At 47.2% G+C, this 115,343-nt stretch carries 101 protein-coding genes, 4 pseudogenes and 1 riboswitch (1 of these 106 cut by a window edge); of the genes and pseudogenes, 76 read left to right on the top strand and 29 right to left on the bottom strand.

Going from position 1 to position 115,343, the window contains the following annotated elements; all coding sequences use genetic code 11:
• The 9 genes from H5336_RS07875 to H5336_RS07835 all read left to right on the top strand — a co-directional run.
• A protein-coding gene (locus H5336_RS07875) for an alpha-L-glutamate ligase-like protein (RefSeq protein WP_185233064.1) crosses the window boundary here: on the top strand, positions 1 to 37 show its end. It extends 920 nt beyond the left edge of the window; 37 of the gene's 957 nt are visible here — the last part of the coding sequence; the start codon falls outside the window, past its left edge; it ends in the stop codon at positions 35 to 37.
• 256 nt (positions 38 to 293) lie between these two features.
• Complete coding sequence (locus H5336_RS07870; protein ID WP_185233062.1) at positions 294 to 1,550, top strand: glutamate-5-semialdehyde dehydrogenase; 1,257 nt, start codon at positions 294 to 296, stop codon at positions 1,548 to 1,550.
• Complete coding sequence (gene nadD, locus H5336_RS07865; RefSeq protein WP_185233060.1) at positions 1,531 to 2,178, top strand: nicotinate-nucleotide adenylyltransferase; 648 nt, start codon at positions 1,531 to 1,533, stop codon at positions 2,176 to 2,178. The genes H5336_RS07870 and nadD overlap by 20 nt, the downstream gene beginning before the upstream one ends.
• 72 nt (positions 2,179 to 2,250) lie before the next feature.
• Complete coding sequence (gene rsfS, locus H5336_RS07860; RefSeq protein WP_185233058.1) at positions 2,251 to 2,595, top strand: ribosome silencing factor; 345 nt, start codon at positions 2,251 to 2,253, stop codon at positions 2,593 to 2,595.
• Positions 2,596 to 2,610: 15 nt separating this feature from the next.
• Positions 2,611 to 3,087: a 23S rRNA (pseudouridine(1915)-N(3))-methyltransferase RlmH gene (gene rlmH, locus H5336_RS07855; RefSeq protein ID WP_185233056.1), complete on the top strand. Its 477-nt coding sequence runs from the start codon at positions 2,611 to 2,613 to the stop codon at positions 3,085 to 3,087.
• A gap of 9 nt (positions 3,088 to 3,096) precedes the next feature.
• Positions 3,097 to 4,980 carry a penicillin-binding protein 2 gene (mrdA, locus tag H5336_RS07850; RefSeq protein WP_185233054.1) on the top strand — a complete coding sequence of 628 codons (1,884 nt, stop codon included), beginning with the start codon at positions 3,097 to 3,099 and terminating at the stop codon, positions 4,978 to 4,980.
• Positions 4,977 to 6,125, top strand: coding sequence for a rod shape-determining protein RodA (gene rodA, locus H5336_RS07845; RefSeq protein WP_185233052.1), 1,149 nt, complete (start codon positions 4,977 to 4,979; stop codon positions 6,123 to 6,125). The genes mrdA and rodA overlap by 4 nt, the downstream gene beginning before the upstream one ends.
• On the top strand, positions 6,125 to 7,117 hold the full coding sequence (gene mltB, locus H5336_RS07840) for a lytic murein transglycosylase B (RefSeq protein ID WP_185233050.1): 993 nt from the start codon (positions 6,125 to 6,127) through the stop codon (positions 7,115 to 7,117). The genes rodA and mltB overlap by 1 nt, the downstream gene beginning before the upstream one ends.
• A gap of 18 nt (positions 7,118 to 7,135) precedes the next feature.
• Entirely contained in the window at positions 7,136 to 8,032 is an 897-nt protein-coding gene (locus tag H5336_RS07835; RefSeq protein WP_246439053.1) for a septal ring lytic transglycosylase RlpA family protein, read from the top strand.
• A gap of 14 nt (positions 8,033 to 8,046) precedes the next feature.
• On the opposite strand, the gene H5336_RS07830 is transcribed toward H5336_RS07835, so the two are convergent.
• Positions 8,047 to 9,135, bottom strand: a complete 1,089-nt coding sequence (locus H5336_RS07830; RefSeq protein WP_185233048.1) for a GGDEF domain-containing protein — start codon at positions 9,133 to 9,135, stop codon at positions 8,047 to 8,049.
• Positions 9,136 to 9,565: 430 nt separating this feature from the next.
• Here H5336_RS07830 and H5336_RS07825 point away from each other — a divergent pair, with 430 nt between their 5' ends.
• The 10 genes and pseudogenes from H5336_RS07825 (at position 9,566) to H5336_RS07785 (ending at position 18,837) form a co-directional block, all read left to right on the top strand.
• Complete coding sequence (locus tag H5336_RS07825; RefSeq protein ID WP_185233038.1) at positions 9,566 to 10,753, top strand: D-alanyl-D-alanine carboxypeptidase family protein; 1,188 nt, start codon at positions 9,566 to 9,568, stop codon at positions 10,751 to 10,753.
• A 4-nt stretch (positions 10,754 to 10,757) separates the two neighbouring features.
• A complete protein-coding gene (locus H5336_RS07820) occupies positions 10,758 to 11,051 on the top strand; it encodes a YbeD family protein (RefSeq protein ID WP_185233036.1) in 294 nt (97 codons plus the stop codon).
• A 20-nt stretch (positions 11,052 to 11,071) separates the two neighbouring features.
• On the top strand, positions 11,072 to 11,707 hold the full coding sequence (lipB, locus tag H5336_RS07815; protein ID WP_185233034.1) for a lipoyl(octanoyl) transferase LipB: 636 nt from the start codon (positions 11,072 to 11,074) through the stop codon (positions 11,705 to 11,707).
• A 42-nt stretch (positions 11,708 to 11,749) separates the two neighbouring features.
• On the top strand, positions 11,750 to 12,751 hold the full coding sequence (gene lipA / locus H5336_RS07810) for a lipoyl synthase (protein ID WP_185233032.1): 1,002 nt from the start codon (positions 11,750 to 11,752) through the stop codon (positions 12,749 to 12,751).
• Positions 12,752 to 12,774: 23 nt separating this feature from the next.
• A complete protein-coding gene (locus tag H5336_RS07805) occupies positions 12,775 to 13,311 on the top strand; it encodes a GNAT family N-acetyltransferase (protein WP_185233030.1) in 537 nt (178 codons plus the stop codon).
• A gap of 99 nt (positions 13,312 to 13,410) precedes the next feature.
• Complete coding sequence (gene rimO, locus H5336_RS07800) at positions 13,411 to 14,736, top strand: 30S ribosomal protein S12 methylthiotransferase RimO (RefSeq protein ID WP_185233028.1); 1,326 nt, start codon at positions 13,411 to 13,413, stop codon at positions 14,734 to 14,736.
• Between the two features lie 570 nt (positions 14,737 to 15,306).
• A pseudogene (locus H5336_RS23765) lies at positions 15,307 to 15,924 on the top strand (lytic polysaccharide monooxygenase); the annotation flags it as partial.
• A gap of 72 nt (positions 15,925 to 15,996) precedes the next feature.
• Positions 15,997 to 16,311: pseudogene (locus tag H5336_RS23760) on the top strand (cellulose-binding domain-containing protein); the annotation flags it as partial.
• Positions 16,312 to 16,578: 267 nt separating this feature from the next.
• Positions 16,579 to 17,172 (top strand): cellulose binding domain-containing protein, encoded by a 594-nt coding sequence (locus tag H5336_RS07790; RefSeq protein ID WP_313556581.1) that lies wholly within the window; start codon positions 16,579 to 16,581, stop codon positions 17,170 to 17,172.
• Positions 17,173 to 17,271: 99 nt separating this feature from the next.
• Complete coding sequence (locus H5336_RS07785; RefSeq protein WP_185233023.1) at positions 17,272 to 18,837, top strand: fused MFS/spermidine synthase; 1,566 nt, start codon at positions 17,272 to 17,274, stop codon at positions 18,835 to 18,837.
• 186 nt (positions 18,838 to 19,023) lie between these two features.
• Here the strand turns inward: H5336_RS07785 and H5336_RS07780 are convergent.
• Positions 19,024 to 20,151 (bottom strand): annotated as a pseudogene (locus H5336_RS07780) (IS3 family transposase); the annotation flags it as partial.
• 282 nt (positions 20,152 to 20,433) lie between these two features.
• The gene (locus H5336_RS07775; RefSeq protein ID WP_185233021.1) at positions 20,434 to 22,053 is read right to left on the bottom strand and encodes a tetratricopeptide repeat-containing sulfotransferase family protein; all 1,620 of its coding nucleotides are present in this window, start codon (positions 22,051 to 22,053) and stop codon (positions 20,434 to 20,436) included.
• 519 nt (positions 22,054 to 22,572) lie between these two features.
• Between H5336_RS07775 and H5336_RS07770 the strand changes: the two genes are divergently transcribed.
• The 29 genes from H5336_RS07770 (at position 22,573) to H5336_RS07630 (ending at position 43,868) form a co-directional block, all read left to right on the top strand.
• On the top strand, positions 22,573 to 22,836 hold the full coding sequence (locus H5336_RS07770) for a flagellar biosynthetic protein FliQ (RefSeq protein ID WP_185233019.1): 264 nt from the start codon (positions 22,573 to 22,575) through the stop codon (positions 22,834 to 22,836).
• Entirely contained in the window at positions 22,833 to 23,555 is a 723-nt protein-coding gene (locus H5336_RS07765) for a flagellar biosynthetic protein FliR (RefSeq protein ID WP_185233017.1), read from the top strand. The genes H5336_RS07770 and H5336_RS07765 overlap by 4 nt, the downstream gene beginning before the upstream one ends.
• Positions 23,556 to 23,560: 5 nt before the next feature.
• A complete protein-coding gene (locus tag H5336_RS07760; RefSeq protein WP_185233015.1) occupies positions 23,561 to 24,634 on the top strand; it encodes an EscU/YscU/HrcU family type III secretion system export apparatus switch protein in 1,074 nt (357 codons plus the stop codon).
• A complete protein-coding gene (locus tag H5336_RS07755; RefSeq protein WP_185233013.1) occupies positions 24,631 to 26,700 on the top strand; it encodes a flagellar biosynthesis protein FlhA in 2,070 nt (689 codons plus the stop codon). Before H5336_RS07760 ends, H5336_RS07755 begins: the two co-directional genes overlap by 4 nt.
• 1 nt (position 26,701) lies before the next feature.
• Positions 26,702 to 27,403: a flagellar hook-basal body complex protein gene (locus H5336_RS07750; RefSeq protein WP_185233011.1), complete on the top strand. Its 702-nt coding sequence runs from the start codon at positions 26,702 to 26,704 to the stop codon at positions 27,401 to 27,403.
• Positions 27,404 to 27,432: 29 nt separating this feature from the next.
• Complete coding sequence (locus tag H5336_RS07745; RefSeq protein WP_185233009.1) at positions 27,433 to 28,194, top strand: flagellar hook-basal body protein; 762 nt, start codon at positions 27,433 to 27,435, stop codon at positions 28,192 to 28,194.
• A 107-nt stretch (positions 28,195 to 28,301) separates the two neighbouring features.
• Positions 28,302 to 28,943: a flagellar basal body P-ring formation chaperone FlgA gene (gene flgA, locus H5336_RS07740; RefSeq protein ID WP_185233006.1), complete on the top strand. Its 642-nt coding sequence runs from the start codon at positions 28,302 to 28,304 to the stop codon at positions 28,941 to 28,943.
• A 49-nt stretch (positions 28,944 to 28,992) separates the two neighbouring features.
• Positions 28,993 to 29,499, top strand: coding sequence for a flagellar basal body L-ring protein FlgH (locus H5336_RS07735; protein ID WP_185233004.1), 507 nt, complete (start codon positions 28,993 to 28,995; stop codon positions 29,497 to 29,499).
• Entirely contained in the window at positions 29,481 to 30,602 is a 1,122-nt protein-coding gene (locus H5336_RS07730) for a flagellar basal body P-ring protein FlgI (RefSeq protein WP_221628007.1), read from the top strand. The genes H5336_RS07735 and H5336_RS07730 overlap by 19 nt, the downstream gene beginning before the upstream one ends.
• Positions 30,603 to 30,614: 12 nt before the next feature.
• On the top strand, positions 30,615 to 30,977 hold the full coding sequence (locus H5336_RS07725) for a hypothetical protein (RefSeq protein ID WP_185233002.1): 363 nt from the start codon (positions 30,615 to 30,617) through the stop codon (positions 30,975 to 30,977).
• Position 30,978: 1 nt separating this feature from the next.
• Entirely contained in the window at positions 30,979 to 31,371 is a 393-nt protein-coding gene (locus tag H5336_RS07720) for a flagellar basal body rod protein FlgC (protein WP_185233000.1), read from the top strand.
• On the top strand, positions 31,368 to 31,670 hold the full coding sequence (gene fliE, locus H5336_RS07715; RefSeq protein ID WP_185232998.1) for a flagellar hook-basal body complex protein FliE: 303 nt from the start codon (positions 31,368 to 31,370) through the stop codon (positions 31,668 to 31,670). Before H5336_RS07720 ends, fliE begins: the two co-directional genes overlap by 4 nt.
• A gap of 16 nt (positions 31,671 to 31,686) precedes the next feature.
• Positions 31,687 to 33,054: a flagellar basal-body MS-ring/collar protein FliF gene (gene fliF / locus H5336_RS07710; protein ID WP_185232996.1), complete on the top strand. Its 1,368-nt coding sequence runs from the start codon at positions 31,687 to 31,689 to the stop codon at positions 33,052 to 33,054.
• Positions 33,038 to 33,412: a hypothetical protein gene (locus H5336_RS07705; RefSeq protein ID WP_185232994.1), complete on the top strand. Its 375-nt coding sequence runs from the start codon at positions 33,038 to 33,040 to the stop codon at positions 33,410 to 33,412. Before fliF ends, H5336_RS07705 begins: the two co-directional genes overlap by 17 nt.
• The gene (locus H5336_RS07700; protein ID WP_185232992.1) at positions 33,405 to 34,127 is read left to right on the top strand and encodes a FliH/SctL family protein; all 723 of its coding nucleotides are present in this window, start codon (positions 33,405 to 33,407) and stop codon (positions 34,125 to 34,127) included. The genes H5336_RS07705 and H5336_RS07700 overlap by 8 nt, the downstream gene beginning before the upstream one ends.
• Positions 34,120 to 35,436 (top strand): FliI/YscN family ATPase, encoded by a 1,317-nt coding sequence (locus tag H5336_RS07695; RefSeq protein WP_185232990.1) that lies wholly within the window; start codon positions 34,120 to 34,122, stop codon positions 35,434 to 35,436. The genes H5336_RS07700 and H5336_RS07695 overlap by 8 nt, the downstream gene beginning before the upstream one ends.
• A complete protein-coding gene (locus H5336_RS07690; RefSeq protein ID WP_185232988.1) occupies positions 35,433 to 35,837 on the top strand; it encodes a hypothetical protein in 405 nt (134 codons plus the stop codon). The genes H5336_RS07695 and H5336_RS07690 overlap by 4 nt, the downstream gene beginning before the upstream one ends.
• 43 nt (positions 35,838 to 35,880) lie before the next feature.
• The gene (locus H5336_RS07685) at positions 35,881 to 36,681 is read left to right on the top strand and encodes a hypothetical protein (RefSeq protein WP_185232986.1); all 801 of its coding nucleotides are present in this window, start codon (positions 35,881 to 35,883) and stop codon (positions 36,679 to 36,681) included.
• 15 nt (positions 36,682 to 36,696) lie between these two features.
• Positions 36,697 to 37,116 carry a flagellar hook assembly protein FlgD gene (locus H5336_RS23385; protein WP_185232984.1) on the top strand — a complete coding sequence of 140 codons (420 nt, stop codon included), beginning with the start codon at positions 36,697 to 36,699 and terminating at the stop codon, positions 37,114 to 37,116.
• Between the two features lie 2 nt (positions 37,117 to 37,118).
• Entirely contained in the window at positions 37,119 to 38,273 is a 1,155-nt protein-coding gene (locus tag H5336_RS07675; RefSeq protein WP_185232982.1) for a flagellar hook-basal body complex protein, read from the top strand.
• Positions 38,273 to 39,034, top strand: coding sequence for a FliM/FliN family flagellar motor switch protein (locus H5336_RS23615; RefSeq protein ID WP_185232981.1), 762 nt, complete (start codon positions 38,273 to 38,275; stop codon positions 39,032 to 39,034). Before H5336_RS07675 ends, H5336_RS23615 begins: the two co-directional genes overlap by 1 nt.
• Positions 39,035 to 39,038: 4 nt before the next feature.
• Positions 39,039 to 39,332: a FliM/FliN family flagellar motor switch protein gene (locus H5336_RS07665; RefSeq protein WP_185232979.1), complete on the top strand. Its 294-nt coding sequence runs from the start codon at positions 39,039 to 39,041 to the stop codon at positions 39,330 to 39,332.
• Between the two features lie 7 nt (positions 39,333 to 39,339).
• The gene (locus H5336_RS07660; RefSeq protein ID WP_185232977.1) at positions 39,340 to 39,732 is read left to right on the top strand and encodes a hypothetical protein; all 393 of its coding nucleotides are present in this window, start codon (positions 39,340 to 39,342) and stop codon (positions 39,730 to 39,732) included.
• Positions 39,729 to 40,433 carry a flagellar type III secretion system pore protein FliP gene (gene fliP, locus H5336_RS07655; protein ID WP_185232975.1) on the top strand — a complete coding sequence of 235 codons (705 nt, stop codon included), beginning with the start codon at positions 39,729 to 39,731 and terminating at the stop codon, positions 40,431 to 40,433. Before H5336_RS07660 ends, fliP begins: the two co-directional genes overlap by 4 nt.
• Before the next feature lie 4 nt (positions 40,434 to 40,437).
• A complete protein-coding gene (locus tag H5336_RS07650) occupies positions 40,438 to 41,142 on the top strand; it encodes a sigma-70 family RNA polymerase sigma factor (RefSeq protein WP_185232973.1) in 705 nt (234 codons plus the stop codon).
• A 27-nt stretch (positions 41,143 to 41,169) separates the two neighbouring features.
• On the top strand, positions 41,170 to 41,652 hold the full coding sequence (locus H5336_RS07645; RefSeq protein ID WP_185232971.1) for a hypothetical protein: 483 nt from the start codon (positions 41,170 to 41,172) through the stop codon (positions 41,650 to 41,652).
• Between the two features lie 50 nt (positions 41,653 to 41,702).
• The gene (locus tag H5336_RS07640) at positions 41,703 to 42,905 is read left to right on the top strand and encodes a tetratricopeptide repeat protein (protein ID WP_185232969.1); all 1,203 of its coding nucleotides are present in this window, start codon (positions 41,703 to 41,705) and stop codon (positions 42,903 to 42,905) included.
• A complete protein-coding gene (locus tag H5336_RS07635) occupies positions 42,892 to 43,494 on the top strand; it encodes a hypothetical protein (protein ID WP_185232967.1) in 603 nt (200 codons plus the stop codon). Before H5336_RS07640 ends, H5336_RS07635 begins: the two co-directional genes overlap by 14 nt.
• The gene (locus H5336_RS07630; RefSeq protein WP_185232965.1) at positions 43,491 to 43,868 is read left to right on the top strand and encodes a hypothetical protein; all 378 of its coding nucleotides are present in this window, start codon (positions 43,491 to 43,493) and stop codon (positions 43,866 to 43,868) included. The genes H5336_RS07635 and H5336_RS07630 overlap by 4 nt, the downstream gene beginning before the upstream one ends.
• 419 nt (positions 43,869 to 44,287) lie before the next feature.
• Here the strand turns inward: H5336_RS07630 and H5336_RS07625 are convergent.
• Both H5336_RS07625 and H5336_RS07620 read right to left on the bottom strand, forming a co-directional pair.
• Positions 44,288 to 44,428: pseudogene (locus H5336_RS07625) on the bottom strand (transposase domain-containing protein); the annotation flags it as partial.
• 71 nt (positions 44,429 to 44,499) lie between these two features.
• Positions 44,500 to 46,161, bottom strand: coding sequence for a glycoside hydrolase family 28 protein (locus H5336_RS07620; protein WP_185232961.1), 1,662 nt, complete (start codon positions 46,159 to 46,161; stop codon positions 44,500 to 44,502).
• Between the two features lie 709 nt (positions 46,162 to 46,870).
• Between H5336_RS07620 and H5336_RS07615 the strand changes: the two genes are divergently transcribed.
• Together H5336_RS07615 and H5336_RS07610 are read left to right on the top strand one after the other, a co-directional pair.
• Positions 46,871 to 47,515: a PEP-CTERM sorting domain-containing protein gene (locus H5336_RS07615; RefSeq protein ID WP_185232959.1), complete on the top strand. Its 645-nt coding sequence runs from the start codon at positions 46,871 to 46,873 to the stop codon at positions 47,513 to 47,515.
• A gap of 568 nt (positions 47,516 to 48,083) precedes the next feature.
• A complete protein-coding gene (locus H5336_RS07610) occupies positions 48,084 to 48,998 on the top strand; it encodes a transporter substrate-binding domain-containing protein (RefSeq protein WP_185232957.1) in 915 nt (304 codons plus the stop codon).
• A gap of 302 nt (positions 48,999 to 49,300) precedes the next feature.
• Here H5336_RS07610 and hypE read toward each other — a convergent pair whose 3' ends face one another.
• The 5 genes from hypE to H5336_RS07585 are packed head-to-tail and all read right to left on the bottom strand — an operon-like array spanning position 49,301 to position 52,983.
• A complete protein-coding gene (hypE, locus tag H5336_RS07605) occupies positions 49,301 to 50,311 on the bottom strand; it encodes a hydrogenase expression/formation protein HypE (RefSeq protein WP_185232955.1) in 1,011 nt (336 codons plus the stop codon).
• A complete protein-coding gene (hypD, locus tag H5336_RS07600) occupies positions 50,304 to 51,434 on the bottom strand; it encodes a hydrogenase formation protein HypD (protein WP_185232953.1) in 1,131 nt (376 codons plus the stop codon). The genes hypE and hypD overlap by 8 nt, the downstream gene beginning before the upstream one ends.
• Positions 51,431 to 52,189 (bottom strand): hydrogenase nickel incorporation protein HypB, encoded by a 759-nt coding sequence (gene hypB, locus H5336_RS07595; RefSeq protein WP_281385417.1) that lies wholly within the window; start codon positions 52,187 to 52,189, stop codon positions 51,431 to 51,433. The genes hypD and hypB overlap by 4 nt, the downstream gene beginning before the upstream one ends.
• 13 nt (positions 52,190 to 52,202) lie before the next feature.
• Positions 52,203 to 52,718: a hydrogenase maturation nickel metallochaperone HypA/HybF gene (locus tag H5336_RS07590; RefSeq protein WP_185232949.1), complete on the bottom strand. Its 516-nt coding sequence runs from the start codon at positions 52,716 to 52,718 to the stop codon at positions 52,203 to 52,205.
• The gene (locus H5336_RS07585; RefSeq protein ID WP_185232947.1) at positions 52,711 to 52,983 is read right to left on the bottom strand and encodes a HypC/HybG/HupF family hydrogenase formation chaperone; all 273 of its coding nucleotides are present in this window, start codon (positions 52,981 to 52,983) and stop codon (positions 52,711 to 52,713) included. The genes H5336_RS07590 and H5336_RS07585 overlap by 8 nt, the downstream gene beginning before the upstream one ends.
• A 535-nt stretch (positions 52,984 to 53,518) precedes the next feature.
• Here H5336_RS07585 and H5336_RS07580 point away from each other — a divergent pair.
• From H5336_RS07580 to pfkA, 8 genes are all read left to right on the top strand, one after another.
• Positions 53,519 to 54,640: a 4Fe-4S dicluster domain-containing protein gene (locus H5336_RS07580; RefSeq protein ID WP_185232945.1), complete on the top strand. Its 1,122-nt coding sequence runs from the start codon at positions 53,519 to 53,521 to the stop codon at positions 54,638 to 54,640.
• Positions 54,628 to 55,512, top strand: a complete 885-nt coding sequence (locus tag H5336_RS07575; RefSeq protein WP_221628005.1) for an FAD/NAD(P)-binding protein — start codon at positions 54,628 to 54,630, stop codon at positions 55,510 to 55,512. The genes H5336_RS07580 and H5336_RS07575 overlap by 13 nt, the downstream gene beginning before the upstream one ends.
• Before the next feature lie 2 nt (positions 55,513 to 55,514).
• The gene (locus H5336_RS07570; protein WP_185232943.1) at positions 55,515 to 56,315 is read left to right on the top strand and encodes an NADH-quinone oxidoreductase subunit B family protein; all 801 of its coding nucleotides are present in this window, start codon (positions 55,515 to 55,517) and stop codon (positions 56,313 to 56,315) included.
• Positions 56,312 to 57,655 carry a Ni/Fe hydrogenase subunit alpha gene (locus tag H5336_RS07565; RefSeq protein ID WP_185232941.1) on the top strand — a complete coding sequence of 448 codons (1,344 nt, stop codon included), beginning with the start codon at positions 56,312 to 56,314 and terminating at the stop codon, positions 57,653 to 57,655. The genes H5336_RS07570 and H5336_RS07565 overlap by 4 nt, the downstream gene beginning before the upstream one ends.
• A 2-nt stretch (positions 57,656 to 57,657) precedes the next feature.
• Positions 57,658 to 58,176 (top strand): hypothetical protein, encoded by a 519-nt coding sequence (locus H5336_RS07560; protein WP_185232939.1) that lies wholly within the window; start codon positions 57,658 to 57,660, stop codon positions 58,174 to 58,176.
• A gap of 129 nt (positions 58,177 to 58,305) precedes the next feature.
• On the top strand, positions 58,306 to 59,367 hold the full coding sequence (gene dctP / locus H5336_RS07555; protein ID WP_185232937.1) for a TRAP transporter substrate-binding protein DctP: 1,062 nt from the start codon (positions 58,306 to 58,308) through the stop codon (positions 59,365 to 59,367).
• A gap of 11 nt (positions 59,368 to 59,378) precedes the next feature.
• Positions 59,379 to 61,730 carry a putative bifunctional diguanylate cyclase/phosphodiesterase gene (locus H5336_RS07550; RefSeq protein WP_185232935.1) on the top strand — a complete coding sequence of 784 codons (2,352 nt, stop codon included), beginning with the start codon at positions 59,379 to 59,381 and terminating at the stop codon, positions 61,728 to 61,730.
• 159 nt (positions 61,731 to 61,889) lie between these two features.
• On the top strand, positions 61,890 to 62,852 hold the full coding sequence (pfkA, locus tag H5336_RS07545; RefSeq protein WP_185232933.1) for a 6-phosphofructokinase: 963 nt from the start codon (positions 61,890 to 61,892) through the stop codon (positions 62,850 to 62,852).
• 181 nt (positions 62,853 to 63,033) lie between these two features.
• Here pfkA and H5336_RS07540 read toward each other — a convergent pair whose 3' ends face one another.
• Positions 63,034 to 66,840, bottom strand: a complete 3,807-nt coding sequence (locus H5336_RS07540; RefSeq protein ID WP_185232931.1) for a hybrid sensor histidine kinase/response regulator — start codon at positions 66,838 to 66,840, stop codon at positions 63,034 to 63,036.
• 129 nt (positions 66,841 to 66,969) lie between these two features.
• Here H5336_RS07540 and H5336_RS07535 point away from each other — a divergent pair, with 129 nt between their 5' ends.
• From H5336_RS07535 to H5336_RS07520, 4 genes are all read left to right on the top strand, one after another.
• The gene (locus H5336_RS07535) at positions 66,970 to 67,326 is read left to right on the top strand and encodes a nucleotide pyrophosphohydrolase (protein ID WP_185232929.1); all 357 of its coding nucleotides are present in this window, start codon (positions 66,970 to 66,972) and stop codon (positions 67,324 to 67,326) included.
• A gap of 102 nt (positions 67,327 to 67,428) precedes the next feature.
• The gene (locus H5336_RS07530; protein ID WP_185232927.1) at positions 67,429 to 69,627 is read left to right on the top strand and encodes an FdhF/YdeP family oxidoreductase; all 2,199 of its coding nucleotides are present in this window, start codon (positions 67,429 to 67,431) and stop codon (positions 69,625 to 69,627) included.
• A 118-nt stretch (positions 69,628 to 69,745) separates the two neighbouring features.
• Entirely contained in the window at positions 69,746 to 70,732 is a 987-nt protein-coding gene (locus H5336_RS07525) for a lysophospholipid acyltransferase family protein (RefSeq protein ID WP_185232925.1), read from the top strand.
• A gap of 83 nt (positions 70,733 to 70,815) precedes the next feature.
• Positions 70,816 to 71,640, top strand: a complete 825-nt coding sequence (locus H5336_RS07520) for a substrate-binding periplasmic protein (protein ID WP_185232923.1) — start codon at positions 70,816 to 70,818, stop codon at positions 71,638 to 71,640.
• Positions 71,641 to 71,700: 60 nt separating this feature from the next.
• Here the strand turns inward: H5336_RS07520 and H5336_RS23610 are convergent, their stop codons facing one another.
• The 9 genes from H5336_RS23610 to H5336_RS07475 all read right to left on the bottom strand — a co-directional run bounded on the left by H5336_RS23610 (position 71,701) and on the right by H5336_RS07475 (position 84,096).
• Complete coding sequence (locus H5336_RS23610) at positions 71,701 to 72,945, bottom strand: GGDEF domain-containing protein (protein WP_185232921.1); 1,245 nt, start codon at positions 72,943 to 72,945, stop codon at positions 71,701 to 71,703.
• A gap of 147 nt (positions 72,946 to 73,092) precedes the next feature.
• A complete protein-coding gene (locus H5336_RS07510; RefSeq protein WP_185232919.1) occupies positions 73,093 to 74,040 on the bottom strand; it encodes a GGDEF domain-containing response regulator in 948 nt (315 codons plus the stop codon).
• Positions 74,041 to 74,358: 318 nt separating this feature from the next.
• Positions 74,359 to 76,188 (bottom strand): allophanate hydrolase, encoded by a 1,830-nt coding sequence (atzF, locus tag H5336_RS07505; RefSeq protein ID WP_185232909.1) that lies wholly within the window; start codon positions 76,186 to 76,188, stop codon positions 74,359 to 74,361.
• Positions 76,181 to 79,777: an urea carboxylase gene (gene uca / locus H5336_RS07500; protein WP_185232907.1), complete on the bottom strand. Its 3,597-nt coding sequence runs from the start codon at positions 79,775 to 79,777 to the stop codon at positions 76,181 to 76,183. Before uca ends, atzF begins: the two co-directional genes overlap by 8 nt.
• Before the next feature lie 160 nt (positions 79,778 to 79,937).
• Positions 79,938 to 80,579 carry an urea amidolyase associated protein UAAP2 gene (locus tag H5336_RS07495; RefSeq protein ID WP_185232905.1) on the bottom strand — a complete coding sequence of 214 codons (642 nt, stop codon included), beginning with the start codon at positions 80,577 to 80,579 and terminating at the stop codon, positions 79,938 to 79,940.
• 2 nt (positions 80,580 to 80,581) lie between these two features.
• A complete protein-coding gene (locus tag H5336_RS07490) occupies positions 80,582 to 81,304 on the bottom strand; it encodes an urea amidolyase associated protein UAAP1 (protein WP_185232903.1) in 723 nt (240 codons plus the stop codon).
• 25 nt (positions 81,305 to 81,329) lie between these two features.
• Positions 81,330 to 82,118: an ATP-binding cassette domain-containing protein gene (locus tag H5336_RS07485; RefSeq protein WP_185232901.1), complete on the bottom strand. Its 789-nt coding sequence runs from the start codon at positions 82,116 to 82,118 to the stop codon at positions 81,330 to 81,332.
• Positions 82,118 to 82,951 carry an ABC transporter permease gene (locus tag H5336_RS07480; RefSeq protein WP_185232899.1) on the bottom strand — a complete coding sequence of 278 codons (834 nt, stop codon included), beginning with the start codon at positions 82,949 to 82,951 and terminating at the stop codon, positions 82,118 to 82,120. Before H5336_RS07480 ends, H5336_RS07485 begins: the two co-directional genes overlap by 1 nt.
• Positions 82,952 to 82,989: 38 nt before the next feature.
• On the bottom strand, positions 82,990 to 84,096 hold the full coding sequence (locus tag H5336_RS07475; protein WP_185232897.1) for a putative urea ABC transporter substrate-binding protein: 1,107 nt from the start codon (positions 84,094 to 84,096) through the stop codon (positions 82,990 to 82,992).
• Between the two features lie 59 nt (positions 84,097 to 84,155).
• A riboswitch (guanidine-I (ykkC/yxkD leader) is annotated at positions 84,156 to 84,303 on the bottom strand.
• Positions 84,304 to 84,568: 265 nt separating this feature from the next.
• Here H5336_RS07475 and H5336_RS07470 point away from each other — a divergent pair.
• Positions 84,569 to 89,203, top strand: coding sequence for a response regulator (locus tag H5336_RS07470; RefSeq protein ID WP_185232895.1), 4,635 nt, complete (start codon positions 84,569 to 84,571; stop codon positions 89,201 to 89,203).
• Between the two features lie 99 nt (positions 89,204 to 89,302).
• On the opposite strand, the gene H5336_RS07465 is transcribed toward H5336_RS07470, so the two are convergent.
• The 3 genes from H5336_RS07465 to H5336_RS07455 are packed head-to-tail and all read right to left on the bottom strand — an operon-like array spanning position 89,303 to position 91,532.
• The gene (locus tag H5336_RS07465; RefSeq protein WP_185232893.1) at positions 89,303 to 90,247 is read right to left on the bottom strand and encodes a YbgA family protein; all 945 of its coding nucleotides are present in this window, start codon (positions 90,245 to 90,247) and stop codon (positions 89,303 to 89,305) included.
• 5 nt (positions 90,248 to 90,252) lie between these two features.
• Positions 90,253 to 90,948 (bottom strand): ChrR family anti-sigma-E factor, encoded by a 696-nt coding sequence (locus H5336_RS07460; protein ID WP_185232891.1) that lies wholly within the window; start codon positions 90,946 to 90,948, stop codon positions 90,253 to 90,255.
• 5 nt (positions 90,949 to 90,953) lie between these two features.
• Positions 90,954 to 91,532, bottom strand: coding sequence for a sigma-70 family RNA polymerase sigma factor (locus tag H5336_RS07455; RefSeq protein ID WP_185232889.1), 579 nt, complete (start codon positions 91,530 to 91,532; stop codon positions 90,954 to 90,956).
• A 120-nt stretch (positions 91,533 to 91,652) separates the two neighbouring features.
• Between H5336_RS07455 and H5336_RS07450 the strand changes: the two genes are divergently transcribed.
• The 5 genes from H5336_RS07450 to H5336_RS07430 all read left to right on the top strand — a co-directional run bounded on the left by H5336_RS07450 (position 91,653) and on the right by H5336_RS07430 (position 95,779).
• Entirely contained in the window at positions 91,653 to 92,126 is a 474-nt protein-coding gene (locus H5336_RS07450; protein ID WP_185232887.1) for a nuclear transport factor 2 family protein, read from the top strand.
• Between the two features lie 5 nt (positions 92,127 to 92,131).
• Complete coding sequence (locus H5336_RS07445) at positions 92,132 to 93,436, top strand: NAD(P)/FAD-dependent oxidoreductase (RefSeq protein WP_185235675.1); 1,305 nt, start codon at positions 92,132 to 92,134, stop codon at positions 93,434 to 93,436.
• Complete coding sequence (locus H5336_RS07440; protein WP_185232885.1) at positions 93,436 to 94,215, top strand: DUF1365 domain-containing protein; 780 nt, start codon at positions 93,436 to 93,438, stop codon at positions 94,213 to 94,215. The genes H5336_RS07445 and H5336_RS07440 overlap by 1 nt, the downstream gene beginning before the upstream one ends.
• 19 nt (positions 94,216 to 94,234) lie before the next feature.
• Positions 94,235 to 95,482: an SAM-dependent methyltransferase gene (locus H5336_RS07435; protein ID WP_221628004.1), complete on the top strand. Its 1,248-nt coding sequence runs from the start codon at positions 94,235 to 94,237 to the stop codon at positions 95,480 to 95,482.
• Between the two features lie 126 nt (positions 95,483 to 95,608).
• Positions 95,609 to 95,779 carry a DUF2061 domain-containing protein gene (locus H5336_RS07430; protein WP_185232883.1) on the top strand — a complete coding sequence of 57 codons (171 nt, stop codon included), beginning with the start codon at positions 95,609 to 95,611 and terminating at the stop codon, positions 95,777 to 95,779.
• A gap of 52 nt (positions 95,780 to 95,831) precedes the next feature.
• Here H5336_RS07430 and H5336_RS07425 read toward each other — a convergent pair whose 3' ends face one another.
• Positions 95,832 to 97,352: an alpha-N-arabinofuranosidase gene (locus tag H5336_RS07425; protein ID WP_221628140.1), complete on the bottom strand. Its 1,521-nt coding sequence runs from the start codon at positions 97,350 to 97,352 to the stop codon at positions 95,832 to 95,834.
• 440 nt (positions 97,353 to 97,792) lie between these two features.
• Between H5336_RS07425 and H5336_RS07420 the strand changes: the two genes are divergently transcribed.
• Entirely contained in the window at positions 97,793 to 98,605 is an 813-nt protein-coding gene (locus H5336_RS07420; RefSeq protein ID WP_313556532.1) for a TatD family hydrolase, read from the top strand.
• Between the two features lie 121 nt (positions 98,606 to 98,726).
• Here H5336_RS07420 and H5336_RS07415 read toward each other — a convergent pair whose 3' ends face one another.
• From H5336_RS07415 to H5336_RS07400, 4 genes are all read right to left on the bottom strand, one after another.
• Positions 98,727 to 99,263, bottom strand: a complete 537-nt coding sequence (locus H5336_RS07415; RefSeq protein ID WP_185232879.1) for a GNAT family N-acetyltransferase — start codon at positions 99,261 to 99,263, stop codon at positions 98,727 to 98,729.
• 180 nt (positions 99,264 to 99,443) lie between these two features.
• Positions 99,444 to 100,256: a tRNA cyclic N6-threonylcarbamoyladenosine(37) synthase TcdA gene (gene tcdA, locus H5336_RS07410; RefSeq protein ID WP_185232876.1), complete on the bottom strand. Its 813-nt coding sequence runs from the start codon at positions 100,254 to 100,256 to the stop codon at positions 99,444 to 99,446.
• 45 nt (positions 100,257 to 100,301) lie between these two features.
• Positions 100,302 to 102,638: a penicillin-binding protein 1C gene (pbpC, locus tag H5336_RS07405; protein WP_185232874.1), complete on the bottom strand. Its 2,337-nt coding sequence runs from the start codon at positions 102,636 to 102,638 to the stop codon at positions 100,302 to 100,304.
• A 141-nt stretch (positions 102,639 to 102,779) separates the two neighbouring features.
• Complete coding sequence (locus H5336_RS07400; RefSeq protein WP_185232872.1) at positions 102,780 to 107,825, bottom strand: alpha-2-macroglobulin family protein; 5,046 nt, start codon at positions 107,823 to 107,825, stop codon at positions 102,780 to 102,782.
• Positions 107,826 to 107,982: 157 nt separating this feature from the next.
• Here H5336_RS07400 and H5336_RS07395 point away from each other — a divergent pair, with 157 nt between their 5' ends.
• The 6 genes from H5336_RS07395 (at position 107,983) to H5336_RS07370 (ending at position 111,098) form a co-directional block, all read left to right on the top strand.
• Positions 107,983 to 108,300: a YciI family protein gene (locus tag H5336_RS07395; protein WP_185232870.1), complete on the top strand. Its 318-nt coding sequence runs from the start codon at positions 107,983 to 107,985 to the stop codon at positions 108,298 to 108,300.
• Between the two features lie 3 nt (positions 108,301 to 108,303).
• Positions 108,304 to 108,744, top strand: a complete 441-nt coding sequence (locus H5336_RS07390) for a GNAT family N-acetyltransferase (protein WP_246439052.1) — start codon at positions 108,304 to 108,306, stop codon at positions 108,742 to 108,744.
• A gap of 31 nt (positions 108,745 to 108,775) precedes the next feature.
• A complete protein-coding gene (locus H5336_RS07385; protein ID WP_185232868.1) occupies positions 108,776 to 109,360 on the top strand; it encodes a cysteine hydrolase family protein in 585 nt (194 codons plus the stop codon).
• 346 nt (positions 109,361 to 109,706) lie between these two features.
• Entirely contained in the window at positions 109,707 to 109,958 is a 252-nt protein-coding gene (locus H5336_RS07380; RefSeq protein ID WP_185232866.1) for a hypothetical protein, read from the top strand.
• A gap of 5 nt (positions 109,959 to 109,963) precedes the next feature.
• Positions 109,964 to 110,455 carry a GNAT family N-acetyltransferase gene (locus tag H5336_RS07375; RefSeq protein WP_185232864.1) on the top strand — a complete coding sequence of 164 codons (492 nt, stop codon included), beginning with the start codon at positions 109,964 to 109,966 and terminating at the stop codon, positions 110,453 to 110,455.
• Positions 110,456 to 110,489: 34 nt separating this feature from the next.
• Positions 110,490 to 111,098 (top strand): LysE family translocator, encoded by a 609-nt coding sequence (locus tag H5336_RS07370; RefSeq protein WP_185232862.1) that lies wholly within the window; start codon positions 110,490 to 110,492, stop codon positions 111,096 to 111,098.
• 11 nt (positions 111,099 to 111,109) lie between these two features.
• On the opposite strand, the gene H5336_RS07365 is transcribed toward H5336_RS07370, so the two are convergent.
• Complete coding sequence (locus H5336_RS07365) at positions 111,110 to 111,688, bottom strand: rhomboid family intramembrane serine protease (protein WP_221628003.1); 579 nt, start codon at positions 111,686 to 111,688, stop codon at positions 111,110 to 111,112.
• 732 nt (positions 111,689 to 112,420) lie between these two features.
• Here H5336_RS07365 and H5336_RS07360 point away from each other — a divergent pair.
• The gene (locus H5336_RS07360; RefSeq protein WP_185232860.1) at positions 112,421 to 115,132 is read left to right on the top strand and encodes a TonB-dependent receptor; all 2,712 of its coding nucleotides are present in this window, start codon (positions 112,421 to 112,423) and stop codon (positions 115,130 to 115,132) included.
• The last annotated feature ends 211 nt before the right edge of the window (positions 115,133 to 115,343 follow it).

The raw sequence follows: 115,343 nt of genomic DNA, 5'->3' as shown, positions 1-115,343 counted from the left end.
TCGAGTGGCCTATGCCTACAACCATTTTGCCGCCTAACTTTACCGCCTTATTGTGCTATTTAGCCCTGTAGTTTTCGCGCCCTCGATAGACATACAAAAGGGATTGCGAATGGGCCAAATATCGACGCCATCACTACCCAAAAGGCGACATTCGCGCGCCTTTTTCTAGCGATTGAATAGCAAATTGCTGCCGATACCACCGTTATTAAAATCAGAATCATCGCTGATGACATAATTTCATTCCTAATTCCCGTATAATGCGCGCTTTAGCCATAATTTTTGATGATTGAAACATGAGTGTAAAAGACTACATGCAAGGGCTGGGTCAAAACGCGCGTGCGGCTTCTCGCGCGATGATGGCTGTCAGCGCCGGCGATAAAAACGCAGCGCTGATTGCCATTGCCGAAGCGCTAGACGCCGCCCGTGAAAGCATAGCCGCAGAAAACGCCCGCGATCTGGAGAATGGTCGTAATAAAGGGCTCGACGCCGCATTACTCGACCGCCTGGAGTTAACGCCTGCGCGTATCGACGGCATGATTGAAGGGTTGCGTCAGGTAGCCGCGTTGGCTGATCCCTGTGGCGAAATCACCGATCTCAAGCGCCGGCCTTCGGGCATTCAAGTGGGCAAAATGCGTGTTCCGCTTGGTGTAGTGGGCATTATTTATGAATCGCGCCCCAACGTTACCGCCGATGCGGCCAGTTTGTGCCTAAAATCCGGTAATGCGACCATTTTGCGTGGTGGTAGTGAGGCTATCCACTCCAACCAAGCCATTGCCAAGTGTATAGGTGCGGGCCTGAAAAAAGTGGGTTTACCCGAAGCGGCTGTCCAGGTTGTCGAAACCACAGATCGCGCCGCGGTAGGCGAGTTAATTACGATGCCGGAGTACGTAGACGTTATTGTTCCTCGCGGTGGCAAGAGCTTGATTGAGCGCATCAGTAAAGACGCGAAAGTGAGTGTCATTAAACATCTCGATGGTATATGCCATGTGTACATCGATGATCAAGCGGATTTAAACAAAGCTTTCGATATCGCGCTTAACAGCAAAACTCACCGCTATGGCGTCTGTAACGCTATGGAAACCTTGCTGGTGGCCGAGTCTGTTGCCGAGCAAATATTACCTCGGCTGGCAAAGGCCTATGCTGATAAAGGTGTAGAGCTGCGTGGCTGCACAAAAACCTTGGCGATTATTGGTGAGGCAAAGCCTGCTACCGAGGAAGACTGGGCGACGGAATATCTTGCGCCAGTTCTAGCAATTCGTATGGTCAGTGGTATGGACGAAGCTATCGATCATATTGCCGATTACAGTTCAGCGCACACCGAAAGTATTGTTACAGAAAATTACACCAAGGCCAGGGCTTTCCTTACCCGGGTGGATTCCAGCTCTGTTATGGTGAACGCCTCAACGCGGTTTGCCGATGGCTTCCAGTATGGCTTAGGGGCTGAAATTGGTATTTCCACCGACAAAATTCATGCGAGAGGCCCTGTGGGTTTAGAGGGTTTAACCTCGCAGAAGTGGATTGTTTTGGGCGATGGTGAAACGCTTAATTGAACCCGTTGTTCTCTTTGGTGGCAGCTTTGACCCCGTTCATCGAGGGCACTTAGAAGCCGCCCGAGAGGCAGCCGAGCAACTGTCCACACGTGACATTCGTTTGATTCCCTGCCATATTCCGCCACACAAGGATGCGCTAAAAACCAAACCGAGTGAGCGGGTGGCAATGCTAGAGCTAGCCTTGGCAGATTATCCTGGGTTTAGTATTGATCGTTGGGAGTTGGAGCAGTCTAAACCTTCCTATACTGTCGATACCTTGCGGCGTTATCGCGAAGAGATTGGCGCCGAGCGTGGTTTGGTTTTTTTGATGGGATGGGATTCGCTACAAACACTGCCCAGCTGGTATGACTGGCAGGCATTGGCCGCACTGACCCATTTTGCCGTTTGGCGCAGGCCCGGTTATTCGGCCTTGCCGAAAGATGTTGAGCATTGGTTGCAGGGGCGTCGCTGTTCGGCCGAACAGTTGGCTGCAAAACCCTGTGGGGGTGTGGCGTTACTGCAAACAACACCCTGCGATGTTTCAGCCACCCAATTGCGTGCACTAAGCGCAACTGGGGTGTCATCGCCACTGTTGCCGGAGGCTGTGGAGCAGTATATTCGTCAGCATAAGCTTTACCAGAATTGTTAGTGGCCCCATTATTAGTGGCGCCGCGTAAAAATTTATTAAGAAATTGTTCCAGGAACTCGTTTAGGAAATTGAATGCAATCTGAATTATCCGATATTGTTGTAAACGCCCTTGAAGATCTTAAAGGGCAGCAGATCCAAAGTCTCGACGTTACAACCCTCAGTAACGTTATGGATACCTTTGTGATCGCCACCGGTACCTCCAGCCGTCACGTAAAATCTCTAGCCAACAATGTTGTGGCCGATGCTAAAGAAAAAGGTTTTCGCCCGATAGGGCTGGAAGGCATGGAAGAGGGCGAGTGGGTGTTAGTGGACTTTGGCGATATGGTCGTACACGTTATGCTCGCCACCACACGCTCCTTCTACGAGCTGGAAAAACTCTGGTCTACAGAGCCTGCTTCTCGTCATCAACCTGAATAACCATTCTCCGCTGCTATGAAAATTAACCTGCTGACGGTTGGTAGTAAGATGCCCGGTTGGGTTCAGCAGGGGTATCAGGAATACGCGAAGCGTATGCCGCGCGAGTTAGAAACTCGGCTTGTGGAACTTCCTCTGGCAAATCGTTCTAAAAATACGAATACCCTGGCAACAAAGGAAGCCGAAGCAGAGCAAATTTTATCGTCGCTGGAGAGCTTGCCGGGGCATAAGTGCATTATTGCATTGGATGTTCTGGGTAAGAGCCTAACGACCGAGAAGCTGGCTGAAAAAATGGCCTCCTGGCAAATGGAGGCTATAACGCCCTGTTTAATCATTGGGGGGCCAGACGGGCTTTCGCAGCGTGTCTTGCAAAAGGCAAATGAAAAGTGGTCGCTATCGGGCCTTACCATGCCACATCCACTGGTGCGTGTTTTGATCATGGAGCAGTTGTATCGTGCCTGGACCATTCTGCAAAACCATCCGTACCATAAATAGGGCGAGCACATGATCTGGGCAGAAAAAGAACTGCACCACTTCAAAGATCACCATCATGAAGCCAGGGTTTTTGGTTTTCGTTTGGCGATTGCGTTCATTATGGTACTTGCTCTTTTCGGCATACTGATAGCGCGCTACTACACATTACAGGTGATCGATTACAATCATTACGTCACGCGTTCCGACAGTAATCGCATCCATGTTCGTCCCATCCCCCCCAATCGCGGTTTAATTTTCGATACCAACGGGGAGTTGTTGGCCGATAATCGGCCGACATTTTCGCTGTCGATCGTGAAAGAACGCACAAAAAACCTAGAAGCTACTATCGAGCAGTTGGCCGATATCATTCAGGTTGAAGATCGTCACCGTGAAAACTTCTATAAGTTATTGGCGCAGCGCCGGCGGCCTTTTGAAGCGGTGCCTTTGCGCTACCGTTTGAATGAAGACGAAATCTCCCGAATTGCCGTCAATGAATTTCGCCTAGAGGGCGTAGAAATTGAAGCGCAATTAACACGTCTATATCCGAAAGGTAGTCTATTTGCACATACGGTGGGCTATGTGGGGCGAATTAACGAAAGAGAGCTGGGTGGTTTTAATGAAGAAACCTATCAGCGCTACAGCGGTACTCACAGTATTGGCAAAATTGGTTTGGAAAAATATTACGAGCGTGCCTTGCTGGGCAAGGTGGGCAGTGAAAATATTGAAACCAATGCTCACGGCCGGGTATTACGTAAACTGGATTCCGTAGACCCAGCACCGGGCAAAGATTTACAGCTCTTTTTGAATTCGGGCTTACAGACTGTTGCCAAGCGCGCGCTTGACGGCCGCAGAGGCGCGGTTGTTGCGATAGATGTGCAGACCGGGGGGGTGCTGGCCATGGTGAGTGCGCCCACCTACGATCCCAATTTATTCGTTACGGGTATTAGTTTTGCTGATTATAAGTTGTTGAATGAATCGCGTGACCTGCCTCTTTTTAATCGTACGATTCAGGGGCAGTATCCGCCGGGCTCCACTATTAAGCCTATGTTGGGCCTTGGTGCTTTGCATCATCAGGTTGTGAATTTTGGAACCCATATTTCAGATCCTGGTTACTATCAGCTGGAAAACGACGAGCGTTTTTACCGTGACTGGAAAAAGGGGGGGCACGGAAAAAGCGTCAATTTAAACCAGGCCATAGTTGAATCCTGTGATACTTTTTTCTATGACATGGCATTTCGTATGGGTGTTGATCGGATGCACAGCTTCGGCAAACAATTTGGCCTTGGTAAGCGTACGGGAATTGAAGTGCCCAGTGAGCGCCCGGGTTTGTGGCCTTCACGGGATTGGAAAAAGGCCACTCGGGGTATGCACTGGTTTCCCGGCGATAGTCTTAATGTGAGTATTGGCCAAGGCGATGTATTAACCACACCGCTGCAATTGGCGGTAATGACTTCTACGCTAGCGTCTAGGGGGCAGCATATAAAGCCACGGTTGGTTAAGCGTATAGGTGATAAAGACACAAAAAAAGTCGTTGTTGATAAAGTTGATGTCGATGACCTCTATTGGGATTTCGTCTTGAAAGCAATGGAAGGCGTAGTGCATAGCCGGCGCGGAACAGCCCATCGAATTGGCGTAGGCACTGAGTATCGTATGGGAGGTAAAACCGGTACAGCGCAAAAAGTGGGTATCGCGCAGGACGAAGAATACGATGCGAATAAAATTAATGAACGCAATTGGGATCATGCGCTCTACATAGGCTTCGCGCCTATAGAAAACCCTCAAATAGCCACGGCTATTATTGTCGAAAATGGCGAGCATGGCTCCAGCGCCGCTGCACCTATGGCGAGAAAACTTTTTGATGCCTATTTTAAGCAATATCCTTTGGAGCAAAATGTAGGGCAGGTGAATCGATGAAATTAGCCAGTCAGGATTTTGTCCGGCGCCTGCCAGATTCCAATCAAGATTTTGCTCGTGCTGCGGGCATGTGGAAACGCCTGCATATCGACCCGATTTTGTTGCTGCTCCTACTGTTATTAACCTGCTACGGCGTGGTGGTTCTCTATAGTGCGAGTGGACAGCAAGAAATTTTAGTTCGTCGTCAATTGATCTTTTTTATCATTGCGTATGTGGCCATGTTTATTACCGCCCAGCTCGATATAGAAATGGTGCGGCGTTGGGCGCCCTGGTTTTACCTTGGTGGCATTGTGTTGTTGGTTCTGGTGTTCTTTTGGGGGGTAGGCGCAAAGGGCGCGCAGCGTTGGCTCAGTTTGGGTTTTATGCGTTTTCAGCCGTCGGAGGTTATGAAGTTGGCGGTGCCTATTGCCACGGCTGCGTATTTTTCTTCACGTGCACTGCCGCCGCAGTTTAAGCATATTTTTGTTTGTCTGTTCATTATTGTCGTGCCTGCTATTTTAATTTTTAAGCAGCCGGATCTGGGTACTGCAATTCTCATTTCTGCTTCGGGTATTATTGTGCTTTTTCTTGCAGGCTTACCATGGCGATACATTATTGGCAGTATTGTCGTATTGGCCGCCAGTATCTGGCCCATGTGGCATTGGGTAATGAAGGACTACCAGAAGCAGCGGGTGTTGACCCTGCTCGACCCCGAAGCCGACAAGCTAGGTGCGGGTTGGAATATTATTCAGTCAAAAACCGCTATTGGCTCAGGTGGGTTACAGGGCAAGGGGCTTTTTAATGGTACCCAGTCGCAATTGGACTTTCTGCCCGAGAGCCACACAGATTTTATTATCGCGGTTATGGCCGAGGAATTTGGTTTGATTGGTGTTTTAGTTCTAATCGCTTTGTACCTGTTGGTCATTGCCCGCGGATTATTTATCGCTTTAAATGCCCAAAGTATGTTTGGTCGGCTATTAGCGGGGAGCGTTACGCTGACATTTTTTGTCTATGTGTTCGTAAATATCGGCATGGTGGCTGGCATGCTGCCGGTCGTAGGTGTACCTTTGCCGTTGGTGAGCCTTGGCGGAACGTCTATTGTTACCATGTTGACCGGGTTCGGATTATTAATGGCTATAGCCACAGAAAAGAAACGTGTTTCCTGATGCTGAATCGTTTAGTTGTTGTTCTATTAATGGCTTTTGCCTCTGTTGTCGTGTCGGCCGATTATGCCGGTCATAAAAGTGCGCCTGCGTTTATCGATAAAATGGTAACGGTTCACGGGTTCGACGAAGCGCAAGTTACGGGCTGGCTGACAGCTGCAGAAAAGAAGCAGTCTATTCTGGATGCCATTTCGCGCCCTGCTGAAAAAACCATGACCTGGAAGAGTTACCGAAATATCTTTCTCGGGCAAAAGCGTATCGATCAGGGTGTTTTATTTTGGAATGAAAATAAAGAAACCCTGCGGCGAGCTTCGGCTGAGCTGGGTGTGGACGAGCAAATCATTGTGTCCATTATTGGCGTAGAAACCCGGTATGGGCGTAATACCGGTAAGTATCGAGTGATTGATGCTTTGGCAACCTTGGGTTTTGACTATGAACCGAGATCAAAGTTTTTTGCCAAAGAGTTAGAGCAGTTCTTGTTGCTGGCGCGTGAGCAAAATCAGGACCCTTTAACGCTTAAGGGCTCCTATGCGGGGGCGATGGGTTACGGCCAATTTATTCCCAGCAGTTATCGTGCCTATGCTATCGATTTTGATGGTGACGGCATCGCCGATATTTGGAACAATCCTGTTGATGCTATTGGCAGTGTTGCGAATTACTTTAAACAGCATCGCTGGGAAAAGGGTGAGGTGGTGTTTAGCCGTGCCCATATTAGTGATAACTACGATAAGTCTACGCTCAATGAAAAAATACGACCCCATTATACCCTTGATGAAGTAGTGGGCTTTGGTTTTACACCGGTGAACACGGAACTCAGCGGTAACGAAAAGGTCGTACCTCTAATGTACGAGGGCAAATACGGAAAGGAATTTTGGTTGGGTTTTGATAACTTTTACGTAATAACCCGCTATAATCGCAGCCGGTTATATGCCATGGCTGTTTGGCAGCTCAGTGAGGAGTTGCGTTTTAGCTTTGAGAAACAATTGCACCACTAAAGATGGGTAGCAGTAAGATTGGCTTTTCGTAACAGTGATTCAGTTTACATATTCGGGTTTCGTTTTGGTGCCCTGTTGTGCGTTCTATTGCTAAGCGCTTGTCAAAGCCCTAGCCGCTATTCTATCAAGCAGGATACTGGCCCCTCGCAATCGGTAAGTGTTAACCATATACCTGATGCGGTGCCACGGGTAGAACCGCGCACCATAGCGGGAAACAAAAGCCCCTACACCGTTCTCGGCAAAACCTATCGCGTCATTGGTGCCCCGGAAAACTACAAGGCGGAAGGTTTTGCATCGTGGTACGGGAAAAAATTTCACGGCCATAAAACCTCAAACGGTGAAATTTACAACATGTACGGCATGACCGCCGCACACAAATCCCTGCCGATTCCTAGCTACGTTCGTGTAACCAATAAAAATAACGGTACTAGTGCCATTGTGCGGATTAACGATCGCGGCCCTTTTCATGAGGGCCGGGTGATTGACCTTACCTACACAGCAGCGAAAAAGCTGGGGTTTGTAGACCAAGGTACAGCACCGGTTATTGTCGAGTATATCGACCCGGTAAAATACAATAAAACTGCGCTGCCTGTTGATAGCGCCACTAATACCAGCGTACTTCAAGCGTCGGTTGCGGGGCAGCCCAAAGCGCCGCAGCCTAAACACTCCGGCGGCTACGAAATTCCCGCCAATACTTATTTGCAGGTGGGAGCTTTCAGTAAGCGCGAATCGGCGGAAACGTTACAGCACACCCTGCAAAGTGTTACGCAGTACCCGGTGAATATCTATGCACCGGATACTTCCCGTTGGTTTCGTGTGCGTATTGGGCCGTTAAAAGATAATTTGGATGTGATTTTGTTGCGCAATAAGCTGGCCGACAATCAGTTGCCCGAAGCGCATGTTGTTTATCAGTAAAGGGTCAATTGCGATTAAAGCTCGGTGGAGCTAATGCGGTAGTTATTGCCACCGCTGGCTTTAACCAGCTCCGAAGATTTGTCGGCGAGAGCTAAAAGTTCCTGCGGGTTCACCGAGTGGTCGGGGAATAGCGCGACGCCGATACTGACATGCAGGTCAATACTGGTATTATTAAAGGTGATGGGGTTGTTTACCGTGGCCAGTAGCTTTCTGGCAATGAGTCGTACTTGATTTTCGTCCTTTTGGTCGGCAAAAATGGCCACAAATTCATCTCCGCCTATTCGGCTTAGCGTGTCGGCCGCCCTCACAATACTGGCAATGCGTGAAGCGAGTGTGCGCAATACGAGGTCGCCGGCCTGATTGCCGTGGCGCTCATTAATGTCGCGAAAATTATCGACATCTAAAAACATCACCGCACCCATACAGTCGCTGCGTTTAATGCGGTCGAGTTCATGGCGCAGGCGGTCTAGGGTGACCTGTAACACGGGTAGGCTTGTGAGAGGGTCGTATTGCCCTTGGTGTGATGATTGCCCTTCTTTTTGCGCTTTGTCGAGCTGGTCGCTGTGGAGTTGCTCCTGATTTTTTAAATACCCGCTGATCACTGGAATAAAAGCAAAGGACGCGATCGCCAGTGCGATCCAGCTTAATAGTGATGTAATACCGCTGGAGGACCCTGGCCAATGGACAAACTGATAGAAAATAAAACCGCTAAGTGCAAATACAACGAGTGTTGCGATGGAGATTGTAAGCGTAGTGGTATAGCCCAGCACAAAGGACATAACCACCGCTGTTGCCAAGAACAGTGGCAGCGCAACACTGGCAAACCCCAGTTGTAATATGGTTGAAACGCAATAGGCCATGACTAAGCCGGTAAGTACTAGGGTTAGGTGGGTGTTAGTAAGGTGATTTCGGTAGGCCCAAGCGGCGGCGGCGAGTATGCCAATGAGCAAATGTACGGCATCGACGAGAAGCCAGCCTGTGCTCAGAATACGCACAAAGCTCACAACCACAATGAACAGCACGGCTAGTAATGATTGCGTTAGCAGGCGGTTTTGAAGGTTGCTTAGCAGCGGATTGGTCTGGGTAATACTGGCTGTGGTCATACTGCGTTTCTTTATTGAGTCCTTTTAAATACTTCGCGCTTCCAATGCGGGCAGCTCCGTTAGGGTACCGCAAAATGGTAGTGAAGTATCTATGAGTATAGATGGCTCGTTGAGCTGCCGGAGGATTTGCCACCTGTATGGCTGAGTTTGGCGATATGCGGTGTGCGAGCCTAATAATGTATACATAGCTTGGGTGGCTTTTTGTCCTCGGGGCGGCTTTATGGGGGCTGCCTGAGGAGCGGCGTCGAGGGTGGATTTACCCGTATGGAATTTCGATGTGCGGTTGGCCTCAATGTTAGGCGCGGCCGTTCAAGCCCCGAAATGCGCGCTGTATTCGGGTTTTTTTCTCAAAACTGATACAATCGCGGCACTTTGCCGGGATACCCCCCTCTAAATCATTTCTAACTTCATATAGGTTATATTCTAAACGATGCGATTTCACATACCGCGTGACGCTAAGCTTTTGCTTAAATCGGGCTTTTTTGCCGTTCTTTCGCTTGTTTGGGGAGGCCAAGTACAGGCTGCTCAGGTCATTATTCCTGCGCCACCTCAGTTGGCGGCAAAAGCTTACCTGTTGGTCGATGCTGACACCGGCGAGGTGATTGTGGAAAGCAATGCCGATGAGCTATTGCCTCCCGCCAGCCTTACAAAAATGATGACCAGCTATATCGTTTCCGAGGAAATTCATGCCGGTCGCCTTAAAGAAACCGACTTGGTGCGCGTAAGCGTGGATGCTTGGCGTCGCGGAGGGAGTGCCAGTGGTAGCTCTACCATGTTCTTAAAAGAAGGCAGTGAAGTTCCGGTTCTCGACATGCTTCGTGGGGTCATTATTCAGTCGGGCAACGACGCTTCTATTGCGCTGGCTGAGCATATAGCTGGCAGTGAGGAAGCCTTCGCCGAGGTAATGAACCAGCAGGCGCAGTTATTGGGCATGACCAGCTCGAACTTTCGCAATGCAACGGGCTGGCCTGCTGAAGGGCATTTAACGAACGCGCGTGATCTGTCTATATTGGCGCGCGCGCTGATCAATGACCATCCCGAGCACTACAAGCTGTATTCAGAAAGGTATTTGAAACATAACGGCATAAACCAGCCTAACCGCAACAAGCTATTATTTACCAATAAGTATGTCGACGGCCTTAAAACCGGGCATACAAAAGAAGCAGGTTACTGCTTGGTTGCGTCATCCGTTCGCAACGGTATGCGCTTGGTATCGGTGGTTATGGGTACGCGTTCGGAAAGCTCGCGTGCGGTCGAGTCGCAAAAGCTGTTGGCCTACGGTTTTCGCTACTATCAAACACATAAGCTCTACAGTGCGGGTGAAGTGCTGGGGCAAACGAGAGTATGGGGTGGTGAGCCACAACAGTTAACCCTGACAATAGCGAAGGACCTGCCGGCGACTATCCCACGCGGTGCGCAAGATAAAGTCAAAGCTGAAATTCAAATGGAAGCCGACATTGAAGCGCCGGTTGCCAAAGGCCAGGTGATGGGTAAACTACAGGTAACGCTAGACGGCGAACTGTTAATTGAAACTGATTTGGTTGCGGCCACCGATATTGCCGAAGCCGGTTTGTTGGATCGGGCATGGGACGCCGTACTCCGCATGTTCGAGGAGTAGAAGAATGAATAATCCGCCCAATGGTGGCTCTAACCAAGAGCCACCAAAAATTGAATTCCCCTGCCCGGATTACCCTATTAAATCCATGGGTACTGCTACCGCAAGCTATCGCGAGGCGGTGCTTAATATTATGGAAGTGCATGCACCGGGTTTCGATCCCGCTAAGGTAACGGTGCGCGATAGTAGTAAGGGCTCATTTCAATCTGTCACGGTGTTTATTACGGCGACGGGCGTTGAGCAGCTGCAGGCCATATTTGACGATTTAAAAAAATTATCTGAAACCAAAATGGTTCTTTAAATTGTGTTGTAGCCCTCTCGATGTCTTCTCCCACACACAACTTTATTATTCGTGACCTCGGGCTGCAAAGCTACGAGGGTGTATGGCAGAACATGCGTGCGTATACCGATACTCGCACTAAAGAGACTGCCGACGAAATTTGGCTGGTAGAGCACTTACCGGTTTTTACCCAGGGGCAGGCAGGCAAGCCTGAGCATCTACTTAATCCAGATCCCATTCCCGTAGTCGCTACAGACCGGGGTGGGCAGGTAACCTACCACGGCCCGGGGCAGTTAGTCGTTTATCCGCTGCTGAACCTTAGGCGCTTAAAGTTAGGGGTGCGCGACCTTGTTACCTGTTTGGAAAACAGCGTCATCGAATTTTTAGGCGGCTATGCTATAGAGGCTGGTGCCAAAGCCGATGCCCCCGGTGTCTATGTGGAAGGCAAAAAAATTGCTTCCCTGGGTTTGCGGGTGCGTAAGGGTTGTAGCTATCACGGCTTAGCTATAAACATTCAGATGGATTTACAGCCGTTTCTTAAAATCAACCCCTGTGGTTATCAGGGGTTGGAAATGACGCAACTACAATCTTATGTCGAAGATGATGTGCGTGTGAAAACGGTTATCGAACCTTTTATGCAGGTGCTTATCCGCAACCTGCAGCCGTTAAAAAATTGACTCTAAAATTGAGTCTAAAAGAGTACCGCAAGAGATAATTGAATGACCGATACCACCAGTTCAGACACTAACAGCGACGTTGCCCCGGTAAAGCGTACTCGCCGAATTAAGCAGGGTGAAAAGTTGCGCGATGCCGACAAGGTAGAGCGCATTCCGGTAAAAGTAATTGCTAGCGATACCCCGTTGCGCAAGCCAGACTGGATACGCATAAAAGTTAGCAGCTCCCCAGAAGTAGCCCGCATTAAACAATTACTGCGAAAGAATTCACTGTCGACTGTTTGCGAAGAAGCCAATTGCCCCAATTTGGGCGAGTGCTTCAGCGGCGGTACCGCAACCTTTATGATTATGGGAGACATCTGTACCCGCCGCTGCCCTTTCTGCGATGTGGGCCACGGCAAGCCTAATCCGCTGGATGCAAACGAGCCCAAGCACTTGGCGGAAGCCATTGCCAATATGACGTTAAAGTATGTGGTTATTACCTCGGTAGACCGCGATGACTTACGTGATGGCGGGGCGCAGCATTTTGCTGATTGTATTCGCGAATCACGCAGGCTTTCGCCTAATTTGGAGGTGGAGATTTTAACACCAGATTTTCGTGGTCGTATGGATATTGCGTTGGATATTCTCGAACAAGCACCACCGGATGTATTCAATCACAATTTGGAAACCGTTCCTCGCTTGTACCGTCAGTCACGTCCTGGCGCGAACTATAAATGGTCATTAGAGTTATTAAAAAATTACAAAGCGCGCAAGCCAGAGGTATTAACTAAGTCGGGTTTAATGGTTGGCCTTGGCGAAACCAAGGAAGAAATTTTTGAGGTGCTCAAAGATATGCGCGAGCACAATATTGATATGCTCACTATCGGCCAGTATCTGCAGCCCTCAAAAGACCATTTGCCGGTTGAGCGCTACGTGGAGCCCGCGGAGTTTGACGAGTACAGTGCAGTAGCAAAAGAGCTTGGTTTCGTGCGCGCTGCCTGTGGGCCGTTGGTGCGATCGTCGTACCATGCCGACAAGCAAGCCCACGGCGAAGTGGTAAAGTAGTCGATACCGCCGTGGATGGTTCTATGGAAGATTCTGTGACGTGCATTACAGCCGAAATTAGCAACTTGCGAGAATTCCCGCGTTTTGTTGCCCTGGTTGCCGAGTGGCACCATCAGGAATGGCTGCGCAGCTACCGCATTGCTGGAAAGCCGCAGGCCCTGGTTAAGCGCGATATTAGCGAAGACGTGCGCGAGCGTGAACACAACCTGCGCACCCATTTTGACGATAACTCTGTACCAAGCACTTTTGTTGCGTTGGTGACTGAAAACGGCATTAAAAAAGTTATTGGCTCGGTTAGCATTGTTTACTACCAGTTTTCTAAACAGCGAAATCCGACTGAATGGGTAACTAACTTGTTCGTGCTTGAAGAGTACCGCAATCAGGGGGTGGGGCAACAATTACTCGAATTCATTCACCTGTTTGCCACTGAAAATAATATTCGCCACCTCAAGCTCTATACCCGCGATAAAGAAGCCTTCTACCGTAAGCGCAATTGGGATTTTAGCCATAAAGGCTTAGTACAGGGTAATGCAGTCTCTGTTTTAGAGCGGCGGCTATAAGCGCGCTAAAGATTCAAGTTCGAAAAACAGCACAAAGATTTTTCGAAGTATATATATTGCCATCCCTAGGCATCACCCGATAAATGTAGAGAAATATTTATGAGCCAGTCTAAAGTTGGCTTTGTATCACTGGGCTGCCCCAAGGCACTTGTTGATTCTGAGCGTATTCTTACCCAGTTAAAAATAGATGGTTACGAAGTAGTAAACAGCTACGAAAATGCCGACCTTGTAGTGGTAAACACCTGTGGCTTTATCGATTCAGCTAAACAGGAATCGCTAGAAGCCATTAGCGAAGCCATGCAGGAAAATGGCAAAGTTATTGTGACCGGCTGCATGGGTAAGGGTAACGATGCCAAAGTCATCAAAGAATCTTTTCCGGATGTATTAAGTGTAACCGGCCCGGCAGCTTACGAAGAAGTGATGGGTGCGGTGCACCAGTATGTTCCCCAAGAAAAAAACCACAACCCGCTTATCGATTTAGTGCCGCCGCAGGGTGTAAAGCTTACACCGCGACACTATGCATATCTAAAAATTTCCGAAGGCTGTAATCACCGCTGCTCGTTTTGCATTATTCCTTCCATGCGTGGAAACTTAGTCAGCCGCCCGGTAGGTGATGTGTTGGACGAAGCGGAGCGCTTGGTAAAGGCGGGCACAAAAGAAATATTGGTTATTTCACAGGATACCAGTGCCTACGGTGTAGATTTAAAATACCGCACCGGTTTTTGGCAAGGCAGGCCGGTAAAAACCCGTATGTTGGAAATGTGTCAGGCGCTTTCCGAGCTGGGTGTGTGGACACGCTTACACTATGTATACCCCTACCCACACGTAGACGAAGTTATTCCGCTTATGGCGGAAAACAAAATTCTGCCCTATCTCGACATTCCTTTTCAGCATGCAAGCCCTCGCTTGCTAAAAGCGATGAAGCGCCCGGCCCACCAAGAAAAAACACTGGACCGCATTAAAAACTGGCGGGTGCAATGTCCAGACTTGGCCATTCGTTCCACTTTTATTGTGGGCTTCCCCGGAGAAACCGAAGCCGATTTTGACTTTTTACTGCAGTGGCTTGAAGAGGCGCAATTAGACCGCGTGGGTTGTTTCCAGTATTCACCTGTTGACGGCGCCGCTGCAAATGCGCTGCCCAACCACATTCCCGACGAATTAAAACAGGAGCGTTGGGACCGTTTTATGGCAACCCAACAAAAAATTTCGACGGCGCGCTTACACAATAAAATTGGCCGTGAATTTGATGTTTTAATCGACTCAACCGAAGGCCCCAACGCAGTGGGTCGCAGTTATGCCGATGCACCGGAAATTGATGGCGTAGTCATTGTAGAAGATGCCGCCCACCTCAAGCCTGGAGATATGGTTAAAACTAAAATTGTCGCGGCCGACGAGTATGACTTGTGGGCGGAGCTAAAAACCTAGCGCTGTGCACTTTTCGGAGTAGATCTAACCCGGCAAGCGTTAATAGTTCACCAGTAAAATAAATGTTCCCTAAAAAACTTTGCATAGGTTGGGGTTATAGAGCCAATAGAAAGTAGCTATTGGCTCAGTACTTCTTGTTGATAACGTGATGTGATTGGCGTCTATTTCATCTTAAACAGTTGTTTTTCTGTTGATTTGTTGAGCGATTATGGAGAATACTAGGAGGGCTCAGCATGCTAGATGCTCTGGATTGTATCCGTTCTAAACAATCATAATAAATAGAACAGGAATACCTAAATAAACGCGGTCTCAAAACAGGCCATCAAGCCAGCAAACTTTGGTTCCACAACCTAAGTCGATGTGAGCACCTTTGTGTACCATCACAGGAAGCGCGCATCTGTCTGTTGTTACAGTTGAACCTTAAAATAATAAAGCTGAATCGGTTGAGTTCAGGAGTTGTTTGCTCGCTACGGTTTCTACTCAGTTAATGAGTGTTACTGCGAGGCGATGCTAATTAATGGATGAAATTAAAGAACCTATAACATAACTCTAAATTCTCTGGAGAAAATCATGTTTGTTAAGAAGACAATTATTAAAAGCTTGGCAGCTTTAGCCCTAATGGGTTTGTCCACCATGGCTTTCAGTCATGGCTATATTGAAAAACCGCCTTCACGCCAGCAGCACTGTGGGAAGGAAGTAACCCCAGACAACCCATCAAGTGATAAGTGTGATGATGCATTTGCCGCGTATGCTGCGGCTGGCGGACAAAACTCCCACTGGTATAACTTTATGAGTGTTGTGGCTCACCATGAGGGTCGCAAAGTGGTGAAAAATACCACACGTGTATGTGGCTTCGACGGTGAAACCTTCGACCCAGCCCCCTATGACATGGCCGCAGACTGGCCGACATCACCAATGAGTTCCGGTAACCAGACGTTTGAATGGGATATTAACTATGGCCCTCACTTCAGTGATACTGAAGATTTGGTGTTTTACATAACCAAGCCAGGCTTCAGTTTTAACCCAAACCGTGAGTTAACATGGAATGACTTTGAAAGTGAGCCCTTCTGTGACGAGCAGATTACACCGGGTGATTTCGGCAGTAACTCCAAGGTAACGGCCGATACAAGCCAAGGCCATGTCAAAGTGAGCTGTAATGTACCTAACCGTGCTGGCCGCCATGTGATTTTCGCGGAGTGGGGACGTAATGAGCATACTTACGAGCGTTTCTTTAGTTGTGTGGATGTTGTTTTTGGTGGCAGCAGCTCAAGCTCTTCTAGCAGCAGCTCAAGCTCTTCTAGCAGCAGTGTGAGCTCTTCAAGTAGCTCAAGCTCTTCTAGCAGTAGTGTGAGTTCTTCAAGTAGCTCTAGCTCGTCTAGCAGTAGTTCTGATGGGGACTGCGGCAATATTAATGAGTACCCTAATTGGACAGCCAAAGACTGGTCAGGTGGTTCTTATAATCACGCGAACAGTGGCGATCAAATGGCGTATCAGGGCGTTATTTACCAAGCCAATTGGTACACCTCCACTACTCCCGGTAGTGATAGTTCGTGGAGCGTTGTAGGAAACTGTGGCGGTTAACCCGGCATATAAAGTAGGCGGTGTTTCATTCCTTGTTACTCTATTATATCTGGCGGGATTTTGTTTCTGTTTGATTATAGCGAGCAAGTGATGGAATACCCCAAGGGTGAATTTACTCATGCCCACCTATTAGCCCCGCCATTATTATCGCTGGGTTAATAGGTTCACATTAAATTCCAAAGGGTGTTGGTGTTTGGTAAGCCTAAATCCGACTATCCCATAAGTTAGATCCGTTTGGAATTCTAAAATTTTTGAATTAACGTGCAAAATAAAATCAAGAAAAATGCATTGGTTGTACTGATGTTGGCTGTGCTGTCTCTAATGGCAGTAAAAATCTTTATATCACTTCAGAATAGCCCTCTTTTACCGAGCACCACTCAGGCGCAAGTGTCGCAGGAAGCTCTGCCTCAATATGAGGTGTCGAAGGCTCCTAAGGCAACACCGCGACCGCAGGTCGCTGCTCAGCCTACTCCTCTACCCCAAAAAAATAGTCCAACCGCAGAGCCTTTTGAAGAGCCGGATGAGGAAGAGGCTGACACACCTAAAGAATTTGTGCTCTGCGAACATATTGTTTCTGGTGAAACGCTATATGAATTTACCGGGCAGATTCGCCTTATTAATAAAGGCAGCCAAACCGTTTCAGGTTGGTCGGTAAACTGGGAATACGAAGACGACTCCACCATTCTTGAGGCAACCGATGTAGCCCTCGCGGGTAATAACCCTTATACCGGCGAATACCTTTCCTGGAACGCCGACATAGAGCCGGGTAAAACGGTAACCTTTAGTTTTACTGGCCTGAAGGGCGGCGACACAGCACCGCTAAGGGTGCGTGTATCGGGCAGCATTTGTATCTAGCCTAGGGTGTTAGCTGGCTAAACCTAGCCGTGCAAAACAATAGGCGCCTTAATGCAGTACATAACAACACAATAATTCTTTTTTTATTCAGGTGGTTGTATGAAAAACAAAAATAATAAAACGCACGATGGCAAACACCACGCATTAGACAAACTGGTTTTTTATGGCACCGTTACCATTACCGGAGCGGCGGTAATGATGGTGGAACTGCTAGGTACACGCATCATCGGCCCATTCTATGGCGTTAGCCTAGTGGTGTGGTCTTCACTGTTATCGGTTTCGTTGCTGGCGTTGTCTATTGGTTACTCTATTGGTGGGCGTTGTGCCGATAAAGGCGTGTGGTTGCGTTTACCTCACGCGGTATTTGCAAGTGCAGTGCTGGTGGCTATTATTCCCCTCATCAGTGAGCCGGTACAATTAATGTTTAATGGCTGGGGCTTGCGCGCTGGCGCACTGGCCAGTGCCTTTGTTCTGTTTACGCCACCGTTGATCTTTTTAGGTATGGCCGGCCCTTTTGTTATACGCATGGCCACCGAGCGTTTAGAAAGTGTCGGTTCTACGGCGGGTAATGTGTATGCCATAAGTACGGTGGGTAGCGTTGTGGGTACATTGTTGCTAGGGTTTTTTCTATTACCTATATTTGGCACCTACGCAATTTTATTATCAGTGGCGGTGGTGCTTTTGTGTTTGTCCCTAGCATTAGCGTTCTACGAAAAAAATCGCCTAGATGTCCCCGTTCGCCTTGTCCCATGGCTTGGAGCCGCGTCTTGCTTGTGCATCGCACTGCTGTGGCAATTCAATGCCGACAGCCGCACTACGGAAGGGTACAACGTGGTTTTTGAACAAGAAACCCATTACGGCTGGGTGCGTGTAGTTGATCACCAGGAAAAAAAAACTCGTTGGTTAATGTCCGATGCGTCCACCATCGGTGCCGAACATCTACCTAGCGGCAAAGGTTTGCTGGGTTATCAAAGTGTGGTGCGTATGCTGCCATGGTTTAAGCCGGGTTCACAGAACGCCCTGCTTATTGGTTTGGGCGCGGGCCATTTAGTGGCCGACTTGGGAAAATACGGCATTAAAACCGATGCAATCGAAATCGACCCGGCCGTTGCTTATGCCGCTGAAGCTTACTTCAATTTAAAGCCTACGGGTAAAGTGATTGTCGGTGATGCGCGCTACCAAGTGCAACAGCTTAACGATACCTACGACCTCATTATTCACGACTGCTTTACCGGTGGCTCCGAACCCTTTCACCTGCTCAGCCAGGAAATGATGCGTGAATTAAAAACCAAGTTAAAACCCGGCGGCGTGTTAGCCATAAACTTTGTGGGCTTTACCGATAAAGACCAGTTAAAACCCGTACAAACCATTGCCGCTACACTCGATTCCGTATTCACCCATCGTAAAAGCTATTTGGTATCACCCCACGCAGAATTTTCTGACTATGTCTTTATGGTATCGGATACCGAGCTAGATCCCACCCGCCTACCCAATGCCGAAGCAACGGTGGGGTGGTTGGCCGAACTGGAAACTAACATCTCTTCAGCGGGCGCAAGGCCCATAACCGACGACTATAATCCGCTAGAATTTCTGCAGATTGCCAAGGCAGAGTATTACCGCAATATGTTGATAGACCGGGTTGGGGCGGCGATATTGTTCCGGTAGGGTATTCCGAAGGTAAGTAAACGGATTTTACCCAATAGACTTGGTGTTCTGGTCAACTAAAACCGGACACAATAATTTTAGAATTCACCTACTAACGCGCTTCGCTTGTTGGCCCCTGAAAATAGCAGCCGAACCTGCTCCGCCGGAGCAGAACCGCCTCCCATTTTCCGCTGCTTTGCTTTTAGCTTCATACGTCGCTGGAGCTACATCACCATTTGCCGTATGTAATCGGTGAAGGTTGTAATATTTCATGTAAGCGGCAACATCCGTTTTCATGTGGTCGCGGGTCGGTTGTGCAATTTTGAATACCCAATCGTACTTTAGGCTTCCAAAAAAACGTTCCACCACGGCATTATCCCAGCAAGCCCCAACATCTCCCATGCTAGCGCGTATTCGATAGCTAGCCTGCAGCTTACGAAACTGCTTGCTCGTGTACTGTGAACCTCGATCGCTGTGAAAGACCAGTCCCGGTGCTGGTAGCCTTAAGTTGTAAGCGTTGATTAAGGCTTTGCTCACTAAATCGGTGGTCATACGTTTATCAATATGCCAACCGACGATTCGACGGGAATACAGATCCATCACAATGGCTAAGTACATCCAACCTTCACCTGTTTTCAAATAGGTGACATCACCCGCCCAGACTAGGTTTGGGCTAATAGGATTAAAGTTTTGATTGAGAAGGTTATCCGCAACCGTATCGCTGTGTTGTCCGATTGGTGGTCACTTTGTAAGCCACTCGCTGAGTGACGGTTAATCCAAGCTTTTTCATCAGCATGCGAACCCGATAGCGCCCAATATCAAAGCCTTCTTCGTGTAAATTTTTCATCATTTCCCGGCTCCCCAAGCTGTTTCGGCTCTGCTGAAATAAGTGCTTCATCCTGCGGTATAAGCGCAGAGTGGTTTCAGTAATCAGCTTGCCTGGCGTTTTTAACCAATCGTAGTAGGCTGATGTGCTGACCTGCATTGCACGGCACAAGACAACTACAGGATATAGGGGCTCTTTGCGATGAATAAAATCGTACTTTACTTCATTTCTTTCGCGAAGAAGGCACTGGCCTTTTTTAAAATTTCTTTCTCCATGCGCAGCTCTTTGACTTCTTTGCGCAGGCGTTTAAGCTCAGATCGTTCATCCTCGACCAAAACCTTACCCTCCAGTTCGCTCTCCACTTTCTCCTTCCACTTATAGAGCATGTTGGCCGCTATCCCTAACGATTTAGCCGCATCCGGAACGGTATAACCCTGCTCTCGAACAAGCGCAACCGCCTCATCTTTAAACTCCTTAGGGTACTGTTTGTACGTTCGCTTTTGACTCATAATGACACCTCAACAATTGACATATATTGTCTCTTATTAATGTGTCCGGAGCTATTAGACCACTACAGGAATATACGTATAGTGCTAAAGTGAGTTTTGTGTTCGTTAAAAGAAGAGAGTGTTATATCCGTACGACGAAGCTTTTAAGCTCACTCCCTCGAGGCACATATTAAAAAGCTACATTCTGAGAAGTCTTTAATGTCCGCTATAGTTGTACGAGAAACGTTACTATTTGAGTATTTATATCAATAGTATTAGGCAAGTAATGGTAATACTGCCTAATTAAAACTCTTTTTCATAATCATGAATGATTTCCATTAGAATCTCTTGCAGTGGTGTAAGCTGTTCTTCGTAATTTTTCCATTGTAAGATACCTTTTTCAAAAATAGGCTGGCGTACCTGTTCAGAACTGGGTGTTCGGATTGCCCTTCTTGTTTTGTGGAAATGTAGGCAGTTATTTTCAAATTCTAATTCTAGGTAGGTGAAGAGGTTCCGAATTTCATGCTCCGTATTACGTACAAGGCTTTCATATTTGATGGTGTGAATCGAGTTGGGGTATACCCTGTTATAATGATTCATTATGGCAGTGTACTGTTTATAATTTCGGCCCGTCGATTTTAGTCCATTGCTATAATTGTGCCCTTTAGGGAAGCATTGTTTGAATACGCTGAACCCTGACGATAAAGGGTGTCGACGAATGTCGATTATTTTCGCGTCAGGTAGTATTGTTTTGATGAGCGGAATATGCCAAAAATTACTTGGCATTTTGTCTACAAAGAACCTAGCCTTACCGCGATGGATTTGAGTGTCTTCAAAATAACGCTTTCCCCACTGATGAGCGCTTTCTCTGTTCATTTCCTGAAGTGCGTTGGTGTAGTTTTCATAATGCATTCCCGGTGTTATATGGTCAAAAATAGAAATGGTTCGAGCACAGTGAATGATGTTGTAAAGTTCGCCCATAGCACTAATTTTCGAGTGCGAGCATAGTATTTGTTCTAGCAGTGTTGTGCCTGAGCGTGGAAGACCTACAACGAATATGGGGCCGGTAGATTTAAAGCCCCAGTCTTCTCTTTTTTGCTTGAAGTTTGCGTCGACGGATAAAAGCAAGTCATTCAAAAGCTTTGTGTTTATGCTTTTATCATATGGGTGAAGTTTGCGTTGATGGTGGTTCGCGTTTGAGTAATGGGTAAAAGATTCGGCATATTTTTTGTTGTCTTCGTAATATTTTCCTAATGCATAATTAGCGTGCATAGCTTCAACTGCTTCATCTTTTTTTGACAAAGACACTATTTTTGCAGATCGTCGCTCGCTCTCTGTTAGGGTGTACGATTTTATATTTGCTAAGTGCCAGTATACTGCGCCTGAGTCTGGGTTCAATTTGTATGCAGTTTTGAGCGACTCAATTGATTCTTCTCTTAGGCCAAGGGAGTGCTGGAGTACACCTGAACGAAAATGAAATTGCCAATTGTTTGGTTCAGCCGCTAAGGATTTTTGTAGTATATTAAGGGCTTCGTTATGTTGACCAGCCCTCTGCAAAACTTCTATGAGTATGTTTTTATAGGCAGGATGATTCTTGTGGGGGTAATTGTCGAGTGCGTCTAATGCTTGCTGTACGCGACAAGTTTTATTGAGCAGCGAAACGTATCTTAAATATAGTACGGAGTTTAGATCGTGTTGCTTAGCGTAATTAGCTAGAAATGAAAGCTCTGATTCACTATCACCTTTTAGTTGAAAGCCTCGTAATAATAAAGCTAGAAGAGATTCGTTATTTGGATGCTGCGGTAATAGTCTGCGGCAAGCCGTAAGTGCGGACAAGTGATCGCCAATCTGGAGGTTTTTACGAATGCCCTTTAATTGTTCGTGTAGTGGTGCCTGTGGGCCGTGCAATTCCGTTTTGGTCATAAAATGTTCCGGTCGCTCAAAGGTTCTATTCGCCTGCAAATTTAGCATATGAACACTTCAAAATCGAATGATCAGAGCGATGTCTGAGTTTCATCCTTTCTCGGAGTGTGGCGCTGTGTCTTCACCTGTATCTTATTTCGGGGGAGCTTATACGCTCAAACCTTTTCATGATCAATTCTATCTGAAGTGATTGAATGCTTTTTGATGTAGGCAGGCTTAGCATTACTTCTACTGGCTCCCTGTAGTATTGGAATTAAAGGTACTTACTACGAATTTGTGGTTTTGGACGCTTGCGATCTAGTACCAATAGTTGGGTGTGGTGGCTAATTGTTCAGCTTATGCCATACGAAAATACCAGCTGTTTGGTTTGCGGGTAAAAAATTAAAAAATGTGTTTTTTAATGCCAAAATCAATGGCACAATCGCCATATATAAAAAAACGTTGATCATTATTTAGCGCTAATAAATTGTAGTTACTATGATGGTTTTGGGTTTAATACAGAAGTAGGGAACCGTTGCATTGGATCAGTCGACGGCAATATATTTAATAGATGAAATGCTGCTCAATGCAGCTTATATAGCTTCGCCTTTACTTATAACAAGCCTTGTGGTGGGCTTATTAATAAGCGTTGTTCAGGTAGTTACCCAGATTCAGGAGATGACTCTAACCTTTGTGCCAAAAATTGTACTGGCCGTGGTGGTTATTTTTCTTTTGGGGGGCTGGATGTTAACAATAGCGGTTAAGTTTGCTGAAAAGGCGTTTCATATAGCGGCTTTAATGTGAGTGCGGCTTCTTTAGTTGTAGCTATTTTTTTTCGGCTGCTGCCTATTTTTGTAGTTTTACCGGTAGGGCCGTTTAAAAGAGTGCCTCTATTGGCGAGGTTGTCTCTGTGCGTAATGCTATCTCTTTTGTTCTCAAATGGGCAGCTGCACTTGGGTGTGGAGCTTTCGCTGCTTGTTCTTGCCGGAGAGTTTGTTCTGGGAGCGTCCATAGCATTTGCCTTTCATAGTGCTTTTGCGGCGGTGCATAGCTTGGGGGCGGTGTTAGATACGCAAATGGGCACGGCTGTTGGAGCTGTGTTTGACCCTGCGCAAAATCAGATGTCGGCGCTTGTTGGTGAAACTCTTTCCCTTTTTGTAATGATGGTTTTTGTTTGGGCCGGTGTGCATTACGAACTGATATTTGCGTTAGGTAAGCTGTTTGTAGTTGTTCCGCCTGGAGGGGCATATGAATGGCACGATAGTTGGCTGTTGGTGATTGGAAATCAATACGCGGCAGCCTTTATATTGATCGGCCCTATTTTAATGTCCATGTGGCTTATCGATTTCACGCTGGCGTTGATCTCTCGGTCTATGCCGCAAGTGCAAGTCTATTTTTTGGGATTGCCGGCCAAAGTTGGAATTGGTCTTCTGTTGCTGGCATGGTTTTCACGGAACGGATTCGAGGAGGTGCATCAGTACCTTGTTCAAACTATTGAGCAGTTAGGTTTGATGTTTAAATAATTTGCATGGCGGACGAACAGAATAAGTCAGAAGAGGCAACGCCCTTTAAGCTGGAAGAGGCTCGAAGAAAAGGGCAGGTATCAAAAAGCGTCGAGTTTACTGGTGCGGCTAGCTTGGGCGTGGCTTTAGTTACGCTGTTTGCAATTGTGCCAGCAACAGCTGAAAGTGTATGCGATGCGATTGCTTACTGGCTGTTACATGCTGGTAGCACGGCGACGGATTTCCATAGTACCCATGAGTTGATGGGCTATCTAAGCTCCCCATATATTTCTCTTTACTTAACCGTGTCCATTAGCGCTCTTCTTGCAGGAGTGGTGGCTTACTATCTGCACGCTCCTCCCGTATTGTCATTTGAGCCAATCAAACCTCAGTTGTCAAAGTTAAACCCTGTGAGTGGATTTAAACGAATATTCTCCAGAAAAACGTTGGTGGAATTTTTTAAAACAATATTTAAGTTTTCTTTTTTTATTCTTGGGATTTGCTTCGTGCTTAGTAAGGAGGTAATGAGTGAGTTGTACATTGATAAAAGTACAATGTTCGCTGTGCTTGCTTCTTGGTATCGTAGCGCTCAGTTTTTCGCCGGTTTTCTTTTTTCGATAATTTTTGTCTTCGCAGTATTTGATTTATGGCACACGAGAAAAGACTATTCTCGTCAAATGAAAATGAGCACAAGAGATGTTAAAGATGAATATAAGCGGCGTGATGGCGACCCAGAGGTGAAGTCGCGCAGAAAGAAAAATCAGTCAGAGCTGCTGGCGAAGCTAGCTAGTACGCGCAGCGTCAATGATGCAGACGTGGTAATAGTAAACCCCACACATTTTGCGGTGGCGTTGCAGTTTCGTCCGGAAAAAATGATTCTGCCTGTAGTGCTGTCAAAAGGTGGCGGTTTGCTGGCGCGGGTGATTATAGCGAGGGCTAGAAAGGAAAATGTGCCTGTGTTGCGGCGACCCAGGTTGGCGAGATCACTGGTGAAGGATGTCAGTATTGGTGCTCCAATTAATGAGGTTCATAGAAAAGACGTGGTCGCAGTGTATCGTTGGATAGTTTCTTTGCCGAATAATAAGGTGTTGGTGTCATGAGTAGTATTGGGCAAATAAGTGATAAGCCGGGCGCGAGTGATATGTTACTTGTGCTGTGTGTAGTCGCAATATTACTCATTTTATTTGTTCCTATACCCGCGGGCCTGTTGGATTTTTTACTGGTAACAAACTTTTCAACTGCGCTGCTAATTCTGTTGGTGACATTCTATACAGATAAGCCAATAGCTTTTTCGACATTTCCTTCGTTGCTGCTAATAGCTACATTGTTTCGCTTATCACTTAATATTGCTGCGACTCGACTAATTCTTGCGGATGCCGACGCTGGAAAAGTTATCGGCGCTGTTGGAGAGCATGTAGTTGGTGGTAATTACGTTATTGGCCTGGTTGTATTTCTAATATTAATTGTTGTGCAATATGTTGTTGTAACAAATGGTGCACAGCGAGTGGCCGAAGTAGCTGCCCGATTCACTCTTGATTCTTTGCCTGGCAAGCAAATGAGTGTTGATGCCGATTTGAATATGGGTATTATCGACCAGGACGAAGCCAAGCTACGCAGATCTGAGCTGGAGCGTGAGGCGAGTTTCTATGGAGCTATGGATGGAGCTTCAAAGTTTGTTAAAGGCGATGCGGTTGCCGGAATTATAATTGTAATTATCGATATAGTTGGTGGTCTATCGATAGGCTTGGCTCAGCACAACATGAGCTGGGGGGATGCGTTGCATCGCTACACGTTGTTGACGGTTGGGGATGGTATAGTAACGCAAATACCATCCCTTATTATTGCGGTCGCGACGGGGATAATTATTACACGAGCCGCAGCAGACGGGCGTCTAGCTAAGGAAATTGCAAACCAGTTTTTGTCACACCCCAAAACACTGGTTATAGTGGCAGTGGCATTGCTAGTAATTATGTTTCTCCCCGGAATCCCGCTTCTTCCCGTTGCGATAGTGTTGTTTGGAATGTGCTTACTTGCGTGGGTGGCGTACCGATTTTCAGCAAAGCAGAGGGCGGATGGCGCTGAAGGCGAACCCCAAAAGGATGCGGATGTTGCAGAGAAGGATGATGCCAGTTTGGAGGAAATACTAAAAATTCGACCTTTTGAATTGATAGTTGGTACCGATTTATCTGTCGCATATTTTTCAGTCGCGAGCGATTTTAAAACAAGAGTTGGTTATCTTAGAAAACAGTTGGCTGATCAGTTAGGGGTGCTCTTGCCAAGCATTGCCTATAAATCAGAAAAAGACTTTAAGGGAAATGAATATCGCATAAAGATATCTGGAGTAGTGGTCGGTGAAGGCTTGATTGAGCCTAGCAAATTATTGGCGATTAATCCGGGTGGTGTGAAGGTGCGATTAGAAGGTATTCGCACGAAGGAGCCGACCTATGGATTGGATGCAATATGGATTGAGAGCGATCATCGCGGCCAAGCTCATGCTGCAGGTTATACCCTGGTTGAGCCAGATACTGTACTTCTCACGCATATGCAGGAAATTTCGAAAAAGAACGCTGCGAATTTTATCTCGCGTTCCGAAGCTGAGCGATTGGTTGAGCTTCGGCGAGATCAGTTAGGTTCTCTGATAGATGAGCTTATACCCTCAATTTTGACATATTCCGACATTCAAATGGTTTTAAAGGGGCTCGTTGATGAGGGCGTTTCTATCAAGAATATTGATATTGTACTGGAGGTGCTTGTTGATGCGGGGAGAACGATTAAAGGCGCGGACCAGCTGGTAGAAATGGTGAGAGAAAGGCTAGGTTTGACGATATGTTCTAGCTTGGCTGACGGGGAAGGGCAGTTGAATGTTTTAACTCTATCTGCAGAATTGGAGGCTCGAATGCTTGGCTCTGTGGGGGCGGAAAATGCAATTAAATTACACCCTTCAGAAATGGATCAATTGTTTACCAAAATAGCCAGAGCGAGCGAAGTTATGCTTAAAGACAATAAAACGCCGGTTTTATTGGTGGCCGGGGGGGTCCGTCGAGCGCTACGAGGCTTGCTATGTAGGGCTGTCCCGCACGTGAAAGTGTTGTCCGTTAATGAGGTCTCAAGCCATTCGAATGTTAGCTCGAGTGGTGTAATAAGTATAAATGTGAGGGCGGCTTAATATGGGGCAATTTATAGAAAGTTTGGGCCGTATAATTAGCGCCGATGTGCAAGCTGTGAATGTTGTGGCACAGAATAATGCAAATGTAAATACTGGTGGCTACCGAGCTGCAACCCCCTTTCTTGCGTACTTAGGGGATGGTAACAGTGCGTCCTCGTTTGACTCTATTCAATCAAAAGTGCGGTATAAATCTGAAATTGGCTCTATCAGTATCACGCGAGTGGACGGAGATTTGGCATTGGGAGGCGAGGGGTGGTTCACCTTGGAAACAGGTGAGGGGATTCGATTTACCCGCAATGGAAATTTTAAAGTTGACGAAAGCGGATACCTTGTAAACGAGCAGGATCATTTCGTGCTAGACCGAGGACTGGCACGAATTTCTGTGGGGCATGAAGGGTTGCTGGTGCAGCGTACCGGAGAGATCGAAGTAAACGGTAAGGCTGTCGCTTCTCTAGGGGTGTTTAAGCCCGGAAGTGGTGCTGAACTTCACGCTGCAGGAAATGCTCTTTACCGGATAGAGGGTGATCCTGTAGAAGTAACAGAGCTAAACGTTATTCAAGGGGCACTTGAAACATCGAATACTGATACTGCTGAAGAAATGGTTAAGTTAATTGAGATTAGCCGGCATATTGAAACCATGCAGCGGTCAATTTCATATTACGATGATTTACTAAAAACGGGCGTTAGTGAGATTGGTAAGTAGCGCAAGTAACTCAACAGGTGGATTAAAGAATGATAGATGCTATCAATATTGCGAAATCGGGTTTAACTGCTACACAGGAGTGGATTAATACCATTTCTCATAATTTGTCGAATAGCCAAACAACTGCTTACAAAAAGGAAAATGTATTTTTCACCGATGTTGTTACCACTGGCGACAATGCGATATCGTCACAGAATCCTGTGTCGTCAGGTCAGGGGACAAAAATAGGAAGTGTGAAAGATATTTTTACAAGTGGTTCTTTCCGTCAAACAGGTGCAATGTACGACGTTGCTGTCCAGGGTAAGGGGCTGCTTGAAGTAGAGCTTTCAAATGGCGACTACGCCTATACAAGAGTTGGTGGTTTGGGAGTTGATACCGATGGTCGTCTTGGGGTCGTCGGTCAAGGAGGTTTAACCAGTAATATTTATATCCCGCCAGACGCGCTAGAGGTTCAAATTGACGCAGACGGTACGGTTTACGCAACTCTTTCGTCGGGCGATGTTACCGAGCTTGGAATGTTTCAGTTGGCGCAATTTGAAAACGAGTCCGATCTTAAGTCCGTTGGCAACGGCCTATATATGGTTGCTAATGACCGACTTGATCCAATTATGCGAAATGCCGGAGAGTCTGGGGCCGGGAATTTAAAGCAGGGATATCTGGAAACGTCGAACGTGGATATGGTTGAGGAAATGACGAATCTTGTGTTAGCTCAAAGGGCTTACCAGTTGAATGCCCGTTTGATTCAAGTGGTCGATAGTATTTTGGAAACTACCAATAACATCCGGCGTTAGATAATAAATTAATGGCAACGCTTTTCCTTGGGGTGATACTTGCTAGTAGCGTTGCGATCCAGTGTAGATCGTTAGATCGTGACGTTCGACCAAATTGGTTAACATCGTTGAGTGCCGAAACTGCTGTAGTGGAAATAGCGCAGAATTATTTAGAGATAGCGTTGTGTGATAGGTTTACAGTTAATGGGGGAGAGGTAAAATTAAAGTTGCTAAAGCAGGCCACCCATATCGCAAAGACTACTGATATCGAGAATAAAATAGCCTTGCATGAGATAGGCTCTATCAATTCTGGACGAGTTAGAGCTGTATCACTAGATGTTACTGGTAAAGCGCTACGTACGAGTTGGTATACGGTTGAAGTTTTGGACGAGGCATGGGTTACCGTGCGCAATCTAAAAAGGGGGCAGGTGATAAGGGCTGAGGATATACAGTTCACGGTTACGAATGTCGCGAGAGTCGCCGGTGGTTATCAGTTGTTGGAGGGGTCACCTGTTGGGCTGGTCACAACCAGAACCATTCGGCACGGGAGAGTTGTTAGTACACAGGATGTGGCCGCGCCACCTCTAGTCGAGAGAAATATGATGGTTATCATAACGGTGAAATCAGGTCGAATTAAATTGTCTTCGCCAGGTGTTGCGTTGAGCATGGGCTGGGAAAAGGGTGATTTGGTTTCTGTGTTGGTTGATGGTGCAGAATCGCCTATAAAAGCATATGTAATAGGAGAAAATAAGGTTGAAATGGCGTTTTAATGTCTTTTGTACATTGTTTTTCATGTGTGTCAGGGTGTCCGGGGATAGCATGATCGATCCAGACAGCTATCAATCGATAACTGCCGATCAGCGGTCTTTTACTATTGGTCAGCCTATTGTTGTTCTTGTCTATGAGTCTACAACCGCAGAGTCTAGTGTTGGTTTGGGTTTAAAGCATGGATCCTCGATTGAGCTTACCGGAGAGTCTCTTGATAATGAAAAATCGGTTGGCTTGAATGTTTCAGGTAAAGATGAAGGTTCAGGAAAGACAACAAGGAAAGGTGTCGCGGCGACCAAGCTTAGCGTTCTAATAACCGATGTGTTATCGAGCGATATGTTGGCTATTAAGGGTGAGCAAATGTTAGTTATAAACGGGGAAAGCCAGCTCATTACAATTACCGGTATCGTACGTAAGCAAGACATTTCGAAAGAAAATACGATTGTTTCCAGTCGAATTGCAGGCGCTGAAGTTGTGATTCGGGGTGATGGAAGTGTTAGCGATACTGGTGAGCCTGGCGTTGTTTACAGTGTACTAAAATGGCTGAGGCTAATTTGATGCGTTTTTTCCTGATTGTCTATGTTGTATTTTTTAGTCTGGAGGTCGCTGCTTCTTCCAGCGGTGTTCGGATAAAGGATTTAGCGCGGATCGATATGGTTCGGGATTACGCCGTAGTCGGCTATGGGCTGGTGATTGGTCTTTCTGGTACAGGTGATTCGCAGCGCAATGAAGCAACGCTTCAATCGCTATCCAATGCGTTGGAAGGTTTTGGCCTCCAAATTGATAGTGAGGATCTAAATTCACGTAACGTAGCTTCAGTAATGATTACTGCACGTTTAACTGCTTTTGGTGAGGTTGGAGATAAATTTGATGTGAACGTTGCCTCTATTGGTGATGCTAGGAGTTTGAGCGGCGGAACATTGCTGTTAACGCCACTATATGGTGCGGACAAAAAACTGTATGCATTGGCGCAGGGTCCAGTAATAGTAGGTGGATATGAGGTCGAGTCGTTTAGTAATTCGAGGAAAAAAAATCATACCACTGTAGGGCAGGTTAGTAGTGGCGGTAACATAGAGCGCTCACTGTACAGCGGGGATGTTGCTGGGGGCGAAATAAATGTGATTTTAAATGAGCCCGATTTTACAACGGCGAAACGTGTAAGAGATAGGCTGCAAAGTACATTTCCTGCATACGCAGTGAAAGTGGTGCACCCCGGGAAAATACAGCTAAAGATGGGTGGTGCGGCGAATTTCATGTCTGATGTTGCGTTACTAGAAAGCGTAGAGGTTACGCCAGACCTGCAGGCTAGGGTGGTTGTTAATGAGCGTACAGGCATCATAGTGGCGGGAGGAGATGTCACTATAGGGAAGGTAAGTATTGCCTATGGTAGTTTGAAGATTGATATAGATACAGAATTCCAAGTATCACAGCCATTTAACAATTTTAGGCCTACGGATAGTATTAGAACACAGGTGGTACCAGATACTGACATTTCCGTTAATGAACAGAGAATTGAGCCTGTTTCATTACCTGCAGGGACTAGTGTCAATGACTTGGTTCAATCACTTCAAGCGATAAATTTGTCAGTACGTGATGTAATTTCCATCTTGCAATCGTTGCAAGCTGCTGGTGCATTACATGCAGAACTCATTACGCAGTAAGGAGTATAGAAAATGAGCGCAGACCTTTCGGTAATTGGCGTGGCGACAAAAGCTGTGGCGATAAACAGCGAACAGGCGAGAATATCTTCGTCCAATATCGCAGGTGCGAACCAGCCGTCTTATATAAAGATGGGGTTTGACTTTAAGCGAGCAATATCAGATTTAGCTTCTTCGTATGCTGTGTCTGGTAATAATGGTGATGCTCTGACGAATGCGTTAAGTGGTTTAGATTATGTCAAACAGCTGGGTGGCCAAATAAATCTAGACCAAGAAGTGGCTACTATGAACGAGGCCGCTGGAAGGGTAAAAGTGATCTCGAAAATTATCTCAGCAAAGATGGCCCTAATGAGTCTGGCTGTAGTGGGAGGTCGATAGCATGGAGCCTGGTTCTATAACTGCAATTTCCCGTTTTGGGATGGATTATGAGCGTGGCCGAGTTGAGCTTGCAGCGCAACGCTTAGCGCTTGCGAACGTAGCATTTGCGAGCGAAACAACAGCTTTGCAAGCCATTGAAAATTTACTTATAAATGCAAACGGTGTAGTTGGTGGAGGGGATAATGACTTAAATTCTTCCGTCGTGAAAGCTGTTCACGATCCAGTGCATCCGATGGCAAATGGTGAAGGTAATGTTTTTTTTCTTGATGTGGACCATGTGACTGAAATGGTGCGTATGGCGGGTGCTGTACGCGCATATGAAGCAAATGTCAGGGCCTATAATATCAATAAAGAAATTAATGCAGCAGCGATACAGATTGGTGACGAAAGATGAATGAGTTAGGAGTACAGAGTATTGGCCTTAATAATGCCGATACTATGCCACGTATAAGTTTTGGCCATATGGAAGTAAGCTCGAAGCCAAACGCTTTTATGGATGCGATAGGAAGCCTTAATCAAACGATGATTGGGGCTGAAGACAATATGGTTTCGTATGTCTTAGATAGTAATAGTATTTCGGTACATGAATTAATGATTTCGATTGAAAATGCCAAAATGTCTATGAAGGTGGCCGTGGAACTTAGAAATAAGATCGCAGAGTCATATAAAGAAATTCTCAATATGCAGATATAGAGGTTGAGAAATTAACGTGGAAATCAATCAATTGTACAACAGAAAGTTTGTGATTATAGTTGCCGTCATTGTCGTTTTTGTGTTTTTTGTTTCGGCTATCTCTTGGCTATTTATGGTTACACACTGGAAGCCATTGATGTCCGGAAGCGTATCAAAAGATCTGCATAGTGAGATTGCGGGGCATCTAATGGCGTGGGGTTTTGATTTTAAGACAGATGAAAAAACTGGCCAAGTTTTTGTCGAAGAGCGATATGTTGGAGAGATACGAAAAAAGTTAGAAGAAATGGGCGTTCAAGCTGAATCTGCGAGCGGCTTTTCGATTTTTGATGATGCTGATTACGGTATGTCGGAGTTCGTACAAAAAATTAATTATCAAAGAGGCCTTGAGGGAGAGATTGGTAATACTATTCGTTCATTTGCTGATATTAGATCGGCTAGGGTACATTTATCTTTACCGAAAAAGAGTTTGTTCAATACGGAAGATGTTCGAGCGAAGGCCTCAGTGGTAGTAGACCAGAGAGAAGGGATAAATTTGTCTAACGCGCAAATAAGAGGGATAAAAACATTGGTTTCCGCCGCTGTAGAAGATCTATTAAGTGAAGATGTCGTGGTGCTGGGGCAAAATGGAACGCTTTTTTCAAATGATTCTAGTAAGGGATATGACGAGATATCTGAACTTGAAGATGTCTACGCTAGAAAAGTTAAGGCTCTTATAACGATGGTTGTTCCTTCAGAATCTATTAGTGTTGCTGTGAATATCGATCTTAATAAGGACAAGACAAAATCTATACGAGAATCCATTGTGCCTGCAGTTACTGGAGGTAGTGGATATATAGTAAAAACCAAATCGCAAGTTCGTGATGAAGGTCCAGATAAAGGTTCTGCTAAAGATACTCGCAATTCAGAGTCAAAAGAGGTTGAGTATATATATTCAACGGAAAGATCCGAAACCGAATATGCGTACGGAACGATTAAGAGAATAGGTGTGGGCGTTGTTATTGGAGATAGTGTGGACGAGTCGATATTGCAGAAATTGTCCTCAGCCATTGAGGCAGGTATTGGTATCGACAGGACTCGTGGTGACCGCGTTACCGTAATTGCGCAACCTGAATACGTTCAGGCTGCGCCAGAAGCACTAAAGGAGGCCCCGATTCCCGTGCAAGTAGTTGCCGGCACTTTGGCTAGAGAAGAGATACATCCGCTGGTGCTTCCGTTAGTGTGGGCAATAAGTGGCGTAGTTGTATTGGTGTGTTTATTCTGGATTTACTTTCGGTCGGGAAGAAAGCCACGTTCGCTGAAGGTTAAGGAGCGGGATGCTATTTTGGCCGAAATAAACGAATGGCTTGCTGTACCCGAGGGGAATACTCTTGAAGTCGAACGATAGCGTTAAGCGCCTTGCCCTAAAAATGGCGTGTCTTTCTAAGCAAGATCAGAATTGGTTAATTAGTCAGTTGAGTGAAAGTCAAGTTCAACGATTGAAATCACTGTTGCAAGAGGTTCAATTACGTGGTTGGGATAGATACCCAGAATTAGTTGGATCCGTCTTGAATAGTATGCAACCAAAAAAAGAGGTGTCAGAAAAACCTCGAACAATGGTTAAGTTGCCCCGTTATTGGAGTCTTCTGCTAGCTTCAGAAAAAAATGAATTTGCGGGTGAAGTTTGTGGCGGCACTAATAGGAAGTATGCGGTAGGCGTAAGTAACTATTTAATCAAGGCTACTTCGGCAATCGCTTATGAATGAAATTTTGAAGGGGAGCAAAAGTTCTGGATGTTTTCAACGGTTGAATTTCCCGGATCAAGTGCCTCCTGACGAGCCGGAAGAGAGCATTTCTCCTAAATTTTCGATTCAGCAATTGGAAGAAATATTTCAAGAGGAACTTGCTGATTTAAGAGCTGAAGCGAAAAATAAAGGCCTGAAAGACGGTTTAGACAGTGCCGAGGAAATCGTCCAAGCTGAAGTTCAGGAAAAGCTGGATAGCTTTGTCCAATCGACAAAAGAAAAAGAGAGCTTGTTGGCGAAAAAGCTGCAAGAAGCGGATGAGCAACTTGAGCAACTTAAGGTGCGGCTGGCAGTAATTGCCGATGGCGTTGTACGACAGGATCGTGAGCTAGAACAGAGTGTGGTTAATCTTAGTTTGAAGTGCGTATATGCATTGATGCACGAATCATATTCGAATGAAGAATTGGTGTCAGCTTATATAAGGAAAAAGGTTGAAGCGTTCAAAACTGAGTCTCCTTTAATATTAATTGTTTCTGGTGAACACGCCACTTTCTGGGACAAGGCTATCCAAAATTTGGAAAATATTTCAATACAGTATGACAAAAATATGAGCTCAGTTGACATGCGTTTTTTGTATGGAAGCTCAGAAGCCTGTTGCTCAATTTCCGCTGATCTAGACAAGCTTAAGAATTGTTTATTGGATGTATTTGAAGCGAGGCATCCTAATCGTGTTTGAAGCACCCTACCTTGAGGCTCTGGGTAAGCTAGAGCTATCCCAAGTAACGGGAAAACTAACAGCAATAAGCGGTATGTTACTCGAGGCAAAGGGGTGTTCTGTTCGAATGGGTGAGCTGGTGTCGGTTATTCAGCCCCTCACTACGCGCACCGTGCTCGCTGAAGTGGTGGGCTTGAAGGCTGACAGTATATTACTTATGCCTCTTCAGGCGCCGGAAGGTTTATGTTTGGACAGCCGTGTGCGCCCGGTGGGGAAGCCGATCGACGTAGGGGCAGGTAATGAATTGCTGGGTAGAGTTGTTAATGGGTTGGGTGATTTTTTAGACGGAGAAGGCAAAAGGATCGCCAAACGTCTTCGCACTGCTGCAAACAAAATTAACCCATTGGATCGAGAAGCAATTACAGAAACCTTGGCTTCTGGTGTTAAGTCCATTGACCTTTTTTGCACCATGGGAAAAGGTATGCGTATCGGTATATTTGCAGGAAGTGGCGTAGGTAAAAGTACATTACTTGGGATGCTAGCAACTAATAGTGAGGCTGATGTAATTGTGGTTTGCCTAATTGGTGAGCGAGGCAGAGAGGTAGGTGAATTTGTAAGGGATATTCAAGCGTCTAACGGATTTACACGATGTGTCGTTGTTGCTGCTACAGCTGACGAGCCCGCAATAATGCGCAGGCAGGCCGCGTTTACGGCGACCACTATTGCTGAGTACTTTCGTGATCTGGGTAAAGATGTTTTGTTGATAATGGACTCCATTACACGACTTGCGATGGCTCAACGGGAGGTTGGATTGGCTGCGGGAGAGTCGTTAGGCGCAAGAGGATATCCTGCTTCAGTTTTTGCCATATTACCTCCTCTGGTTGAGCGCGTAGGCAATCTTAGAGGGGTAGGCTCAATAAGCGCGATTTACACGGTGCTTGTCGAGGGGGATGATATGCAAGAACCTATTACTGACCACATGAGATCGCTTCTAGATGGACATGTTGTACTTTCCAGATCGTTGGCAGAAAAAGGTCATTACCCAGCGGTTGATATCTTATCAAGTTTAAGCCGATTAGCACCGGCTTTATTAAACCCTGATCAGCAGAGCACTGTTTCTGCTCTGCGGGCCCATTTGTCGGCGTTTCATGAATCTAAAGATATGATCGAGCTGGGGGCCTATGAGGCTGGTAGTAATACTGTGCTCGACAAAATTGTAGAGTTTAAGGGCGATGTTGACGAATTTTTACAACAAAAAAGACGCCAATTTATCGAGCCTGACGATGTCTGGCGAGATGCAAGCCAAGTAGTTGAAAAGCTTATTCAATGAAGCATGTTAATAAGCGGTTAAATATACTTTCTTTACTAAAGAAAAAGCAGAAGATAGAGACGTTTAGAATAGCTACCGAATTACTTCGGGCGCAAAAAGCTGAGGTGCAACACAAGCTTGAGAGTTCTGGTGTCGATGAGGAAGTTAATGCTCTAGTGCAAGCTTCAGGTTTGGCTTCAGATGCTGGATATTCGGCTATTAGGGATGCGAAACTATGGTTGATCTTGGACTGCCAAGAAAAAAAGCAAATTTTGGCGCGGCAGCTAAATGAGTGTAGTGATGTTATTGGGCAGCAGCGCAATAGTTTAAGAACCAAGGAACTATTGGGGCGATCCTATAAAAGAAAAATGGATGACTGCGCGGTAGAAATTAGGCGATTGGAACAAAAAATATTTTTATAATTTTGATATTTTCTAGTGGGCGATGTTGGGTGGTGTGCTAATTATGAATGTAGATTGGGGTGGACAGAAACCGATTTCAAATCGGCCAACAGACGTCGGGCCTGCTTTCTCGCGGGCCAAAGAACAGGTAAAAAGCGATTTTTTGGGTGATATTTCATCTTCTAGTGCTAGTGGGGAAAGTACTCTTCCGCATGATCACCGGGCCAGCTTTTATTTGTCCAAAGATACACATTCGGAAGAACTTGATTACGCGGAATTTGAGGGAATGCAAATACCGGAAAGCTCAGTTATTGGTGATATTGATGGCAGCGTGTCCGTATCAATTCACGTGGGTGATGAGGCTGTTACTGCCGCGTCAATTTCCAAACCAAACGCCAGATCAAAGGTTTACGAATTTAGTGGCGTTGCACTAGGTCGATTATCTCATATATTTGACGGAGTAACGGTATATGGGCTGGTAAAGCCTGTAATAGGTGAAGCTGATATAAGTGCAGGCGAAAAGGCGCATTTAATTGGAGGCGAAAAATCTATGCCTCAATCAGCGACTATAGATAGCCAGTACGGAATTTACATTCGTAGTCAGGGTAACTCTGGGATTATTGCTTCTGAAAAAATGGGTGGAGTACATTCCTCTGGTGCACCGAGTGTTGCGCTTTCACTGCGCGAGGTTGTAAAACAAAAAGTTACGCTGTTGGAAAGCGAAAATGGATACGTTTTACTATTTCGCGATTACACAATAGGCGAGGTTGAACTACGGGGCATAGTTAGTGAACTAGGTAGCCGGCTTCAAGCGCAAGGCTCAGCGGTAGCTGTAAAAATTATAAATGGGCGTGTATACAGTTAATTAGGGAACTATGTCATGGCAATTGATGCAATAGGCACTGCAGTAAGTACCAACTCAGGAGCAGCCTCAAATTCAATAGATCTAGAAGGGTTTTTGAAGCTGTTTATTACACAGTTAACATATCAGGACCCGTTGGAGCCTACGAAAAACGAGGAGTTTCTTGCGCAGATGGCACAGTTCTCCGGTTTAGAGCAGCAGAGGCAAACGACGGAGCGTGTAACTGGGATATTAACGATGAACTCGTCTTCTCAGTCCGTCAGTATGTTAGGAAAACGTATCGAAGTTGTAGAGGACGGACGATCTTTGTCTGGTACCGTGACCGCCGTTAGGTTTACGCAGGAGGGACCGTTGCTTACTCTTCAAGATTCCGATGGCAATTCAATTCCAAATATTCGACTTTCGCAAATTTCACTAGTGCGTCGGCAGGGGGGATAGCAATGTTGCAGTCATTATTTAATGGGTTAAGTGGAATGCTTAGCTTTTCAAAGGGTATTGAAGTTATTAGTCAGAATATATCCAATATGAATACTCCTGGCTATAAAGCAAAGAATGCACTTTATCAGGAAGTTCTGGGGAGTCAGTATGGCGCGGGGTCAGATGTTGCTGGCACAGCAATGCAGCAGCAGAATGGCGATTTTCAAGATGCGGGAAGCCCAACAACATTAGCCATTGACGGAAGCGGGTTTTTTATCCTTCGGGGAGAAAACGGAGAGAATTATTATACTCGTGCTGGCCAGTTTCAGTTAAATGAAGAGTATATGCTGGTCGATTCGGCAACGGGAAAATATGAAGTAATGGCTCTCTCTGAGGCTGGAGTGCTCGAAGCATTCAGTTTTGAGGGGAATCGAGTGAGGCCTCCAGTTGCCACTAGTGAGGTGCAGCTTGCTGGAAATATATCGAGTGATGAAGGGGAGCACCGGATTGATGACCTCTACATTTACGATATTGCTGGAGAGTCGCATAGAATATCAATTGAATTGATCAATGACGACGCTGGAAGCTGGACAGTTAACGTACTAGATGAAAATGAATCGAATATCGGCTCGGGTTCGGTTGCTTTTGATACAGATGGATCGCCATTGGAAGGCTCGAGTTCGGCCGCAATTGAAATCCCATTTGCCGGAGGGCAGACGGTAGAGTTTAATTTGGGAGAGCCGGGCAGCTTTGAAAATGCAACGCAGTTTGTTTCTGGAGCAACCAATCTAGGAGCGACAGTTACGGATGGTGGTGCTGCTTCCGGTTATATAAGTCTGAATTTTGATAATGATGGGGTTCTCAATATTGAGTACGGGAATGGCGAAGAAGAGGAGGGGGCTCGAATTGCATTAGCTAACTTTAATGATGTTACGAAATTAAGTCAGTCTGGGTCGTTCTATCAAGCAGGCCCAGATGTAAGAATGATCATTGGTAATGCAAATGAGGGAGTAAATGGCAAAGTGCTGGGTGGAAAGTTGGAGCTTTCCAATACAGAGCTAACGGAGCAGTTTGCACAACTATTGGTATCGCAGCAAGGGTACACAGCCAGCTCGCGAGTGATGAATGTCGCAAACCAATTGATCGAAACGCTATACAGCAGCACTGGAGGTCGGTAGTGCTACAGCCAGTACTTAAGCTTTCTCGGCGTGAACAAATATCACTAAGAGAAAAGCTGAAAATTGCCGTTCAACAGTGGTTGGATGTCTGGTGCTTGGAGCCAAGTGATATAGATATTTCGATTGACAGGTTCTCTGGTATGCAAGATTTCGATCATGAGCTTCGTCTTTATTGTGGCAGTGGCTCGCAGCAGAAAAAGGTTTTACTTGCGAGCGCTGGTGACTGGACAAAATTGATGTTCGCTCAGGACCTCGCTGATGTGCCAAAAGATGAAACATACGAAAAAATTGTGTTAGAAGCCCAAAATCAAATTCTAGAAAAAATCGGCGTATTGATTAAAGATGAGCTGGTAGCGGATAACCAAAATGATTGCGTAGAGCTCGTTTCTCGTGCGGCGAAGGGAGAGCAGTGGTTTGAGTGCCGCGTCAAAATGAATAATTGGGTATTGATATTGTTGCTTAATGGCTACGCGGTTAAAGCGCTTATCGGAAGAGGTGATATTAGGCCCGTTTCGAACCTGCATTCTAAAAGTGAGGCGATTCTTGAGAAAACGTGCCGTTTGGAGGTTTCACTTAATCTTGGCGAGTACAAATTGTCGTCATTTGAGGGCCTGAGCGTTGGAGACGTACTGACGTCGACCACAACTCTGAATAAGGAGCTGGAGGTACGGCTTGGTGAGCGCATTGTGGCAGTGGGGGCCCTTTGTCAGGAAAGCCAGCAGAAGGCAGTTAGGTTGATGGTAAGTGGAAATAAGGTGTAATGATATGAATACTGAAAGCGAAACAATGTTAGAAGATTCTCAGTCCGTTGTTAGTGGTGAGGCTTTATTGAATAAAGATATGAGTTTAGTGGGGCATGTTAATGTCACTGTTACTGTAAACGTTGGCTCTGCAGAAATAAGTATAGACGATTTGTTTTCAGTAAAAAAAGGGAGTGTTTTATCGTTGGCAGAAAAGATGGACGAGCCGGTGACCTTATTGGTTGATGGAAAGATTATTGCTCGAGGTGAACTCGTTGCAACTGATGAAACTTATGGTGTTCTCATTACAGAGATATAGCTTTTTTATGGAAAGTATTCAGGAGACAGCCTCTCAGCCACTTGGCGAAGATGAGGTCGCGCTTAAATTTCGTACAGACAGCGCTATATCAGACGGATTCCTGTTGAAGCTGTTGATTGTGGTGGCGATTTTATTGGCGATACTAGCAATTGCAATAAAAAAGTCCCCACGTAAGTTTCTTACGATGCTTAAACGAGAAGAGGTTGAGAGCGATATAAAAATTATTGAGAGCAGACAAATTTCAAAAGCAACGTTAATGTCATTAGTTGAAGTTGAGGGGGAACGATACCTGATCACTGAATCATCCAGCTTGAAGCACACGGTTCTGAGTCTTTCTTCGAGAAATAACGTGGTGCAGAATGATGGTGATAGAGGTATTGAGGGGAGCGAAATTGAATGATTAGTACTCTCTTGGTACAAGGACTTGCGGCTAGCTCTAGCTCTGTTTTAAACGATATGTTTTCTGATGGCCGGCTCCAATCTGAAATCGAGCATTTCGTACTGTTTGCTTTACTTGGGTTTTTGCCGTTTTTCTTGATTGCGACTACAACTTTCACGCGCAATATAATTGTACTGTCATTTCTTAGACATGCATTGGGTTTGCAGCAAAGTCCACCGAATATGGTTTTGATCACACTGGCCATGTTTCTCACCTTATTTACTATGACCCCGGTTTTGAAACAGAGCTATCAGGTGGGAATACAGCCATATTTGGATAACCATATGGAAGCTGGAGAAGCTTTGGATCAAAGTTGGCAGCCTATCAAGACCTTTTTAGTTCGACAAACTCATGAAAAAGATATGGTGTTTGTCTATCGGATGAATGGTGAGAGCGTGCCGAAAAACGTAGCGGAAGTGTCATTCGAATATTTGGTTCCGGCCTTTATGCTGAGCGAACTGAAGACGGCATTTAAAATGGGATTCATTATTTTTCTACCTTTTTTACTTGTCGATTTAGTTATGGCTGCAATCCTGATGTCGCTGGGGATGATTATGGTGCCGCCGATAACGATATCGCTTCCTATCAAGGTGTTGCTTTTTGTAGTGATCGATGGGTGGGCGTTGGTATCTGAGACGTTATTGATGAGCGTAGTTACCTAGGTTTATGACTGTTTTGCAGTCACAGATTTCAGGCGAAGCTAAAGAGCCTCAGCTTTGGCAAATATTTGAGCTGGAGCGTAGCATTGATGCTCGCAACATAATATTCGAATACTACAGTCTTTGGTCTCGTAAGGTTGCGAGTAAGCTTTACTCAAAATATGCTTGTGCTGGGCTGGAATGGGCCGATTTTTCACAATTTTGTGCGTTAGGCCTACTGATGGCGATAGAGCGGTTTGATCTCAGTAAAGGTACACCGTTTAAGGCGTTTGCTTATCCGTATATGGTTGGTAGGACGTTAGATGGCCTGCAGTGTTTTTTTAATGAAAGAGTTCGTCATGGACGAGATCACCGCGGCGCGGAGCGGTTAGAATCAATCGCGATACAGGATACTGCATTCGAGTCGGTAGTAGATGCGGTTGTTGGTCTGGCTTTCGGCTTCTTCCTGGAGTCAGGGGTTGTGCAAGATGAACTGCCAAACAACTCTGTCCAGGATTCTTTTTTCCAAGCAGAAACGCTAGCGTGTATTAAAAATATTGTAAGCTCGTTAGATGACCCCGAAAGAGGTGTGCTAAAAGCACATTACTTTCAGAATATGAAATTTGCTGATATTGCTGCGATGCTTCGCGTTACACCCTCCCGGGTTAGCCAAATTCATAGCAAAGGTATTAAAGCCGTACGTTTAATATATGAGCAAATATATGATGCATAAACTGGTTACGTAAGAGGATGAAATATTATGGATTTAGGTAATTTGGAATCAGACGAACTTTTGGCACTTTCTGAATTTGATTTACAGCGAGAGCTTTATACTGAGGCTCTCGTAAAGTTAAAGCTAGCTAAAGGGCGTACAGATGTCCCGATAGAAGTTCATGCATTGCTTGGTCGATGCTACGCGTCAATGGGTCTACTTGCTAGAGCTAAAGCGTCTTTTTCTGCGCTGCTAGAAATAAAGCCTGACGCAATTCATGAACTGTTCCAGTTGGGCATGGTGGAGCGTGATATGGGGAATGTAATTAAGGCAATGCAAATTTGGGATCAGGTGTTGGAAGCTGAGTCAGCTTTTGCTCCAGCGTTATTTTACAAGGCCGTTGCATTAGTTGAAGTGGATGAGCGTCAATCTGCCATCGACGCGCTGGCTATTCTAAAAGAGAACCCGGCAGAGGCCGGAGAGTATTTGGAGCGTGCTGAAGAACTTTTATCCAGCCTTAATATCCAGTAGGGTAATGGGCAGTAATGCTTTGTGTGTAGGAATGTCAAATTGAGAAATTTATGAATAATTCGGGTGCTTATAATCCGCAACTCGATCAATTTCATCGTATGCTGGGCTTCTTAGAGAGGGACCCTGGCAATGTCAGCCTTATGGAGAATGTTGTCTCTATGGGGGTGGATATACAGGAATGGAATGCGGTTGAGGGGTTGTTATCGGAGGCTACGAAGAGAGGGATGCGCACGCCTAAGCTTCTCGCTTACCATGGAACCGTGGTACTTCGTGCCGGCGATATAGAAACAGCAAAAGCTTTTTTTAAGGATGCGCATGAAGGCGGGCTAAGTGATGATGGTATTAACTATAACCTAGCGTTTTGCCACTATTTGAGCGGTGAGTACAGTGAAGCATTGCTGTGTTTGAATAGTGAGTCCTCGGAGGACTTTGCTCGAGAATATAGTGTGTTATACGCACGCTGCCAGCATCATCTAGGTGAAATTAGTGAAGCTATTTCTAGGCTTCAACGATGTGAGGCTTGTGCTACTGATATTGAAGCTCAAGCTTTACTATCATTGTTAACTTATGACTCTGGAGAATTAGAGCTGGCGATAGCCAAGGCTAGTGCCGTGCTGGATCTTGTTGTCCCCGGCAAGCGGTCGATGGATGCGTTACTGGCCAAGGGTGGCGCGCTAACTGATTTGAGGCGGTATGATGAGGCTGCTCCGCTATTCGAAGAGTTGACTCAAGGCTTTCCCGATATTGGGCGAGGTTGGTACGGACTTGCACTTTTACAATTTAATAACTTTAAAATCGATGAGGCTCTTGAATCGATCACTATAGCATTAAAAACTATGGCCGATCACCTCGGCAGTTGGCACCTTCAGGCGTGGTGCTATATCTCCCGCTCTGAGTTAGATGGGGCGCTAGAAGCCTTTAAGACGGCCTACAAACTTGATCGTGGCTTTGGCGAAACTCATGGGGGGTTAGCAGCTGTTTATGCCCTGCAGGGAGAGAGAGCACTCGCCAATAAGCATTTAAAGTTAGCGAGAAAGCTAAATGCGGCTGGTATGGCAACGATATATGCAGAGATGGTTATGTTGAACAGAAGTGGGCAGCATGAGCAAGCGAAAAAGCTGTTCGATACTGCGAAATCAGCAAAGAATGAACAGCTAGGTGTTATTCCAGAAATATTGATTAATGAACGTTTAGAGGCGCTATCTCGAGAGGGAGGCCCGATTGATGTTGGAGAGAATAATGTTGGACATTGAAGAATATTTTCATCTCGCTGTGGATGCCAGTAAAAAATCTGAGCACCATGAGGCTTTAAAATATTTACATTTGGTTCTTGAGCAGGATTCGGACCACAGTGCCGCCATTTATTTGATGGCCGCAGAGCACGCTGAGCTAGGCATGCTTGACCGTGCGGCAGCGGGAATGGCCCGTGCTTTACTGCTCGATCCGAGCTTGGAAATGGCACGTTTTCAACTGGCTATGCTGCATATGCAGCTGGGGCAACAGGCCGAGTCTATTAAAGAGCTGGAAAAATTGAAGGAGGTAGTAAAACTACCTAACTTAAAATTATATACAAGCGCCATGTTGAATGTGTTTTCAGATAACGTAAAGGTGGCCGTTGGCGAGATACGAGCGGGGCTTGAATTACCTACAGACAATCCCGCATTGAATGACTCGATGAGGCAGGTGATTCTGATGTTGGAGCAGGGCCCCAGCGATGGTATTGGCTCAGGGGCTGTACAGCCTTCAGCGGCAGCGATATCTGCACCCAAGGCTGGAGAGGATACGTCGGGGTCTGTATTCCTAGGCGAATATAAAACGAGTCAAATAAAAATTGATTCGTGATTAAAATTGGCAGTGAACAGATCACCAGCTTATTGCGCTCATTAGCACTCAGTGAGGCTTCCACGGTTTCACCTGCCGCGAATTCAGTTAAGCCAAAAGCGACTCAGCCGGTATCGAGAGCAAAACGCGACCCGGCTGTTTTAAAGGACAACATTGCAAAGCGGTTAAAGCGTCTTCGAGCCGAGGGCGAAGACCTTACTGAAAGCGCTCCTACAGTTACCGTTCAAGAAATATTGCTTTGGGAGTTTGGGGAAGAAATTTTAAACCATGCTGAATTTAAGCCGGTAGTTGATGCCATTGTAAACGTCATATCCAAGAATGATCAGACGAAGCAGCACCTGATCGAGCTTATAGCTACACTCGTTGGAGAGTAGCTTCCCTTCTTTTATTCCCCAGTTTTTCCATTAGCGAGATAGGTTCGAGCGTTCGTATAAAGTCCGGGTGCCAGCCTTATTTTAACTGGGTTAATCCTGCGCTACCTTAGGCACGGTAAGGCTAAATGGCCATTCCTGGCGGTTAACGGGATTCCTTTTTGCTACTACTTAGTTTTTGAAGAAGTCGATATTTGTATTTAGTTTAGCCGATGTGAGTGATATTTGAGCGGAAATTATTTTTTTATCATATAAATCAAATTTTTTCGTAAAAACGCTAAACATTTCCCTCAATAACCAGACTTAAGAGCAGTAGCCAAATTTATTGCGGAGGCGCGTGGAAAGGTTTTATATCTCTTTTGCGAAATTAACGTAAAGAATACATTAAGGGTATTAAGGTTAAGCGCCAAACCAACCACACCCTAGCCAAGCTGCACATTCCAAGGCAGCAATGCCTCAATCTGCTCAACATTTTGCACATTGGGCAGTTCTTTAAATATGTGTTGCAAATAGTCGTACGTATTCAGGTCGTTAGCCTTGGCTGTTTCTATCAGACTGTAAACAATAACAATAACAATAACAATATAAGGACATCCAATAACTTGACACAAAAACAAAAATCCACAACTTGACGCTACTGGCTATAGCGAACGGCCTTTTTGTTAACGTACTCTCCCATTTTTATTTTCAATCCCTTTTTGTCAAAAACGATGTCGTTGCTCTCCTCGCCCTGTATAGAAACATGATGTTCCTTACCAATATCGATATCCCCAAAATTAACGTTGCTTGCATTGCGCAGGTCTATAGCGTTTTGTTGCTGCGATAGTACGGTAACGTTGTTGATACTAATGTTATCGGCATCTGTTATTTGTATACCTTTGTTCGATTCAAAATAGGCGTTTTCAAGGGTGACATTACGCAGTTTCATTTCGGGCAAGCCCTGTAGAAAAGCGGCTATTCCCACATTAAGTGCGCGAACATTTTTTATAGATATATCTTTAAATTGCGGGGTTTTCTCGTCTACCGGTGGTACGTCGTCTTTGTTTTTCTTGCCCGGCTCCCATAATACTTTGTTGGAGTAGTACAGGTTGAAATTTATAGCGCCCTTGGCGATGTCGATCATATCAATATCGGATATCCAAATGTTTTCTACTACGCCACCACGCCCGCGCGTGCTTTTAAAGCGAATACCGATATCGGTACCAATAAAGGTTGCCTTGGAGAAAGATACATTTTTTACTCCGCCCGACATTTCGCTACCGAGTACAAACCCGCCATGGCCGTGGTATACCACGTTATCTTGAATAATCAGGTTTTCGCTCGGTATACCGCGGCGGCGACCGTCTTCATTTTTTCCAGATTTAAGGCAAATAGCGTCGTCACCCACATCAAACCGGTTTTTGTAGACCAACACGTTCTTCACTGATTCTAGGTCTATGCCATCCCCGTTTTGAGCAAACCAGGGATTTCGTACCTGCACATTCCTCACTACAATATTTTTGCTCATAAGTAGATGCAGGTTCCAGGCGGGCGAGTTTTGGAAGGTTGGGCCATCCAGTAAAATTCTATCGGTATTCACCAACGCCACCATTACAGGGCGTAGCCAATGTTTTATGGCTTGTGCCTGCTTTTTGTTGTATTTGAAGATGTTGTCAGTCTTCATCGCTTTCGCACCCTGCAGCGACTCCTGAGAGGGAAACCAGACTTTGCCATCGTCGGATACAATACCGCCACTGGCCACCAGTTTTTTCCATTGGCCATCGGTCATTTTCGATTTCTTCACTAGCCGCCAGTCGCCGCCAGATCCATCAATAGTGCCTTGGCCGGTAATGGCAATATCGGTCAAATTGTTGGCATAAATGGGGCTTATAGGCCGCCAAGCGTTTAGGCCTTCATAGCTGGTGTCGATGAGTTCGTAGAGGTCTTTGTCGGGAATGAATTTAACCAAGGCACCACTTTGTACATGTAAGTCGATATGACTTTTAAGCACGATAGGGCCGCTTAACCAAATACCCCTCGGTACTATTAAGCGACCACCACCTTTCTCGGAAAGGTGGTTAATGGCTTTGGCGAAAGCGCCTGTATTGACTGAAACGCCATCACCCACGCCGCCAAATTTTTCAATGGAAACCTCATAGCGGGGAATTTTGGGCAGCGCGACCAGAGGCATGTTAAATGGCAGGTTCTTGTATAAAGGCCCGAAATTATCGTCGTAACTAATATTTCGCGCCTGCGCTAGCGGTTGAGCCGATATAAGCCATGCCAGAAGGACATAAACCACGTTTGTATATTTCATTTAGCCACCCTATTTTCAAAATGAGTAAAATTACGCTACCTGCCCGCCGATTTTCAATGTTTCCAAGTCTGGCTACAGTTTTTTTGAAGACATTAGCTAATGATAGTTAAAAACACAGGAACCACGCACTGTAGTCACCCGTGGGATTGGTTCTAGGTTTGGGACGGATAGTAGCGCTATTCTTTGGTGAATCTTGATGAGGGTAATAGTTCGAGGAACTTTGTGCCGTACCGGGAATGTGTGTGAGCTCAGAATATGTGTTTTTGTCATTTACGGGAGTATCGATTGCTCCTGTGCAGCCGACATTTAACATTGGGTGGTTAATGTTAGTCACAGCGGAAAGCGACAAAACAGAAAAGTTTGGATTTTGCGGTTTTTGTTTTGTTATCCCTGTACCAGTACTAATGCGCTGCGCGCCATTGCTCCTCCTTTTGCCAATGCGAGATGGCCGGAGAAACAGTCTTTTAGTGTATGCGCTAAGGTCTTCATTGATGATGGCTGTGTCAGATAAATTTACAGAAACCCCCTATAGCAATAATGCTAAAGTAGTATTTGTTACGTTTAATTGTGACCCAAGTCACTAATATATAAGAAAAATTTGGCATATAAAAAACCTTTTTGTTCGTTTGGCGCGTATTGGCACACTACGTGCTCTTGAATACGTATCACTGGAAAATGCTGGTGAATACAATAATTTTTGGAGTGAACAATGAAGAATGTTTTGCTAACACTGAAGTACTCGCTGGCCATCTTGGCCCTAGGCTTTACCCTTAGCGCTAACGCAGCGCTAATTTGGGACAATGGTACCGGTACCGATAATATCGGTGGGCATTGCTCCTCTTGTGGAGACATGGACGCGCATACTATGTTCGACAATTTTTCGCTTACGGCCGGTGTAGCTGATTTAACCGTAGAGTGGGATGCGAGCTTTTACAATATTCTGCCAACGGCTGGTGCAGATACCGATGTTCGTTTAAGCATCTGGAATGCCTATAATCAAGATCAGGTTTGGACAAACGTATTTGATTTCCAAGAGTTGGATCTGCTTTCTACTAACAAGACTCAAGGCGTCAATGCGAACGTAACCCTTTCAGCTCTTTTGAGCGGCGTAAATCTGGGTGCAGGCGATTACTGGATCTCTTTTTCTGGCGATGATATGCACTTTGATACGCTAGGCGCCGGTAACGCCGGTCAGGTTGGTCTCGGTTCTCTCGGAAACGGTGGAACACCACAAAATGTATCCGAGCTGAGCTTTCGTTTGCACTCAGCTGAAGTTCCAGAGCCATCAAGTCTTGGCTTGTTGGGCTTAGGTATTCTTGCTTTAGGCGTTTCTCGTCGTCGTTTTATTAAGTAGTTCTTTGTTCTAGAAAGAAACCGGAGGTGTTATTGCCTCCGGTTTTTTGTGGTTTACCTTTGTCTGAATCTGGATAAAGCGCCTTTTTTTTTTGGCTGTTTCGTTAGTCTCATATTACTCTTTACCTTATCGCTAAGGTGGAAGTTGTCAGAAATAGAACTATGGATTGGGGAGTTTAGTTCCTCTCGTGCCTCCACTAGCGGTTGAGCCGATATAAGCCATGCCAGAAGGAGGCAAGCCACGTTTGCATATTCTATATTCAATTAAAGCACCGAATTTGCAAATTTAGTGGGATCATACTACCCAGTTGCCCAATAGCGACGATGAGTTCAAATCAGCCTTCAGTTTCGCTGTAGAGTATTTTATGATAGTTAAAAAGCGGGGCTCACGTATTAGGCTAATGAGCCATGGTTTAAGAGTCGAGTATTGTTACGAAAAGGGTAGTTGGATACCGACGACAATTATTACAGGTTTCTTACGTCGTTATTGCTATATCTGACTATACTTCCTGTATATAGCGAGCTTTCCAGTTGTTCTCACACCCATCGTTTTTCTATCAATTGTTTCTATGAAAAATAGTTTCAAATATTTCATTCGCCGCATCTGTTGGGTGCTCGCTTGCTTGGGTTGTGCGCCTGAGGGGCTCGTTGCCAATGAACAGCGAGATATGGTGATTGCTGCCAAGCCACATACAAACAAAGATAGACGTTTAGATTATAGCTTCGAGTTGCTGGGGATTGCACTGGAGGCCACCCGAGGTCCATACGGCGACTATGATCTGGTTCGATCACCGCTGCCAATGTTTCGTGAGCGCCAGTACCGGGAACTGCATACTGGGAATTTACTCAACGTGATGATATCGCCGCCTAAACTTGGTTGGGAAGGTAAGGTTACGCGCGTTAAATTTCCACTCCAAAAAGGGGTTGCGAGCTTTCGTTTGGCTTTGGTGACGAAAAAGAACAAAGACCTTCTTGAGAATGCAGTAGTTCTGGACGATTTTCGGCAGTTTACCATTGGAGTAAACAACCACTGGTCTACAACGCAGGTATTGCGTTCGCATTCTATGAACGTAGTAGTTGGGGAAAGCTATTTAAGTTTATTCGATATGCTAAGAGTGGGTAGGTTTCAGTTGTTTCCACGGGGGTTGAACGAGATTCATCGGGAGTATGATGATTTTAAACAAGAAATGCCAGAGCTTGTCATAGAGAAACATACGGCCATGGTCATGTACTTACCTAGCTATTTTTATGTTTCACCCGAAACTCCACAGATTGCTGAAAGACTGGAAGTGGGCTTACGCATCGCGTCACGAATGGGCGCATATGATAAGGTCTTCGATAAATATTTTGGTAGTGTTGTTGCCAGAGCGCAATTAGATAAAAGACGTTTAATATTTTTGGAGAACGGTAATCTATCACCCGACATGATGTTTGAAGATATGCCCTACCTATTGCCGTTTTTTCGGGATTTGAAAAGCCGTTAAAAACGCTCGGTAGGGGTTGGACGTATTGTCATAATGGATTGAGTGCTTGAGAGGAGTTATAGTTTTCATTTTTGAGTTGATGCCAGTCAACGATGTCCAGTGGCCTCGTTCTTTTTCGATTCTTTTGTTTTTTTACTACTTTTTATTGTTGTCATACTAAATTACGGAAAAATTGTAGCGAGCCTTTTACTTTCAGTTTGAAGTCGTGTGAATGCTCAGTGCGCGACCGCATTTGGGCGCAGTGTAGGGTGGCTTATTATAAGAGATTTTTCCTGACTATTCTGACGAGTCAAAAAACAAGCCTAGCAGATACGCGGTAGTGGCTCGTCCTCAAGCGGCGATAAAAGCCGCTGGCCGCCGATGGTTGTATTAATGACTACCTGTTGATGAGCGTTGGTAAGCTCGCCGATTACAGCGGCTTCTTGCCCTAAGGGCTGGTTTCGCCAGCGTGCAATTAGGTCCTCTGCAATACTACTTTCGACCGCAGCGACTATACGACCTTCGCAGGCAAGGCTTAGCGGGTCGTAGCCGAGGATGTTACACACGGTATTTACCTCCGGTTGAATGGGAAGTGAATGTTCACAAAGTTCAATGCCTAGTTTACTAAAGTGACTCCAGTCATGAACAACCATATTGAGCCCGCCGCGGGTTGGATCGCGCAGTAATTTAACGGCGTTTGGGTTTTTTAATTGGCGTAGTGCTGCCACTAGTGGCCACACGTTGGCGGAGTCGGATTGAATTTCGCTGTGTAGTCCAAAATCTTCACGGGCCATCATCACGGCAATTCCATGATTACCGATGGGGCCCGAAATAATGACTTTATCACCTGCCTGCAATCTATTTGGGTGCAATTGAAATTCGGGTAGTTTTTCGCCAATACCGGTTGTAGCGAAATAGATTCCGCCCCCATGGCCGCGAGGTACAACCTTGGTGTCGCCGGTGACGATAGATATTTTTGCCTCATTGGCAGCGCTGGCCATGGCGGAAATTATGTTATCGAGCTCGCTAAACGGCAGGCCTTCTTCTATAAAAGCATTTAAGCTTAGATAGCGTGCACGAGCACCGGATACGGCCAAATCGTTTGCGGTACCGTGAATGGCGAGGCTGCCGATATTGCCGCCGGGGAAAAAGAGGGGTTGCACGGTAAAGCCATCGGTGGTCATCGCCCACTGGTTGCCGGCAAGGTTTAGCTGGGCGGCATCTAAATCGGTGTTGAGGTGCGTGTTGGCCAGCTTACGGGCAAAGCACTCCTCTACTAGTTCGCGCATTAATAGGCCGCCATTGCCGTGCGCAAGTGTTATTCGTTTACTCATGGCCCGCACTCCACCAAATTCTACAGGCGCCTTCGTCCGATACCATACAGGGCCCTAGCGGTTGGCGTGGGCTACAGCTGGTGCCATACAGTGGGCATTGGTTCGGTAAGCCTTTAGCCATAACAACCTCTGCGCATTTACAATTTTTAGGCATTGTATTTTGACTGTAGGCTTCGTGTATGGCGAGGCTGATATCAGCATAGTGATTGTGTGCATCGAGTTCAGCTAGTGCGGGTACTAAGGTGAAACCAGAATTGTTAATTGAGCCAATACCGCGCCATTGCGATGACGTAACCTTAAAGCAGCGATCTAACAGGGTTTGCGCGTGTAAATTACCGTGTGTTTTTACCGCCTGGGGGTAGCAATTTTCGAGCTGTGGTTTGTGACTAATTTGCTGTTGCAATATTGAGTGAAATGCCCGCAATAGACTCTCGCTCTCAAAGCCCGCAATGGCACTTGGAATTTTAAATTCGTCAGGAATAAATTGCCATTCATGCGCTCCCATAACGGTCGCCACATGACCGGGTGCGATTAGCCCGTGGATGGGAGCCGATTCTGCGTCTGCCAACAATTTGCGCACAGCTGGCCAGGTTTTTCTCCCGGAAATTAAAAACAGAAGATTACGGGGTAGGCTATGCGAAAAAAATTCCGTTAGCAGAGCGGCAACCGGTGCCATGGTGGTTTCAAATCCTGCGGCAAAAAATACCACGGTTTTATTTGGCTGTTGCGCGGCTATTTTTTTTGCCTCTAGTGGCGATGCAATAGGCTGAATGTCCGCTCCGGCTGCTTTTGCTTGCGACAGGGATTTAACCGATTTTGGCAGTAGTTTGCACGGGTTTGTTCTGTTTATGGGTACCCGTAATAAATCGCCAAATGCCAGAAGTACAACATTGGCTTGCATGGCAATGGCTATTGCCAGTGCTATATCCGCTTCTGGGCACACGCATACGGGGCAGCCTGGGCCGGGGATCAGGTTTAGGCCCTTGGGTAATACGCCGCGTAGCCCTGCGTGGGTAATACTGCGTTCGTGGCCGCCACAAACATTGAGTAGGTTAAATGGGGCCGCTAGTTCTGGCAGTTGGTGAATTTTGTCTAGCCAAAGCTGTGCGCCACTGGTGTTCACGGTAAGTCAATTATCGCGTCGTGGGTGGATTGAGCGGCCTCGACTTGTGTTTGTAGCCAGTGTACCCAGCTGTCCATATTTAATCCGGTTTTCGCGGAAAGCGACCAAATGTCACCGTCGTTGGCTAGCCTCTGGAAATTTTTTGTGGCACGGGCAATGGAGAAATCGTCGAAAAACGCTAGCAGCTCTACTTTTGAGATAATCATGCCGTCCACTTTTCGAAACATAACCGGGTATTTGAGTGGTTTATCGTCGCCTTCTGTGGTGGAAAGTAAAACGATATTTTTGTGTTGTCCAAGGTCGAACGCGGCGGGGCAAACTAGGTTGCCCACGTTTTCTATAAAAATAAGGTCGAGGTTGGCTAAATCCAATTTTTTCAGCGCATCCTCAATATAGTGAGCGTCTAGATGACAGGCGCTGCCGGTGGTAATTTGAATGGCTTCTACACCTTGTTTTCGAATACGAATGGCATCGTTTTCGGTTTCAAGATCACCTTCAATCACGGCTATACGCAGTTGCTTATGCATGCGCCCAATAGTTGCTTCTAGCAATCGGGTTTTACCTGCCCCCGGAGATGACATAAGGTTCAGACAAAATATAGTGTGCTTTTTTAGTCGTTCGCGATTAGCCGATGCCTGCTTATCGTTGTTTGACATAATGCTGTGTAGAAGTGTGTGATTGTGTTTGGATACGGCGAGCGGGGCTACAAGTTTAGCGGTGTTTAGTAATGGCTGTTGTTTTCTGGGGTGAAGCATACAGCCGCAGGTTTCACACACGGGGGCTGCCCTCCACGGGGGGGCGGCCGAATAAAATACTCGCGGGGTCGCCGGGTTGTGGATGCATGGCGAGGTTAACCAGTAATAACTCGTCGCCGGAAAGCATTTGAGTTTTATGTGCTTCGTTGTGCGCACAAGATAGGTAATTTTTACGAAATTGATGGTGATCTACGTTAAATTTTGTATCGCAATCGTGGCAATATACAGAAGCGGGAACTTCTTCAATGTGTAGCTCTACACGAGGCGCAAAAAACACATTGTGGTAGGGTCTGTATTTGTCGGCTTTCAGTGTTGGCCAGTAACAATGAAAGTCATGTAGAGCAACTTCAAAGGCGCGTTGCATCAAGTGTTTGTCTACCCCGGAAAATAAACCCATGCGCACGGACAAGGCTGTAATCACTAGGTTGTCGTTGGTAGCCGGTGTGTGGGGGTTTTGTTCTGTATATTCGCTGCGAGCTATTCTATGAGCTTCGCGCAACAGGTTTTGACACAGGCTGAATTCATGCATGTTGGTTGCCGTCATCGGAGTTGTTGTGACAAATTTTCATGTCGCTGGCTTGCTGCATGGCATCGTAACTTTCCCAGCAGGTACGGGCGTCGGGCGCAGGCACCTTCTGAATGGCATAACCCAGATGTACCAGTACAAAATCACCAACAGCAATGGCTTGGTCTTCGATCAGCTGAAGGGAAACGTCCCGAGAGACACCGCAGGCTTCGCATCTTGCCAGCTTATCGTTTAGGGTTTTGATTTGCATTGGAACAGCGAGGCACATCACTACACCTTATAGAAATACGGAAACACTCTGCAGTTTATGCTGCGCAAAGGTGAAGTTGTTTGATATAACGCATATTTGGCTGCGGTCATTTCGTCTACTTTTAGAAAAGGAAAATTGTCTTGTAATGCGATTTTCCCTATTTCGCGCTTGTACCCTGTTTTTTGATGACAAAATTTGGTTGCGATCGTTATAAGCGAACACTTAGTTCGCTTTTGCTGTACGAGTTGACGTTTAAGAATCGTTTTTCGGTGTGTCAACGGCGTGCTTAGTTGGCCAGTCTCCTTCTGAGTACAACAATAGTTATAGGTGATTTTCACCGAAAAATCCTTCCTTATTATCTCCGCAACCTAGGGGATACGCGCGGTGAGAAACACCACAATGCGCAACAAATCTAGTTATTCGATTTTAGTCTAACGTGATACCCAGTCGGAATATTGGGTTGCGTATGCCAATCACTGAGGCGCGTTAACACTCAACCTAATAAATGATCTATACAGGAGTGCTAGCAGCCTTTGGCAAAAGGAATCTCGTTATGGCTGTTCATTTTCTTGCGGTGGAGCATCTGCCCAGCTTACTCACTGCCCTAAAAGTACATGGATACGATGTTGTTGGCCCCATGGTTCGCGATGGCGCAATTGTTTACGATCATCTTGAAGATATATCTGAATTGCCTCTTGGGGTGATGTCTGTTCAGCGGCCCGGTACTTATCGTTTGTCGGAATCCACTTCCGGTCGATATTTTTCCTGGGCAAATGGCCCTAGTGCACTTAAGCCCCTTTTATATAAAGCCCGTCAAGCCCTGTGGACAGTCGAACAGGTGGCCGTGGCTACGGTAGATGGTTTGGTGTTTAAGGACACCTTGCCGGAGCCAGTTAAAACGGCGGTTATCGGTGTGCGCCCCTGCGATATCGCCGCAATGAAAATACAGGATCAACATTTTTTACAAAGTGATTATGTCGACCCGTACTACCAGGCGGAGCGCAACAGTTTGTTTACTGTCGCGGTTAATTGCAGTACGTCAAACGACACGTGTTTTTGTGCGTCGACAGGGGACGGCCCGGCGCTAGATGACGGTTACGACTTATTGCTAGATGAGCTGGAGTCGGGTTTTCTCATTCGATCTGGTTCAGACGCGGGCACGGCCATTTTAGAGAAGCTACCGATTATGAAAGCGGGTTCGGATTTAATTGAGCTTGCCGAGCAACAGTCTCAAAAAGCAGCAGAAAAGCAAAAACGGTATTTAATAGATGAAAATATGCATGCCAATTTATTCTCGCAATTAGATAGCCGGCGTTGGTACGACATAGCTGATCGCTGTTTGTCTTGTGGTAATTGTACTTCGGTTTGCCCCACCTGCTTTTGTCACAGAGAAACCGAGACCGCTGATTTGGATGGTACAAAGTCTACGCATTATCGTGAATGGAGCAGTTGTTTTAACGCTGACCACAGTGTAATGCACGGTCATGCTTTGCGTGATAGTAGCGAGTTGCGTTACCGGCAATGGATGCTGCACAAATTGGGCAGTTGGATAAATCAGTATGGTCGATCTGGCTGCGTAGGCTGTGGCCGCTGTATTGCCTGGTGTCCGGTTGGCATCGATTTTCCGGCAGAGGCCAATGCTATTAGTGGGGAGTTTGACCTATGGGAACAGTAGAAATGGAATCGACCCCGGTTGCATGCACTGCACAGCAAAAAATGAGCAACGCTTATGTGCCGATGTCGGCCACGATTGTTGAACGCATTGAGGAAACTCCGGGTATTTTTACGTGGAAGCTGCGCTTTGACAAAAGCCGTGATCGCGCGGCTTTCAGCTACAACGCTGGGCAGTTCAACATGGTGTATTTGTTTGGTATTGGAGAGGTGGCGATCTCTATTATGGGTAGCGATGGTGATTGTTTTTTACATACCATTCAGGCAGTGGGGCGGGTGACGAATGCCATGGCGAATTTATGTGTAGGGGCTCGCGTTGGTGTTCGTGGGCCCTATGGCCAAGGCTGGCCAATGGTGCAGTCTAAAAGTCGGGATCTGGTATTCGTGACCGGCGGTTTAGGTTCTGCACCGGTTATTTCGGCCATTCGTGAAGCTATTGCCCATCGTGATGATTATGGTCGTATTGTAATTATGCAAACGGTTTTACACCGTGATGACATGCTGTGGGAAGCACAATATGAACAGTGGCGAGGCATCCGTGCAGTGCAAGTATTGTTGGCGTCGGATAAAGAAAAGCAAGCCGACCCTAACTGGCGAAAAGGACGCGCGGCGGCACTTTTTCGCGAAGCCAAATTTGACATTAACCACTGCACCATTATGTGCTGTGGCCCGCATCCAATGATGACCAGTACGTCGCGTCTATTGCTGGAGGTAGGCGTTAAAGAAACCGATATTTATTTAAGCCTTGAACGCAATATGCAGTGTGCGCTTGGTCATTGTGGACACTGCCAAATGGACGAAGCTTTTGTGTGCAAGGACGGCCCGGTGTTTACCTATAAACGCATTAAAGATGTGCTTGAACGTAGGGGATTTTAGCGATGACGATAGTAATAAAAAAACCACGTGTAAGTGTACATAAATTTACCTCCTGCTCGGGCTGTCAGTTGGCGTTTATTAATATGGGTGAAGATTTAATAAAACTCACACAACTGGTGGATATTATTCATTTTGCTGAAGCCGGCCCCCTTGGGCCAGACGAAGAGGTGGATATTAGTTTTATTGAGGGCTCTATTACCACCCCCCATGACGTTGAACGATTAGAAAGTATTCGTGAACACAGTACGTTTGTTATTACTGTAGGGGCCTGTGCGACGTCTGGTGGTATTCAGGCATTAAAAAATAACGCCGACAGTGATCTGTGGATGCGCTCTGTGTATGCCAAGCCAGAATATATTAGTTCGCTTTCCACTTCCGCTGCGGTTAAAAAGCATGTGAAAGTGGACTTTGAGCTCTGGGGTTGCCCGGTGGACGTTAAGCAAATGCTGGCGGCTGTGCGCCAGTTGTTGTTCGGCGTTGCACCATTAGATTTAAACGAAAAAGTATGCCAGGAATGTAAGCGACGCAATACAGTTTGTATATTGGTAACCAAAGGTGAGCCCTGTATGGGGCCTGTAACCCGCGCCGGGTGCGGTGCGCTCTGCCCTTCTTATGGCGCCGCCTGCTATGCCTGTTATGGCCCCGCCGAAAACGCTAATGTCGAGCAGTTGGGTAAACGCTTTATTGGCCTAGGGTTTACGCCAAATAGAGTGAAACAAAAATTTTTATCGTTCCACAATGCAACACCGGAATTTTCTAAGGCCAATGTTTTCTGGGCCGATGGGGAAGGGGTTAAATTATGAAAGAGTCTGATTTAAATTCCAGTTCCAGTGCTAGCGTCGAATATAGTCCCGAACGGGATATCGACATAAATGTGCCTGTTATGGTTCGCGTTGAAGGTGAGGGTGCGCTCGAATTTACCGCAAAAAATGGTGAGGTAGAAAAGCTGCGCTTAAAAATCTACGAACCGCCGCGGCTTTTCGAACAGTTTTTGGAAGGTCAGGAGTATACGCAGGTGCCCATTATGGCCGCGCGTATTTGCGGTATTTGCCCCATCGCGTACCAGATGACTTCTATACGCGCTATAGAGCGTTTGTTTGGTGTAGACCCCGGTCCGTGGGTGCATGATATGCGTAGAATTGTGCAGTGTGGCGAGTGGTTGCAAAGCCATGCATTGCATATTCACTTGCTGGCAACGCCGGATTTTCTGGGATACGACAACGCGATTGCCATGGCCCAGGATCATCCGGATACAGTAAAACGAGGCATGAAACTGCAGGGCTTGGGTAATGATTTGTTGACGTTACTGGGGGGACGCTCCGTCCACCCGATTGGATTGCGGGTAGGCGGTTTTTATCGTGCCCCGGAAAAGCGAGAGGTGAGCGACCTGGTTGACCGGCTTGAAGACGCACTCGATGATGCCCGCGGTGTGGTGGAGTGGACGGCGGGCTTATCGTTGCCTGTTGATATACAGGCCTTTAACTGTGTGGCGGTGCATCACGACCATGAGTATGGCATGAACGAAGGGCGGGTGGTGTCCTCCATGCACCAAGAGGTGGACTTTGATGAATACCCACAGCGTTTTCGCGAACATCAGGTAAAGCATTCAACGGCGTTTTACTCTACTTTGGATGGTGAAGGTTATTTGGTAGGGCCTTTGGCGAGGGTTAATCTCAATTTCGAGCAGCTTCCTCAGGAGGTTAAAAACCTGTGTGCCGATGTGGGTTTGAAATTCCCGAGCATGAATATGTTTGATAATGTACGTGCGCGGGCACTTGAGAGCTACTACAGTATTCTTGAAGCATTGCGTTTATTGAAAGACTATCAGCGCCCGCGCCAGCCCTATGTGGAAGTAACACCCCGAGCAGGTATTGCTCGCCACTGTACCGAGGCGCCGCGTGGACTGATCTTCCATCAGTTCAAAATCGATGGTAATGGCAAGGTGGAGACGGCCTGCATGATTCCGCCCACGAGTCAGAACCAAGCGAGCATTGAATCTAACCTGAAAAATGCGGTGCTAGAGTTTGGGTTGGACAACAGTGACGATGACCTACGGATGTTGTGTGAAAAAATTATTCGTAATTACGATCCCTGTATTTCCTGTTCTACTCATTTCCTGAATTTAACGGTACACCGGAAATAAATATGTCGATACTGGTAGCGGGAATTGGGTCGTCCTATGGCGCAGATTTTTTGGGCTGGGAGGTGGCGGATTTTCTAGCCAGAGGTATCGCAAGCCGCCACCCGCAACTGGGTCAAATACCCGCTGTTCTTCAGCTAGAAGACGGCTTACAGATCAAGAAATTTCTCCACCCCACCGCGGCGGTTGCCAGTATTGGAGGCTATCGAAGCGTGCTGTTCGTTGATGCTATGCGCTCGTCCGAGCACCTTTACGGCGAACTGCTACAGCTACATGCCAATGATTTACAGCCCACTAGTGGCGCCTTGTCTAGCCACTCCTCAGGGTTGAATGACGCTATCAACCTTAGTCGCTGTCTGGGTGTATTACCCGACGACTGTTGGGTGTTTGGGTTAAACGCGCTGCCTCTCGAAGATCAGCCCTTTTCCGCTGAGCTGCAAAAAAAATTAGTCGCTGCGCTATGGCAAGCGGTGGTCAATCGCTGTAGTGCATTACCTTTTAGTAGGCATTCGCTCTCGGCGTGAAGGCCGTGCTTGCCAGGCCACGCAGCAGCTAGAATTAATTAATAGCGGTGACCTTCAAGCAGCCTGTATTTTCCTTACTATACTTCAGCACAGCTTTGAATATTTTGGGCTCGCCCAAAAGGAATGGTCGTGTTGCAAACTTCGTTTTTTGCCTGGCTGCTGACAGCAACCTTTCTCTTGTTGAGTGGCCTTACCGGGTGTGGCCGTGAAAGCCCCGTCATTTACAGTTGGTCTCTACAGTCACAAGCGGTTAAAACCAGTATCGACTATCAGGAGCTGGAGAGCTTCTGCCAGTCGGTATTGTTGATGAGTGGCGGTCGGTTGGAGATTACACCGCACCCCGGTGGCGAACTTACCGATGGTCCGGATATCTTTCGTGCGGTAAGCGAGGGACGAATTCAGATGGGTAATGGTTGGCCCAATTGGTGGAGCGGCCAGCACGACGCTTGGTCGGTGCTTGATTCCGGGCCGTTCGGTTTTATGAACCTGGATGCGTCTATGATGTTTTTCTATGTGGGTGCAGGCACGGACATTGCCAATGAATTATCGCTTCCGCAGGGGGTAATGTGGCGCCCTGCATGGTGGGCCGGTATGGAGCTTGGGCTGTTGTCGCGTGAGCCGATTCGTGGGCTCGACGACCTGCGCGGGAAGAAAGTACGCATTGGACCTGGGCTACCGAGCGAAGTGTTAGCCTCAGCGTCGGGGGCGTATACCATTCCGCTGGTACCCGAAGAAATAAAATTGGCACTGGAGTCCAAAGACCTAGACGCGGTAGAGTGGACCACTCCGTCGGGAGCCTTATCGCTGGGCATCGACTCTTTGGTGTCTTACGCGCTGACACCTGCTGTTTGGCAGCCTTCAGTGTTGTCTGATTTTTTAATTAATCAGCAGGCCTACGAGCAGTTACCGAAGGATCTACGGGAAATTTTGGAAGTGGGTATGCGCTCGTTTGCGCTTACCACCACTTTTAAGTCAAAAGTTGCGGATTTTGATGCGCTCACCAAGCTTCAACAACAGGGCATAGCTTTTGCCCGGTGGTCCGAAGAGGATTTGAAGCGTTGGCGTATTCACTACAACAAGGTGCTTTTGTCCTACCGGGAGCGCAGCGAAATCAGTGACCGGTTAATCAGGGAGAAGCAACGGTTCAAGGAGGATTTTAATCAATACTATCAGTGGTTCGGGCCTTACTAATGCAGTTCCGGTTGTCGATAAAATTATTCTTTCTTCTCACCACCATCACCGCTTTGGTGATGAGCGCATTCATCGGGCTGCGCTATTACATGGTCTCTACCCAGCTCAAGATGGAGCTAGACGGTCGCGCTGATGAGGCGGCCTTGCGTGTTGCCGAATCGGTCTCGCCTTCTATTTGGAATATTCATCAAAAGCTAGCCGATGGCCACTATTCCTCGGAAGTTGCCCAGGCCATTCTCGATGCGGAAATGGCCTCGGAGTTAGTGATCGCTATCAGTGTTTATGGCAATTTTGGGCATCTTTATCTTGGGCGTTACAAGCAGCCCGACGGACAATTGGTCAGTATTGATGACAAGCTCGATTCTCGCTTGGCCGATCTGCGTCATTACCGTATTCGTCAGCCGATTAAGTCGGGTAGTATGACAATTGGTGCCGTGGAGGTTACCTACAGCATCGATAGCATTGAGTCGGCGATTAACAGCGGTTTGTTGCTGGAGTTACTGCAGGTGGCGGTGGTTAGCATGCTGGTTATCGGACTACTTTACTGGTCGCTGCGGCAATCGTTGCTATTGCCGATACAGTCGTTGCAGGTGGCCCGGCAGTCCCTTAATGCGTTATCCGAGGGCGTGATTCTTACCCATAGTGACTTTAATGTTATCGATATGAACGCGGCTTACGAGGAGATGACGGGCTACCGTAAAGACGAGCTTATGGGCCGACGCCCGATGATTAAGCTAATGGAACGCAGTGTTGATAAAACCGTGTGGCAGCAGTTGCGCAGTGGGCCACAGTGGTCTGGCGAAGTGGTGGTGCGCCGTAAGGGTAAGTTGTCGTTTCCCGCCAAGTTGAATTTCAACGAGGTCTGGCATGGCGGCAAGCTGGTTTGCCATGTGGGTATCATTACCAATATCAGCATGCAGAAAGAATCGGAAAACCAGTTACAGCGTATGGCGTATTTCGATTCTCTTACTTCACTGCCGAACCGTCCGCATTTTATTAAAACCCTTGAGCATGAAATTCAGGTTGCGCGTCGTCAGGACCGGTCCATGGGCTTGTTGTTTATCGACCTCGATAATTTTAAGTGGATAAATGACCATCACGGTCATGCCATGGGCGATAAGTACTTGGAGAATGTAGCCGGTCGGTTGAGAAAGCGAGTGCGGAATACCGACTTTATTTTTCGCCTTGGCGGTGATGAGTTTACGACCATTGCCACCGATATTTGTGACGAAGCCAGTTTGAGTATACTCGCACGCGACCTCATAGCGGTTGCCGCCGAAACGATAAAACTGGATGGCCACAAATTGTCGTGTGGCGCCAGTATCGGGATTGCTCTCTACCCGAGGGATGCAGACAATGCCGAGCAATTGATTCAGCGTGCGGACACCGCCATGTATCAGGCCAAGCAGGACGGCGGTGACCAGCTGGTTTTTTTCTCCAGCGAACTCGAGAACACTCGCCGCAGCAACCGGGAAACCGACGAAGCGCTGCGTCAGGCGTTGCCGAAAAATGAGTTGATGATTTATTTTCAGCCCAAGGTTCACTACGTTACCAGCCCGCCAAATGGCAATGTGGGTGGCCGTGATATAGCCAGTAGTCGTGTGCAGGGCGCGGAGGCGCTGTTGCGGTGGTTTCGTCCTGGGTACAGTATTCTCAACCCGAAGGATTTTATTCCGATAGCCGAGCAGAGTGACCTGATTGTGGATATTGGTCATTGGGTGATTCGTGCGGCCTGCCAGCAGTTAGCGCGCTGGAAAAAAACGTCGCTAGGGGCGTTGACGATTGCGGTAAACCTTTCTCCGCGCCAGTTGCGTCACGATGACTTCGTTGGTCGTCTGGCGGATACTATCGTTGAATTCGGCGTTAATCCCGCTCAATTAGAGCTTGAGGTGACCGAAAGCGCGGTGATTGAGAATATTGACCAGTCTGTTGATACGTTGAATCAGCTCAAGCGCTTAGGGGTCACCATTGCCATGGATGATTTTGGCACAGGCTTTTCTTCATTGAGCTATCTCAAGCAGTTACCCATAGATGTCATTAAAATTGATCGTTCGTTTATTAATGACCTTCCCAATGACGACGATGACGTGGTTATTGTGAATGCTATCTTCTCCATGGCTCGCGCTATGAACATTAAGGTGGTGGCCGAAGGTATTGAAAATTACGCACAATTACAGTTTTTACTCGGGCAGGGCTGTGAGTGTAGCCAGGGGTTTTTCCACTCGCGGCCCCTGCCAGCCGCTGATTTCGAACGCTGGGTAGGCTTATTTAATATGCGTATTGAGAAGGCCTTATCGGATTCTGACAGTGGCCCTTTTCACGGCAGAGTGGGCATTTCACCCGCATTAACCGGCGGTTCCTGATAGAATTGCGCCGGATTCTGCTCCTCTTTGGCGGGCGGTTTAATCGCCTGCACTGAGTTGGGGCGTTTTTCTCCATATAACGATAAAAATTTAATCTAAGGCATAGGTATGCGCAGCGAGTGTTTGCGCGATAAATAGGTAAGCTAACAGGAACTTACAATGGTACAAAGAATTGGCGTTTTAACCAGTGGCGGTGATGCCCCTGGTATGAATGCGGCTGTCCGCGCGGTGGTACGTAACGGGTTACATTACGGTTTGGAAGTTTACGGTATCTACAACGGTTACTACGGCCTGTATCACGACGAAATCAGACAATTGGACCGACGCTCAGTTGCGGACACGATAAACCGCGGCGGTACTTTTTTGGGGTCGGCCCGTTTCCCAGAGTTTAAAGACGAAGCCGTGCGCAAAGACGCCATCGAAAACCTAAAAAAGCACGGTATTGAAGCTTTGGTGGTGATTGGTGGTGATGGCTCCTACATGGGGGCTAAAAAGCTCACTGAAATGGGCTACCCGTGTATTGGTATCCCTGGCACCATCGATAATGATGTAGCCGGAACTGATTACACTATAGGTTACTTCACCGCACTGAATACGGTACTTGAAGCCGTTGACCGTTTGCGTGATACCTCCAGCTCCCACAAGCGCATTTCGGTGGTTGAAATTATGGGCCGCTACTGTGGCGACCTTACAATCTTTTCCGCCTTAGGCTGCGGCGCTGAATTTGCGATTGTGCCAGAGAAGCCTTTTGACGAAGAGGCGTTTATCGGTGATATAAAAGTACATGTATCTGAAGGTAAGAATCACGGTATTATCTGTATAACTGAGCATGTGACCGACGTGAACGCATTGGCCAAGCGTATTGAAACTGAAACCGGCTTGGAAACACGGGCGACTATCCTTGGCCATGTTCAGCGTGGTGGTGCGCCAACAGCCTTTGACCGCGTGCTCGCAAGCCGTTTGGGTGCCTATGCGGTTGAGTTGTTACGTGAGGGGCAAGGTGGTCGTTGTGTGGGTATGCAAGCTAATGAGCTGGTGCACCACGATATCATCGATGCGCTTGAAAATATGAACAGACCCTTCAAGGAATGTTTGTTGGATCTGTGCCATAGGCTGGCCTAAGGGCCTGCTGAGTAGGGTGGGTGTAGGTATCGCTCTACTCGCGTTTTAAGCTCTTTTCTAGGCTGCGCCTCATGCATAGAATGTTTTCGTGCAGGTTGCGCAGCCATTGCTTCAACAGCGCAGCGTTGTATCAATGAGTGCTGCGCGTGTTTCCGCAGACCGCTCCCCGGCGATAGCCAGTCTACTTTGCTCTAACTCTATGACTCAGCTTTAAATGTAAGCTCACCTTAGACATTAGTTCAACACTGGAAACAGGTTTTGAAAGGTAGTCGTTACCGCCTGCGGAATAGCCGGTAAGAACCTCTCTATCGCGGTTACTCGCCGATAAAAACAATATGGGTAGCTGATTAAGTGGCGCGAATTCTCGAATTTTTTCGCAGGTTTTGTAGCCATTCATGCCTGGCATAATGACGTCAAGAATAACGAGGTCGATGCTGCTGTCGCTATTCATTATTTGCAGTGCTTCTTCACCGGATACGGCTTCCCTCACCTGATACTTCCATGCGCTGAGCATGGCGTTGAGTACCATGCGACTGGCGGTATCGTCGTCAACGATCAAAATGGTGTATTCGGCAGCGGCTTCGGGCGGCGTGAGTTTGGAGTAATTTTCGCTTCCTGGCAGCCCTTGCGGGGTTCTTTGGAATATCGTACGTGCCGAAATAGACTGCTCCAGCTTGTGGCTGGGGCGTTCGTTCTCCGGGTGAATTCCGCTAAGTTTTTGGATGGTATTTTTGTCGGCTAGTGGCAGGTCGAAAATAAACTCCGAGCCGGAGCCTAATGCCGAACGCACTTTGATGGTGCCGCCATGAAGCTCCACAAGTTTTCTGCAAACAGTTAAGCCCAGGCTGGTGCCGGCAACACGCGTGTCCGGGTCGGTGTTGGTGTGTTGAAACGGGTAAAAAATGGTCTCGATACGGTCTTCTGCGATGCCGATACCACTGTCTTCCACGGCTATATTGATATGCGCGGCCTGAAGTTCTCCGCTTACAGTTATGAAGCCTTCGTCTGTGTACTTAATAGCGTTACTTAGCAGGTTAATCAGGATCTGTTGCAAGCGCTCCTCATCGGCTAGTACACGCGGCATATTGGGTGATAGCGCATTGATTAAACGCAGTGGCTTGCCCGCCAGTAACGGCGTGATTAAAGAGAAAACCAGGTCGGTGAGGATGTAAATGTCAACCGACTGGAAGTTCAGCTTGAGCTTGTTGTCAGCGAGCTGTGAGTAATCAATCACTTCATTGACGAGCCGCGACAATTGCTTGCCGCTTTTGGTAATAGCCACAAGGTGCTTGCGGGTGTCGTCGTCTAGGTTTTTCGCGGGCGAGCGCAACAGTGATTCTGCCAGCCCGGTCATGCTGCTTAGCGGGGTGCGCAACTTGTGAGAGGTGTTTGCCAGAAATTGGTCCTTGAGCCGGTCAACTTCCTGTAGGCGGTCATTTAAGACCTTCTGTTTTGACATGGCTTCCCTGTTGAACAGCGTCGCTAGCATTGCGTAGCATGCGATCAATGCGCTAAGGCAGTAGGCCACATAAGCCCACCAGGTTTGCCACAAGGGAGGGCTTACGTGTATGTGTAGGCTGGTTTTCTGCTCGCTCCAGATGCCGTCATTGTTAGCGGCTTTCACGTGCAGGGTGTAATTGCCGCTGTCGAGGTTGGTGTAAGTTGCCTGGCGGTTGTTGCCCACATAAAGCCAGTCGCGGTCGAAGTCTTCTAGCCAGTAGGCGTAGCTGTTGAGTTCTGGCGAGCGGAAGTTAAGTGCGGCGAATTCCACCGTAACCATTGATTGACTCTTGCTAATTTCAATTGAGTCGGTACGTTCAATGGGTTTTTCCAGCAGTGAATCCGCTGTGAGGTGGGAGACCGGACGATTGAATATACGCAGGCCGGTGAAGACCACAGGTGGTTGATATTGATTGGCTTGTAATTGTTTTGGGTCGAACAGTACAAACCCTCGGCTGTTGCCGAAAAACAGTTTGCCATCGCGGGTTTTGAGGGCGGTGTTATTGTTGAATAGGTTGCCTGAAAGGCCGTGACCGGTGTTGTAGTTACGAAACTTTTCCCTTTGTGGGTCAAATCGGCTGAGGCCCAGTTGTGTGCTGAGCCACAGCATTCCATCGTCGTCTTCGATAATACTGGTGACGACGTTATCCGCCAGCCCCTGATTAACTGTGTACGTCTTAAATCGGCCCGTTTCGGGGTTAAATAAATTTAACCCTCCTCCGTGGGTGCCGGCCCAAATACGTTTTTGTGAATCTTCGTACAGCGAGATGACGTAATCGTTACTGAGGGATTGCGGATCGTCGGAGGTGTTACGGTAGCGAATAAACTGGTGAGTATTGGGGTTTAGTTTGTAAAGCCCTCGTATTGTACCCACCCATATTCGTTCGCTGGAGTCTTGCAGTAGGGCACGCGTGTAGAGAGCTGAGTCGCCATCCATCTGATCCTGACGTGGCAGGTAGCGGATGAAATTGTCTTCCTCGGGGTTGTAACGGTTGACCCCCGCTTCGGTGCCTATCCACAGCCTTTCTTGGTGGTCCACCATCAGCGCCCAGGGCTCTTTCCCTAGCAGCGACCAGTGATTTTGTGGTTCCGGGTGGTAGTGGCGAAAGGTTTCGCTGCCTTTATCCCGGCGGTTTAATCCGCCGGACCAAACGCCGAGCCATAGCGTTTCCTGCTTGTCCTCAAGTATCGATAGTACGGTATTGCCGCTGAGGCCTTCGGGGTTGTCTGGCTGGTAGAGGGTGTGGGAAATGTCGCCATTGGTGTGATCAACATAATTAAGGCCGTAACCGGCGCCAACCCACAGGTTTCCGGCTTTGTCCTCCCACGACGATAGCACGCCGCCATCGCTGACACTTTGAGGGTTGCTGGGCTGATGGGTGAAATTATTGAACACCGCGGCCTGATGGTCCACCAAGTCGATACCGGAGGGAAAGTAGCCCACCCAAATATCCCCGGCTAGATCCTGATACAACCGTGTGGGTACGAAATTACCCGGTGAGCTGGGGTCGTTGTTGGCGTGACTGAAGCGTGAGCGATGGTTTTTGCTTTCGTTTACCAGGGTTAGGCCGCGGCCGTCAGCTATCCAAATGTTACCTTCTTTATCTTCCAGAAAATCCCATACAATCGGACTTTTGTCTTCCTGATGAACGGCGTGATCGAATGGCCGAAAGCTGTCTGAGGTGCGGTCGAAAATAAATATGCCACCGCCATAGGTGGCGGCCCATACGCGGTTGCGGCTGTCGACAAATAGTCGGCGAATATCGTCGAATTTTTTGTCTGGTTCTTGTGGGTTACTGAGGTGGTAGGTATGAAACAGCTTAGTCAGCAGGTTAAAGCGGCTGATACCGTAGTCACGGGTACCCACCCATAGGATACCTTCTTGGTCTTGGGTAATGGTCCAGACGATGTTGTCACCCATGGATGAGTCAACAACAGTGGACAACTGGTAGGCGTTGTAGGTTTTTTCCTGTGGGTTAAAGGAGTACAGTCCTTTTCGGGTACCGAGCCAGATATGCCCTTTGGTGTCTTCAAGTAAACTGCGAATATCGTCATTGGGGGATTCGCTACTGTTTGAATGGGGCTGACGAAAAACCGTAAAGCTGTCAGTATTAGGTCGATAGAGGTTCAGGCCATCACGGGTCCCGGCCCAAAGGTTGCCCTGGCTGTCGATGAGCAGTGCGTAAACATTGTTGTGGGAGAGTGAGTTTGTGTCCCGTTCATCGGTACGGTATATCTTTAACTGCGTGCCGTCATAGCGAGCGAGACCATTAGAGCCACCAAACCACATAAAGCCTGTGGCATCTTGAGTCATTGCATTAATGTACCCAATGGCTTCAAGCTTGCTTTGCTGAATATGCCGGAATGATAGGTTCGTGGGTTGTTCTACCTGCTGAGCATGTAAGTTCGGGTGAGCATAGGCAAGCAGCACACAGACACTAAAGGCTAAATGCTTACAGGCTTTAACAATCAATTTCGACTGGCGCATGGGTAATAGTTGTTTGGTTTTTTTCGTTTTTATAACCTGTTAATTCTAGCAGTTAGGTTCAAAATTGCTGAAAACAACGCGTTAGAATGATTAACTGGTAGTCTATATCGCATTCAGGGAGGGCTCTACATGAAAGATTTCGAAACACTGGCAGATGTACAGCAGTATTTGCGTGGTTTTGCCAAGGTGAGAGATTGGGAAAAGTTTCATTCGCCTAAAAATCTGGCTATGGCGCTGTCGGTAGAAGCTTCCGAACTAATGGAAATATTCCAGTGGTTGTCGGAAGACGCATCATTTGAATTGCAGGAGAATACACGGGAAGCTGTTGCCAGTGAAATGGCTGATGTATTGTTGTACTTGGTACGCATGGCCGATCAGTTAAATATTGACCTAATGCACGCGGCAACAAATAAAGCTCACGTTAACGAAGCTCGATACCCTGCGGAGCAGGTGCGCGGCAGCGCAAAAAAGTATAATCAATATTAGCGGTGCCCTTCGCATGGTCTTTCTTGCTCGGTTTGCGCTGTTGCTGAATTGCACCACTGGCCGGCAGTTCGGAGACCACTTCTCGTTTATCAAGGTGCCTTAATGAATAGTCACAGCAGAATAATTGGCGGCGGCTGGAAGGCGGTACTCAGCGTACTGCGTTACAGCGGCAAAATCGGCCCTATTAAGCTCATACAAACGCTTCGCTCCAAAAATGCCTGCAAAGCGTGTGCGTTTGGCACTGGCGGCCAAAACGGTGGTTTTAAAAACGAAACTCGGCGTGGTATCGAGGTGTGCAATAAAAACATTCAGGCACACCTTAGCGATATCCGCGCGGGTATTTCCCCCAATATTTTTCTTGAGAAATCAGTTAGTGATCTAGCTCGCCTGACGGGAAAGCAGCTGGAGGATTTGGGGCGATTAACTACGCCTTTGTACAAAAAGGCTGGCGATAGCCACTTCTCGCCTATTGATTATACGCAGGCAAAAGCTTTGGTGGCCGAACGATTAAAGGCCGCTGTTCCCTCGCGTAGCTTTTTCTATGCATCGGGTAGAGGGTCGAACGAAGCCGCCTTTATTCTGCAGTTAATGGCGCGGCTTTACGGCACTAACAATATCAATAATTGTTCCTATTACTGTCATCAGGCCTCGGGTGTGGGATTGAATGCAACCCTAGGTACAGGTACGGCCACCATTCAATACGACGATCTTGATAAAGCCGATTGCATTTTTGTTTTTGGCGCCAACCCGGCGTCGAATCACCCGCGGTTTGTTAAGACACTTATTCAATGTCGTCGCCGCGGTGGCAAGGTCATTGTTGTCAATCCAGCGAAAGAGCCGGGTATGGTACGTTTTGCGTCCCCAAGTGATTGGCGCTCAATGGTTAAGGGTGGCGAAGAGATCGCGAGCGCTTATGTGCAGCCACATCTTGGCGGTGATATTGGTTTGATGCAGGGGATGGCGAAGTGGCTAGTGGAAAATGAGCGCTGTAATCTCGACTTTGTTAGCGCGTACACCGAAGGGTTTGATCGGTTTGCCAAATCAGTATTGTCGCTGGAATGGGCTGAAATAGAACAAAGTTCTGGCTTACCTCGTGCTCAAATTGAGCAGGTGGCACGGATTTACGCCGAAGCAGAAAATGCGGTATTCAGCTGGAGTATGGGGCTTACCCATCATCAGCACGGTGTTGGTAACATTGAAACGCTGGTTGCTCTTGCGCTGCTGCGCGGTATGATTGGGCGGCCCGGTGCAGGGCTTTTACCCTTGCGGGGTCATTCCAATATTCAGGGCACCGGGTCAATGGGGTTTACCCCCGCACTTAAAAAGGCTGTGGAAGAAAAGCTTGAGCAAAAGCTGGGTGGCGAGCTGCCCGCAGCTCAGGGGCTGGATACCATGGCATGCATGCAGGCGGCGCATCAGCGAGACATGGATTTCGCCATGATGCTGGGTGGCAATTTACTCGCATCTAACCCCGATACTTGCTTTGCCACTGAAGCGATGAACCGGGTGGGGTTTAAGTGTTTTATTACCTCCACGTTGAACAGCGGTCATGTTCAGGGTGTGGAGGGCGAAACGCTACTATTGCCTGTTCGTGTGCGCGATGAGGAGCTGCAGCCAACGACCCAGGAGTCCATGTTTAATTTCGTGCGCCTTAGCGACGGCGGCATTAACCGCTTTCCTCAATTGCCTTCGGAGGTGGATCTCATACGAGAGATAGCGGAGGCGGTGGTTGATGAGCAGCGTTTTGATTTTTCTGTGTTCCGAAGTCACCAGCGTATTCGGCAATTTATCAGTGATGTAGTACCGGGGTTTGAACAGCTCGCGAACATTGATGCTAGTAGGCAAGAGTTCACTATCGATGGGCGAACATTGCACAAGCCAGCTTTTGCCACCGCCAACGGCAGGGGACATTTTGTTTTCCATCCAATGCCTAAACGATCGCACATGGGCGTTTGGCGCAACCATAAAGGCCAGCATGAATTTACCCTTACCAGCGTACGTAGTGAGGGCCAATTTAATTCTATCATTTTTGACGAGCGCGATACTTACCGAGGACAAACGGAGCGCTGGGTGGTTTTGATGAACCCTAGCGATATGGCGCTTTGTGGCTATGAAGATAACACAACCGTGGATGTTTCCACGGCTACAGGTGTTATGCGTCAAGTAAAAGTTAAGCCTTTCGATGTGCGTACCGGTAATATTATGGCGTACTATCCAGAGGCCAATGTATTGATTCCCCGCGATTTGGATGGGCGCAGTCAAACACCGGGTTTTAAGTCGGTAACCGTCTATGTGGAATAGCGTTGTTGAGCACTTGAGGGCACTTTGGTGTTGAATGGTGTTGGATTTTTATCGCAATCGTGTTTTAGCTAAGAAATAATTACGCGCCCTTTTTACCGTGTATTAACAGAGTTTACAGATGTCCGAGATTACCCCGCCAGACCGCCCGTATAAGCCCGTTGATAACACCGGCATCCCGCTAAATTTTTGGGCAAAGCTGTTTCTAAATCGCCACCCTAAATACTGGCTGTTGGGCTTGGTTCTAGTGTTGTGTCGTCTCTTGGCTTTGCTGCCTTACTCGTTATTGTTATTTGTGGGATCTTTGTTTGGGCGTCTTTGTGAGCTTTTATCCGTGCGCTTACGGCATATCGTGCGCAGTAATATCGAGCTGTGTTATCCGCAGTTGCCGCAAGGCGCTCGTGCAGCACTCGGTAGAGCCTGCTTTAAGGAGTTGGGTATAACGTTGGCTGAAACCTTGAATGCCTGGTTTTCTAACCCAGCTAAATTTTGGCGCCGGGTGGAGTTGGAAGGCGATGAAAACTGGCAGCGGGCATTGGCGTCTGATCGCGGTATTATTATGCTTTCCTGCCATTACGGCAGCCTAGATTTAAACGCGGCATTGGCGGGTTTTTTGGCCCGACGTGACCGTATTTTCGCGTTTACCTACCGTCAACCCAGTGATGCCATAGTGGACCAGTTCTTACATGCGGCTCGACGCGATTATGGCGATCACTTTTATTCGGTACGAAATTTAGTTGGTATTACCCGAACCCTTAAAAAGAAGGGGGTTGTCTGGTACGCACCGGATATAGAAGTGAAAAACAAAAATACGGTATTTGCTGATTTTATGGGGGTTCCTGCGTCAACGACTATAGCGGTTAGCCGGTTGGCGGCGGCAACGGGTGCCTTGGTGGTACCCTTTGGTCATTATCGAAACAGCTATAATAAGCGCTATACGTTGAAAATATACTCACCGCTGGAAAACTTCCCCAGCGATGATCCGTTGGCGGATACGCGCCGTATGAATAAGGCCATCGAGCGAATAATAGAACCCTATCCAGAGCGATATTGGTGGGTGATAAAACGATTTAAAAACCGGCCGGAGGGAGCAAAGCGGGTGTACTAAACTCATAAGGGGGATTCTCCAAAGCTGAAGTGATGACAGGCTTTAGCTAAAGCATCCCCAACAAGGTGGTAGACTTGGTTTTTATGTTGAAAAAGCGCTTATTAATAGCAGCACTGCTGTATCCCGGGTTACAGGCTTGGGCCGCGCCTACTCATCCAGTTGATACTGACAGTCTGAAAATACCCTATTTACTCTCCCACGATGTCAATCATGAGGATTACTACTTTTACGAGCTGCTGAGGTTGGCTTTGGCGCCTAAGGGTAGCGAAGCGGTGACCCTAGAGCCGCAACAGCAATGGGTGCGAGACCAGCGTTTACGTTTGGCCTTGCAGCAGGGCGACATCGATATACTGTGGTCACAAACCAGCATCGAATTCGAAAGGCAGATGCTCGCCGTTAAGGTGCCGCTGCTTAAGGGCTTGAGTCAGTATCGATTGCTGTTAATTCGCGCGGGAGAGCAGTCGCGTTTTAACCCAATAAAATCCCTAGAAGATTTGGCTCAGCTGCGAGGTGGCATGGGTTCTCAGTGGCCAGACGTAGCCCTAATGGAGGCCAATGGATTGCAACTGGTAACCGCGACAGGTTATGGTAGGTTATTTAGAATGCTGGCAGAAAAAAAGTTCGATTATTTTTCTCGCGGTATTTACCAGATTCAGTCCGAAGTCCATTTTTATCCGACTCTACCCTTGGCTATAGAGCAGAGGTTGCTTTTACGACAGCGCGGAGCCATGTATTTCTTTGTGGCATCGGGGCGTGTTGAGCTGGCAAAGCAAATTGAGCAAGGGTTACAGGTTGCGCAGCGTGATGGCCGTTTTGACAGGCTTTTTAATAGCGTGCCACGCTATCGTTGGGCAATGTCGGAACTGGAGCGCGGTGGGCGGCGCATACTCGAATTAAGGTCTAAGTAGTACAGTCTTGTGGATAGATAGATGGATTATCTAAGGCCCTTAAGCTAAAGGGCAAGCTCCTCATTTATTGGCCTTGAACACACAGCAGTTACGGCCCGAATTTTTTGCGTGATACAGGGCATCGTCGGCGCGTTTAAAAGCCGGGTCAAAATTTTCTAGATGTTTGAATAGTGTCATGCCGATACTGATGGTGACGGTAATAGGGGCGTTGTGTTCAAACGGGTACCTGGAAACCGTGGCCCGTATTTTTTCACCCAACTCTTTCAGGTTTGACTCATTTATATTTGGGCAAACTAGAATGAACTCTTCTCCCCCCCAGCGACCAAGCAGGTCGGTATCTCGGGTGTTGCTGCGTAAAACATCAGCCATTTCTTTCAATACCCGGTCTCCGGTGTCGTGCCCTCGGCGGTCGTTAATACGTTTGAAGTGATCAATATCAAATATCAGTATGCCAATGCATGAGCGGTCGTTGGAGTTTTCCAAAATAAAATTTAATTGCTGATGAATACCGGTTCGGTTTTGGGTGCGGGTGAGGAAGTCGGTGGTGGACTTTCGTTCGAACTCGACCTTTTCCTCATGTAGTACGTCATAATCATTGCGTAGTTGGGAGAGCTTTTCGTCGCTGGAGCGCGACTTGAGTATTAAGCGCGCGTACCAAATGGCTGCTTCTGTCATAAGCAATGCCATCCACAGCAAAATAATCCCTAGATAGACCTGCTCACGCTGCATAAGGTCTCCCACCAGATGGAGTTTTTCAATCGTAATCTGGTGGTTGCCCAAGGTAACCATGTCGAAGCCAAAGGCAACGACATTGTCGAAGTCGGGTGCGGTATAGGGGCGGGGCACGTTGAACTCCGTCAGCCACCAGTCGGCGACATTAAACTCGTTAAAGTCTATAAATAGCTCTTTATTGAGGTCTTGGCGACGTATAAATAGTGACATGAATTTGGATTCGCCAGGCTCGATATCGGCGGCGTAGTCAGGCTTGTGATTGCGTAAAAAGATACGAATACGCTCGGCATCGCCGCTGTAGTTCACTTTGAAAACAAAGCCTTGATACCGTGAAAAGTCAATGCCTTCGCCGTTAGGCCGGTTAAAGGACAGGCTGTAACCGCAACTGGGGTATTCGTTGCTTTCACGCATAGAGCAAACCCAGCGGCGATCAGCGGCATTCAACCACTCCGTTTCACTTACACCACCGTAGGAGCGATCGTCGAACAGCGCCTGAAATATGTCATCGCTCGGAGCTAACGAGAATTGCTTCTTAGGCAGGTAAGAGGCGCCGAGCGTGACTATTAGGGTCACGCCTATTGCGACGACTCGTATATACGCATGGTGTTTGGATTGCATTGTTATCTTGTTGAAGGTCAAAACGGCTACATCGCCCATTTAGTAGAGGCACTTCATGAGTATAGCCAATATTTTGCGTTGCCCGGAGGGATCTGAAAGGGGCTAAAGTTTGCCCAGAGATAGCATGTTATGGCCTTTTTGTTTGCTCAGGCCCATAGCTTTATCGGCGAAGGTCAGCATTTCCTGGGGGGAGGCCGACTGGTTCCATTCCACTACGCCAATACTGGCGCTCACTTTAAGGTTTATAGTTTCTTTATCGGTAGGAATACAAAGAGGCTGAATAAGATGACTTCGTTTCTTTTCTAATACTTTTATAAGTTCTTGGGTACCGTTGTAGTGCTGCAATACAATCACAAACTCATCGCCCCCTAAGCGAGCGATAAAGTCTGAGCTGCGTAGCTCCTTGGTTAATCGAACCCCCACCTGACGCAGTAGTTCATCGCCGACACTGTGGCCGTGGTCGTCATTTACCGCTTTAAAGCCGTCGAGACCTAACAGCGCAACGGCAAATTTATTAGAGTGTCGTTTGCCGCTGTTAATGGCTAGCTCTAGCCGCTGAAAAAGCGCGTTGCGATTAGGTAAGCCGGTGAGTGAATCGGTGGTAGCCTGTAGCTGTAACTTGCGCACCAATGTATGACGTTCAATGGCATAGAGTATTGCGCGGGAAAGCAGTGCTGGGTGTAAATCTTTTTTCGGCAGGTAATCTTCCGCACCAGCCTGTATCGCCTGTTTACCCTGCTCATCGTTAAACCCTGCGGTGAGTGCGATTATGGGAATTGCGGGGTTGTCTTTAGTGATCGTTGTGAGGGTTTCTATACCACTCGTTTCTTCTAGATCAAGTTCGAGTAGTAATAGGTCGAATTCTTGACAGCGTAATTCTGCCAAGGTCTGTTTCAAGTTGTTACAGTGCACGATGGAGTATTTTCGCTCCTCATCCTGCTCTAGAATCCAGCGTAACTTGGATGCATCCTGTGCGTGGTCTTCGGTGACGAGGATGTGTAATCTTTTATCGCGCAGCATTATATCCTGGTCGCTCGAATACTTGATCATAGGGCTCGTTCGCCTTACATTTTCGATGTTAGCATTATAGTCGCTTCGACAAGTGGTGTTCGTACGAGTGTATCGCAAAATTTAGTCGAGCTTACAGCGCCTATACATAACCATGCAAGAGGAGCTAGCGGTTGCCGTATGGCATATGCCGGGAAAGAACAATGAATACTGGACGCCTAAATGACAACACAGACGTAAGCGTGTGCTGTTCGAATAGTGGTTGGCGCCCATCTCTGTAGAGAGAAAGGTTGTGATGGGCTCCTACCTATGTGATGGGCTCCTACCTATGTGATGGGCTCCTACCTATGTGATGGGCTCCTATAAGCCTGCCAAATATTTTCGCCAGTCTGCAATGTCGGTAATATCGGTTGCGCCGACTAGGCCCCAGGTGTCACAAGTGAAGCCACTTAACCAGCTCCCGTCGGTGAGTTCAATTTTGCCTATACCTAAAGGCGCTGATATCTCGTTAACAAACGAACCGAAGCTGGTCGCCGGGACTCGCCAAACTTCAACGGCAATTTTCCGCCCCTCATTTTCTCTGCGAACAAGCCCGGGTCGTAGCGGTGGGCCACTATTCAGCGCATAAAACCGATAGTGAGCCGAGGTGGTGGTGGTTCTAATGCGCTCGCCACCGCGCTCGGTTAGCTGCCAATTTAAAGGCAGGCCCTCTAAATGGGCACCGCACACAACCACGTCGATGGTGTTGCTTGGGGCGAGGCCTGCAGATTTACCCTGTGGTTTGAACGCGCCTGAAAAAGCGCCGGTAGGCAATTGCAAAAGGTTTTGCAGCTTCGCTCCAATAGCCAGTAAATTTTTGTCGTTAAAGGCCTTGCTGAAAAGTGTACAGCCATACCCAACACCGGTATCAAAAAAACCAATGGGTAGTGCAAGCGCACTGTAGTCCAGTAGGTTCATGAAATTGGTGTAGTAACCCATTTTGGAATTAAGTTCTACTGGATTTTGCTCTACTTCGGCAATCGAAAAATAACTAGGATTAGTGGGTGTTAGAATGGCGTCAACGCTGGCAAGCTGGGTGTCCGCCAGTTGTTTAAACGCCTGAAGCTTGTAGTTTGCGGCAAAGCCATCGGCAGCAGAAGGCGATGCGCCAGCGCCAATAATGGTTTGGATAACAGGTAGCAGTTTCTCTGGAGAATCAATGATAAGTGGTTGGGTTGCAAGCCAACGTTCAGCGACCCACGGCCCTTGGTAAAGTAACTGCGCGGCGTTGATAAACGGCGTTAGGTCAATTTCTTTTAGTGTAATATTGGCTGCGGGTAATGTGTTTATAAAATCATTAAAAAGAGTTTGTGCTTCAGCATTACCAAAAAATTCTAGCGAATCTTTGCTGGGGATACCTATAACGGTATTCGTATCTGCAGCTGCGTAATAGCGTTTGCCGTTTGCGTACGAATTTTTTCGCGAATAGGCGTCTTCTGCGTCGTATTTCCCGGCGATATCCAGTACGCTATTTGCGTCGTTGGTATTAAGCGCAAAAATACTGATGCAATCCAAACTTCTACAGGCGGGCACTAGGCCAGTATTGCTCAGCAGGCCGCGGGACGGTTTTAGCCCCACAAGATTATTCAACGAAGCTGGAACACGACCGGAGCCTGCGGTATCGGTTCCAAGCGAAAAACTCACCTGACCCTTTGCCAGTGCGATGGCGGATCCAGAACTCGAGCCGCCGGAAATAGCGCTTTCATCGAAGGCGTTTTTACAAGGCCCCCATGGTTTAGGAGAGCGAGTACCTACCAAGCCTGTGGCGAATTGATCCATATTGGTTTTACCCATAGGAATGGCACCGGCCTCTATAAGTAGTTTGACAACCGTAGCGGATTTTTCTGGTGTATATTTAAATGCTGGGCAGGCGGCAGTTGTTGGCACGCCCGCTAAATCGATATTGTCTTTTACAGCAAAAGGAATGCCGTAGAGCGGCAGCTGGTCGGGCTGGGTATTGTCCAACGCTTGAATATAGTCTTCCAGCTCTTCTTCATCCAGTAGATAAATCCAGATCGGATTATCTTTTAGTGCTAACGCTTTTTGTCGTTGCGCGAAAATAAGTTCACGTACACTGACGTCGCCATTGCGGTAGTGCTGTTGGAGGCCACCAATGGTGATATCTGTAGATGAAAAGTCGAAATCAGTCATGTTCTATTACTCCTACTAACTGACCGGCACTCACCTGTTGCCCTTGCGTTTTGTTGTGGGAAAGCAACCTACCTGAGCAGGGCGCAGTGAGCTCAATTTCCATTTTCATTGATTCCAATATGCACAGGGCCTGCCCTGTGTTTACGGTATCCCCTGGTTCAACCAGCCATTGCCAAACACTACCGGCCGCGTGGGATTCCAATGCTGTGCAGTTATCTGCTAGGGCGGTTTCATCTTCCAGTTCAGAGACAGCTTGTTCGCTAGTGTAATTAATTTGTCCAGATGTTATCCAGCGCTGTAGTTCTTCGTCGAATGCCTGCTCGCGCTTTTCTACGAAGGTGTGGATCGTTGTGTTGTTATCGTCGAGGAATTGCTGATATTCGCTCAGTTTAAAATGTGTTTTTTCGATTTTTAGTGGGTATTCTCCACGGGGGAATTTCTCGCGAATGTCGAGCAATTCCTCTGAGCTAACTTCGTAAAATCGGATCTGATCAAAAAAGCGCAGTAGCCAGGGTTTTTCAAATTCTGCAGTGTTATGGTATTTGTTCCACATTTGCAGTGTACGGCCTATAAATTGGTACCCTCCAGGGCCTTCCATACCGTAAACACACATGTAAGCGCCGCCGATACCAACGGAGTTTTCGGCTGTCCAAGTGCGTGCCGGATTGTATTTGGTGGTGACCATGCGATGGCGGGGGTCGAGCGGTGTTGCAACGGGTGCGCCGAGGTATACATCTCCTAGGCCCATAACCACGTAGGAGGCCTCGAAGACGATACGCTTTACCTCTTCGATATCGGAGAGGCCATTAATGCGTCGAATAAATTCGATATTGTCGGGGCACCAGGGCGCATCTTTGCGCACCGATTGCCTATATTTGTCTACGGCCAATTTACAGGCGTCGTCGTTCCAGCTGAGCGGTAAATGGATAATGCGTGAGGGTATAGCCTCGTCTTCCATGCCCTGTGCTTTTTGATCGGAGGCCTCGATAATGTCTAGCAGCTCTGTAAGGGGCAGTGAGAGGTTGTCGTAGTGAATTTGCAGTGAGCGAATGCCGGGTGTCAATTCGAAAATATGGGGGTGATTGAGCTGCTGTAGTTGCAGCATTAATGCGTGGGCGTGAAACCGTAAACGAATATCCAGCTCTAGGGGGCCGTATTCCACTAGCAAGTATTTGTCGCCAGCGGCGCGGTAGGTTATTGCGACTTCGTTACAAACACGTTTTACAATGGCGCTGCGGTTTGTAACGTTTACGGGCTGAATGTTCGGCTCATCTTCAACACACAATTTTTGGATTTGCTGTTGTTGTGCTCTTTCAAGTTCCGCGGCCTGCATTAGGGAGATAGGTACAAACGAAATTTTGTCGCCGGCTTTCAATTGGCCCAGCTTCCATAGATCGGCGTGAACAACCGTGGCGGGACAGACAAACCCTCCCAGCGATGGCCCATCGGGCCCGAGTATAACGGGCATATCGCCGGTAAAGTCGACGGTTCCAATGGCGTAAGCGTTGTCGTGAATATTGGAGGGGTGCATGCCGGCTTCACCGCCGGTTTGTCTTGCCCAATCGGGCTTTGGGCCGATTAAACGAATGCCCGTGCGGCTGGAGTTGTAATGCACTTCCCATTCAGCGGAAAAAAACGTTTTTATGTCGTTATTGGTAAAAAAGTCGGGTGCTCCATGGGGGCCATAAATAACGTGTAACTGCCAGTGGGGTGTGATTTTTGGCAGTGCGCTGATGTTTATGTTCGCGGCTTTTGTGCGAGCCTCATTGGCCAGATGCACGACGTCACCTGTGCGTAACGCGCGGCCACTGAAACCCCCGAATTGACCGAGGGTGAAAGTAGAGCGAGAATCGAGGTAGTTGTTGCCATCCAGCCCGCCTGCAAGCGAAAGGTACGCGCGAGCACCGGCGTTGTTTGGTTTTCCGACGACAAGCGTTTGTCCAGCGGAGACTTTGTAGGCGGTATTAAAGTGAATTTTTTTATCATCCAGCGTTGCCGAAAACTCCGCGCCGGTAAGTACGAATTCTGTTTCGCAGTTAAATTTTAAGGTGGGGCCTTGCAGGGTTATTTCTAGCCCGGCGGCTCTTTCACCATTGCCCAGTATTCGGTTGCCCAGCCGAAAACTTAAGCTATCGAAAGGGCCCGAGGGGGGGACGCCTACATCCCAGTAGCCTTTACGGGCTGGGTAGTCTTGAATAGTGGTCATGGTACCACCGGCCAACACATCAATGGTGTTTGGCGCATAGCGATAGTCGTTGAGGTAGCGGGTATAAATTTCTGCCCGCTGAAAAATTTCGTGTTTTAACAGTGACTGAATATAGGTGATATTGGTTTCGATACCCTGAATTTTACACTTTGACAGAGCCTGATCTAATAACGTAATAGCGTCTTCTCGATTGCTACCGGTGCAAATAATTTTACCTAACATTGGATCGAAAAAGGGCGAGATGGTTAATCCTGTTTCAATCCAGTGGTCCAGCCGTAAATGTTCGTTGGGTTGTGGTAATTCTACGGAGGATAATAAACCGGCACTGGGCTGAAAGTTTTTATTCGGGTCCTCTGCGTATACTCTTGCTTGAATGGCGTGGCCCTTCGCCACATATTTTTTCGCCAGTGTGTGAATGTCGCTCAATTCACCGGCAGCAAGTTTAATCATCCATTCAACCAGATCCAAGCCAAACACCTGTTCGGTTACACCGTGCTCCACTTGTAGTCGGGTGTTTACCTCAAGGAAGTAAAAGCTGCTGTCTTTCTGGTTGTAAATATACTCAACGGTACCGGCATTGCGATAGTGTACGGAAGCTAATAGCTGGATAGCGGTTTGATGTAATTGTGTGCGTATAGACTCCGGAATGTTAGCTGCTGGCGTTTCTTCAATTACTTTTTGGTGGCGGCGCTGAGCTGAGCAATCGCGTTCGCCAAAGGCTACGGCCTTACCTTTTCCGTCACCGAATATCTGTACTTCTATATGGCGTGCGTACTCGATATATTTTTCAACAAATACGCCGTCGTTGGCAAAATTGTTGGCGCTGAGGCGTTTTATACTGTCAAAAGACTGAACAAGTTGTTGTTCTGTTTGGCAAACCTGCATGCCAATGCCGCCGCCACCGGCCGTGCTTTTCAAAATAATGGGGTAGCCAATGCTTTGCGCCGCTTCTATTGCCTGCTCGATTGAATTGAGTAGATCGGTTCCGGGTAGCAGGGGAACGTTATTTTTCTGAGCGAGGTCTCGGGCTTTATGCTTCAGTCCAAATGCGAGCATTTGTTCCGGGGTAGGGCCGATAAAGACAATGCCACGTTGTTCACAGATTCTAACAAAATCGGGGTTTTCGCTTAAAAATCCGTAGCCGGGGTGAACCGCCTCAGCACCGCACTTTTCAATAATATTGAACAGTTTTTCAGTGTTAAGGTAGGTGTCCACCGCAGCGCCTTCTCCAAGGCTATAAGCTTCGTTTGCTTGAGTAACATGAAGTGAATGCGCATCGGCTTCGCTGAACACAGCGACTGAAGCAATGTTCATTTCTGTTAGCGTTCGTATTATGCGGGTGGCAATAGCGCCACGATTAGCTATTAATATTTTTTTAAACATGAATCGCGCTCATGCTTTGCAGGGCGTCCTGCGTTAATGGTTGTCTGCTATTCCGGTCGTCCGGGAGACTGGAGCATTCTATGCGAAGGTTATCCGGTGTATGGCTCGAGAATGAGATTCAAACACTTTGGTATCAGTCTTGCGCCCAGAGGTTGCATATTCACGAGCCCCACAGGGTAATTTCTACCGGTGTCGGGTTATAGCCATTACACGGATTGTTTAACTGTGGGCAATTAGAAATTAGTATCAAAACATCCATCTCCGCGAGTAATTCAACGTACTTGCCTGGTGCTGAAATACCGTCTTCAAAGGACAAACCACCTTCGGGTGTAATAGGTACATTCATAAAAAAATTAATATTGTGGGTTATATCGCGTTTAGTTAAACCCAGTGCTTCATTTTCGGCTACGGCTAACATCCAGCTATCACGACAGGCATGCATGCAGCGTTTTTCTAAATCGTAACGTACGGCATTGCTTTCTGTGGCACAGGCGCCGCCAAGGGTGTCGTGGCGACCACAGGTGTCGGCAACAATGGTTAGCAGTGGGTTTCTGAAGTTGGAGAGCAGTCTGGAACCTGCGGTGAGATAAACGTTGCCCTGCTGGCGAATGGTATCCATTGCGCTATAGCGTTCGGCGGTATTGTTCGCATTGTAAAAAATTGTGTCGGCGGCTTGGTTGCCTTCCAAGTCGGTAATGCGAAGAGTTTGTCCTTTTAGGATTTTTTTTAGCAGGTAATCGCCAGCCGGTAATGTTGTCGATTCCGACGCGTTATCGCTCATGAGAGTGCTCTCTTTAATCATGCTTAACGCCCCATTCCCATGTGATACAGCCGATTGTTGTCAAAGCCACGCTTGTTCTCGTTGCAATGGTTTATGCATAAATCGTTGTCGTATACGGTTTTGGCATTGAAGAATTCACAGAGAACAGGTTTTCTGGGGTAGACGCTTTCAGTACTGAGAGGGTGGGGGCAGCTATGCATAACGATCAGCGTGTCCATCTCAAAACGCAGGGAAACGGATGTGCCTGAAGGTGAGCTGCTGGCTGCAAGGCTGATATTGCCCTTTCTATCCACTTCAACTTTGCTAAAGCAGTTCAAATTTGAAACCATGTCGCGTTCGTTCATGCCGTACTTCGCCAGCTCAACGAGAAAGCTGTTGAAGCCGTTCTGTTGCCATTCGTTTCGTGCCTGCTGGTAATTCAGTTCGCCCCATTTTTCCTTGATTATTTCAACTGTGCTATTGCCGCTAACGGTTTCATGCCAGCCGTGGTCGTCGGCAACAATAGAACAGAAAATTCTACCCATATCCGAATACAAACAGTTGCCTGTAGTCAGTTTGAAAGTATGCTGGCACTTGAGTGTGTCGGGCGCGTTGTAGCGCTCCAGTAGATTTTCAGGGTTGTAAAACATAATGCCCAGATTTCCACCGCCTTCAATGTCGGTGAGTTTGAGCAATGTACCCTTGCGCACCTTTAGTGACCAGTGACTCGCAGGTGGCAGTGTGTAGGAATAAACGGGGTTGGTCATATCGTTTCTCTTTATTAAGAGTCTATTAAGCCGTTGTTGCTAGAGATTGTTCTGGGTTAATAGCTGAATCTATTTTTGCTTCGGTTTTTTCACAGATATCTCCTACAGGAAGATCGTAGGTGATTTGTGCACCGTAGGCGTTGGGTGCCTGTGGGTCGTGTCGGTCTTTGTCGAATACCCACAGGCGGGTTCCCAAATGGAAGCCTTCTTTGATGTCGTGAGTAATCATAAAAATAGTGAGATGATGTTCCCGCCAAAGGTTTCTAACCAGAGCGTGCATGTCGGAACGAATGCCAGGGTCTAGCGCACCGAAGGGTTCGTCAAGCAACAAAATGCGAGGTTTTTTAATTAATGACTGTGCCAACGCCAATCGCTGTTGCATACCGCCGGATAATTCATGCGGGTATTTTTTGGTGGCGTTTTGTAGGCCAACCGCTTCAATCATCTCTAAAGCTTCTTGTACTGCCGCCCTCTTTTGACTGCCAAAAAGTCGCCCGAGTATTGGGCTTTGCTTCAGCTCTTTTGCCAAAATTACGTTCTGTAAAACCGTTAAGTGTGGGAATACTGAATAGCGTTGAAAGACGATGCCGCGTTCCGCACTAGGTTCTGCCGGAATGACTGAGCCTTCCAGGAGTATTTGTCCGCGGCTCGGGGTTTCAGTACCCAGCAGCATTTTTAGGAACGTTGTTTTACCGCAACCGGAAGCGCCGATAATGGTAATAAAGTCGCCTTTCTTTACGTTGTTGTTCAAGCTCTCCAAAATAACTTGATCGCCGTACTCTTTCCAAACATGATTCAGCGATAAGTAGCTCATTACTTGCCCTCCCGGTTATTTTCCAAAGCGTGAAACCAAGGGTATGTTTTGTGCGATACTTGGCGAATAAGGTAGTCGATCACAAATGCAAGAAAGGTTATCCAAATGACATAGGGCAGAATGACATCCATGGCGAGATAACGGCGAACCAGGAATATGCGATAACCTAGACCATCGGTTGCGGCAATAGCTTCAGCTGCGATTAAAAATAACCAAGCTGCACCCAGAGAAAGGCGTACGGCGGCGAGCAGCCGAGGCATTACTTGCGGAAGTATTACCCGCACAATAATCTGCCAAGTGTTGGCGCCCAGAGTTTGCGCCTTAATAATCTGTTCGTTGGGTATTTCCATTACACGTTGATAGACATCGCGCGTAATAAAGGGGGTTATGCCTATAACAATGAGCACAACCTTAGACAGTTCCCCCAAGCCAAAAATAATAAATAGAATGGGTAGGATGGCCATGGGTGGCACCAAGGATATTGCGGTTACCAGCGGGGAGAATTTTGCGCGAAAATAGGGGACAGCCCCCATTAGTACGCCAACCGATAGCGCAAGAAGTGCACTAATGCCAACGCCGATGCAAAGGCGCTTTAGGCTATTGTAAGTATCTTGCCAAAAAAGATATTCACCCGAGCGCTTACTTGGTTTCAGTGCCATTCGATCGATGGCATCTGCAATCGAGCTAAGTGAGGGTAAGAGTTTGTCGTTGGGGTTTTCTGCCAGTCGTGCCTCTGAAGCTATCACATAGACAAATAGCAGAAGCACAAATGGCAGAAGCCCGAGAAATAGACGCACCGGTTTTGACGGGTACTGGTTAATTAATTTCTTCATCGGTGCGTCAATTCCTGGTTTAGTTTACAGGGCACGATCTACAGAGAACCCTCTGCCGCCATTTGCATATAGTTTGGGTTGAACCGAAATTTTACGTTCTCGGCATCGCCGTATATTCCCGAGGGTGTTTCAACACCGATGTAATTGGCGTCGGTTGCGCCTTCGCCAAGAATACCGTGATCAAAAGAAAACTCGGCAACGTACTGCATTGTGGTTTTGAGTTTATCGCTATTGACGAAGGCTACGGCATGGTCCGGTTGGTAAAACATTTGCGTTGAGGTCAGTTGAGCATCGAAACCCGCTAGATTGGTTCCGGAAGCGATTCCCATACTCGTGCGTGCCGCTAGGCCTGCTTCGTCACTGGCGCCCATAATGTCCATAATTTCATACCAAGCGCCAACCAAGGCTTTGCCAAAGTTGGGGTTGTCCGTAAGTGTTTTGGTGTTGACCACCATTAAATCGATGATTTCACCGGGAATGTTGGACGAGTCGTACACCTTGTTGGCACTCGGCATGGCCGTAATTTCGCTTAGTAGTGGGTTCCAAGTAACAACCGATGTGACGTCTGATGTGGAGTAAGCTGCAACCATATCGGCATCGGAAATATTCACCACTTTAACGTCCTGTTCACTTAAGCCAACTGACTCTAGGCCGCGTGCTAGCAAGTAGTGAGAAACACTCAGCTCCACCAAGTTAACGGTCTGGCCCTTAATATCTGCCAGAGCGGATTTATCTTTCAATACAACACCGTCGTTACCATTGGAGAAGTCGCCGACAATCAGCGCGGTGGAATCAACGCCGCCAGCAGCAGGGATCGTGAGGGCGTCCATGTTGGTCATGGTGCAGCCATCGTATGCCCCTGCGGTATATTGATTAATTGATTCGATGTAATCGTTAATTTGTGTTACTTCGATTTCAATACCGTATTTGTCAGCCCACTTTTTTACGATGCCTTGTTGGGCGCCAAAGTCCCACGGCATCCAGCCAACGTAGATAGACCAGCACACTTTAAACTTGGGAGTTTCGGCAACAGCTGCTGCAGGGGCCGAGGCTGTGGAAGATTTGGTTTCAGCCACTTTTTCGGAGCAGGCTCCAAGCAAGAGGGTAAAACCGAGAAGAGCGCCGGTGAGTAGTTTGTTATGCATGTTTAAGCTCCAAAGGTCACACGAAAAAATGAGGAAACAATGGCGCTGTGTTGCCATTAATCTCCCGGGCTTTTATCCCGCCGTGTAACCCTTCGTTCGTAAACATATAACGAATACAGAAAGGTCGAAAGCTCTCGGTCCAGGCGCCTGAAACTACTCAAAATAGTTTCTTTATATGTTCAGGCCGGAACCCTAGCTTTCCATTGGTACGAATTGTTGCGGTTCAACAACTGAGCGTTATTGATTCCTCGCGTAGCCTAAGTAAAGCAATTCCGGTGCCAGAGGTTGCAATGCCCGGTAATACTGGATTTATGTGCAAAATGGGCGTGTTGTGCGGCTCTATTTGGTGCGCCTAGGCAATCGATGCGTTTTGCTGGTGCTCTACGGAGACCGAATTCGTCTACGCTGGCTCATACACCGTGATCTATACTCGTTAGGTAATTACTGATCTAACTAATGGCTACTCCGTGGCATGACCCCAGCATCGCACTCCCAGACCAGGTACCGAATAAAGCGTCCAGGGAACCCTATACGCTGGCTGTTAGTCGTTGCGCCTGTGCTGCTGGGCATTCTGTTGGTATTCGCAGACTGGTCCAATAACCGGATGTTTGAGCAGGCGCAGCGCTCAAGTGCTCTGCAGGAGCTTTCGGTAATACGCGCGAGACTGGAGGGGAATATTAATGCCAACCTGCAAACCGGCCTGAGTCTGGCGGCTATAATCGGTGCAAATTCCAACCTCAATCAGGATGTTTTTTCCCAGTACGCCAAGAGCTTGTTTCGCGGGCATACCCAATTGCGCAATATTGCCGCTGCGCCGGATATGGTCATTCGTTACATGTATCCACTCAAAGGTAATGAGGCTGCGGTTAATCTCGATTATCGTGCGGTTCCCGAACAATGGAGCGCCATACAGACGGCGCTGGATTCTGGTGATTTGGTGCTCGCGGGTCCGGTGAACCTCAAGCAGGGAGGGCAGGGGCTTATAGGTCGAGTGCCAGTCTTTAACCCTAATGTGCAAACCGGTGAGCCAGAGTTGTGGGGTTTGGTCGCGGTGGTGATTAATCTGCAAGAATTCTATCGTGAAAGCGGGTTAATCGATGGCGACAAAAAAATTGAAATTGCCATCCGCGGATTAGACGGCAAGGGCGATATCGGGCATGTTTTTTGGGGTCGATTAAGCCTGTTTGAACAAAATCCCGTTACCGATCGGGTAAGTCTGCCGCATGGTTACTGGCGAATTGCGGCGATCCCGGAAGGTGGCTGGAGCCCTCGTGCAGATAACGCCTGGCAACTGCGCGGAGTGGGCGTATTTATTTTGATCTCCTTCTGCTTGGGAACGCTGTTTATTGACCGTTTAATTAGTCGGCGTCGGGAGCAGGACGTACGTTTAAACGGCCTATTCGACCTTTCCCCCATTGGTATTGCGCTTAACGATTTTAATACCGGCACCTTCTTAGAGCTTAATCAGGCCATTGTTGCACCTTCGGGCTATAGCACTGAGGAATTTAAGCTGCTGAGTTTTCGTGACCTCACGCCCGCTGAATTTGAACCAGCCGAAAGGCAGCAGCTACAACGATTATTGCAAACCGGTCGCTACGGTCCTTATGAAAAGGAATATATTCGTAAGGATGGTTCTCGATATCCAGTAGTGCAAAACGGTGTAATGATACAAGATGGTAGTGGCCGTAAATTGATTTGGTCGATGGTAGAGGATATTTCAGAACGTAAAAAATCTCAATTAGAATTGGTGGATTCTAAAGCACAGCTACAGAATTTTTTCGATCTCTCCAATAATTTTATGTCGATCGCCAATTTGGATGGCTATTTCGAAAAGATCAATCAAACCTTTATAAAGGTAATGGGGTTTACTGAAGATGATTTTTTTAATATACCCTACATTGATTTTATTCATCCGGACGACGTGCCTGAGACATTGAAGGAAATTGACGGTCTTTCTGCGGGCAGGTCGATTATAGGTTTTGTCAATCGTTTTAGGCGAAAAGATGGGAGCTACATATATTTAAAATGGCATGCAGCCCCCGAGCCGACAACCGGTAAAATGTATTCCATGGCCATGGACATTACCAAGGAAAAAGAAAATGAATCAAAATTGCAGCGCCAACAGGAGATGTTGGAGTCAATGAGTGAGCAGGCACACATTGGTGCATGGGAGATTAATCTTCAGGCAAAAAAAGTGTACTGGTCCGATATGACCAAAAAAATTCATGATGTTGAACCGGAATTTAAACCTCAAATGGATTCAGCATTCAGTTATTACAAGCCCGGAAAAAGCCAGAGTATTATCGAGCACGCGATGCAAATGTGTTCAGAGCAGGGCGTAAGTTTTAATGAAGAGCTGCAAATTGTAACGGCTAAGGGGCGTGATCTATGGGTGGCGGCTACGGGAAAGGCAGAGTTTGAAGATGACCGCTGTATACGCCTGTACGGGTCATTCCAAGACATTAATGCACGAAAAATAATTGAGGGAAAAGTCAAGCAAACCAAGATGGAGCTTGAACAGCAAATGCACTTATTGCGGGTAATTACTGAAACACAGGCAAGTTTTATTGAGCGATCTGATGTTGAAGTTGCTTTCAATTACCTGCTTGACAATATTCTCAGTTTGTCTAAAAGCGAGTACGGATTTATAGGTGAAATTCTCTATCTAGAAAGCGGTGATCCGTACCTTAAGATTGCCACGATAAGCAATACTGCTCAGGACGAAAGCGCGCGTGCATATTTCGAACAGCAGGCACAGGTGGGTCTAGAGTTTTATAATATGGATAACCTTTTTGGTGCGGCAATACTGTCGCTTGAACCCGTAATTGCGAATGATGTAGGTCAGGATCAGCGTCGTGGCAATATTCCAGAAGCCCATCCACCGCTACATAGTTTTTTAGGTATTCCTATTCGCAGCGGTGATCGAGGCCTGGCGCTGGTGGGAATAGCTAATCGAGTAGGTGGTTACAGTCGTGAATTAATTGAATGGCTCCATCCACTCACTAACAGTATTGGTCAGTTTGTTGAGGGGGTGCGAGAGATTCGTGCGCGCCAAAAAGCTGAGAACGAACTGGTGGAAGCCAAGGAGGCTGCGGAAGCGGCTGCGCAAGCAAAGAGTGACTTTTTGGCAATGATGAGCCACGAGATTCGAACGCCGCTAAACGGTGTTATGGGAATGATTAATTTGCTGTCACGCTCGGGGCTGAATGCCGAACAAGATAGAAAATTAAAAATAGCCTCCCACAGCTCCAGTACTTTGTTGAATATAATTAATGACATTCTTGATTTTTCCAAAGTAGAAGCTGGGAAGATTGATTTGGAGATGTTGGATTTCAATTTGCTTAGTATGATGAATGCCTTCGGTGAATCGATGGCGATAAGAGCGGAAGAGCGTGGGCTTGAATTGATTGTAGATCTCTCCGGTATTGAGCACCCTATGGTCAATGGCGATCAGGGGCGTATCCGTCAAATTTTGAGTAACCTTGTAGGTAATGCGATTAAGTTTACCGAAAGTGGTGAGATTGTTGTTCGCGTAGGTGTGACACCTGCGGGTGATGATCTTGTCTTAAGAGCTTCTGTAACAGATTCCGGGATTGGTATTCCTAAAGAAAAAATTGAAGACTTATTTAATCCTTTTACTCAAGTCGATGCCTCCACCACGCGAAATTACGGTGGCACAGGTTTAGGGTTGGCCATATCTAAAAAGCTTTGCGACATAATGGGCGGGGATATTTCAGCATTCAGTGAGCCGGGAAGTGGAAGTACTTTTGAGTTTTTTCTGCACTTAGGCCGGAGTGAAGAGATTGCACAAGTACCTAAAATGGATCTGCATAATCGAAAAATTCTTGTGGTGGAAGATAACGCCACTAATCGAGAGCTTATGCGTAATACGCTCGAATGGTGGGGAGCCTCGGTTAACGTAACCGACTCGGCGACCACCGTAGTAGAATATCTCGAACAAGATATAAAGGAAAATCAATCGTTACCAGACGTTATTATAATTGATCAGTACTTTCCCGGCATGAGCGGGCAAGCGTTGGCAAGGGCGATTAAGGGTATAGAGGAACTCTCGCTTATCCCTCTGGTGATAATGAGTCGAATTAGCGCCGGGCTCTATCGGGAATTTCAGCAGGCCGGCTTTAACGGTCATGTGATAAAGCCTGTGTCGTCTTCGGGAATAGCGCAGTGCCTGTCGGTTGTTCTTGCTGGCGGCAGTACGCTATCGGATATGAAAAATATTGAAAGGGTAGAGGCTAGCAGAGTCGAAAGCTTTCAGCTACTTGGCGGTGCCGAGGTAACCCGAGTATTGTTAGTGGAGGACAATCCGGTGAACCAGGAAGTCGCAAAAATGATGTTAAGTGACGCGGGAGTGGTTGTTGATGTTGCCGCTAACGGCCTAGAGGCTTTGCGTGCCTTGGAAGCGGCTAACGAAAATGATTTGTACTCGCTGGTGTTTATGGATTGCCAAATGCCAGAAATGGACGGTTACGAGAGTTGTAGGCAGATTCGCGCAGGTAAGGCCGGCCTAATTTACCGAGATGTCCCGGTTATTGCGATGACGGCAAATGCAATGAAAGGCGACCGAGAAAAGTGTATTGAGGCGGGCATGAGCGATTATATAAGCAAGCCTGTAGAGCAAGATGTTCTTGAGTTGAAAGTGAAGCACTGGATAAAAGCTATGCCAGCGCCGGTAAGGCCGGTAGTACAAAAACAGGCATTGAATGGTGGCAGCGCAATCGAACCTACTGTGGTCGATGTAGAAGACCTTCCTGAGTGGGGCGTAGATCAGCTTTTGGAAAAGCTTAAAGGACGAAAGGACAGACTGAAAATTTTACTCAATACTTTTGTTGGCCGAATGCCTGATGCGCTGACTGAATTTGATCAGGCTGTAGCGCAGGGTGATATTACTCAAATAGGGTTTTGTGCGCATTCCATAAAAGGTAGCGCAGCACAATTGTGCGGTCACGGGCTGGCAGTGCTGGCGGCGAATTTGGAGCAGGCAGCAAAGATCGAAAATGTGGAAAAAGTATCGGAGCTAGCACCTAAATTTCGAGGGGCGATAGAACGTTTCCTTAGAAAACTGGAAGACTATTTGAAGGGGCTGTGATTGACATTAGTTGTTAGGGTTACTTTAGGTGTTTTTTTGTGAGCCTAAAAGCGCATGAGTAAAGCATCTGTATTGGCTATATAGGCTCATTATAATCCATTAAAAATTCAATTCATCCGGGTAGGGCTGTAAGTAATAAGACCGCGCGATATATTCATCGGGGAATTTTCTAAAATAATGCCTTAACAGCGTTCTTGGAACGGTTAGCGGGCCATCTTTAGTTCTACAGATTTCTATGGCCTGAAGCAGCTCTTTTTTATCGTCGCCATCTAGGTTTGGTCTGAGGTAGCCCTGTAAATGTTGTAAAACATTTATGTGGTTTTTGCGGGTAGCGGGCTTTTTCAGCACGGCCATGACCTGTGAGATATAGTTGTTGGCAAATGCATCAAGATCATTCTTGGGTATGTTTGACATTAGTTGCCCCAGCTCGCGGTATTTTTTCTGGTTGTGGCTGAGAATAATAAACTTGTGCCTGCTGTGGAATTGCACCAGTTTTTGCGCCGTAATGCCTTCTTCTGCGAGCTGTTTCCAGCGGGAGTAGACGTAAACGCGCTCAACAAAGTTCTCCCGTAGGTGAAGATCGTTCAACCGGCCTTCTTCTTCACAGGGAAGTAAAGGGTTATTTTTTATGAGTTGCTGTGCAAAAAGGCCGGTACCCTTGCGGGTTGGATGATCATTTCGCCATGCCTTGACTCTTTCCATGCCACAGCTGGGGGAATCTTTTTTAAAAATATAGCCACACAGTTCCGCTACCCAGTGTTGCTGTGCATCGGCGCAGCCTGTTAGTTCTTGTGTGTATTCTTTTTCTGGGTTTTTTACACCCACCACCCGCTGCTCGGGCTGCTCTTCGCTGCCTTCCAGCACGATGCGTATAGGTGCCCTGGGAATGCCGAGGCCAATATTTACCTCGGGGCAAAAAGCGGCAAATTCAAAAAAAGCGCCGAGTGTGTGGTGAATATAGCGGTCGTGCTTGTGGCCGCCGTCGTAGCGTACACGTTCACCTAAGAGGCAAGCGCTAATGCCGATTTTTATCTTGGTTTCCATAGTCGTTAACTTTGTGCGTGATTCTTTTTTAGTAAAGGGTTAAGTAAACGTGTAAACCAGCCGGTAAACTCAATAGGTGCATCTAAAACCATAAGGCAAATACATTCGCCATCTCGTGTTACTGTTGGGCGGTGATTGTCGTTGGCACCCCTAAGAACAAAGTCGCCCTTACTGTAAAGCCCAGACTCATCGGAAAACCGACCTTCAAGCACAACAGTAAGTTCATCGCCAGTGTGGTTGTGGTGAGGCATTCGCCCTCCGGGGCGTACACGGCTGAGCGAAATTTGTGCGCCGTCTTTATCTTTTAGCAACGTGGTGATCTTTATAGCGGGAGAAACTCTGGCCCAGTCTAATTGATCATAGTCCTGCGGTATAAACTGCCTTAAGGCCTTAGGAATAAGTCGGTCAGAGTGAGCTGCTTGGTCTGAAGCCGCAATAGCCGTAGCCGTATCGGCATAGGATGCTTCCAAGTCGTCAAGCTGGCCCATAACGCGATCCTTCAACGGCAATAGCTGTTCACCACTATCTTTTGCATCAATTTCTGAGAGAATATTTCCGCCCAATCCAGAAAGCTTTTGTACCTGCTGGCGACAACTGCTGCAATATTCAACATGTGCGGCTATGCATAGGGCGTGACTTAGGCGCAAGCTACCAGAGGCATAGTCAGATAAATGTTCGAGTGTAGGGTGATGAATTTGCATAATGATTACCTCTGTATACTTATCGCTAACTTGCGCAGTGCCAAGCGCACGCGAGATTTAACTGTACCGAGTGGAAGCTTTAGCTCCTCGGCCACCTCTGCATGGGTTTTACCTTCCATATACACCTTATGCAGTGCTTCTTTTTGCTCGAGTGGGAGCTGATCCAGCTCGCTGGCAATGGTTTCTTCACTACGTTTTTGCTGGGCAGCCAAAAACGGGTCGGCATTTTCGTCGACGAACTCGTTCCAGATATCACTCGGATCTATATCGGATTCATGTCGACTATTCTTGCGTAAATAATCGATACGGGCATTTCGTGCCAGCGTATAGATCCAAGTGCTAACAGAGGCTAATTCCGCGTTGTATGTGTGGGATTTTTGCCATACTTTGATCATGACTTCTTGCGCAACTTCGTCCGCTAAGAGAGAAGCACCGGGTTGGGCTGCTAAACTAAATGCCCTAAGTTTGGGCACAAAGTGGTCGAACAGGCGGCTAAATGCGACTTTGTCTCGCTGGTTGGCCACTGCGTTTATGTCTACCGAGAAGCGCTGTTGCTCGGCCTGACGTATTTCTGCGGATTTCATATCTCGCTCTCAACAAGGGTTTGGGTCTTTTACGCAGTGTAGAACTAACCGGATCACAGATAAAAGAATTAATCTCTTTTGTCGGGTAGCGCGTATACAGAGCAAACAGAGGGTAATTCAATGTCCGGTGTAACGACAGACAAGCTCAATAATGATTGTACGGATGAGCCTCCAGCGGTGGTCCAATTTAAGAACTTCTACAGGGAATTGGTTACTGTAAAGTTGGATGAAATGGGCAGCCTCTATGATGAGGATGTGATATTTCGCGACCCTGTTCATCAGATCCGTGGGGTAAACAGTTTGCATGCTTACATGTCCAGCGTGAGTCAAAATCTAAACTATTGCCGGTTCGAGTATTTGGACCAGCTGGTGGCAGAATCGACGGCCTATATAAAGTGGAATATGTATTTTTCCCACCCCAAACTTACCCAGCGTCATTTGGTGGTTCGCGGTATCTCTCATATTGAGTTTGGGCAGCGTATACATTACCACGAGGACATCTACGACCTTGGGGAAATGCTCTATGAAAATGTGCCCTTAGTGGGCTTGGCAACTAGGTGGTTAAAGCGTCGTTTGGCAAAGGAAGTGGGTTGATGAAGATGAAAGTTGCCATTATTGGCGGTGGAATTTCTGGTCTTACATGCGCCTGGCTTTTAAAAGACATACACGATGTTGTTCTTCTTGAAAAAGCCGATCGTATTGGTGGGCACACCGCTACTATAGATGTTGAGCACAAGGGCAGGGGTTACGCGATCGATACAGGTTTTATTGTATATAACGAACGGACCTACCCTAACTTTATAAAGTTATTGGAAAAATTAGGTGTTGAAACGCAACCAACCAATATGAGTTTCAGCGTGAGTTGCAGGAAAACAGGTTTAGAGTATGGCGGGAGTAAAAGTTTTAGTTCGCTTTTTGCCCAGAAGCGCAATGTGGTTAACTTTGATTTTTTGCGACTCATGTATGATATTGTTAAGTTCAATAAGAATATCACCCAAGACCTGCTTAATGACCAGTTAGACCCCGCCCTGACTGTAGGTGAATACCTGAGTAGTCGCCGCTTCGGTAAGCTGTTGGCCAGCCACTATTTGATTCCAATGGGTAGTGCCATTTGGTCTTCCACCTTAAAGGAAATGCTTGATTTTCCACTGGTTTTTTTCGCAAGGTTTTTTCATAATCACGGCCTACTTAATATTAATGATAGACCTCAGTGGCGTGTTATAAAAGGCGGATCAAAACAATACCTAGGCCCAATGGTTAAAAAGCTTGGCAGTTCAATCGAGTGTGGTGTCAACATTCAAAGAGTACGTCGCGAAGATAAGCGCGTGGTTATTGTAATGGCTGATGGCAGTGAAAAAATATTCGATCAGGTGGTATTTGCGTGTCATAGCGATGAAGCGTTAAAGCTGCTCGAACAGCCCTTTGAAGCCGAGAGGCGTATACTTTCTGCTATTCCGTATAGAAAAAATAGTGTGGTGTTACATACTGACGAAAACCTGTTGCCGAAATCGCGAGGGGCTTGGAGTGCTTGGAATTATCGGTTAGACAACCCCGGTGGGCTTGGTGCCGGTGGGGTAACCTCTAAAGCTGATGACTTTGAGGGATCAAGTAAACCCGCAACACTTAGTTATAACATGAATATACTTCAGGGGATAACCGCAGAAGATACCTTTATTGTTACTCTTAATGGCTTGGACAAAATAGATCCAAATAAAATATTAGGGGAGTTTAATTATTCTCATCCGATTTTTACGCTCGAAGGTATTGACGCTCAGGAGGATTGGAAGAAGATTAATGGTGCTAATAGTACCTGGTTCTGTGGCGCCTATTGGAGTAACGGTTTTCATGAGGATGGCTGTGCCAGTGGCATTCGTGTTGCCAAGCATTTGGGGGCGAGCTGGTAATGAACGGTAACACGCCGATACAAAGTGCAATCTATTCCGGGTGGGTGAAACACTGCCGATATTTTCCAAAACCACACAAGTTTAACTATCGGGTGTTTATGATGTATCTGGACATCGATGAGCTGCCTTTTGTGTTTGAAAAAAGCTTCTTGTGGTCTTTTGGGCGAAAAAATATTGCTGAATTTAGATGTGCCGATTATTTAGATGGCTCTACAAGCTCTGCCGTAGAGTTGAAGTCGGCGATTCTTGAAAAAGTAGAAAATGCAACCGGAAAAACTGTCGCTGGGCGCGTGTGCATACTGACTAACCTGCGCTACTTTGGCTATATTATCAATCCGCTTACTGTTTATTACTGCTTTGATACAGAAGAGCGCCTACAGGCAGTGGTGCTAGAGGTGACGAACACCCCTTGGAAAAAAAGGCATACATATGTATTGAGTTGTGATGGTACCAATAGCAGGCAGACGATTGAGTTTGACAAATCTATGCATGTGTCGCCTTTTCATGGTATGGATATGATCTATCAATTAGTTGCGGAAACCCCTAAGGAGCGTTTGAATTTTTCTCTTCGAAATAAAAGCTCCTCTAAAAATAATCGTATTGAATTTGACGCAGGTCTATCTCTTCAGCGACAGGAGATAACCCAAGCGACATTAACGGGAAAGCTTATACGTTACCCGTTTATGACATTAAAAGTATGTATTTCAATCTACTGGCAGGCATTGCGTTTATTGATAAAAAAAATGCCGCTTTATCCCAATGTTTCGGTTAGCCGTTAATGAGTATAGGAATGTAATTGTGGAAAATATTCGAGAACAAAAACCAATCCGTTTTCCATCACTTAAAGAGTTTCAGCAGCCCGCTCGCAAGTTGGTTATGATGGCCTGCGAAAAAGTTAGGGTAGGCCATCTGGTAATTCATGAGGGTAAATCCAGCTATAGTTTTGGCGAGCCAGCCGATAAGGCGAGTGTTCACGCGACGATTCATGTACATGATTCTTCGGCTTATAGCGCGTTTCTGGCTAATGGCACTATCGGTTCCGCCGAAGCCTTCATGAATCGAGAGTGGACGTCTCCTGACTTATTATCGGTGATAAGGCTGATGGTTTTAAATCTTGAGTGGTTGCAGAAGATGAACCAAGGGCGCTCATTACCCCTAAAGGCACTGCTAAAATTCAATCAATTAATATCGGCAAACACGCGCTCGGGCTCTAAGAAGAATATTGGTGCGCATTACGACCTTGGAAATGATTTTTTTAAATTATTTCTTGATGAAAGCATGATGTATTCTTCTGCACTCTATGCCCATCCGAGCCAATCATTGGAAGAGGCTGCTGTTAATAAGCTGGAAGCTATCTGCCAAAAACTGGAGTTAACCGCTTCGGATCATTTGTTGGAGATAGGCACAGGCTGGGGCGGCATGGCAATTTATGCAGCGCAACACTATGGCTGCACAGTAACAACGACGACTATATCCAAGGAGCAACACGCTTACGCTTTGGAGAGAGTAAAAAGCTTGGGATTGGGCAATAAAATAAAGGTAGTGCTGCAAGATTATCGCGATCTTTCAGGAAGTTTCGATAAAATTGTATCGATTGAAATGATCGAGGCCGTTGGCCATCAATATTACAGTGCTTACTTTAAACAGTGCAGTGCTTTATTGAACGATAATGGGTTGATGTTAATACAGGCGATTACGATTCCAGATAATCGTTATGAGAGTGCTAGAAAGAGTACTGATTTTATTAAGAAAATGATTTTTCCTGGTGGCTGCTTGCCGAGCAATGCTGTGTTAGCGCGTCATATTGCCCGCGATACCGATATGCAAATGGTGGCGCTAGAGGATATTACCCAGCACTACGCGCAAACGCTTGCGGATTGGTGTGCTCGTTTTCATAACAATCTGGCAGAAATTAAGGCGCAAGGATATTCGGACAGCTTCTGTCGAATGTGGGATTTTTACTTGCGTTATTGTGAGGGTGGTTTTCGCGAAAGGGTTATTGGCACGGTGCAGCTATTGTTAGCGAAACCAAGCTACAGGCCATAAGTGTATATGGCGGCATGGCTTACCAAATAAGGCTTATTCTAGGTTGTGGTTGGAAGACTAACTTGACTTCAGTAATGATAATGCTTATCATTTGCGTTAAGTGAGGCGAAACCGGAGGCTAGATAAATGATTAAATCGATTACATTCACCGTGATGCATTTCGTTATTGCCTTTTCGGTCGCTTGGGTACTGACCGGTGATTGGGCCGTAGGTGGTGTGATTGCTCTGGTAGAGCCCTTGGTCAATAGTGTGGGTTACTTCTTTCATGAGAAAATTTGGGCAAAGGTACTGGCTTAGCCAGTACCTTTTGTGTCCTCATTTAGATCAGCACCCTAGGGTGCTGAGGGCATTAACGTAGTTCGACCACGACGACCGATTTTGCGGGTAGATCCAAGGTTAATTTCCCGTCCTTTGCTTTCACCTTGTAGCGTTTGGGTTTAATGTTTTTCGGCGTACTAAAGGTGTTGCGGGCATCCATGGCCTCGGAGGTCAGTACCTCACCTATAGCGCCTTTAACCTCGCTACCTGTTTCCACTGTTATGCCGGTTGTTTCATTCGGGTTGGTATTGACCAACGCTAACCACAGTTTGCCGTCTTTTCCTTTGGCTGCCGAAGCGCTTACACCCGGAATTGATTCGTCTCCATAGCTATAGCGTTTATCGTTTTTTATCGAGACGGGGTATGAGGTGGCGTCCTGAAAGGGAATGTACATTTTAAATACGTGGTAGGTAGGCGTAAGTACCATTTTCTCCTTGTCGGTCAGAATCATCGCCTGTAAAACGTTAATCATTTGTGCAATGTTGGTCATGTGCACTCGGCGAGCATGCTTGTGGAAAATATTCAAGTTGAGGCCGGCGAGTACGGCATCGCGTAATGTGTTTTCCTGGTAGAGGAAACCGGGGTTTTCGCCGGGCTCAACATCGTACCAAGTACCCCATTCATCTACGTAGAAGCCTACTTTGTTGTCCGGGTCTAGCTTGTCCATAATGGCGACGTTTTTCTCAATCATGCCCTCTATACGCAGTGTTTGTTTTAGCGTGGAAAACCACTCATCTTCAGCAAATTCAAGTGCGCGTCCTTTCTTATCCCATTTTCCGGTAGGCAGGGTGTAGTAGTGATGGGATATGGCTTGCATGCGCATACTCCAGTTATCGTAAGGTACCTGTTCCATTAGCGTTTGGGTCCAATCGGTGCGGTCATCGTTTCCACCGCTGGCAATCATGATAGGTCGATTGTCCTGTGGTGTTTTAGCGTAAGTGGCGTAACGTTTGTAGAGGCTGGCGTAATAGTCTGGAGTCATATTGCCGCCGCAGCCCCAAGCTTCATTGCCAATGGCAAAGTAGTGCACCTTCCACGGTTTGTCTCGGCCATTGGCGCGACGCTCACGCGCGAGGGTAGAGTCGCCATCGGCGGTCATATATTCCAGCCATGCGGCCATCTCTTGAGGGGTGCCAGTTCCGAGGTTGGCATTTACGTACACTTCGGCATCCAGCATTTCGGCTAACGCCATAAATTCGTGGGTGCCGAACGCGTTGTCGTCTATTACACCACCCCAAGTGGTATTGATCGTGCGCTTGCGTTGTGCTCGTGGGCCAACGCCATCGCGCCAGTGGTATTCGTCAGCAAAGCAGCCGCCGGGCCAGCGTAGCAGTGGCACTTGTAATTCCTTAAGCGCATTGAGTACGTCTTTTCGGTAACCGCGCGTATTGGGGATATCGGAGTCTTCTCCTACCCAAATACCCTCGTAAATACCACGGCCAAGATGCTCCATAAACTGGCCGTAAATATTTCGATGGATAGTGGCACCGGGTTTAGCGGTATCGACAACCACCGTGGTGTCATTTTTTGCTTGTGTGCCTGCGGCAAGCATCAAAAGTGTGCAAACGCTCAGGACAAATCGTGAAACAGCGTACATGTTGAGCTCCTGGTTTTATGAATATTGTTATTGTCAAACGCGATGAAAGCGATATGAATTGTATTACATATTATGTGAGGATGTCGTGCGCATGAATTGTGTTGGTCTTGTCTAATGCTATTCGGCTAATTTAGGAAAAATATTTGCTGGAAAAAAGTTATGCCGTATGCGTTGGCGTCAAACCTAAGGGGGGCTGTTCGCGCTTTCATTGAGCGGTATTTGTTGGGTATTTGCCTTGGTGACGCGAATGTTAGTGTCACTTTATTGTTGTGGAACGTCCGAAACACCTCAGAAGTAATGAGTGTATGCGGTGGAATAGATGGGGGCGCTGGTAAACCGTGGAGGTTTTTGTCAGACTCTGTGGCCTATTAATCGGTTTTGGTGGTAGGTATCTGGTGACGGAATCAGGGAAGCTTCAATGTATCGATACTCACTGCCATTTTGATTTTGATGCATTTAGCTCGCACCGTGCAGATATTTTAAAGTCCTGCAATAACTTAGGCATCTCCCGTTTAATTGTTCCCGGTGTATCGCCTGAGCAATGGCTACGGCTTCCCGAATTGTGTGAGCGCTATCAAGGTTTGTATTTTTCTCTAGGGTTACATCCTTGGTGGATACAGGAGGTTTTAGGGGCCGACGCGGTTGTAGAAATTGAGTTGCGAAAGCTCGAACAATTACTTTTATCGACGGTGGGTCACCGGAAATGTGTCGCGCTTGGCGAGTGTGGGCTCGATAAGAATGGTGAGCAGCCCTTGGCCGAGCAGCTAAACGTATTACGCTGGCATTGCAGATTGGCGTTGCAGTTGAATAAACCGTTGATTCTCCACTGTGTAAAAGCGCACAACGAAATGTTGCAATGTTTGAATGAATTCCCCAGCTTGCGCGGTGTTGTACACGGCTTCACCGGCAGGGTAGAGACCGCAAGCGCCTATTGGCAGCGTGGTTTCTATTTAGGCGTAGGGGGAAGTATCACCTATGAGCGCGCGCGTAAAACGCGTGAGGCAATACGGACGATGCCGTTAGAAAGTTTGTTGTTAGAAACGGATGCCCCCGATATGCCGTTAAATGGCAGGCAAGGGCAACACAATAGCCCTGTACGAATAATAGAAGTTGCGCAATCGCTTGCAGAGCTTAAATCTATTAGCTTCGCTCGCATTGCTCAGGCAACAACTAGCAATGCACAAACGTTATTTTGTTTAAGTGACTGATGGCACCACACCGTATTTCTTTTGGCTTGTGGATAAACGTACATAGCTGTTACGCGAGTACGCGCAGAGGCCAAAAGTAATTAGTAGACTCTAGAGGTGCGGCGAATAATCAAGTGTCGCTTTATTCGGCCCAATATTCAGGCCGCATTAGGGTGTTGGCGCAAATAACGTGAGTGCTGAATTTTTTCGGCTGAGGGTTGCCAAGGGTGTGAACCATCCAGGCATCAGCAAGGCTTTCCTCAATAGGGTAGGGCGCGGCTATGCCCAGCGTATGGGCAGGGAAAAACCCCGCTTTGGGATAATAGTTGATATGCCCCAGTACAAAAGCCAGCGTATCTCCCCTTTGCTTAAGTTCCTCCAAGCCCGCCCGAATAAGGGCAAGGCCAATTCCCTGACGTTGAAACTCGGGTAAAACAGCAAGTGGTGCAAGAAGGCTTGTCTGTATGTTGGGATGGTGTGCAAGCGAAACACGACTAAAAAGAATATGTCCAACGGGTTGTTCATCGTAATAGGCGAGTAACGATAGGCTGGGCTGTGCACTGGGGTCAAAAAGCAAATTTTGAGTAAGGTTTGCCTCTTCATCGGCGCCAAACGCCGCCTTTTGAATAAGCTGTGCAGGGGCTTGATCTGATTTTTCTTCACGAATAATTATGGTCATGATTTTTATGCTGCGAGTGGTTAAAATTCTGTTCCGGTAGACGCAATGTAAATTGAAAGCGCTAGGAGGCCGTAGAGCAATATTCCGGGCAAAGCATCAACGGATGGTAAGCGGCGTGAGCGTGTTTGCCCGCTTATTATGTAAACAAACTTCTCCAGCGATAATCAAGGGCAGCTCAACTTATTCAGCAGACTTTTTTAGATGTCGATCAATCGCTCGCTTCGTTGCGGCAAACCCGAAGCCGCCCGTTACCATAACCGAAGAGCCTACGCCTGCTGAACAGTCCAATTTAACCCCATCGTCTAAAAATTGTTTACGGCTACATACCGACCCGTCTGGTTTTGGATACACCATTTGTTCTTCGGAATAAATGGCATCGATACGGAAGCGGCGATTATTGGTTTTAGTGAAATTATGCGAGTGGTAAAGCAGGTTACGCATTTTAGACAAAAGTGGATCGCTTTTAGTGCTGCCGAGATCGCCACAGGTAATGCGGCTGGGGTCGAGTTTGCCACCGGAAGAACCGCAGGTTATCAGGCGTATTTTGTTGCGCGTGCAATAGGCCGCGAGCGCGGCTTTCACATGCACGGAATCCATAGCATCCACTACCACATGGTGTTGATTACCTATATAGCTTTCGACATGGGTCTTGGTGAGAAAATCGTGATGGGTGTGCAGTTTAAGTTCGGGGTTAATCGCCAGCAGTCTCTCGCTCATAACCTGGTTCTTGGGTTGCCCAATAGTGCTTTGTAGGGTGTGAATTTGCCTATTGGTGTTAGTTATACACACATCGTCTAGTTCTATGAGCGTTAACTCACCTACACCAGAGCGAGCCATAGCTTCTGCAGCCCAGGTACCTACTCCCCCCAGGCCAATGACGGCAAAGTGTGCATGGCTTAAGGCTTGAAGGGCCTCTTTGCCGTAGAGCCGGGCAATGCCGCCGAAACGAGAGAGATATTCAGGAGATAGTGCGGGAGATAGTGTGGGTGTCATAACGACGGATGAACCTTGGGCCTTGGAAAACGAGGGTATTTTACACTATTGAATTTCGATCTGAACTTTATCCAGATTTCCTGCGCTGTCTACTACTACTATTTGGTATAGGCCCGCTCGGGCAATAGTGACCTGAGCTGAAGTGAGGTTAGTGCTTCTGTGATGAAAACGACCGTCTATAAACCAATGCTGGTCGCCTTCACCGCCGGTTGCCTGCAGCTTTATCGTTGGGGCTGTATTTGAATTTACCGGTGCGGCGAACCGGGTTCCGTTTTCAAGGCCGTTAATTCTAATTTCAGTTTCATTGCCTAGCCCGGTTATGCAATGGCGAGCGAGCGGAGGTAATTGATTGTGCCTTCGGTAGCGCTGGGGTATCCAGGGTTCTAGCTCTGATGGCCAGAGGGCAACGGTTTTCGTTTCAGTTTTTAGATTATGGTTACAACCGCTATGCACTCGGCGTTGATTTTTTGGATCTATTTGAATCGTGGTGGGGTTTGAGGCTAGCGGATGGAGCCGGTCGGGCCAGCTTGGTGGGATGGTGTTGTTCATTACCCAGGCGAGCTGGCTTTTGTGACAAAAGTTCTTGGGTTGTTCGTTCTTCAGTGTGCCCAGAGGCCAACAAATTTCACGCTGCGTTATGCCGTTTGGCTGTGTAACGGCTTGGCGAGCATCTTGTAAGTGGTCTGCGATTGTATGCAGTAGCGGGCCGGCATGGGATCGTCCGCTAGCACCGGGGTTGGGGGTTCCGTCGGGTCGCCCAACCCACACACCTATGGTGTAGCGTGCATCTACGCCTATGGCCCAGGAATCACGAAAGCCGTAGCTGGTGCCGGTTTTCCAAGCTAATTTCTTTTTGCCGGCCAGCGCGGCTATACCGTGAACACTGCCGGGGCGGCTTACGTTACTTAAACTATCCTGCGTTATCCAAGCGGCTTGTGGGCTAAAGAAATATCGCTTTTGAGGTGTTTCATGCCTAGGTGAAAATTGTAGTTTTTGGGTTTTTCCCCTGTTGGCAAATGCGGAGTAACCGCGCACGAGGTCTTCCAGGTTTGTGCCGACACCACCCAAAATAATAGCGAGATTTGCGTGGGCATTGGGCATGGATAATTGTATGCCGGCGTTTTGTAGGCGTGCGGAAAAATCCGCTGGGCCGAATTTATCCAGTAGCGTAACGGCAGGAATATTCAGTGAGCGCTGCAAGGCTTCGTTTGCGCTTACTGGGCCTGAAAATCCGCCACTAAAATTCCCTGGGCGGTAGTCATTCCAACTTCGTGGGGTATCGCTCATAAGGGTGTGAGAATGAATCAGGCCTTTATCCATTGCCATGGCATAGAGGAAAGGTTTGAGCGTGCTGCCGGGTGAACGTATAGCGGTCACCATATCGACATGGCCGAAGCGTTCACGGTTGCCAAAATCGGCCGTGCCAATGTAAGCCAAAACGGCGCTGTCACGGTTATCGATAACAAGCGCGGCAGCCGAGGTTTTATCTGGCTGATGTTCAACGTAGTAGCGAATATAGTCTTCGAGTGCGCGCTGTAGATCGCCATCAATGGTTGTTTTAATCACCCGACGATTTTGCGTGTTTTGTTGTAGCAGCCTGCGGGCGAGTAAGGGGGCATGTTGCGGTGCTTGATGGCGGTATGCGACAACCTGCTCTAACCTGGCCTGTTCTATTTCGGTCTGTGTCCATTTGTCGAAGCCTTGCAAACGGTCGAGCACTTTATTTCGGGCTATTTGTGCTTTCTGCGGATGTAGGTCGGGTCGAAGGCGTGTCGGTGACTGTGGTAGTACCGCCAGTAATGCGGCTTCTGCTCGTGTTAATTCGCTTGCGGGTTTGTTGAGGTAGGTAAAGCTGGCGGCTTGAACGCCTTCAATGGTTCCGCCAAAGGGAGCGATATTGCAGTAGAGCGCGAGGATTTCCTTTTTTGATAATTGCCATTCCAGCTGTAGTGTTCGCAGTATTTGATAAAGTTTGCCGCTGAGCGAGCGTGAGTGCGGGTGCAATAGTCGTGCAACCTGCATAGAAATAGTGGAACCACCAGAGACAATTTTGCCATTTTTAATGTTGCTGTAACTGGCTCTAAGTATGGCGATTGGGTCGATACCAAAATGGTACCAGAAGCGCCGATCTTCGTAGTTCAAAAGTGCTTCGATGTAGAGTGGGGACACCTCACCTAGATTTACCTCGTAGCGCCAAACACCATTTTTATCGGGGAAGGCGCGCAGGGGGCGGTTGTCTTTATCTACTACCACGTGAGCGAAGAGGTTGTTGTTATTTGGGAGGTTTAGCGGGAACAGAGAATCGAATAAAAAGGCTAGCGCAATGAGGCTACAGATACTGGCCGTTAGAAATAGTGCCGTCTTTCTCTTGGGTAATCTCATGGTTTTTATCTGTAGTATCGAGGTGCCCACCGCACGTCCTGTGCGGCTACCAATTAAAATAACAATCTATAAAAAAGAGTATTGGCGGAACCAGCCCTAATTGACGTATCTGTTAATCATTTAGGGTTGATCAGTGACCACCTACTTTTTTATGATTTTCATGCTGAGAATAGACTCCCCTATTGCTCGGGTTTCCGGTGTGTACATATCTTCTACTATTGGTGGTGGCACTGCGTAGTTACCAGGGGTTACCGCGCGCACCATGAAAAATACATGGCTGTTTCTGTGCCGCTTATGGTCAAGGGCTGCAACGAAGCGGTCGTCTCGATATTCTCGGTGCTTAATGTCAGCGTTTTTCTCCAGCTCGGCTATGGACTCGCCGTCTATCTTGAAATCCTTGAAGGAAACGGCATGGTCGAGATTTTGGTTTTCCAGTTCCAAACCCGCCGGTAGCAGGTTAATAACCAGTGCATCGGCCACCCGTTTTTCAGACATGATTTCAATATGCCCTAACAGTAAGTCGCCCGCATTGACGCTGTTTGGAATAATTTCCTCCCCTTTGCTGTTATACCAGCGTCGTATCACGGAGATACCATTGCTTTCCGGTTTGGGTGGTTCTTTACCGTAGCCGTTTATCATCGCACTGAGGTATAGAGGTTTGTCGTGGTTCGAGTTCAGGCTAAAACCTTGTTGAACTTTAGCGGCGTTTAAATTGCGTGACCACGCTTGGCTTTGATGCAAGCTTTCTTTGGGGGCACCGGCTAACTGCCATTGGGCCTGCCAGGGTGAATTAATGTCTTGCTCAAGCGCAATGCCCGCCATAAACAAGCTGATACGCTCCTGGGTGCTCAGCCAGCGTCGCTCGCGCACCGCTTGTTGCAGCTTAATCGAAAGTTCCAGGGCTTGGTTTTCTCGCTGGTTATTGTCGAGCAGTAAATAAATGCTCATACCTATATCGCGAATATTACTGCCGTAATCTCCCCAGTAACTGTAGTCGTTGTTGAAATTGCCTAGGGCTTTATCCAGTGCTTGGTCACCGTTGTGCTTGTCCCCCATTTTTAATAGAGCAAGCCCCAGGTGAATTTGAGAAAGGCCCGAGTTGGCATCATCCATATCCCGGTTGTAGAGATTGCGCAGTGCACCGAGTGGGGCGCGATTAAGTTTGCTTAAAACAAAACCGGCATAGGCGCGAGTGGCAAAGGCATAGTGGTCCGGCGCACGGGACCATCTTTGACGAACAAACGTTCGCGAGCCCTGTAGGTATTGTTTAATTCGCGCCATAGCCTTATTCAGCGCAGCTCCTGGTACGTCCATTCCTTGTTGTTGAGCGTGTAGTAAAAAGTCGGTGGCGTAAACCGTAAGCCAGTGCTCTTCGGGTGAATCGTTGCTCCATAATCCGAAGGAGCCATTTCTACGTTGAAAACTTAAAATGCGGTCGATGCCTTTTTGCATCATGTCTTTGCGTCTTTCGTCGCTTATGGGGTCAATGTTAAAGCGCTGCTGGTTTTCAGGTGTTGCGTAGGTGAGTGGCCATGCTCGGCTCGAAGTTTGCTCCAGGCAGCCGTATGGGTAGCGCAATAGGTTTTTTAATTGATCATTAATGTTGAAATTGATTGTGGGTGACACCGTAACGTTCGCTTGCAGGGTGTCTTCTAGAGCATTGGGCAGAAGTGAAGCCGATAGTTCAAACGTTTCACTTGGTCGCAAAACATTGTATATGCTTTTTGTCACGGCAGGGTACGCAGGGCGCACGCCGAGCTTCCAATTGCGGCTAAAGTCTTCGATGTCGTTACCGGAAATACGCGCAACAATACTGGCAAGCCCGCTGTGACCAATCGCTTTGGCGGTATAGCGTAAGGTGGTTTTTGCTTTTGCTTCCAGTGTAATGTTTTGAGTTTTGGCGTTGAGCTGGAGGGGGTGTTCGGTTTCCAACTCGACCTGCATTGTTTGTGTTTGTTCGGTAAGATTCTGGATGTCCAGTGCAATCTCACTGGTATCGCCTGCGGCGAGAAAACGAGGCATAGCGATTTCGGCAACAATGGGGGCGGCTACGGTAACTTCTGTATCGCTATGGCCAAACTCATTGCCTCCGAAAGCGAGAGCCATGAGTCGTAAACGACCATTGAAGTCAGGGATGTCGACGTTTACATCGGCGTTTCCATGCTCATCAAAATTTACCGGGCCATTGAACAGCGAAATAATACGTACCTCGCTCTGTGGTTTTTTACCACCGCGTACGAGGTCGGCATCGCCGCCATAACGGTGCTTGGCTTTTTCAGCCTGGTTTTGCGCGATAACATCGGCATAAATATCTTTTGCATCGACGGTGTAGCGGCGTTTACCGAAAAAATAGTCGAATGGATCTGGTGTTTCGAAATCCGTTATATTTAAAACGCCTACATCGACGGCTGCGAGGGTTACACGGGTCTTTTCGGCAGGGCCTGTAAAATTCTTTACTGAGAGCCGGGCGTTTAATGTTGTTGAGGGGCGAATGGCGTCGGGTGTTTTTATCTCGACGTTCAATCGTCGCTCTTCTCTGTCTAGCGGTAGATGGATCAAACCTAACGAGCGTTTGGGTGTTGTAGACAGTTTTTTACTGGCGGGCTGGATTAGCAGCGCGGAAATATAGAGGTTATGGGTATCCCAATTACTGTTTATAGGAATTTCTACAACGGTACCTTTTGTGGATGCTTTGGTTTTTTTACTCCACAACGGGCGGTCGGATTCTACCAGTATTAATACTTCTCCATCGGCAGGCGGTAATATTTTTAATTGCGCAACGTCATTGGCTTGATAGGCATTTTTATCGAGTGCGAGATTAATCTTGTCTGGTCTTGCTGCGGCGGCTGATTTTGCGTTACGCCAGTCGTAGTACCAGTTGTGACCGGCGAAAAATTGTAGGCTGGTAAGGTTTTTTCCTTGGCTTCCTTCGGCAAGGTTGCTGACTTCCAATCGGTAGCGCCCCCACTCTACTGGGTAGGATACGGTTGTAGGCTTTTTACCGTTCAGAGACAGGGTCTCGCTGGTAACGGGGAATTCCTTTTCGCTGTAATTCCAGTGCCATCCGCGCTGTTGATTGTACTCCCAGAAATATTGCCGATCTTCACGTATAAGCTTTACTTCAACGCTTTTTGCTGCGCTTAGTTCCCCAAGGTGATTGGCGGAAACTAGGTCAAATACCGCCTGGCTGCCGGGTTTTGGGTTGGCTTCGCCAAAATGTGGTCGTATGCCTAGGAGTGTGTCCTGTGGCCACATTAATACGGGGTGAGCGCGAGTAACGGGGCGGCCGCCGGATTCGTAAAGGCTGCCTACTACATTTACCTTTAATGGTGAGTAGGCATTTTTCCATGCGGAGGAAATGGTTAGCGTGGCTTCTCCATTTTTGTCCAACTGTATGTCGGGTAATTCTTCCATGGTTGAAAAATTTTTATCTTTGATGTCGCCAAACACATAGCTTTTTAGCGATTCAACCGGTTCGCGCCATTGGGAAACCTGTAGCAAGCTACTAAATTTGTTTCCACTTGCAGGTGCTCCGTACAGGTATTCACCCAGTACAGGAATTTTAAGTGCGGAGTGCGCGCCATTAATAAATGTGGTTTCTGCGTTTTTCCCCAAGGATAATTTCATCCGTTCGGGCAGAAACTCTTCCACATTAAATTTATAGGTAACGGGCTTTTCCATAACACCCGTAACCACTAATTCCCATTTTCCCGTTGGCGCACTGTCTGGAATACTCCAAGTGTACTGAAAGTAGCCGAGATCATCGGGCTGCCATTTGAAGGATTTTACGCTGCTTCCCGATGGGTTACGTATATTGCCAGTGAGTACACTGGTCGGGCTTAGTTTGCCATCGTGATTACGCAGTAATGCGCTGAATTGGGCAATTTCGCTTGGGCGGTACAAATCCCGTGGTGCGTAAATGAAAAGTTCGTTTGGTAACTGAGGGCGACTGCCTAAGTCAAATTCAGAAAGGTCTAGTGCGGGTTGCTGCAGGTTTAGCAGTGTGTATTGGTTATTGGTTTTGCCAACTAATAGTTGTGCGTTTGGGTAGTGTCCGTTAAAGCTGGCGAGCCCCTTTTTGGTGGTTGTGTTGTTTGCGATAACGAGATTCTTGTTGTCGATAAGTTCCAGTTCAACGCCCGCCAGCGGCTTGCCGGTGGTTAACGAGGATGCATGAATATCGAGCTGGTTTTTATACTGGCGTACATGCAGGCCGATGTCGGTAATGGAAAACCAGGTAATCTCTTTGTTGTCGTAGTCACCGGCTTTGCGCATTACGGCGAGATAGAGGCCAGGCACCTGCAATTGTTCAAACGATTGAATATTGAGGTCGCGCTTTACGCGGGTGTTTTTGGGGGCGTCGAGCTGGAATCGTGCGCTATAGGCCAAGGTGCCAAACTTAGACAGCCGTTGTGCATACCAACCCTTGCGACCGTAGCGTTTTGCGTAGTCGGTAAAATCGCTGATGTGTTCGGCGCCGATACGAAAAAAATCGACATCAACTTCGTCAATATTAACGGTAACCACAGGAAGACCGGAACGGTAATTGAGCGGCAGTATGGCACCGTCGGAATCAAAGTTAATGCTCGGTTGCAGTCGGCGGGTGGTGATGGTATCTGAAAAACTAAAGAAGAGTTCGCTGCCATTTAATGCCGGGATACCGGGGTTGACGGTAACTTTGTAGCGGCTAGCGGGTTCGGTATTCATAAACCACACTTTGCGCAGGCTGTCGTCAACAATCCAGCTACCATCTACCGAATCTCCGTTTTCGGTGTGTACCGCGAAATAGCTTTGCAGGTCTTCGGCGCTGTTAACTTGAGCGCTAAATGTAACCAAGATGCCGTTCTTACCTTCCCGGTTACTCTCCGAGATATCGAGAACGGATATTGGCGGTGCGGCGTCGATGCTCTGCGTTGGTGTTGCGGATGACGACGGTTGTTCGTTCGGTGCGGTTTGTTCAGGTCGGTTGGCTAAAGTGGTTTCGGCGGTGCTAGGTTCGCGGTTAGCGGGCAGATTAATTGTGTCTGCTGGTCCGTTGTTTTCGGTGTCTTGCGAGACACCGCTGTTTTTTTCTTCTAGGGGCGCTTTTGTGGGGGTAACACTCGGGCTTTCTGGCGCTTTACTGCAACCATTTAGTAGTAAAGCGGTGAGTAATAGTATCTTCACGATAAATGTGAGCCTAGCCATAAGCCTAAATCCTTGTCATTGTGTTGTGCTGAAGCCCTCAGGTTACCGAGGGAAAATGGCAGACGCCAGTCAGAAAAATGATGAATTGTGGTAAAACAGCAGAATTTGCCAATATACTAATGGATTAACCAATAGCACCCAATGTGGAGATAGTTCGATGGCACAGTTCGTGATTGTTTATATTGGAGGGAACCCACCCGCCACACCGGAGGAAGGAAAGCAGCACTTTGCTAAGTACATGGAGTGGCTTTCGTCCTTGGGTGAGGCCGCTGTTAGCCCCGCCAACCCATTAAAAAATACTCAGGTGATAAAAGCCGATGGTTCCATATCCGATGGTAGCTCCGTTGGCATGTCGGGCTACACCATTGTCGAAGCCAAATCTCAGGAGGCTGCACTGGAGATGGCGAAGACCTGTCCGTTTCTTGAAATTGGTGGCTCTCTTGAAGTGTCTGAATTAGCCAAAATGCCAAGTTAACCTATGGGTGTTGTAGAAGGCGGGCTAGATCACCCGGACGTTATTGCATTGTTGAATCTGCATTTACAGAGCATGCAATTGTATTCTCCTCTGGAGAGCATTCATGCTCTGAATATTGACGAACTAAGGCGTGAAGATGTCACTTTTTGGAGTATATGGCAGGAGCGCAAGCTAAAAGGGTGTGGTGCGCTGAAAATGCTTGATCCTGATCATGGGGAGATTAAATCTATGCGTACATCACCAGAACATTTGCGTGAGGGCATAGCGCAACGATTGCTTGAACATATAATTATTCAGGCAAAACAGCGAGGGTGTTGTCGCCTCAGTTTAGAAACCGGTAGGGTCGAGGCATTTTTGGCCGCGCGGCGACTGTATGAAAAAACGGTTTTAGCTATTGCACCCCCTTTGCTGATTACTGCGAAGATCCCCACAGTGTCTTTATGACTAAAACCCTATAGTGCAAACAGGCTTCGCCATGAGAACCAGCCCATACCCCGCATTAATTGTTATTGATCAACAGAAAGGCATTGATCACCCGAAGCTGGGGCCTCGGAATAACCCCAATGCTCAGACTCAAATTCTCGACATGCTGGCCGTGTGGCGGGAAAATGATTGGCCTGTGTATCATGTGCGTCACCGTTCCCAAAGCCCCGATTCTGTTTTTTGGCCTGATCAGTTAGGTTATGAGTTCAAACCCGAGTTTAAACCGAAAGCCGACGAAATGGTGATTACCAAGGGGGTGCCTTGTGCATTTTGCGGTAGCAGTTTACAACAGTCGTTAGAAGAGTCAGGTTTTGATACGTTGGTGGTGGTGGGTGCAGCTACTCATAATTCTGTGGAGGCTTCCGCGCGTACGGCCGGAAATCTGGGCTTTAATGTATTGGTTGTGGAGGATGCCTGTTATACCTTCGATAAAGCCGATTTTTTTGGTGTGGTCCGTAGCGCTGATGAAGTTCATGCCATGTCATTAGCTAATCTACAGGGAGAGTATGCAACCGTTGTTAATAGTTCCGCGTTGCTGACTAAGCTGTTGGCGGAAGAGCCCGCGAGCGCCGTGTGACGGCTCCGGTTGGGGTCAAATGTCTTCGCATGCTTCCTTCATCGTCACTTTAATTTCCCCCTGTAGGGTTTTGGCCTACTTGCCTCATTCGCCGCATTAATGTCTTAGCGCACTCTATGGCTAACAGAGTGTTGTGTAATGCGATGAACGCCTAAGTGGAAGATCATGCCGGTGGGGGAGTGCTGCTGTTGTTCAGAAACACTTGTTCAGAAACGCTTGTTCAGAAATGTTTTTATGGCCGCGGCTGATGTTAAAAAACCAGGTGCTGAGAGAAGGCCAGGCAGGGCAGCATTTGTCCTACTGAACGTGTAATTTGGTTGTCTATTTCGCTGCCGAAGATCTTGCAATGGTGGCCAGTAAAGCCGCCAACCCCAAGCATCGACGAATATCTCGGCGTTTGGGCATGACGGGGCCGGAAGATATTAAAGCGTTACCCAAAAATATGGATGGAGTTGATTGCGACAATTTTGGCAATTCCTTTGAGTGGCTCAGGGGCCATGCTTATTTTCTCTCCGACCCTGTAATTAAGCACTTCACAACGGTAGTTAGCGCGGCGAGTGCGTCGCCAAATCAGCGTTCCTACAAATTGTCGAAATAGACCATATGAATATTCGTGAATGCGTCCCTAGCGATTGCCAGGCTCTGAGTGAGATATACAATTACTATATTCGAAATACGGTTGTTACCTTTGAGCAGGTTCCGGTAAATGCAATTGAAATGGAGCAGCGCGTTGGGTTGGTGCAAAAAAAACATACCTGGTTAGTGGGTACGGATAATAATCAAATCGTTGGTTTTGCTTACGCGGCCCCGTGGCATGGTCGTTCGGCCTATCGCCACACAGTGGAAACAACCATTTACTTGGCTCCCGAGCAAATGGGGAACGGTTATGGCCGCAGACTTTACGGCGCCTTGCTTGAGTCGCTGATAAGCTTCGACTGCCATGTGGCGATTGCGGCTATTGCGATACCGAATGCCGCAAGTGTCAAATTACAACAAGCACTGGGCTTTGAGCATGTGGGTGTATTACATGAGGTGGGCTATAAGTTTGATCGCTGGATTGATGTGGAGTACTGGCAAAAGCGATTGTTGGTTTAGGCTGTGCCCATTGGCTAGCACTTAACGTGATTTGATGGAATTTTACGCTTCGATTTTACTGTTTTCTGTATCGACTTCGATAACGCCGGGGCCGAATACGGTTATGCTGATGTCCACTTCGCTTAATTACGGGGTGCGGGGCTCGCTGCCGGCGTACTTCGGCGTATGCCTAGGGTTTATGCTCATGCAAATGGCGATAGCGCTTGGTTTGGGCGGCCTGTTTGTTGTATTTCCGTGGCTGCATTACGCGATTAAATACGTGGGGGCTCTCTACCTGCTGTTTCTTGCATGGAAAATTGCGCAAATGAGTGGTCTGGCGAACACCCTACTGGGAGCCAACCCCGTTGGTTTTTGGCAGGCGGTGGCACTGCAATGGGTGAACCCAAAAGCGATCACTATCGCTGTTGGTGGTATTGCGGCCTATACAACACCCGGTGAAGACGCCTTGGCGCAGGCGATGATGGTGGTGGCGATATTTTTCTTCGTCGGACTGTTTTCAATGGGGGTATGGGTGCTATTTGGTGCGGCTCTTCAAAAGCTTATCAATTCTTCGTCTGTATCACGTTATTTGAATGTGTCTATGGCGATTGCGTTAGTCCTGTCGATTATTCCTGTTCTAGGTTCTGGGTTGGCCGCTCACTAAGGCATCCTCTGTTACCCCCCACGTTTTTTTCCTCTTTGCCCCTGCGTTCTATTGGTCATAACCCACGCGCAAAGTATGCCGGCGAGGGCGCCCGCCAAATGTGATTCAAAAGACACTTCGGCTCTTCCAGGCAATACGCCGAAGACCATACCGCCATAAAAAATTACAATAAATAGGGCGATTACGATGTTAAAGAATTTACGTTGAAACCAAGCCATGGCAATAGACAGGCTCCAGAGCCCAAATATCCATCCGCTAGCGCCTATATGGAAAGCTGGTCGGCCAAAAAGCCAGACGATGGTGCCGGTAACCACAATAATGAACAAGCTAGAGCGCAGATAAAAGCCAATGCCTCTTAGTAGGCATAGGCTGCTGAATACCGTAATACCGAATAAATTGTTGAGTAGGTGTCCCCAGCTTCCATGAATAAAGGGTGCAAAAATAATGTGTGGGAGTGTTCGAACACTACCGGGGTAGATGCCAAAAGTACTTAAACTGTTGTTGAGAAAACTATTCAGTAAGTGGATAGCGGTTAAAAAAATGACCAGCCACGCGAGCAGTTTAATTTTATTGTCTATTGAATTAGTCATTTACTGGCATTTATTAAAAGGCTGGTCTATTTTTCTAACAATAATTCTAACGTTATTTGAACATGGTTTGCGTGTTTACAGGGTTGTTTTCTCAATAGAGTCAAAACTCCCACAGGTTTTATGTGCAACAGTGCTGGTTTGAGACATTTACAGGAAATGCCATTTTGGGTGAATTTGCTTCGTATGGCTAAGCTTGATATGTTGTCGTGCTGCGCCGCAGCAATTCAGGCTTTTTTCAGCGGGTAAAATAATACTAAAAAAAGATACCGTGAGTAGCGCTCAATACGAACTGTTTTCACTGTTGGTTGTGTTTTTATGTGTGAAACCTCTGGGTGGCGATTACCGGGGGTGACAAGTTGGTTAAATAAAGTACGTATAATTGGCATGACCATTACTGCGCCAGTAAAGTAACTTATTTGAATCTGTATCAAGTTTTTAAATGCGCACCGCGGATTGAATTTGTATGATATCTGTTCATAAGCACCGCGAGTGCGCGCGCATGGGACGACCGAAAGGGGGGGATCAATCATACTTTTAGCAATTTACATGTGAATCAATGTTATTGGTAATGCCACTGGTCATATAGGTTTGTTGACTTTGGTTTTGTACAGGTTTAGTGTTTGTGCGGCGCTTGGGGGATGCACTGTATACTTATTTGGTGCGGGCCCGGTTGAAGCGTCGAAATGTTCAATAAACATTAGAAAGAAATTCTTTTAAATAGGGGAAAGCCACATGTTACTCAAGAGAAAAAAACTCTCGATGCTGGTAGCGCTGCTTAGCAGCACAGTTGGTGCAGCTGCACTGGCGCCACAAGTATTTGCACAAGAAGACGACGATATGCTCGAGGAGGTTATTGTAAGTGGCTTCCGCGCTGCGCAAGCTGCCGCTATCGATAATAAGCGCAATTCAACTAACAGTGTTGAAAGTATCATCGCTGAAGATGTTGGTAAGATGCCAGATTTAAACTTAGCCGAATCTCTACAGCGTGCACCTGGTGTTGCTATCAGTCGTGAAGGTGGGGAAGGCCGTAAAATTTCTGTTCGTGGTCTCGGCCCTTCATATAGTCGCGTTACCCTAAATGGTATGGAAATTCCTGCTTCTACTGGTGGTTTAGATTCTTCCGGTGGTGTTAACCGTGGTCGTGATTTCGACTTCAATATGTTTAGCGCTGACCTTTTCAGCCGTATGGATATCAACAAGAACTACACCGCTCGTATTGAAGAGGGTGGTATGGCCTCTACCGTTGAATTGTACACCATGAAGCCTCTCGATAACCCAGGCTTCCAGGCGAATGGTGCTGTTCAAGGAGCTTACAATGTTCACTCAGGTGAATTTGATCCGCGCGTCACGGGCCTGATCAGTAATAGCTTTATGGACGATTCAGTGGGCGTGTTGTTTGGCGTGAATCATAGTACTCGTGCTATTCGTCAGGATGGTTTTGGTACCGTTCGCTGGACTTCTCCTACCGCCAACGGTGGTCGTAGTTGGGTGGATAACCCGGATCTTGCGGTAAATGGTGCTACTGGCGCTGATATTGGTGATGAGTTAGGTGATGATATAGGCAGCGTGAACGATTTGTTTGCTCCTCGCTTGCCGCGTATGGACTCTTTCAATCACGATACGACCCGTACTTCTTACATGCTGGCACTGCAGGGGCGTCCTACTGACGAGTTGGAACTCGGTTTGACCTATATGAGCTCTCAGCGTGAATCTGATGTAGAGTCATACAACTTGTTTGCTCAGTTCCGTAACACTTTCGACGTTATTACTCCAAATTCTCTGACTTTGGATTCAGACGGTCGTTACATTAAAGCCGGCAGCTTCTCTGGTGTTACTCCTCGCTCTGAGAGCCGAGGTCAATATGGCACAAGTGATTTCGATCAAGTTATCGGCGATCTCTCCTACGTCTTCACCGATACTTTGAGGCTAGACGTTATGTTGGGTCAGGCGAGTTCAGAGCACGCTGAAGAGCAGTATCGTTACAATCTGACTTTCTCTGCCCCAACAACTTTCGACTATTCCTTCCTTAATAACTCAAATGTTCCTACGATGAGTTACGGTACCTCTATTACAGACCCAGCAAACTATGGTTGGACTGGCCCTCACCACCGTAGAGAGCGTGTAACGCGAGAAAATACCACCTTTAAGGTTGACCTGACTTGGGACTTTGACGACAAAGGTTCTAATCTGAAAACAGGTATTATCTCTAATGAGCGCAGCATCGACTCCTACTATTCTGAGATACCTGTTGGTCTGACTGTTCCAAATGATCCGAGCACCTCTAATACTAGTACCATGGGGGATTTCAACGGTGATTTCGGTAATGGTATTGATGCACCATCTGGATTCCCTACCGATTGGTTGATAGCCGATATCGGCGTTGCTCGTTCCGAGTACAATGCTGGTGACTGGCGTGACATGGAAGTAGGTGAGAAGAACCAGACCAAAAACTATTTGGTTAACGAAGATACGCTAGGTGCTTACGTTGAAGCTAACTACTATATTGGTGATTTCACTCTTAACGGTGGTCTGCGTTGGGTAGAAACCACTGTAGGTGGTGGTGCTAGCCCGATTGAAGAAAGCTACAGTAATTTGTTGCCTGCTATCAATGCTATTTACGAGCCAATGGACGATGTGTTGTTCCGTGCTTCGTGGTCAGAAAATATCTCTCGACCAAACCCATCAAACCTGTCGGGTGCCATTCTTGCGACACCAATCAACGGTAGTGTTTCTATAGCCAATCCCGGTCTTGAGCCAGAAACTTCAGAGTCTTATGACTTAGGCGTTGAAGTTTACTTTGCTGAGGAATCATACCTAGGTATGGCTTATTTCCGTAAAACCATTGGTAACTCTATTACCTCTGTAAGTACTCAGGAGGAGTTGGATCCCGTCGTTCGAGACATTGTTGCAGCTGATCCTGTTTATGATCCAAACGACGACATTAACTACGACCCAAGTGCTGCGGATCCAAATGGTATCTGGGATGTGACTCGCTCTTCTAATGCTTCTGAAATGGACGAAATCAACGGTGTTGAGATTTCGTTGAACTACATGAGCCCAATTGGTGTAGGTTTCCTTGCTAACTACACCTACATTGCCAGTGATGACATCGTAACTGGTCTGTCGCCTGTGTCTTACAACTTGGGTGCATTCTATGAGACTGACGTATGGGCAGCTCGTCTGCTTATGAATGCTCGTGATGACTACCAGACTGGTGGCGCGAAAGACGGTAACTTGACCCAGAATAACACTGGTCCAACTCGCATGGACTTCTCTGGTTCTTACAATATCACCGATGTGTGGACGGCTACGTTGGAGGTTATTAACCTGACTAATGAAAAGGAGCGTAACTTCACTACCGGTCCTATAGGTGATCTGGATCTTGTGCGCGAGTACAACTCTACGGGTACTGAGCTGATCTTCGGCATTCGTGCCGCATTCTAATACCTGATTTAGTTGGTATGTAGAGAGGCGCGACTGGGTAACCAGTCGCGTTTTTTTGTGCGGGCGCGTTGCTGGCAGATGATTGCTCCTCAGTTGCCGCTCTTAGGTTGCTCTAAATGCAATTCAGCCTTCCTTGAGTTGTTGTGGTTGTAGGTGCTTCCCTAATTGCTTGTCTCCTCTATTACAATTCCACGTTATCGAGTCGCAGTGC

The organism is Teredinibacter franksiae (assembly GCF_014218805.1).
Taxonomy (GTDB): domain Bacteria; phylum Pseudomonadota; class Gammaproteobacteria; order Pseudomonadales; family Cellvibrionaceae; genus Teredinibacter; species Teredinibacter franksiae.
This window is presented reverse-complemented; position numbering and strand designations above follow the sequence as displayed.

What these genes read in the sequence shown, in the direction of transcription:
- H5336_RS07870 (WP_185233062.1), top strand. Translation starts at nt 294, where the DNA reads ATGAGTGTAAAAGACTACATGCAAGGGCTGGGTCAAAACGCGCGTGCG.
- nadD (WP_185233060.1), top strand. Translation starts at nt 1,531, where the DNA reads ATGGTGAAACGCTTAATTGAACCCGTTGTTCTCTTTGGTGGCAGCTTT.
- rsfS (WP_185233058.1), top strand. Translation starts at nt 2,251, where the DNA reads ATGCAATCTGAATTATCCGATATTGTTGTAAACGCCCTTGAAGATCTT.
- rlmH (WP_185233056.1), top strand. Translation starts at nt 2,611, where the DNA reads ATGAAAATTAACCTGCTGACGGTTGGTAGTAAGATGCCCGGTTGGGTT.
- mrdA (WP_185233054.1), top strand. Translation starts at nt 3,097, where the DNA reads ATGATCTGGGCAGAAAAAGAACTGCACCACTTCAAAGATCACCATCAT.
- rodA (WP_185233052.1), top strand. Translation starts at nt 4,977, where the DNA reads ATGAAATTAGCCAGTCAGGATTTTGTCCGGCGCCTGCCAGATTCCAAT.
- mltB (WP_185233050.1), top strand. Translation starts at nt 6,125, where the DNA reads ATGCTGAATCGTTTAGTTGTTGTTCTATTAATGGCTTTTGCCTCTGTT.
- H5336_RS07830 (WP_185233048.1), bottom strand. Translation starts at nt 9,135, where the DNA reads ATGACCACAGCCAGTATTACCCAGACCAATCCGCTGCTAAGCAACCTT.
- H5336_RS07825 (WP_185233038.1), top strand. Translation starts at nt 9,566, where the DNA reads ATGCGATTTCACATACCGCGTGACGCTAAGCTTTTGCTTAAATCGGGC.
- H5336_RS07820 (WP_185233036.1), top strand. Translation starts at nt 10,758, where the DNA reads ATGAATAATCCGCCCAATGGTGGCTCTAACCAAGAGCCACCAAAAATT.
- lipB (WP_185233034.1), top strand. Translation starts at nt 11,072, where the DNA reads ATGTCTTCTCCCACACACAACTTTATTATTCGTGACCTCGGGCTGCAA.
- lipA (WP_185233032.1), top strand. Translation starts at nt 11,750, where the DNA reads ATGACCGATACCACCAGTTCAGACACTAACAGCGACGTTGCCCCGGTA.
- H5336_RS07805 (WP_185233030.1), top strand. Translation starts at nt 12,775, where the DNA reads ATGGAAGATTCTGTGACGTGCATTACAGCCGAAATTAGCAACTTGCGA.
- rimO (WP_185233028.1), top strand. Translation starts at nt 13,411, where the DNA reads ATGAGCCAGTCTAAAGTTGGCTTTGTATCACTGGGCTGCCCCAAGGCA.
- H5336_RS07785 (WP_185233023.1), top strand. Translation starts at nt 17,272, where the DNA reads ATGAAAAACAAAAATAATAAAACGCACGATGGCAAACACCACGCATTA.
- H5336_RS07775 (WP_185233021.1), bottom strand. Translation starts at nt 22,053, where the DNA reads ATGACCAAAACGGAATTGCACGGCCCACAGGCACCACTACACGAACAA.
- H5336_RS07760 (WP_185233015.1), top strand. Translation starts at nt 23,561, where the DNA reads ATGGCGGACGAACAGAATAAGTCAGAAGAGGCAACGCCCTTTAAGCTG.
- H5336_RS07755 (WP_185233013.1), top strand. Translation starts at nt 24,631, where the DNA reads ATGAGTAGTATTGGGCAAATAAGTGATAAGCCGGGCGCGAGTGATATG.
- H5336_RS07750 (WP_185233011.1), top strand. Translation starts at nt 26,702, where the DNA reads ATGGGGCAATTTATAGAAAGTTTGGGCCGTATAATTAGCGCCGATGTG.
- H5336_RS07745 (WP_185233009.1), top strand. Translation starts at nt 27,433, where the DNA reads ATGATAGATGCTATCAATATTGCGAAATCGGGTTTAACTGCTACACAG.
- H5336_RS07735 (WP_185233004.1), top strand. Translation starts at nt 28,993, where the DNA reads ATGATCGATCCAGACAGCTATCAATCGATAACTGCCGATCAGCGGTCT.
- H5336_RS07730 (WP_221628007.1), top strand. Translation starts at nt 29,481, where the DNA reads ATGGCTGAGGCTAATTTGATGCGTTTTTTCCTGATTGTCTATGTTGTA.
- H5336_RS07725 (WP_185233002.1), top strand. Translation starts at nt 30,615, where the DNA reads ATGAGCGCAGACCTTTCGGTAATTGGCGTGGCGACAAAAGCTGTGGCG.
- H5336_RS07720 (WP_185233000.1), top strand. Translation starts at nt 30,979, where the DNA reads ATGGAGCCTGGTTCTATAACTGCAATTTCCCGTTTTGGGATGGATTAT.
- fliE (WP_185232998.1), top strand. Translation starts at nt 31,368, where the DNA reads ATGAATGAGTTAGGAGTACAGAGTATTGGCCTTAATAATGCCGATACT.
- H5336_RS07700 (WP_185232992.1), top strand. Translation starts at nt 33,405, where the DNA reads ATGAATGAAATTTTGAAGGGGAGCAAAAGTTCTGGATGTTTTCAACGG.
- H5336_RS07690 (WP_185232988.1), top strand. Translation starts at nt 35,433, where the DNA reads ATGAAGCATGTTAATAAGCGGTTAAATATACTTTCTTTACTAAAGAAA.
- H5336_RS07685 (WP_185232986.1), top strand. Translation starts at nt 35,881, where the DNA reads ATGAATGTAGATTGGGGTGGACAGAAACCGATTTCAAATCGGCCAACA.
- H5336_RS23385 (WP_185232984.1), top strand. Translation starts at nt 36,697, where the DNA reads ATGGCAATTGATGCAATAGGCACTGCAGTAAGTACCAACTCAGGAGCA.
- H5336_RS07675 (WP_185232982.1), top strand. Translation starts at nt 37,119, where the DNA reads ATGTTGCAGTCATTATTTAATGGGTTAAGTGGAATGCTTAGCTTTTCA.
- H5336_RS07665 (WP_185232979.1), top strand. Translation starts at nt 39,039, where the DNA reads ATGAATACTGAAAGCGAAACAATGTTAGAAGATTCTCAGTCCGTTGTT.
- H5336_RS07660 (WP_185232977.1), top strand. Translation starts at nt 39,340, where the DNA reads ATGGAAAGTATTCAGGAGACAGCCTCTCAGCCACTTGGCGAAGATGAG.
- fliP (WP_185232975.1), top strand. Translation starts at nt 39,729, where the DNA reads ATGATTAGTACTCTCTTGGTACAAGGACTTGCGGCTAGCTCTAGCTCT.
- H5336_RS07650 (WP_185232973.1), top strand. Translation starts at nt 40,438, where the DNA reads ATGACTGTTTTGCAGTCACAGATTTCAGGCGAAGCTAAAGAGCCTCAG.
- H5336_RS07645 (WP_185232971.1), top strand. Translation starts at nt 41,170, where the DNA reads ATGGATTTAGGTAATTTGGAATCAGACGAACTTTTGGCACTTTCTGAA.
- H5336_RS07640 (WP_185232969.1), top strand. Translation starts at nt 41,703, where the DNA reads ATGAATAATTCGGGTGCTTATAATCCGCAACTCGATCAATTTCATCGT.
- H5336_RS07635 (WP_185232967.1), top strand. Translation starts at nt 42,892, where the DNA reads ATGTTGGACATTGAAGAATATTTTCATCTCGCTGTGGATGCCAGTAAA.
- H5336_RS07620 (WP_185232961.1), bottom strand. Translation starts at nt 46,161, where the DNA reads ATGAAATATACAAACGTGGTTTATGTCCTTCTGGCATGGCTTATATCG.
- H5336_RS07615 (WP_185232959.1), top strand. Translation starts at nt 46,871, where the DNA reads ATGAAGAATGTTTTGCTAACACTGAAGTACTCGCTGGCCATCTTGGCC.
- H5336_RS07610 (WP_185232957.1), top strand. Translation starts at nt 48,084, where the DNA reads ATGAAAAATAGTTTCAAATATTTCATTCGCCGCATCTGTTGGGTGCTC.
- hypE (WP_185232955.1), bottom strand. Translation starts at nt 50,311, where the DNA reads ATGAGTAAACGAATAACACTTGCGCACGGCAATGGCGGCCTATTAATG.
- hypB (WP_281385417.1), bottom strand. Translation starts at nt 52,189, where the DNA reads ATGCTTCACCCCAGAAAACAACAGCCATTACTAAACACCGCTAAACTT.
- H5336_RS07590 (WP_185232949.1), bottom strand. Translation starts at nt 52,718, where the DNA reads ATGCATGAATTCAGCCTGTGTCAAAACCTGTTGCGCGAAGCTCATAGA.
- H5336_RS07585 (WP_185232947.1), bottom strand. Translation starts at nt 52,983, where the DNA reads ATGTGCCTCGCTGTTCCAATGCAAATCAAAACCCTAAACGATAAGCTG.
- H5336_RS07580 (WP_185232945.1), top strand. Translation starts at nt 53,519, where the DNA reads ATGGCTGTTCATTTTCTTGCGGTGGAGCATCTGCCCAGCTTACTCACT.
- H5336_RS07575 (WP_221628005.1), top strand. Translation starts at nt 54,628, where the DNA reads ATGGGAACAGTAGAAATGGAATCGACCCCGGTTGCATGCACTGCACAG.
- H5336_RS07570 (WP_185232943.1), top strand. Translation starts at nt 55,515, where the DNA reads ATGACGATAGTAATAAAAAAACCACGTGTAAGTGTACATAAATTTACC.
- H5336_RS07565 (WP_185232941.1), top strand. Translation starts at nt 56,312, where the DNA reads ATGAAAGAGTCTGATTTAAATTCCAGTTCCAGTGCTAGCGTCGAATAT.
- H5336_RS07560 (WP_185232939.1), top strand. Translation starts at nt 57,658, where the DNA reads ATGTCGATACTGGTAGCGGGAATTGGGTCGTCCTATGGCGCAGATTTT.
- pfkA (WP_185232933.1), top strand. Translation starts at nt 61,890, where the DNA reads ATGGTACAAAGAATTGGCGTTTTAACCAGTGGCGGTGATGCCCCTGGT.
- H5336_RS07540 (WP_185232931.1), bottom strand. Translation starts at nt 66,840, where the DNA reads ATGCGCCAGTCGAAATTGATTGTTAAAGCCTGTAAGCATTTAGCCTTT.
- H5336_RS07535 (WP_185232929.1), top strand. Translation starts at nt 66,970, where the DNA reads ATGAAAGATTTCGAAACACTGGCAGATGTACAGCAGTATTTGCGTGGT.
- H5336_RS07530 (WP_185232927.1), top strand. Translation starts at nt 67,429, where the DNA reads ATGAATAGTCACAGCAGAATAATTGGCGGCGGCTGGAAGGCGGTACTC.
- H5336_RS07525 (WP_185232925.1), top strand. Translation starts at nt 69,746, where the DNA reads ATGTCCGAGATTACCCCGCCAGACCGCCCGTATAAGCCCGTTGATAAC.
- H5336_RS07520 (WP_185232923.1), top strand. Translation starts at nt 70,816, where the DNA reads ATGTTGAAAAAGCGCTTATTAATAGCAGCACTGCTGTATCCCGGGTTA.
- H5336_RS07510 (WP_185232919.1), bottom strand. Translation starts at nt 74,040, where the DNA reads ATGATCAAGTATTCGAGCGACCAGGATATAATGCTGCGCGATAAAAGA.
- atzF (WP_185232909.1), bottom strand. Translation starts at nt 76,188, where the DNA reads ATGACTGATTTCGACTTTTCATCTACAGATATCACCATTGGTGGCCTC.
- uca (WP_185232907.1), bottom strand. Translation starts at nt 79,777, where the DNA reads ATGTTTAAAAAAATATTAATAGCTAATCGTGGCGCTATTGCCACCCGC.
- H5336_RS07495 (WP_185232905.1), bottom strand. Translation starts at nt 80,579, where the DNA reads ATGATTAAAGAGAGCACTCTCATGAGCGATAACGCGTCGGAATCGACA.
- H5336_RS07490 (WP_185232903.1), bottom strand. Translation starts at nt 81,304, where the DNA reads ATGACCAACCCCGTTTATTCCTACACACTGCCACCTGCGAGTCACTGG.
- H5336_RS07485 (WP_185232901.1), bottom strand. Translation starts at nt 82,118, where the DNA reads ATGAGCTACTTATCGCTGAATCATGTTTGGAAAGAGTACGGCGATCAA.
- H5336_RS07480 (WP_185232899.1), bottom strand. Translation starts at nt 82,951, where the DNA reads ATGAAGAAATTAATTAACCAGTACCCGTCAAAACCGGTGCGTCTATTT.
- H5336_RS07475 (WP_185232897.1), bottom strand. Translation starts at nt 84,096, where the DNA reads ATGCATAACAAACTACTCACCGGCGCTCTTCTCGGTTTTACCCTCTTG.
- H5336_RS07470 (WP_185232895.1), top strand. Translation starts at nt 84,569, where the DNA reads ATGACCCCAGCATCGCACTCCCAGACCAGGTACCGAATAAAGCGTCCA.
- H5336_RS07465 (WP_185232893.1), bottom strand. Translation starts at nt 90,247, where the DNA reads ATGGAAACCAAGATAAAAATCGGCATTAGCGCTTGCCTCTTAGGTGAA.
- H5336_RS07460 (WP_185232891.1), bottom strand. Translation starts at nt 90,948, where the DNA reads ATGCAAATTCATCACCCTACACTCGAACATTTATCTGACTATGCCTCT.
- H5336_RS07455 (WP_185232889.1), bottom strand. Translation starts at nt 91,532, where the DNA reads ATGAAATCCGCAGAAATACGTCAGGCCGAGCAACAGCGCTTCTCGGTA.
- H5336_RS07450 (WP_185232887.1), top strand. Translation starts at nt 91,653, where the DNA reads ATGTCCGGTGTAACGACAGACAAGCTCAATAATGATTGTACGGATGAG.
- H5336_RS07445 (WP_185235675.1), top strand. Translation starts at nt 92,132, where the DNA reads ATGAAAGTTGCCATTATTGGCGGTGGAATTTCTGGTCTTACATGCGCC.
- H5336_RS07440 (WP_185232885.1), top strand. Translation starts at nt 93,436, where the DNA reads ATGAACGGTAACACGCCGATACAAAGTGCAATCTATTCCGGGTGGGTG.
- H5336_RS07430 (WP_185232883.1), top strand. Translation starts at nt 95,609, where the DNA reads ATGATTAAATCGATTACATTCACCGTGATGCATTTCGTTATTGCCTTT.
- H5336_RS07425 (WP_221628140.1), bottom strand. Translation starts at nt 97,352, where the DNA reads ATGCTTGCCGCAGGCACACAAGCAAAAAATGACACCACGGTGGTTGTC.
- H5336_RS07415 (WP_185232879.1), bottom strand. Translation starts at nt 99,263, where the DNA reads ATGACCATAATTATTCGTGAAGAAAAATCAGATCAAGCCCCTGCACAG.
- tcdA (WP_185232876.1), bottom strand. Translation starts at nt 100,256, where the DNA reads ATGACACCCACACTATCTCCCGCACTATCTCCTGAATATCTCTCTCGT.
- pbpC (WP_185232874.1), bottom strand. Translation starts at nt 102,638, where the DNA reads ATGAGATTACCCAAGAGAAAGACGGCACTATTTCTAACGGCCAGTATC.
- H5336_RS07400 (WP_185232872.1), bottom strand. Translation starts at nt 107,825, where the DNA reads ATGGCTAGGCTCACATTTATCGTGAAGATACTATTACTCACCGCTTTA.
- H5336_RS07395 (WP_185232870.1), top strand. Translation starts at nt 107,983, where the DNA reads ATGGCACAGTTCGTGATTGTTTATATTGGAGGGAACCCACCCGCCACA.
- H5336_RS07390 (WP_246439052.1), top strand. Translation starts at nt 108,304, where the DNA reads ATGGGTGTTGTAGAAGGCGGGCTAGATCACCCGGACGTTATTGCATTG.
- H5336_RS07385 (WP_185232868.1), top strand. Translation starts at nt 108,776, where the DNA reads ATGAGAACCAGCCCATACCCCGCATTAATTGTTATTGATCAACAGAAA.
- H5336_RS07380 (WP_185232866.1), top strand. Translation starts at nt 109,707, where the DNA reads ATGGTGGCCAGTAAAGCCGCCAACCCCAAGCATCGACGAATATCTCGG.
- H5336_RS07375 (WP_185232864.1), top strand. Translation starts at nt 109,964, where the DNA reads ATGAATATTCGTGAATGCGTCCCTAGCGATTGCCAGGCTCTGAGTGAG.
- H5336_RS07370 (WP_185232862.1), top strand. Translation starts at nt 110,490, where the DNA reads ATGGAATTTTACGCTTCGATTTTACTGTTTTCTGTATCGACTTCGATA.
- H5336_RS07365 (WP_221628003.1), bottom strand. Translation starts at nt 111,688, where the DNA reads ATGACTAATTCAATAGACAATAAAATTAAACTGCTCGCGTGGCTGGTC.
- H5336_RS07360 (WP_185232860.1), top strand. Translation starts at nt 112,421, where the DNA reads ATGTTACTCAAGAGAAAAAAACTCTCGATGCTGGTAGCGCTGCTTAGC.